At 40.1% G+C, this 115,343-nt stretch carries 101 protein-coding genes (1 of these 101 only partly in view); 44 read left to right on the top strand and 57 right to left on the bottom strand.

The genetic code is table 11. The features are described from left to right. The 6 genes from PSH54_RS11405 to PSH54_RS11380 form a co-directional block, all read right to left on the bottom strand. A protein-coding gene (locus PSH54_RS11405; protein WP_248443580.1) for a methyl-accepting chemotaxis protein crosses the window boundary here: on the bottom strand, positions 1 to 1,178 show its 5' portion. It extends 712 nt beyond the left edge of the window; the window shows 1,178 of its 1,890 coding nt (coding positions 1-1,178); its start codon is at positions 1,176 to 1,178; its stop codon lies off the left edge, out of view. Positions 1,179 to 1,422: 244 nt separating this feature from the next. Then, on the bottom strand, positions 1,423 to 2,676 hold the full coding sequence (locus tag PSH54_RS11400) for a sugar MFS transporter (RefSeq protein ID WP_055254170.1): 1,254 nt from the start codon (positions 2,674 to 2,676) through the stop codon (positions 1,423 to 1,425). Positions 2,677 to 2,760: 84 nt separating this feature from the next. After that, positions 2,761 to 3,648 (bottom strand): substrate-binding periplasmic protein, encoded by an 888-nt coding sequence (locus PSH54_RS11395; RefSeq protein WP_273606178.1) that lies wholly within the window; start codon positions 3,646 to 3,648, stop codon positions 2,761 to 2,763. 101 nt (positions 3,649 to 3,749) lie between these two features. Further along, on the bottom strand, positions 3,750 to 4,262 hold the full coding sequence (locus PSH54_RS11390; protein WP_004586351.1) for an RNA methyltransferase: 513 nt from the start codon (positions 4,260 to 4,262) through the stop codon (positions 3,750 to 3,752). Next, positions 4,262 to 4,774, bottom strand: coding sequence for a YcgN family cysteine cluster protein (locus PSH54_RS11385; RefSeq protein ID WP_024031710.1), 513 nt, complete (start codon positions 4,772 to 4,774; stop codon positions 4,262 to 4,264). Before PSH54_RS11385 ends, PSH54_RS11390 begins: the two co-directional genes overlap by 1 nt. Positions 4,775 to 4,870: 96 nt before the next feature. After that, complete coding sequence (locus PSH54_RS11380) at positions 4,871 to 6,712, bottom strand: DUF885 domain-containing protein (RefSeq protein WP_273606177.1); 1,842 nt, start codon at positions 6,710 to 6,712, stop codon at positions 4,871 to 4,873. Positions 6,713 to 6,864: 152 nt separating this feature from the next. Between PSH54_RS11380 and PSH54_RS11375 the strand changes: the two genes are divergently transcribed. The 3 genes from PSH54_RS11375 (at position 6,865) to PSH54_RS11365 (ending at position 11,470) form a co-directional block, all read left to right on the top strand. Then, positions 6,865 to 8,136: a Xaa-Pro dipeptidase gene (locus PSH54_RS11375; protein WP_273606176.1), complete on the top strand. Its 1,272-nt coding sequence runs from the start codon at positions 6,865 to 6,867 to the stop codon at positions 8,134 to 8,136. A 210-nt stretch (positions 8,137 to 8,346) separates the two neighbouring features. Further along, positions 8,347 to 10,764: a TonB-dependent receptor gene (locus PSH54_RS11370; protein WP_273606175.1), complete on the top strand. Its 2,418-nt coding sequence runs from the start codon at positions 8,347 to 8,349 to the stop codon at positions 10,762 to 10,764. Positions 10,765 to 10,918: 154 nt separating this feature from the next. After that, complete coding sequence (locus tag PSH54_RS11365; RefSeq protein WP_004586357.1) at positions 10,919 to 11,470, top strand: GbsR/MarR family transcriptional regulator; 552 nt, start codon at positions 10,919 to 10,921, stop codon at positions 11,468 to 11,470. 53 nt (positions 11,471 to 11,523) lie between these two features. On the opposite strand, the gene PSH54_RS11360 is transcribed toward PSH54_RS11365, so the two are convergent. Together PSH54_RS11360 and PSH54_RS11355 are read right to left on the bottom strand one after the other, a co-directional pair. After that, entirely contained in the window at positions 11,524 to 12,540 is a 1,017-nt protein-coding gene (locus PSH54_RS11360; protein WP_004586358.1) for a lytic murein transglycosylase, read from the bottom strand. Continuing rightward, positions 12,533 to 12,820: a YcgL domain-containing protein gene (locus tag PSH54_RS11355; RefSeq protein ID WP_004586359.1), complete on the bottom strand. Its 288-nt coding sequence runs from the start codon at positions 12,818 to 12,820 to the stop codon at positions 12,533 to 12,535. The genes PSH54_RS11360 and PSH54_RS11355 overlap by 8 nt, the downstream gene beginning before the upstream one ends. Before the next feature lie 155 nt (positions 12,821 to 12,975). Here PSH54_RS11355 and minC point away from each other — a divergent pair, with 155 nt between their 5' ends. Genes minC through minE form a run of 3 tightly spaced genes read left to right on the top strand, consistent with a single transcriptional unit; the run spans position 12,976 to position 14,763 of the window. Continuing rightward, the gene (minC, locus tag PSH54_RS11350) at positions 12,976 to 13,683 is read left to right on the top strand and encodes a septum site-determining protein MinC (protein WP_004586360.1); all 708 of its coding nucleotides are present in this window, start codon (positions 12,976 to 12,978) and stop codon (positions 13,681 to 13,683) included. Positions 13,684 to 13,688: 5 nt separating this feature from the next. Then, positions 13,689 to 14,498 carry a septum site-determining protein MinD gene (minD, locus tag PSH54_RS11345; RefSeq protein ID WP_024031716.1) on the top strand — a complete coding sequence of 270 codons (810 nt, stop codon included), beginning with the start codon at positions 13,689 to 13,691 and terminating at the stop codon, positions 14,496 to 14,498. Between the two features lies 1 nt (position 14,499). After that, positions 14,500 to 14,763: a cell division topological specificity factor MinE gene (gene minE, locus PSH54_RS11340; protein ID WP_004586362.1), complete on the top strand. Its 264-nt coding sequence runs from the start codon at positions 14,500 to 14,502 to the stop codon at positions 14,761 to 14,763. An 85-nt stretch (positions 14,764 to 14,848) separates the two neighbouring features. Here minE and PSH54_RS11335 read toward each other — a convergent pair whose 3' ends face one another. Both PSH54_RS11335 and PSH54_RS11330 read right to left on the bottom strand, forming a co-directional pair. Then, the gene (locus PSH54_RS11335; RefSeq protein WP_273606174.1) at positions 14,849 to 14,983 is read right to left on the bottom strand and encodes a hypothetical protein; all 135 of its coding nucleotides are present in this window, start codon (positions 14,981 to 14,983) and stop codon (positions 14,849 to 14,851) included. Positions 14,984 to 15,254: 271 nt separating this feature from the next. After that, positions 15,255 to 15,572, bottom strand: coding sequence for an outer membrane beta-barrel protein (locus tag PSH54_RS11330; RefSeq protein WP_273606173.1), 318 nt, complete (start codon positions 15,570 to 15,572; stop codon positions 15,255 to 15,257). Between the two features lie 134 nt (positions 15,573 to 15,706). Between PSH54_RS11330 and PSH54_RS11325 the strand changes: the two genes are divergently transcribed. The 4 genes from PSH54_RS11325 (at position 15,707) to PSH54_RS11310 (ending at position 18,358) form a co-directional block, all read left to right on the top strand. Next, complete coding sequence (locus PSH54_RS11325; protein WP_273606172.1) at positions 15,707 to 15,829, top strand: helix-turn-helix domain-containing protein; 123 nt, start codon at positions 15,707 to 15,709, stop codon at positions 15,827 to 15,829. Between the two features lie 44 nt (positions 15,830 to 15,873). Continuing rightward, entirely contained in the window at positions 15,874 to 16,014 is a 141-nt protein-coding gene (locus PSH54_RS11320; protein ID WP_273606171.1) for a hypothetical protein, read from the top strand. Positions 16,015 to 16,050: 36 nt separating this feature from the next. After that, on the top strand, positions 16,051 to 16,602 hold the full coding sequence (locus PSH54_RS11315) for a substrate binding domain-containing protein (protein WP_273606170.1): 552 nt from the start codon (positions 16,051 to 16,053) through the stop codon (positions 16,600 to 16,602). Between the two features lie 70 nt (positions 16,603 to 16,672). Further along, a complete protein-coding gene (locus PSH54_RS11310) occupies positions 16,673 to 18,358 on the top strand; it encodes a pseudouridine synthase (protein WP_273606169.1) in 1,686 nt (561 codons plus the stop codon). A gap of 189 nt (positions 18,359 to 18,547) precedes the next feature. On the opposite strand, the gene rnd is transcribed toward PSH54_RS11310, so the two are convergent. The 3 genes from rnd to PSH54_RS11295 all read right to left on the bottom strand — a co-directional run bounded on the left by rnd (position 18,548) and on the right by PSH54_RS11295 (position 22,349). Further along, on the bottom strand, positions 18,548 to 19,678 hold the full coding sequence (gene rnd, locus PSH54_RS11305; protein WP_273606168.1) for a ribonuclease D: 1,131 nt from the start codon (positions 19,676 to 19,678) through the stop codon (positions 18,548 to 18,550). 51 nt (positions 19,679 to 19,729) lie between these two features. Then, on the bottom strand, positions 19,730 to 21,382 hold the full coding sequence (gene fadD, locus PSH54_RS11300) for a long-chain-fatty-acid--CoA ligase FadD (RefSeq protein ID WP_024031721.1): 1,653 nt from the start codon (positions 21,380 to 21,382) through the stop codon (positions 19,730 to 19,732). A 115-nt stretch (positions 21,383 to 21,497) separates the two neighbouring features. Further along, the gene (locus tag PSH54_RS11295) at positions 21,498 to 22,349 is read right to left on the bottom strand and encodes an alpha/beta hydrolase (RefSeq protein ID WP_273606167.1); all 852 of its coding nucleotides are present in this window, start codon (positions 22,347 to 22,349) and stop codon (positions 21,498 to 21,500) included. Positions 22,350 to 22,928: 579 nt separating this feature from the next. On the opposite strand from PSH54_RS11295, the gene PSH54_RS11290 reads away from it, so the two are divergent. After that, a complete protein-coding gene (locus PSH54_RS11290) occupies positions 22,929 to 24,218 on the top strand; it encodes an alkaline phosphatase (RefSeq protein ID WP_024031722.1) in 1,290 nt (429 codons plus the stop codon). A gap of 64 nt (positions 24,219 to 24,282) precedes the next feature. On the opposite strand, the gene PSH54_RS11285 is transcribed toward PSH54_RS11290, so the two are convergent. From PSH54_RS11285 to PSH54_RS11265, 5 genes are all read right to left on the bottom strand, one after another. Next, the gene (locus PSH54_RS11285) at positions 24,283 to 24,612 is read right to left on the bottom strand and encodes a hypothetical protein (protein ID WP_273606166.1); all 330 of its coding nucleotides are present in this window, start codon (positions 24,610 to 24,612) and stop codon (positions 24,283 to 24,285) included. 68 nt (positions 24,613 to 24,680) lie between these two features. Beyond that, positions 24,681 to 25,385 (bottom strand): tRNA (adenosine(37)-N6)-threonylcarbamoyltransferase complex dimerization subunit type 1 TsaB, encoded by a 705-nt coding sequence (tsaB, locus tag PSH54_RS11280; RefSeq protein ID WP_273606165.1) that lies wholly within the window; start codon positions 25,383 to 25,385, stop codon positions 24,681 to 24,683. Between the two features lie 9 nt (positions 25,386 to 25,394). Next, complete coding sequence (locus PSH54_RS11275; protein ID WP_273606164.1) at positions 25,395 to 27,311, bottom strand: ATP-dependent DNA helicase; 1,917 nt, start codon at positions 27,309 to 27,311, stop codon at positions 25,395 to 25,397. 98 nt (positions 27,312 to 27,409) lie between these two features. Further along, the gene (locus PSH54_RS11270; protein WP_273606163.1) at positions 27,410 to 29,263 is read right to left on the bottom strand and encodes a M20/M25/M40 family metallo-hydrolase; all 1,854 of its coding nucleotides are present in this window, start codon (positions 29,261 to 29,263) and stop codon (positions 27,410 to 27,412) included. A gap of 73 nt (positions 29,264 to 29,336) precedes the next feature. Beyond that, on the bottom strand, positions 29,337 to 31,517 hold the full coding sequence (locus PSH54_RS11265) for a M4 family metallopeptidase (RefSeq protein ID WP_273606162.1): 2,181 nt from the start codon (positions 31,515 to 31,517) through the stop codon (positions 29,337 to 29,339). Between the two features lie 503 nt (positions 31,518 to 32,020). On the opposite strand from PSH54_RS11265, the gene PSH54_RS11260 reads away from it, so the two are divergent. Both PSH54_RS11260 and PSH54_RS11255 read left to right on the top strand, forming a co-directional pair. Then, positions 32,021 to 33,304, top strand: coding sequence for a cation:proton antiporter (locus tag PSH54_RS11260; RefSeq protein WP_064387250.1), 1,284 nt, complete (start codon positions 32,021 to 32,023; stop codon positions 33,302 to 33,304). 133 nt (positions 33,305 to 33,437) lie between these two features. Continuing rightward, on the top strand, positions 33,438 to 35,375 hold the full coding sequence (locus PSH54_RS11255; RefSeq protein ID WP_273606161.1) for a cytochrome c/FTR1 family iron permease: 1,938 nt from the start codon (positions 33,438 to 33,440) through the stop codon (positions 35,373 to 35,375). 58 nt (positions 35,376 to 35,433) lie between these two features. Here the strand turns inward: PSH54_RS11255 and PSH54_RS11250 are convergent, their stop codons facing one another. Further along, positions 35,434 to 35,682, bottom strand: a complete 249-nt coding sequence (locus PSH54_RS11250; RefSeq protein WP_004586377.1) for a hypothetical protein — start codon at positions 35,680 to 35,682, stop codon at positions 35,434 to 35,436. Positions 35,683 to 36,117: 435 nt separating this feature from the next. Between PSH54_RS11250 and hisG the strand changes: the two genes are divergently transcribed. The 11 genes from hisG (at position 36,118) to PSH54_RS11195 (ending at position 44,867) form a co-directional block, all read left to right on the top strand. Continuing rightward, the gene (gene hisG / locus PSH54_RS11245; protein ID WP_004586378.1) at positions 36,118 to 37,017 is read left to right on the top strand and encodes an ATP phosphoribosyltransferase; all 900 of its coding nucleotides are present in this window, start codon (positions 36,118 to 36,120) and stop codon (positions 37,015 to 37,017) included. A 5-nt stretch (positions 37,018 to 37,022) separates the two neighbouring features. Next, positions 37,023 to 38,324 carry a histidinol dehydrogenase gene (hisD, locus tag PSH54_RS11240; protein ID WP_273606160.1) on the top strand — a complete coding sequence of 434 codons (1,302 nt, stop codon included), beginning with the start codon at positions 37,023 to 37,025 and terminating at the stop codon, positions 38,322 to 38,324. Further along, positions 38,314 to 39,423: a histidinol-phosphate transaminase gene (hisC, locus tag PSH54_RS11235; protein WP_273606159.1), complete on the top strand. Its 1,110-nt coding sequence runs from the start codon at positions 38,314 to 38,316 to the stop codon at positions 39,421 to 39,423. Before hisD ends, hisC begins: the two co-directional genes overlap by 11 nt. Next, positions 39,420 to 40,481 (top strand): bifunctional histidinol-phosphatase/imidazoleglycerol-phosphate dehydratase HisB, encoded by a 1,062-nt coding sequence (gene hisB, locus PSH54_RS11230; RefSeq protein WP_024031732.1) that lies wholly within the window; start codon positions 39,420 to 39,422, stop codon positions 40,479 to 40,481. The genes hisC and hisB overlap by 4 nt, the downstream gene beginning before the upstream one ends. Beyond that, positions 40,478 to 41,068 (top strand): imidazole glycerol phosphate synthase subunit HisH, encoded by a 591-nt coding sequence (gene hisH / locus PSH54_RS11225; RefSeq protein ID WP_064387245.1) that lies wholly within the window; start codon positions 40,478 to 40,480, stop codon positions 41,066 to 41,068. Before hisB ends, hisH begins: the two co-directional genes overlap by 4 nt. Positions 41,069 to 41,101: 33 nt before the next feature. Further along, positions 41,102 to 41,836 carry a 1-(5-phosphoribosyl)-5-[(5-phosphoribosylamino)methylideneamino] imidazole-4-carboxamide isomerase gene (locus tag PSH54_RS11220; RefSeq protein WP_004586383.1) on the top strand — a complete coding sequence of 245 codons (735 nt, stop codon included), beginning with the start codon at positions 41,102 to 41,104 and terminating at the stop codon, positions 41,834 to 41,836. After that, entirely contained in the window at positions 41,818 to 42,597 is a 780-nt protein-coding gene (gene hisF / locus PSH54_RS11215; protein WP_273606158.1) for an imidazole glycerol phosphate synthase subunit HisF, read from the top strand. The genes PSH54_RS11220 and hisF overlap by 19 nt, the downstream gene beginning before the upstream one ends. Then, positions 42,588 to 43,202, top strand: coding sequence for a bifunctional phosphoribosyl-AMP cyclohydrolase/phosphoribosyl-ATP diphosphatase HisIE (gene hisIE / locus PSH54_RS11210; RefSeq protein WP_054981937.1), 615 nt, complete (start codon positions 42,588 to 42,590; stop codon positions 43,200 to 43,202). The genes hisF and hisIE overlap by 10 nt, the downstream gene beginning before the upstream one ends. Positions 43,203 to 43,325: 123 nt before the next feature. Next, positions 43,326 to 43,820, top strand: a complete 495-nt coding sequence (locus tag PSH54_RS11205) for a lipoprotein (protein ID WP_273606157.1) — start codon at positions 43,326 to 43,328, stop codon at positions 43,818 to 43,820. Further along, positions 43,821 to 44,006 carry a DUF1289 domain-containing protein gene (locus tag PSH54_RS11200; RefSeq protein ID WP_024031736.1) on the top strand — a complete coding sequence of 62 codons (186 nt, stop codon included), beginning with the start codon at positions 43,821 to 43,823 and terminating at the stop codon, positions 44,004 to 44,006. Positions 44,007 to 44,069: 63 nt separating this feature from the next. Further along, a complete protein-coding gene (locus tag PSH54_RS11195) occupies positions 44,070 to 44,867 on the top strand; it encodes a glycosyltransferase family 25 protein (protein ID WP_273606156.1) in 798 nt (265 codons plus the stop codon). Here the strand turns inward: PSH54_RS11195 and PSH54_RS11190 are convergent. The 5 genes from PSH54_RS11190 to PSH54_RS11170 form a co-directional block, all read right to left on the bottom strand. Next, the gene (locus PSH54_RS11190; RefSeq protein WP_273606155.1) at positions 44,862 to 46,478 is read right to left on the bottom strand and encodes a M56 family metallopeptidase; all 1,617 of its coding nucleotides are present in this window, start codon (positions 46,476 to 46,478) and stop codon (positions 44,862 to 44,864) included. The two genes, PSH54_RS11195 and PSH54_RS11190, sit on opposite strands and share 6 nt — an antisense overlap. 11 nt (positions 46,479 to 46,489) lie before the next feature. Further along, positions 46,490 to 46,858 carry a BlaI/MecI/CopY family transcriptional regulator gene (locus PSH54_RS11185; protein ID WP_029772957.1) on the bottom strand — a complete coding sequence of 123 codons (369 nt, stop codon included), beginning with the start codon at positions 46,856 to 46,858 and terminating at the stop codon, positions 46,490 to 46,492. Positions 46,859 to 47,115: 257 nt separating this feature from the next. Next, positions 47,116 to 48,387, bottom strand: a complete 1,272-nt coding sequence (locus tag PSH54_RS11180; RefSeq protein WP_024031738.1) for an O-acetylhomoserine aminocarboxypropyltransferase/cysteine synthase family protein — start codon at positions 48,385 to 48,387, stop codon at positions 47,116 to 47,118. Between the two features lie 314 nt (positions 48,388 to 48,701). Continuing rightward, complete coding sequence (locus PSH54_RS11175) at positions 48,702 to 50,774, bottom strand: sensor domain-containing protein (RefSeq protein ID WP_273606154.1); 2,073 nt, start codon at positions 50,772 to 50,774, stop codon at positions 48,702 to 48,704. A gap of 143 nt (positions 50,775 to 50,917) precedes the next feature. Continuing rightward, positions 50,918 to 52,708: a M61 family metallopeptidase gene (locus tag PSH54_RS11170; RefSeq protein WP_273606153.1), complete on the bottom strand. Its 1,791-nt coding sequence runs from the start codon at positions 52,706 to 52,708 to the stop codon at positions 50,918 to 50,920. Positions 52,709 to 52,911: 203 nt separating this feature from the next. Here PSH54_RS11170 and PSH54_RS11165 point away from each other — a divergent pair, with 203 nt between their 5' ends. The 6 genes from PSH54_RS11165 to PSH54_RS11140 all read left to right on the top strand — a co-directional run bounded on the left by PSH54_RS11165 (position 52,912) and on the right by PSH54_RS11140 (position 60,002). Continuing rightward, positions 52,912 to 54,447 (top strand): GGDEF domain-containing protein, encoded by a 1,536-nt coding sequence (locus PSH54_RS11165; RefSeq protein ID WP_273606152.1) that lies wholly within the window; start codon positions 52,912 to 52,914, stop codon positions 54,445 to 54,447. A 79-nt stretch (positions 54,448 to 54,526) separates the two neighbouring features. Further along, positions 54,527 to 55,870, top strand: coding sequence for a nucleotide 5'-monophosphate nucleosidase PpnN (gene ppnN / locus PSH54_RS11160; RefSeq protein ID WP_004586396.1), 1,344 nt, complete (start codon positions 54,527 to 54,529; stop codon positions 55,868 to 55,870). Between the two features lie 10 nt (positions 55,871 to 55,880). After that, the gene (gene xni, locus PSH54_RS11155; RefSeq protein WP_054981930.1) at positions 55,881 to 56,654 is read left to right on the top strand and encodes a flap endonuclease Xni; all 774 of its coding nucleotides are present in this window, start codon (positions 55,881 to 55,883) and stop codon (positions 56,652 to 56,654) included. Between the two features lie 69 nt (positions 56,655 to 56,723). Then, complete coding sequence (locus PSH54_RS11150) at positions 56,724 to 57,110, top strand: DUF3192 domain-containing protein (RefSeq protein WP_004586398.1); 387 nt, start codon at positions 56,724 to 56,726, stop codon at positions 57,108 to 57,110. 6 nt (positions 57,111 to 57,116) lie between these two features. Beyond that, entirely contained in the window at positions 57,117 to 58,805 is a 1,689-nt protein-coding gene (locus tag PSH54_RS11145) for a hypothetical protein (RefSeq protein WP_273606151.1), read from the top strand. Positions 58,806 to 58,994: 189 nt separating this feature from the next. Then, positions 58,995 to 60,002 (top strand): isocitrate dehydrogenase, encoded by a 1,008-nt coding sequence (locus PSH54_RS11140; protein ID WP_055019049.1) that lies wholly within the window; start codon positions 58,995 to 58,997, stop codon positions 60,000 to 60,002. A gap of 204 nt (positions 60,003 to 60,206) precedes the next feature. On the opposite strand, the gene PSH54_RS11135 is transcribed toward PSH54_RS11140, so the two are convergent. After that, positions 60,207 to 63,206 (bottom strand): immune inhibitor A domain-containing protein, encoded by a 3,000-nt coding sequence (locus PSH54_RS11135; RefSeq protein ID WP_273606150.1) that lies wholly within the window; start codon positions 63,204 to 63,206, stop codon positions 60,207 to 60,209. 444 nt (positions 63,207 to 63,650) lie between these two features. Here PSH54_RS11135 and PSH54_RS11130 point away from each other — a divergent pair, with 444 nt between their 5' ends. Both PSH54_RS11130 and ilvN read left to right on the top strand, forming a co-directional pair. Next, a complete protein-coding gene (locus PSH54_RS11130; RefSeq protein WP_054981927.1) occupies positions 63,651 to 65,375 on the top strand; it encodes an acetolactate synthase 3 large subunit in 1,725 nt (574 codons plus the stop codon). Then, positions 65,375 to 65,872: an acetolactate synthase small subunit gene (gene ilvN / locus PSH54_RS11125; protein ID WP_004586403.1), complete on the top strand. Its 498-nt coding sequence runs from the start codon at positions 65,375 to 65,377 to the stop codon at positions 65,870 to 65,872. The genes PSH54_RS11130 and ilvN overlap by 1 nt, the downstream gene beginning before the upstream one ends. 206 nt (positions 65,873 to 66,078) lie before the next feature. Here ilvN and PSH54_RS11120 read toward each other — a convergent pair whose 3' ends face one another. From PSH54_RS11120 to PSH54_RS11045, 16 genes are all read right to left on the bottom strand, one after another. Further along, positions 66,079 to 66,354 (bottom strand): HU family DNA-binding protein, encoded by a 276-nt coding sequence (locus tag PSH54_RS11120; RefSeq protein WP_004586404.1) that lies wholly within the window; start codon positions 66,352 to 66,354, stop codon positions 66,079 to 66,081. 206 nt (positions 66,355 to 66,560) lie between these two features. Next, complete coding sequence (locus tag PSH54_RS11115; RefSeq protein ID WP_273606149.1) at positions 66,561 to 67,100, bottom strand: DUF3833 domain-containing protein; 540 nt, start codon at positions 67,098 to 67,100, stop codon at positions 66,561 to 66,563. A 1-nt stretch (position 67,101) separates the two neighbouring features. Further along, positions 67,102 to 67,575: a chalcone isomerase family protein gene (locus PSH54_RS11110; RefSeq protein WP_248462128.1), complete on the bottom strand. Its 474-nt coding sequence runs from the start codon at positions 67,573 to 67,575 to the stop codon at positions 67,102 to 67,104. A gap of 50 nt (positions 67,576 to 67,625) precedes the next feature. Continuing rightward, a complete protein-coding gene (locus tag PSH54_RS11105; RefSeq protein ID WP_273606148.1) occupies positions 67,626 to 68,138 on the bottom strand; it encodes a DUF2878 domain-containing protein in 513 nt (170 codons plus the stop codon). After that, positions 68,113 to 69,375 carry an SAM-dependent methyltransferase gene (locus PSH54_RS11100; RefSeq protein WP_004586408.1) on the bottom strand — a complete coding sequence of 421 codons (1,263 nt, stop codon included), beginning with the start codon at positions 69,373 to 69,375 and terminating at the stop codon, positions 68,113 to 68,115. Before PSH54_RS11100 ends, PSH54_RS11105 begins: the two co-directional genes overlap by 26 nt. Before the next feature lie 53 nt (positions 69,376 to 69,428). Then, on the bottom strand, positions 69,429 to 70,166 hold the full coding sequence (locus PSH54_RS11095) for a DUF1365 domain-containing protein (protein ID WP_273606147.1): 738 nt from the start codon (positions 70,164 to 70,166) through the stop codon (positions 69,429 to 69,431). Continuing rightward, positions 70,159 to 71,415 carry an NAD(P)/FAD-dependent oxidoreductase gene (locus PSH54_RS11090; protein WP_273606146.1) on the bottom strand — a complete coding sequence of 419 codons (1,257 nt, stop codon included), beginning with the start codon at positions 71,413 to 71,415 and terminating at the stop codon, positions 70,159 to 70,161. The genes PSH54_RS11095 and PSH54_RS11090 overlap by 8 nt, the downstream gene beginning before the upstream one ends. After that, complete coding sequence (locus tag PSH54_RS11085; protein ID WP_273606145.1) at positions 71,412 to 72,122, bottom strand: SDR family NAD(P)-dependent oxidoreductase; 711 nt, start codon at positions 72,120 to 72,122, stop codon at positions 71,412 to 71,414. Before PSH54_RS11085 ends, PSH54_RS11090 begins: the two co-directional genes overlap by 4 nt. Positions 72,123 to 72,124: 2 nt before the next feature. Continuing rightward, positions 72,125 to 72,553: a nuclear transport factor 2 family protein gene (locus PSH54_RS11080; protein ID WP_024031753.1), complete on the bottom strand. Its 429-nt coding sequence runs from the start codon at positions 72,551 to 72,553 to the stop codon at positions 72,125 to 72,127. A gap of 1 nt (position 72,554) precedes the next feature. Further along, a complete protein-coding gene (gene phrB, locus PSH54_RS11075) occupies positions 72,555 to 73,946 on the bottom strand; it encodes a deoxyribodipyrimidine photo-lyase (protein ID WP_273606144.1) in 1,392 nt (463 codons plus the stop codon). After that, a complete protein-coding gene (locus tag PSH54_RS11070; protein ID WP_055254114.1) occupies positions 73,946 to 74,899 on the bottom strand; it encodes a YbgA family protein in 954 nt (317 codons plus the stop codon). Before PSH54_RS11070 ends, phrB begins: the two co-directional genes overlap by 1 nt. Positions 74,900 to 74,907: 8 nt before the next feature. After that, the gene (locus PSH54_RS11065; protein ID WP_055254112.1) at positions 74,908 to 75,588 is read right to left on the bottom strand and encodes a ChrR family anti-sigma-E factor; all 681 of its coding nucleotides are present in this window, start codon (positions 75,586 to 75,588) and stop codon (positions 74,908 to 74,910) included. After that, positions 75,581 to 76,204, bottom strand: a complete 624-nt coding sequence (locus tag PSH54_RS11060) for a sigma-70 family RNA polymerase sigma factor (RefSeq protein ID WP_273606143.1) — start codon at positions 76,202 to 76,204, stop codon at positions 75,581 to 75,583. The genes PSH54_RS11065 and PSH54_RS11060 overlap by 8 nt, the downstream gene beginning before the upstream one ends. 69 nt (positions 76,205 to 76,273) lie before the next feature. Next, the gene (locus tag PSH54_RS11055; protein WP_004586417.1) at positions 76,274 to 76,855 is read right to left on the bottom strand and encodes an LON peptidase substrate-binding domain-containing protein; all 582 of its coding nucleotides are present in this window, start codon (positions 76,853 to 76,855) and stop codon (positions 76,274 to 76,276) included. Positions 76,856 to 77,078: 223 nt separating this feature from the next. Beyond that, positions 77,079 to 77,357 carry a hypothetical protein gene (locus PSH54_RS11050; protein WP_055254108.1) on the bottom strand — a complete coding sequence of 93 codons (279 nt, stop codon included), beginning with the start codon at positions 77,355 to 77,357 and terminating at the stop codon, positions 77,079 to 77,081. 225 nt (positions 77,358 to 77,582) lie between these two features. Further along, complete coding sequence (locus tag PSH54_RS11045) at positions 77,583 to 77,942, bottom strand: hypothetical protein (protein WP_024031760.1); 360 nt, start codon at positions 77,940 to 77,942, stop codon at positions 77,583 to 77,585. Positions 77,943 to 78,109: 167 nt separating this feature from the next. Here PSH54_RS11045 and trhA point away from each other — a divergent pair, with 167 nt between their 5' ends. Together trhA and PSH54_RS11035 are read left to right on the top strand one after the other, a co-directional pair. Next, positions 78,110 to 78,739 carry a PAQR family membrane homeostasis protein TrhA gene (gene trhA / locus PSH54_RS11040; protein WP_055254106.1) on the top strand — a complete coding sequence of 210 codons (630 nt, stop codon included), beginning with the start codon at positions 78,110 to 78,112 and terminating at the stop codon, positions 78,737 to 78,739. 607 nt (positions 78,740 to 79,346) lie between these two features. Further along, entirely contained in the window at positions 79,347 to 80,246 is a 900-nt protein-coding gene (locus tag PSH54_RS11035; protein ID WP_273606142.1) for an SDR family oxidoreductase, read from the top strand. 271 nt (positions 80,247 to 80,517) lie between these two features. On the opposite strand, the gene PSH54_RS11030 is transcribed toward PSH54_RS11035, so the two are convergent. The 3 genes from PSH54_RS11030 to PSH54_RS11020 all read right to left on the bottom strand — a co-directional run bounded on the left by PSH54_RS11030 (position 80,518) and on the right by PSH54_RS11020 (position 82,816). Beyond that, positions 80,518 to 81,069, bottom strand: coding sequence for a diguanylate cyclase (locus PSH54_RS11030; RefSeq protein ID WP_273606141.1), 552 nt, complete (start codon positions 81,067 to 81,069; stop codon positions 80,518 to 80,520). Between the two features lie 549 nt (positions 81,070 to 81,618). Beyond that, the gene (locus PSH54_RS11025; RefSeq protein WP_248450236.1) at positions 81,619 to 81,930 is read right to left on the bottom strand and encodes an MGMT family protein; all 312 of its coding nucleotides are present in this window, start codon (positions 81,928 to 81,930) and stop codon (positions 81,619 to 81,621) included. Further along, positions 81,920 to 82,816 carry a LysR family transcriptional regulator gene (locus PSH54_RS11020; protein WP_054981916.1) on the bottom strand — a complete coding sequence of 299 codons (897 nt, stop codon included), beginning with the start codon at positions 82,814 to 82,816 and terminating at the stop codon, positions 81,920 to 81,922. The genes PSH54_RS11025 and PSH54_RS11020 overlap by 11 nt, the downstream gene beginning before the upstream one ends. A 123-nt stretch (positions 82,817 to 82,939) precedes the next feature. Between PSH54_RS11020 and PSH54_RS11015 the strand changes: the two genes are divergently transcribed. From PSH54_RS11015 to PSH54_RS11005, 3 genes are all read left to right on the top strand, one after another. Further along, positions 82,940 to 84,022, top strand: coding sequence for an efflux RND transporter periplasmic adaptor subunit (locus PSH54_RS11015; RefSeq protein WP_024031767.1), 1,083 nt, complete (start codon positions 82,940 to 82,942; stop codon positions 84,020 to 84,022). Between the two features lie 2 nt (positions 84,023 to 84,024). Beyond that, positions 84,025 to 87,105 carry an efflux RND transporter permease subunit gene (locus PSH54_RS11010; RefSeq protein WP_273606140.1) on the top strand — a complete coding sequence of 1,027 codons (3,081 nt, stop codon included), beginning with the start codon at positions 84,025 to 84,027 and terminating at the stop codon, positions 87,103 to 87,105. A gap of 333 nt (positions 87,106 to 87,438) precedes the next feature. Next, on the top strand, positions 87,439 to 88,023 hold the full coding sequence (locus tag PSH54_RS11005; protein WP_029774483.1) for a hypothetical protein: 585 nt from the start codon (positions 87,439 to 87,441) through the stop codon (positions 88,021 to 88,023). Positions 88,024 to 88,032: 9 nt separating this feature from the next. Here the strand turns inward: PSH54_RS11005 and rluF are convergent, their stop codons facing one another. The 10 genes from rluF to PSH54_RS10955 all read right to left on the bottom strand — a co-directional run bounded on the left by rluF (position 88,033) and on the right by PSH54_RS10955 (position 103,516). Continuing rightward, positions 88,033 to 89,019, bottom strand: a complete 987-nt coding sequence (gene rluF / locus PSH54_RS11000) for a 23S rRNA pseudouridine(2604) synthase RluF (RefSeq protein WP_273606139.1) — start codon at positions 89,017 to 89,019, stop codon at positions 88,033 to 88,035. 76 nt (positions 89,020 to 89,095) lie between these two features. Continuing rightward, positions 89,096 to 90,175 carry a DUF418 domain-containing protein gene (locus PSH54_RS10995; RefSeq protein WP_273606197.1) on the bottom strand — a complete coding sequence of 360 codons (1,080 nt, stop codon included), beginning with the start codon at positions 90,173 to 90,175 and terminating at the stop codon, positions 89,096 to 89,098. Between the two features lie 34 nt (positions 90,176 to 90,209). Beyond that, positions 90,210 to 91,424: an EAL and HDOD domain-containing protein gene (locus PSH54_RS10990; RefSeq protein ID WP_024031772.1), complete on the bottom strand. Its 1,215-nt coding sequence runs from the start codon at positions 91,422 to 91,424 to the stop codon at positions 90,210 to 90,212. Positions 91,425 to 91,515: 91 nt separating this feature from the next. After that, positions 91,516 to 93,051 (bottom strand): glycogen synthase, encoded by a 1,536-nt coding sequence (locus PSH54_RS10985; protein ID WP_273606138.1) that lies wholly within the window; start codon positions 93,049 to 93,051, stop codon positions 91,516 to 91,518. A 41-nt stretch (positions 93,052 to 93,092) separates the two neighbouring features. After that, positions 93,093 to 94,394 carry a glucose-1-phosphate adenylyltransferase gene (gene glgC / locus PSH54_RS10980; RefSeq protein WP_004586432.1) on the bottom strand — a complete coding sequence of 434 codons (1,302 nt, stop codon included), beginning with the start codon at positions 94,392 to 94,394 and terminating at the stop codon, positions 93,093 to 93,095. Positions 94,395 to 94,408: 14 nt separating this feature from the next. Next, a complete protein-coding gene (locus PSH54_RS10975) occupies positions 94,409 to 96,946 on the bottom strand; it encodes a glycogen/starch/alpha-glucan phosphorylase (RefSeq protein ID WP_273606137.1) in 2,538 nt (845 codons plus the stop codon). Further along, positions 96,939 to 99,002 carry a glycogen debranching protein GlgX gene (glgX, locus tag PSH54_RS10970; protein WP_273606136.1) on the bottom strand — a complete coding sequence of 688 codons (2,064 nt, stop codon included), beginning with the start codon at positions 99,000 to 99,002 and terminating at the stop codon, positions 96,939 to 96,941. Before glgX ends, PSH54_RS10975 begins: the two co-directional genes overlap by 8 nt. After that, positions 98,995 to 101,214: a 1,4-alpha-glucan branching protein GlgB gene (gene glgB, locus PSH54_RS10965; protein ID WP_273606135.1), complete on the bottom strand. Its 2,220-nt coding sequence runs from the start codon at positions 101,212 to 101,214 to the stop codon at positions 98,995 to 98,997. Before glgB ends, glgX begins: the two co-directional genes overlap by 8 nt. Further along, positions 101,207 to 103,204, bottom strand: coding sequence for a 4-alpha-glucanotransferase (gene malQ, locus PSH54_RS10960; RefSeq protein ID WP_273606134.1), 1,998 nt, complete (start codon positions 103,202 to 103,204; stop codon positions 101,207 to 101,209). Before malQ ends, glgB begins: the two co-directional genes overlap by 8 nt. 9 nt (positions 103,205 to 103,213) lie before the next feature. Then, positions 103,214 to 103,516 (bottom strand): isoamylase early set domain-containing protein, encoded by a 303-nt coding sequence (locus tag PSH54_RS10955; protein WP_004586437.1) that lies wholly within the window; start codon positions 103,514 to 103,516, stop codon positions 103,214 to 103,216. A 373-nt stretch (positions 103,517 to 103,889) separates the two neighbouring features. On the opposite strand from PSH54_RS10955, the gene PSH54_RS10950 reads away from it, so the two are divergent. Then, positions 103,890 to 104,822 (top strand): hypothetical protein, encoded by a 933-nt coding sequence (locus PSH54_RS10950; protein WP_029774473.1) that lies wholly within the window; start codon positions 103,890 to 103,892, stop codon positions 104,820 to 104,822. A gap of 53 nt (positions 104,823 to 104,875) precedes the next feature. On the opposite strand, the gene PSH54_RS10945 is transcribed toward PSH54_RS10950, so the two are convergent. After that, complete coding sequence (locus tag PSH54_RS10945; RefSeq protein ID WP_273606133.1) at positions 104,876 to 106,048, bottom strand: cellulose-binding family II protein; 1,173 nt, start codon at positions 106,046 to 106,048, stop codon at positions 104,876 to 104,878. 128 nt (positions 106,049 to 106,176) lie between these two features. Beyond that, positions 106,177 to 106,605: an Lrp/AsnC family transcriptional regulator gene (locus tag PSH54_RS10940; RefSeq protein ID WP_031289416.1), complete on the bottom strand. Its 429-nt coding sequence runs from the start codon at positions 106,603 to 106,605 to the stop codon at positions 106,177 to 106,179. Positions 106,606 to 106,787: 182 nt separating this feature from the next. Between PSH54_RS10940 and PSH54_RS10935 the strand changes: the two genes are divergently transcribed. The 6 genes from PSH54_RS10935 (at position 106,788) to PSH54_RS10910 (ending at position 113,806) form a co-directional block, all read left to right on the top strand. Beyond that, positions 106,788 to 107,993: an aspartate aminotransferase family protein gene (locus PSH54_RS10935; RefSeq protein ID WP_248450248.1), complete on the top strand. Its 1,206-nt coding sequence runs from the start codon at positions 106,788 to 106,790 to the stop codon at positions 107,991 to 107,993. Between the two features lie 45 nt (positions 107,994 to 108,038). Then, a complete protein-coding gene (astA, locus tag PSH54_RS10930) occupies positions 108,039 to 109,073 on the top strand; it encodes an arginine N-succinyltransferase (protein ID WP_273606132.1) in 1,035 nt (344 codons plus the stop codon). A 7-nt stretch (positions 109,074 to 109,080) separates the two neighbouring features. Beyond that, positions 109,081 to 110,547: a succinylglutamate-semialdehyde dehydrogenase gene (astD, locus tag PSH54_RS10925; RefSeq protein ID WP_273606131.1), complete on the top strand. Its 1,467-nt coding sequence runs from the start codon at positions 109,081 to 109,083 to the stop codon at positions 110,545 to 110,547. Between the two features lie 27 nt (positions 110,548 to 110,574). Next, complete coding sequence (locus PSH54_RS10920; RefSeq protein WP_248462003.1) at positions 110,575 to 111,378, top strand: DUF1338 domain-containing protein; 804 nt, start codon at positions 110,575 to 110,577, stop codon at positions 111,376 to 111,378. 56 nt (positions 111,379 to 111,434) lie between these two features. Beyond that, the gene (locus tag PSH54_RS10915; RefSeq protein WP_121638485.1) at positions 111,435 to 112,289 is read left to right on the top strand and encodes a transporter substrate-binding domain-containing protein; all 855 of its coding nucleotides are present in this window, start codon (positions 111,435 to 111,437) and stop codon (positions 112,287 to 112,289) included. Positions 112,290 to 112,582: 293 nt separating this feature from the next. Then, complete coding sequence (locus tag PSH54_RS10910; RefSeq protein WP_121638484.1) at positions 112,583 to 113,806, top strand: type III PLP-dependent enzyme; 1,224 nt, start codon at positions 112,583 to 112,585, stop codon at positions 113,804 to 113,806. A 159-nt stretch (positions 113,807 to 113,965) separates the two neighbouring features. On the opposite strand, the gene PSH54_RS10905 is transcribed toward PSH54_RS10910, so the two are convergent. Continuing rightward, on the bottom strand, positions 113,966 to 115,246 hold the full coding sequence (locus PSH54_RS10905; protein ID WP_256846284.1) for a flavohemoglobin expression-modulating QEGLA motif protein: 1,281 nt from the start codon (positions 115,244 to 115,246) through the stop codon (positions 113,966 to 113,968). Positions 115,247 to 115,343: the final 97 nt, after the last annotated feature.

Here is a 115,343-nt window from a genome sequence, read left to right as displayed (position 1 = left end):
ACCGCCATGGCCACACTATCAGTACGTTTTGTTTGGTCATGGTGCATGGCTAGTGAAGAATGTGTTTGCGACACCACGCTGGCTATTACGCTATCGAGTTGTTCGGTCGTTAATTTAACGTGTTCAATAGAGTGCTGAATTTTTTCAATAAAAATGTTAAACGAGTGACTAATTTGGCCAAATTCATCATTGTTTTCAACCTTTAAACGTTTGGTTAAATCGCCTTCGCCTTTTGCAATATCTTCTAGTGCATCATTTAGGCGCGCCATAGGTTGCATTAAGTAACGCAGTAAAAATTGCATAAACACAATAATGGCCACAATTCCCACTAACATATAAATAAGCGCGTTAATACCAAAACGAGACACCTCTGCATAGGCTTGGTTTTTATCAATAACGACACCTAAATACCAGTCAACATTGTCTATGCCACGTATTTTAGTAAACGATATCAACTGCGGCTCACCCGCTATATCATATTGTGTAAATTCGCTATTAAGCGCGGTAGGTTGGCCAAATAATTCGGCGGTGTTTTTTAAATTAAGTTCGCTATTAGGATGGCTCAGCACTTGGCCATTTTTATCTACTAAAAAAGCATACCCTAACCCTAAAAAATCAATATCGTTAATTATTTCAGTTACTGTGTGCATGTCTATATCTGCACCCGCTACACCACTAAAGCGGCCATTGCTTTGAATGGGCACAACGGCAGATATAGTCAGCTCGTTGGTGGTTACATCAATATACGGGGTGGTAAATGCGGTATAGCTTTTATTTTCAACTAACTTATACCAAGGGCGCGAGGTGGCATCAAAATCAGAAGGTAATACAATGCTTTGATCGTTAAGTATAAATAAACCACTTGGTTTACCTATATACGTATTTTTAAAGCCACCAGCGTATTTAGCAGTATTAAGCTGGGCAAGGGTTAACTGTTTTGGATCACTATTTTTGTGAGTTTGCGCAATCGATTTTACTATGGTGAGTTTAGCGTTAAGCCAGCTTGCAATGTTTTGTGAGGTAGATTCTGAATTTTGCTTAAGGACTAAATCGAGCTGCTGTTGCGTTTGGTTTCGCATGGCGATGTAATTATTTATAGCAAATAAACCCAGTACAATAACCAGTACCATAGATGCTGCAATAGTCACTTTTGAGGTGAATTTAAGTGAGTTAAGCATGACTGCCCTTTTTTATTTTTTGTTATTAATTATATTTTTAGCAAAAATTTAAAGGTATGTCGTCGTTAATGAGGTAGATAAGCAGTTTATGTACTTAAAATAAGAATAAAGAACCAGCTCTATTCACTATATAGTTGTAACAACTCTATTTTTTTAAAACAAACTAGCGCTTGGAACGTTCCTATAAAGTAGTAATAAAAAAGCGACTGAATACGTATTCAGTCGCTCTTTCATCGGGGAGTATTTACCACTTTTTAGCTAAACGAACTACGTTTAAGCCATACCAAGCAATAAATACATAACACACTAGCGGAACAAAAAAGCTTTGCTGAATATTAACAACATCAGCAATGTAACCTTGTAATAACGGCACCAAGGCACCCCCTACTATTGCCAAACACAACCAACCAGAGCCTTTACTGGTTAATGAGCCTAAGCGCTCTATCGCTACAGAAAATATAGTCGGGAACATAATTGAGTTAAATAAACCAATGGCCAGTACCGCGTACAGGGCTACATTGCCTTGCGTAAATATAGTCACAAGTAATAAGGCAATTACCATGCAGGCATTAAATGCCAATGCTTTAGATGGCGCTATTTTTTGTAGTGCAGCAGAGCCAATAAAGCGGCCAACCATTGCTCCGCCCCAATAGTAGCTGATAAGTGCAGCAGCAGCGTGCTCTTCAAGCCCAGCTATATGTGCTTCGCCAAAAAAGTTAACTAAAAAACTACCAATAGCCACTTCACCACCGACATAACAAAATATAGCAAATACGCCCATTGTTAAATGAGGTGCCTGTGTTAGTGAGCGAGTTTCATTAACCGGGTTATTTTCTTCTTTATGGCCTTCTATTTCAGGAAGTTTAATAAAGGCAAATACGATAGCAATGATAAGTAAGGCCGCTGCTAACATTAAATAAGGTACTTTTACAGACTCAGCAGTAGCAGCACTTGCTGCTAATGTACCTGCGGTACCAAAAAACAGGATACCTCCAACATACGGGCCTACGGTTGTCCCTAAGGCATTAAGTGCTTGCGCTAAATTTAGCCTAGATGAGGCGGTTTTTTCTGGCCCTAAAGCAGCTACATACGGGTTCGCAGAAACCTGCAAAACAGTTACACCAGCAGCCAGTACAAATAAAGCACCTAAAAACAACCAGTATTCATGCACCACCACCGCAGGGTAGAACAACATACAGCCAATTGAGGCAACCACTAGGCCGGTTAGTATGCCTTTTTTATAACCTAATTGTTTAACCAAAATTCCAGCTGGAATAGAGACAATAAAATAGGCGCCAAAAAAGCAAAACTGTACGAGCATTGCTTCAAAGTAAGTTAGGTCAAAAACGCCTTTCAGACGAGGGATTAGTACGTCGTTTAAAACGGTAATAAAACCCCATAAAAAAAACAGTGTGGTCATTGCAGTCAGCGGTAACAGGTAATTTTTATTTTGTTGCTCTTTGACCGCAAATGATTGATTGGTATTTATTTCACTCACGTCATTTTCACTCCATTAACAAGTTGAAAATGATTTTACACGTTTGCGACATAATATAAGTACAAAATAATTGGAACGTTACAATTAATCGCATTCATTTAATAAGGCCTGTTTCATCCTTTGGGTTTCGCCGCTATTTTTAAATTTGTATAAAGCAGTATTAATATCTTCTAATACAGTGAGCCAGTTTGGTGTTTTTTTACTTATCGCAAAATATAAAGGGTTATATTGAATTGCCTTGCTCTCTGGTTCAATAGCACTAAGTAGGGTCTGTTTTTCGCTATCGGGTAAAGCGGCATATTTTACCGAGTAAAGTAACACAGCGGGGTCGCCTATAATTAAATCTACACGCTTTGCCGCAAGTAACTTTACCAGCTGTAAATCATCAACGGCATTAATGATGATAAATTCGTTGTTATCCATCATGGCATCAAACTCAGGGGTATTTTGATACCCTCTTACAACACCAATACGCGAGCCTTTAAGCGACTTTAAATTGCCATTAAACCTGTCGGGCTCGCCTTTGCGTTTTAAAAATCCTATGTTACCGCCTTCAAACGAATTAGAAAGCCCTAACAGCTTACGGCGTGTTTTACCTTCTATGTAATCAGATGGCGCGGTGTCTTCAATATAGTACTCTGGCATTAACACATCGGCTTTACCGAGCTCTACAGCACGAACAGCTCTCGCCCAAGGAACAAACTCTATATAAGCACTATAACCAGTGCTATGTAGAATCGCCGTACTAAATTGATATACCCAGCCTTTGTTACACAGCTTATTCCCTATGTAAGGCGGCCAGTCTAGTGTAACCACATGAATTGTTTGAGTGCTGTTTGGCGCGTTAAAAAAATACCCTGACTTATAGCGCTCACCAATTACAGTGTGCAAAGAATCGTCTTGCATGTAAGTTACAGAGACTTGTGCAAAACTCGATGCAGAAAACAACAGTAAGGCTAAAAATAAACGCATAATTCAACTTTTTAATGTAGGGTTTCTACAGTGTAGAACTAACACACTAAAATAAAAGAATTAAACGCATTATTATGTAGTTAATAATCAGCAGTGGGTGCTTAAGCTTTTACCCACTTCATTTTATTATTGGTATCGCGAGAATTAATAATAGTTGAGTCGCTGCTCTCTACCCCACCAAGTTTGGCTAAACGGTCGTAAAGTACCACATTGCAGGTGGCCGCAAGGTTCATACAACCAATTGTAGGTACGTAAACCACTTCATCGCACCATTTTAAAACCTCTTTTGGTACTGAGCCGTCTTCTGGCCCAAATACATAAAATGCGTTTTCAGGGTGTTTAAAATCAGGTAACGCCGTGGCGCCTTCAATCAGCTCAATAACCACAACCTTTGCGCCTTCAGGTTTTACACTGAGTAGGTTATCAGTGCCCGTAAGCGCAATACGCTCAACAACATTTTTAGTGTCGGTATGAAACTTTTTAGCATTTAAGTAGCGACTACCGGTAAAAAATACTTGTTTAGCGTCATAGCAACCCGCGGCACGTAAAACGCCGCCAACATTTGTAGGGCTTTTAGGATTAATTAAACCTATTACAGCCTTAAGCTCGCTCATTAGTCGCAATCCTTTGTTGGCCACTCAGCAATGTATAAATCAAAGTCATCGAGCTTTACGTCACAGTCTTTTACGGTTTTATCTTTAACAGAAATACCAAGCGCATGCATTTGGGTTTTGTCACCCTGATTTAATAGCGGATGCCAAGAAGCTAAACCTCGCCCCTCGTGGAGACGGCGATAACTACAGCTTTGCGGCATAAAAAAGATATCTTTAAGGTTGGCTTTGGTCAGTTTAACGCAAGAAGGGACCAGCGTTTGGCGGTTTTCGTATTCGCTACAACCACAGGTATTGTTATCAAGGTATTGGCAAACAATGTTGGTGAAAATAAGCTCTTCACCTTCACGTAGTTGATCGGTGGCGGTAAATTCGTCTTCATCTTCACTGTCAATAAAGGTATTTAAACAGCATTTTCCGCAACCATCACAAATCGCTTCCCATTCGTTTTGGTTCATATCGGCTAAGCTTTTTTTAAGCCAAAACTGTGTATTTGCTAACTCTTGATCAAACATAATTTAACTCGCGCCCCTAAAGAGCGCGCATTCTAACGTATTGCTACAGCGTGCGCAAAGCCCGTGCCTTTATTTGTACGGGCTTTGCGCATTTTGCTATTTACTGGCAGCAACCCAACGTTTAATTTTTTCCTCTAAAATAGGCATCGGCAAGGCGCCATCAATCAATATTTGCGTATGAAACGCTTTAATATCAAACTTATCACCTAACTCTTTTTTAGAGTAGTCACGTAATTGTTGAATTTTAAATTGCCCCAATTTGTACGACAGTGCTTGGCCAGGCCATGCAATATAACGCTCAACTTCTGCTATCACATCGCTTTTAGCCATTGACGAATTTGCCAGCATGTAATCGATACCTTGCTGTCGAGTCCAGCCTTTTGCATGAAAGCCAGTATCAAGCACTAAGCGCATTGCTCTAAGTTGCTCATCGGCCAAACGCCCATACCACATATAAGGGTCGGTAAATAAACCCAGCTCTTTTCCTAGGCTTTCTGCGTACAACGCCCAGCCCTCTGCAAATACCGTGTAGCCACCAAATTTTCTAAAATCTGGAAGGCCATCTATTTCTTGCTGTAAAGCAATTTGAAAGTGATGGCCTGGCGCGGCTTCGTGTATAGAGAGTGTTTCTAATAAAAATTTTGGCTGCGCTTTAAGGTTATAAGTATTGATGTAAAAAATACCTGGTCGAGAGCCATCAGGTGCCGGCGCTGCATAAGATGCACCCGCTGCAGATTGAGCTCGATAAGGTTCAACCGCTTTTACAACATAAGGGGCTTTAGGCGCAACATCAAACAGTAAAGGGACGCGCGCATCTATTTTTTGTTTTATATCTTCATACGCTGCAATTAATGCCTCTGGCGTATCGTAATAAAATTGGTCCGAATCACGTAAGTGCTGAAAAAATTCATCCAAAGTGCCGTTAAAACCTACCTCGTGTTTTACTTTTTTCATCTGACTTAAAATACGCGAAACTTCACTTAAACCAATCTCATGTATTTCATCTGCAGAAAGGCTCAACGTGGTATTTTTTTTAATTTGATATTCATACCAAGCTTTACCATTAGGCAAGTCACTATAACCTACCGTTTCTCGGCTTTGAGGAATGTATTGATTGGCTAAAAAGTCGCTCATACTTTTATATGCAGGCACTAATTGCTGCATAATAAGTGCTTTATATTGCGCCGTTATTTGCTGCTTTTGCTGTGCAGTAAATGAGGCTGGTAAGTTTTTAATTGGCCCCCAAAATAACGAATCCTCTGCATTTTTAACCACATGCGCAGCAAATTGTGGCTGAAGCTTTTTAGCTAATGGTTTTGGTAAGGTAATGCCCGCTTTAATCCCTTTCGCCATCGCGCGCTCTACACTGCTGAGCCACGTAATAAAGCCTTCGCTTCGTTTTATAAAATGATTGTAATCTTCTACGGTATTAAATGGCTGCGCACTTTGCCCCGAGCCAAAACCGGCAAAGGTATTATGCGCTCCCGCCATTTGGTTAATAGGCAGCATATAGCTTGGAAATTGCATTCCCTCTAAATTAAGTGCCAGGTCTCTTTGTAATATTTCATAGCTGAGTAACGCTTGCCCTGTTGTCTGCGCCTTATCAATAAGTGTTAAACGTTGTTGATACTTTTTGTAAAACGCGGCTTTTTTTGCCCGATTTTTTTGAGTAATAGCGGGGGTAAACTTATCATTAAATTCACTGCGCCCACTATAAGTTGCATTAATAGGTTTAAAACTGAGTAACTCGTTGTAGTACTGTGCTACAAGTACATCTAATTGCTGCTCATAAGAGAGCTCTGAAACAATAGCTGCAGGTGCGTTTGACGTGTTTAGCTGTGCACTATTGCCAGTGTTATTACTGGTTTGTGTGTTCATACAGCCACTTAAAGCAAACATAACGCCACTGGCAACTAAGGCTAATTTAATTGATTTCATGGTAATCCTTTTTAGTATCGTCAGCCGATTATGCGCATTTAACCTGCGTTAATAAAGAAATTACGATAAGTGGCGATTAACCTATTATATTTACACTTTTATATTAGGTTGTTACATTTCAATTAATTAAACAGCCACCAGAAGAAAAAACAATGAAAAAAAAGCTACTCAGCGCCTCCGTTGCACTTATGTGTTTAGGAAGCTTTAACGCGCAAGCCCTTACTTATATTTCTGCTAAAGCCATGGTAGATGTACACACAGGCGAGGTTATTCAATCGCCGCTGATCACCATTGATAATGGGGTGATCACTAACGTCGCACAAAACAAAAAGCCGAGCATGAGCAAAAACGATCAGCATATTGATTTACCCGAGCTCACTTTAATGCCGGGCCTTATGGATATGCATGTACATTTAACCAGCGACCCTACGGTATCTCGAAGTGAGCGTTTAAGTCAGTCGGTACCGCGCATGGCCATTAAAGCCGCGCACTTTGCTAAAAAAACATTACTTGCTGGTTTTACAACCCTCAGAAATGTAGGGGCCGAGGGCTATAGCGTGATTGCAGTGCGTGATGGTATTAACGCCGGAGATATTGTAGGCCCGCGTATTTGGGCAGCTGGCCCTTCGCTTGGGATCACAGGCGGACATTGCGATAATAACCGTTTACCACCAGAGCTAAAATACACTTCAACAGGGGTAGCCGATGGCCCATGGGCTGCACGTGTAAAAGTACGAGAAAACATAAAGTATGGCGCTAATGCCATTAAGTTTTGCGCCACGGGGGGCGTTTTTTCTAAAGGTACAAAAGTGGGTGTACAGCAGTATTCATTTGAAGAAATGAAAGCCATTGTAGATGAAGCCCACATGCGTGATTTACCTGTAGCCGCTCACGCACATGGCACAAGTGGTATTAAAACAGCTATAAAAGCCGGCGTAGATAGTATTGAACATGCCAGCTTTTTAGATGATGAAGCCATCGCACTTGCTAAAAAACATGGCACGTGGTTATCAATGGACATTTATAATACAGAATACACACTGAGCTTTGGTGAGCAAAATGGGGTAGATGAAGAAAACCTCAATAAAGAGCGTCAAGTGTCTAAAAAGCAACGCGACAGCTTTAACCGCGCAGTAAAAGCCGGTGTAAATATGGTATTTGGTACCGATGCTGCTATTTACCCTCATGGCGATAACGCCAAACAATTTAGCCGTATGGTTAAATTTGGCATGAGCGAACTACAAGCAATACAGGCTGCCACCATTAACAGTGCAAAGCTATTAAAAATGGATAATAAACTGGGTCAGCTAAAAACAGGGTTTGCAGCCGACATTATTGCCGTAAAAGGTAATCCACTTAAAAATATCTCTGTGCTTGAGCGCATTCCTTTTGTTATGAAAGCAGGCGTTGTTTATAAAAAATAGTCATTAATTAATGTATTATTTTACAAAAGCATGAAAGCTTACACTTTCATGCTTTTTTATTTACCGCATTAATTTAACCTTAAATTTACTTTTCAGAACAATAACTCACCTACTACGCAATTAATTTCACTTTTTTAGAATTTTTTATTCACTTAACGAATAATAACTATTACCATTCGCACACTTTATGGAATGCGAATAATTATCAATATGAAAAAATTCAAATACTCTCTTGTTACACTTGCGTGTTTAAACGCATCATTAGCGGTTGCTGCAACAACGGCTGAAAAAGACATTGAGCGCATCAGCGTTTACGAAAAGCAAAACCAAGTTGTAATGAGCTCAGGCCTTGCAACTAAATCAGACATGTCGTTAATGGAAACACCGGCACCGGTTGTTATTATTGACCGTGAACTTATAGAGTCACAAGGTGTAGATAGCCTACAAGAACTTGTACGTAATGTAAGTGGTTTAACTCAAGCCGGTAATAACTACGGTATAGGCGACAATTTAGTCATTCGTGGTCTTGATGCTAATTACACTTACGATGGTATGTATGGCGGTGCAGGCTTAGGTAATACATTTAACCCAACTCGTTCACTCACTAATGTTGAGTCGGTTGAAGTACTTAAAGGCCCTGCTACCGGTTTATATGGTATAGGCAGTGCTGGTGGTGTTATAAATCTGATTGAAAAAAAGCCTGAGTTTGAAGAAAAACATAAAATATCTGCCGAGCTTGGCCAGTGGGATAGTTATTCACTTGCCTTTGATAGCACCAATGCGATTACCGATGACCTAGCGTATCGCGTAATGGCTAAAACGGCCTCAAGCGATGGCTTTCGTGATTTAAAAGAAGACCGCGACGAAATTTATACCTCGCTTAAATACATACTAAGTGACAAGCAAGATATCATGCTCTCTGCTGCCTATATTAAAGACTCAATTGCAGTAGATTCTATTGGCCACCCTATTCGAATTTATAATGCAGAAACCGCCAATGGTTTAACTGCAGGTGAAGTAACTGGCGCAGATTTAGTAAATGACCCATCTGGTAATGGTGTTCAATTAACTGCGGCTCAACAAACACAATTGGCACAGTCGCTTTCATCAACCGATGGCCTTACCCCGTACGATTTTGGTACTAACGGTATTATCTCTCCTATGGCGGATGATAATGAAGGTGAAGAGCTTCGCTTTAAGCTAACCCATAATTACTTTATTACAGATGATTTATTTTTAAATCAGCAGTTACAGTACCGTAACTACACATCAAGCTTTGCTCGTCAAACAGGTGCGTTTAATTATGTGTATTCAACACGCGATGGCATTATAAATAACGACCCGCGTGCCCCGTTAGTTGAAGACGGTGTGCTTTACCCGTTTGCAGCGCGACGCCAAGAATACCGCCAAGTAGAAGCTGATGAAAAGTCATGGCAGTATTTCTTAGATTTGCGCTATGACTTTATGTTAGGCGACGTGGATAACGAATTACTGGTTAATGCAAACTACGAAGACAGAGACATTCGCTTTAAACAGTATTCTATTTACGATGCAGACAAAGTTATTTACGACAGCGAAGGAAATGTACTTTACCAAGGCACGCTGCCATATATTTATGATATGCGCTCGCCAAATTGGCCAACAGGCAGTTTTGATGACTACGACCCGCTAAAAACAAGTGACTACAACAAAAAAGTACAAGCGTGGGGCTTAGGTATTCAACACGTAGGCTATATTACTGAGCAGCTTACAACTCGAGTTGGTGTTGCTTATAATCGCATTAAGCAAACATATGAGCACCATGGTGTAGATGAGCGTTATAGCTCAAGCCGCGCTGAGCCAACGCCTGAAGCAAACACATCAGACAGTGGCTTAACTTATAACTTAGGCGCAACGTATCAGCCTACTGAAAACTTTAGCGTGTTTATTAACCACGCTAAAGGCCGTACTGCCTTCAGTGTATTAGGCTCAGTAGCAGGTACAGAGGCCGACCGTGAAGACTCTGAGTCTATCAGTAACGATTTAGGCTTTAGATTTAAAGCATTTGATGATCAGCTTTTAGCATCACTGGTAGTATTTGAAAGCGCGCGTACAAACCTTGAATACTCAAACCCACTGTATGAAGCCGGTGTGTCTGGGCCTGATGTAGTAGAAAGCTACTACGATGGTGAAGAGCAAACCAAAGGCGTTGAACTCGATTTAAATGCGCACTTAAACGAGCAATGGAAAGTAAATGTAAACGGCGTATACCAAGATGCCCGCGATAAATCTAACCCAAATAGCAGCAGTTACGATACACGCCAAAAAGGCGTACCGTATGTAACGGCAAGTACGTGGGTTACCTACTACGCCGATATGTTTAACCTACCTGAGGCTGTTAATATAAGTGGCGGTATTACTTTTGTTGATAACAGAAGCACAAACTCTAGCTCGTTTAGTATTCCTGATGGCTATGTACCAAGCTACACGGTGTACGACGCAGCAGTTTCGTACACCACTGATAAGTGGCACATGCAGCTTAATTTAAACAATTTATTTAATAAAAAGTACTACTCTAAAGCCATGTTTTTAGGTGGTATGCCAGGCGAAGAGCGTAATGCTAAGCTCAGCTTTAGCTACACACTTTAACCCTGCCTAAGCAATTAATTTACTCCTACTAAAAGTAGGAGTAAATTAAACCTAATCTTGATTTAATACTCTACAAAAGATACCAGGCTAAACGTTGCTATAATTTATAAGCGTGCTAGCATTACTTTCTGAATTTACTGAAACTTAAAAAGCTATGAGTCTATCTGAAAAAAACTTAGCCTTTGTTATGCACTGTGGTGAAATGGGCAGCCGTTGGGGTTTCAATCGTACGATTGGCCAAATGTGCGGTTTACTGATCATCACCAAAGAGCCCATGACCGCAAATGAGATTGCCGATGCGCTAAGTATCTCGCGTGGCAATGTAAGCATGGGAATTAAAGAGCTCCAGTCATGGCAATTAATTAAAGTGCATCATATCCCTGGTGATCGTAAAGAATATTACGCCCCAGCGGGTGAAATTTGGGATATGGCTAATCGCGTATTTGAAGAACGTAAAAAGCGTGAAATAGACCCTACCCTAAGTTTGCTACGTGATAACCTTTTAGACGAAGCAAACAACGAAGAAGAGCGCTATGCACAAAAGCAAATGGGCGAAATACACAACTTACTCGAAACGGTTACTAAGTGGTCTTCCGAGTTACAACGCTTAAGCCCAGAGCAGCTTAATAAGCTAATGAAGCTTGGTTCAGGAATTGGCAAGGTTATCGATTTAAAAGACAAAATATTTAAAAAAGAACATGATTAAACAAATAAAAAAAGCCGCATAGCGGCTTTTTTTATTACACAACAGCGTATAAATTATATTTTTGGATAACCAATTCTATCTGATAGATAGCCCACGCTGGTGGCAAAGTAATATGAGCGGTTCCAGTGCATAAACACTTTGTAGTTATCGTACGCTAAGTACATACGCCCATTAATGTCATCGGGCATTACCAGTGCAGCGCGTACATCAACATTAGGTAAGTCAGAGCCGTCAGCTTTGCGTACACCCAGAGCTTGCCAGTCTGCAAGCGAGCGCTCTGAGTCGTTCCAATATTCTAACCATTGCTTACGTGTTTTAGTGCCGCGTTTTAGCACGTATTTACTGTCAAAATTTTCAGGTAATTTTACCTGGCGACCCCAAGTTAGTGAGTCATTCCAACCTTCTTGTTTTAAATAATTGGCAATCGATGCAAATGCATCCTCTTTTGTGGTCCAAATATCTTTACGGCCGTCGTTATTGTAATCAACAGCGTAGGCGTTAAAAGAGGTAGGCATAAACTGAGTTTGGCCCATTGCTCCAGCCCAAGAGCCTTTAAATTTATCAAGCGTAATATGGCCTGACTTTAAAATATCTAATGCTGCCCAAAGCTGGCGCTTATAAAGTGCTTCACGACGACCATCAAAGGCAAGCGTCACTAGCGATGAAATAACATTATGGCCACCTTGTATTGTGCCAAAGTTACTTTCAAGACCCCATAATGCCACTATAAAGCGTGCTTGTACGCCAAACTCTTTTGCAACTTGTTCAAGTACATCTTTATTTTCTGCGTAGAGTTTACGTGCACGATCAATTTTCCATTGCGGTACACGTTTTGGTAAGTAGGTTTCGAGGGTTTCTTTAACCTCTGGCTGGTTTTTATCAGCCGATACAACTTTTTCTTTGTATGAGGCAGTCGCAAATGCATCGTCTATTAACTTGCTATCGTACCCTTTTGCAATGGCCTCTTGTTTTAAGTCACTTAAATAAGTTTGAAATTCGGCCTGCGTTTTAGCAACTACAGAGCCACTTAAACACACTGAGCATAAAATTACGGCTAACTTTTTAATCACTATCAACTCCGTTTTCTTTTCGTAATTGGCTAAGTAAATTTTCTTCCGGCGGTGGAATTTGCAAATAGTAACCCTTGTCTGGGTCAGCTAAGGCTGCTTTTACTGTTTCAAGGTCGGCACCGCCTAAATGATCACGCTTTGCTAAATTGATAATCATTACATAAATAGGTTGACCAAACATAGCCAGTAAAGGTTCAGGCACTTTACTAAAATCATCTCTTTTTTCAACAAATAAGAAGGTATCCGCTTTTTTCTTACTTTTATATACCGCAGTGAGCATAATGGCCCTATTTAATCTTGCTTAACATTGCCGCACACTATAACATGAGAGTAATAATAAGTTAGAAAAATTAGATTAGAAATTTCATTAAAGGCCTTATTCAGCCTACGTTTATCTAAAATTAATTTCTAATCAGACAAATCAATTGAGCGTGTATGTCGGAACAAATTTTTGAGCTAAAAGGGAACCTTTTCACGTTGTCAGTATTGCATCTTTATAGCACTGATATCGCCCTTCTAGCAGAACAGTTGTATGTAAAAATAGCCCAAGCTCCTCGTTTTTTTGAAGGAGCGCCTATTGTTGTTAATTTAGAAGAAATTAAAAACAGCTCACTTGATTTTGTACATTTAAAATCTCTCATTGAGCGTATGAGCTTTAATGCTGTAGGTGTTTGTAATGGCTCAGATGAGCAACACACGCAAGCTAAAGCCGCTGGCCTTTCTGTACTAAATTACTCGCAAGATGCTAAAAGTGCACCCGTTAAACAAGAGGCGCCAAATACCTCTATTGTTGAAAAAAACGTGTACCTACCTGCGCAAGTAATTAATGGCACGGTACGCTCAGGGCAGCAAGTTTATGCAAAAGACAGAGACTTAATTGTACTTGGTGCAGTTAGCCATGGTGCAGAAGTAATAGCCGATGGTAATGTGCATATTTATGGCACCTTACGCGGGCGTGCTATTGCAGGTGCAAAAGGGATTAAAGACGCCTGCATTTATTGCCAAAAGCTCGAAGCCGAATTGGTTTCAATTGATGGCAATTACTGGATCAGCGACTCATTACAAGGTGAGCACTGGGGCAATGCAGTACAAATACAACAAAAAAACGAATCATTAGAAATTTCAGCTTTGGTTAAAGGATAAATCTCATGGCAAAAGTAATTGTCGTTACCTCTGGTAAAGGCGGTGTTGGTAAAACAACATCAAGTGCTGCAATAGGCACCGGTTTAGCTTTAAAAGGCTATAAAACAGTTATTATCGATTTTGATATTGGCTTACGTAATCTAGATTTAATTATGGGGTGTGAGCGCCGCGTAGTATACGATTTTGTAAACGTAATAAACGGCGAAGCCAACCTAAATCAAGCGCTTATTAAAGATAAACGCGTTGAAAAATTATTTTTACTACCCGCATCACAAACACGTGATAAAGACGCCCTTACCCGTGAAGGCGTAGAGCGCGTTTTAAACGAACTAAAAGAAGACTTTGACTACATTGTGTGTGATTCACCTGCAGGTATTGAAGCCGGCGCAATGATGGCGATGTACTTTGCTGATGAAGCAATTGTAACAACAAACCCTGAAGTATCTTCGGTTCGAGATTCAGACAGAATTTTAGGTATTTTACACAGCAAATCAAAACGTGCTGAAGAAGGCCTAGAAAATATTAAAGAACACCTATTATTAACACGCTACAACCCTGAGCGAGTTGAAAAAGGTGAAATGTTATCGGTAGAAGATGTTAAAGATATTCTGTCGATTCCTTTACTTGGTGTTATTCCTGAGTCGCAAGCGGTATTGAGTGCGTCTAATTCAGGCCAGCCAGTAATACTTGATGGTGATTCAGATGCAGGGCAAGCATACGCTGATGCAATCAATCGCTTACTCGGTGAAACAGTCGATTTTCGCTTCTTAGATGTTGAGAAAAAAGGCTTATTTAAACGGATTTTTGGAGGTTAATGTGTCTTTACTTGACTACTTCCGCTCAGAAAAGAAAAATAGCGCGTCATTAGCAAAAGAGCGATTGCAGATCATTGTCGCGCACGAGCGTTCGCAACGCGGAACACCGGATTACTTACCACAATTAAAACAAGATATTTTAGATGTGATCCGTAAGTACGTAAATGTAAACACTGATGCAGTGCAGGTACAGTTTGATCAAAACGAAGATGATTTAGCGGTACTTGAGCTCAACGTGACATTACCTGACGAAGAGAAAAAGTAGCACAACTAAAAGCGGCATTTTAAATGCCGCTTTTTGCTTTACACACTCACTACACGTATGTGGTGCATTGTGTTGTGTTTTAAATTTAAAAGTTTACACGTAAACCAAGTAAAAACTCATGGCTTGCTGCACTGTCAATTTTAAAGCCATCGGTAAATGCATCTTGCCCCGTTTGCACGTCACCAAATTCAATGTATTGATACTCAGTGTATAACAACATAGTTTTAGTTATTTGATAGTTAACCCCTGCACCAATATTCCATGTAAATTCAGTTGAATCGTCATCAGCATACGCATCGTAATAGCCATCAACATTTCCATCGAACGCGTCAAATGCTCTAATGCCTGCAACACCTAATTTTGCAGGATAGCTGTTATCGGCAAGCCCCTAACCCTGCTTTAATATAAGGCGTAAACGCGGTGCTGTTATCAAAATCGTAAAAGCCTTCAATTGTATAAGTGGTGGTCTTTAAATCCCCCTTTAATACATACTACTCACCTTCACGTGCACCCACGCCAACTTTTGTATCGCTATAGTCAGTATCATGATAGCTAATACGCGCCTCTACTCTAAATTGAGGATTGAACTGATAACCTAAACCAATACTGCCTACGCTGCCCTCACCGGCATCAAATTCAGATGGAAAATCACTATCTACGGCAATATTGTTACCAATGGCTTGAGAGTCATTTGCTTGCGAACTATAGCCTACATGTGCAGTTCCATAAAACCCATCTGCACTAGCTAAAGTAGGTGTGGTACACGCTAAAGCAATTTCGTCAACTATAGTTTTTTGTAATGTGTTCATTGTTATTCCTGATTTTTTTAACAACCAAATTATTGGGCTGTAAGGCTAATGTTGAATTCGCAGCTAATATAACTTTTCGATTCACAAGCGAATAGATACAATAACGGCGCAATACAATTCCGATTTTGAGAACAATGATTAACTATTTACGACACATGGCTATTTTTGCCAAAGTGGTTGCTGGCGGCTCATTTCGTATTGCAGCTAAGGAGCTTGGCATAGCACCTTCACGTGTTAGCCATGTGTTTCTGACTTAGAACAGTTTTTAGGCGTCACTTTATTACATAGAACAACCCGTAAATTGTCGCTTACCCCTGAAGGTGAAAAACTTTACGCCCACGTAGAAAACATAACAAAACACGCAGAGGCAGGTTTGAACGAAATTAACTCTGTGGGTGATGAGCCTATAGGGTCTTTAAAAATATCGCTGCCCGCCTTTTGAGCAAGCTCCGAAATTTCAGCCGCGATAGCAGAATTTGTGCAAACCTACCCAAAAGTGAACTTGTCTCTTAATTACACAGACCAAGTAATAAATATAATGGATGAAGGGCTCGATTTAAGTATTCGAGTTGGCTGGCTAGAAGACAGCTCACTCATGGCGCGTAAAATTGGAGAGAGTAGACGCTTTTTAGTTGCTTCAAGTAAGTACGCGAGTAAGCATCAACCCCCTACGCACCCAAACGATTTAAAACAGTGGGATTGGGTTCATTTTAGTATGCGCGGCAGCACTGTAGATTTTACCTCTCAAAATGGCGAAGTAGTGTGTATTTGTGAAAAGTCGCGCGTAAATGTAAATAGTGCGCTTGCAATAAGTCACTTTGTATCTGAAAACTTGGGTCTAGGCATATTGCCCGAAAACCTAGTAAAAAAACAATTAGCACGAGAAGAGTTCATTCACATTTTACCTAACTGGCAACTCAAGCCGCTTGGTTACTATGCGGTATGGCCAAATAATGCACGCAGAGAAAACCTAACACTATTATTAGTGCGCTTTTTAGCTAAGCGCGGTTTAATAACCGCAGAGGATTAAGCGAGTACCCCTTAAGTGAATATGTTATTATGAGCCCATTACTTTGCTTTATGCCTGCTATTACTTTGCTATGTTAAATCACGCTTCTTGTTTTACTTTATTTGATTGCTCTGTAGATTCTATACCGCTTCCAGATAAATTTACGTTTCCTTTTTACTACCAACCTCATCCGTTATCTGTTTTAGCCGCAACACAATTGCAGCAGCAACTTGAAACGCATTTACCGTATAACGAAAATGACAGCAGCAATACAGCAACGAATGATGGCAAAATGTTTGGTGTACTGGTTGTACAAAACCAGCAACAACAACTTGGCTTTTTAGCGGCGTATTCAGGCCAGCTTGAAAATTTAAATACCGATATAAAATGCGTGCCTAATGTATCTACAATGGCACTGGAAGATGTGGGTTATTTAAAAGAAAATAAAATAATTAACGACATAAATGCGCAAATACATGCCCTAGAAAATGCAAGTACATTGAATAAATTAACAGCGTCATTAAATGCCGATAAAGCCGCGTTTGATCAGCAGTTACACGCTCAACAAAGCGTAATGCAAGCCAATAGAAAAGCACGTAAAAAGGCGCGCAGTGCACTTGCAATTGAGCAAAGCCAAGCGATAACGCCTGAGCAACAAGCAAACTTGAATGAATTGGCCAAACAAAGCATAGAAGATAAAAAACACTATCAAAGCGTAAAAGATCACTGGCACGATAAAATAACTCAGCAAGAGCAGGCGCTTAATGCCCTACACGACGAAATAAAACAGTTAAAAAAACGACGTAAGGTTTTATCTAAAAACCTACAAAAGCAAGTGTTTGCACAGTACCAGTTTTTAAATGCAGAGCATGAAGTTAAAGATCTCAATGCCATATTTGCAGCATTGCCAGAGCATACTCCGCCATCAGGTGCTGGAGATTGCGCTGCGCCCAAGCTATTACAATACGCTTACCTTAATAATTTAAAGCCAGTGGCTATGGCTGAGTTTTGGTGGAGGGCCGCACCTAAATCGGCAATACGCCAACATAAAAACTACTACCCTTCTTGCTACAGTAAGTGCCAACCTATTTTATCGCACATGTTAAAAGGCCTCACCATAGAAGATAACCCGCTACTCGTTAACCCTGCTGAAGGTAAAACGCTGCCGATTGTCTATCAAGACGATGATATTGTTATTGTAAACAAGCCCAGCGAGTTTTTATCTGTACCAGGTGTCAATATTGAAGATTCTGTGTATTTACGTATTCAAACGCAATTTCCGCACGCTACAGGCCCGTTAATTGTGCACAGACTAGATATGTCTACATCAGGTTTATTAGTGGTGGCGCTCAATAAACGAGCCCACAAGGCACTACAAAAGCAATTTATTGCCCGCACCATTGATAAACGTTACATTGCGCTGGTTGATGGTATTGTGCCCAAGGACAGTGGCAAGATAGAGCTGCCCTTGAGACTTGATTTTGACGATAAGCCACGCCAGCTTGTTTGTTATAAAAACGGCAAACCCGCACTTACTACATGGCAGGTGCTTGAACGTAAAAACAATATTACACGCCTACAGCTCTACCCTAAAACGGGCCGCACTCACCAATTAAGGGTACACTGCGCTCATCACTTAGGGCTGAATATGCCTATTATTGGTGACACACATTACGGTAAAAAAGCCAACAGGTTACACTTACATGCCGAGTATTTGGCGCTAGATCACCCCATTACACATAAGCGTTTAACGTTCAGCGTAGCGCCCGATTTTTAATACCAATTCGCATAATTAAGTGATCTATTTTGAGGATGGAAAAAAGTGTTGATAGCAAGGCAAAAAAATCGCTATTTATTTGTTCTAAATGAGAATTTTTAACGCAGATAGCGACACGTTTAGCCCCTAAAAATGATTAAATATTATTGCGAATTGGTATAACATAGCCTGTTAGCTTAAAAAGTGGGTTTAATTATCCCACTCTTTAAGTGCGTCTTTAACAAAACTGTAGCGCCAAGAATTAAGTAAATCAGGTTTAATATGATTTACCTTTTGCTCATCGGTTAGTTTCCAATTCCAGCTAATAAGCTGATTAATTTGCTTTTTAGAGGCCATTACATCCTCTGGTATACCCTGCTCTTTTGCCACTTTAGTGATTCTTTGTTTAATATCTTTAGCTACTTTTTTATAAGCCGGAAAATCAATTAAACGTTTAAGCACAGGTGGATGCTCATCAACCGGGAGTGCTTTGGCCTTTTCAATACACTTTAGTATTTCAACTCCAGAGCGGTTTACTTCCATCGACTCAACACCCGGAATTTGTCTCAGCGTATTTAAGCTCGAGGGCCCACGTTTAGCAATTTCCGTCATGTTGTGCTCTTTAAGCACAAAGTTAAGCGCTAAATTTTTACGAATAGCTTTATTACGACGCCATACAGCTAATTCTTTTAATACCGCGAGCTCGTGTGGTTTTAGTTGCCATGCGTTTTTTATATCTTTGTAAAGCAGCTCATCTGGGGTTTGAAAGGCGCGTTTATTTGCAATTAACTCGCTCTCATTTATGACAATATCAAATAGCTCAGCTTTGTTTATACGCTCAATTATTAGTTCAAAACAAGGCAGTAAATGAAACGTATCAGCGGCTGCATAATCGAGCTGCTTTTTAGTTAATGGGCGCTGTAGCCAATTAGTTCGCGATTCACTTTTGTCTATTTCTATGCCTAATAGCTCTTTTACCATTAGCGCAAAGCCCATACAGTTACCTTCGCCTAAAAGCTGAAGAGCAAATTGTGTATCAAACAATGGAGCGGGTACAAAGCCTGCATATTTTTGAAATACTTCAATATCTTCTGAGGGTGAATGCAACACTTTAAGTACTGATGGATCTTGTAATATTTGCCAAAATTCAAATAACGAGAGTTCGGCAAGTGGATCTATAAGGGCAAGATGCTCACCATCATATACTTGAATGAGTGCAACTTCAGGGTACAAAGTACGGCGGCGCATAAACTCTGTGTCTATGGCTAAAATAGGCTTGTTTTTTATTTGCTCAACAAAGGTGTTGAGTTGATTTTGTGTTTCGATCAATTGGTATTGCACTTAATCTCCTACAATAAAAAAGCCGGCTAATGCCGGCTTTTTTATAGTTTACTAATCTTTTAGGGCTCTTCTGAGAATTTTACCTACATTTGTTTTAGGTAACTCATCCTTAAACTCAACGAGTTTAGGCACCTTATAATTAGTTAAATTATCACGACAGTGATTTATTATATCTTTTTCAGTTAAAGAAGGGTCTTTTTTAACAACAAAAACTTTAACTTGTTCGCCACTTACATCGTGCGGTATACCAATAGCCGCGACTTCTAGTACGCCGTCGTGCATGGCAACCACTTCTTCTATCTCATTTGGGAACACATTAAAGCCCGATACAATGATCATGTCTTTTTTGCGGTCAACAATATAGAAGAAACCTTCATCGTCGTATGTGGCAATATCGCCAGTAGCAAACCAGCCATCTTGCAAACATTCTGCAGTTGCATCTGGGCGGTTATAGTAACCTAGCATAACTTGTGGGCCTTTAACCCATAGCTCACCGGGTTCACCTTTTGCCGCTTCTTCTCCGTTTTCAAGCATTAGCTTAATTTCGGTATTAGGAGCAGGTAAACCAATAGAGCCATTATAAGCTTCTAAATCGTACGGGCTTACAGTTACAAGCGGTGCACACTCAGTTAAACCGTAACCTTCCATTAATTTAGAATTAGTCACTTTTTGCCATTTTTCAGCTACAGGACGTTGTACCGCCATACCGCCACCTAATGACATTTTTAAATGACTAAAATCAAGCTCTGCAAACCCTGGTGTATTAAGTAGCCCGTTAAACAGGGTATTTACACCGGTAATAGCAGTAAATTTATGCTGATTAAGCTCTTTAACAAATGCTGGCATATCACGTGGGTTTGTAATTAATACATTCAAACCACCGTATTTCATAAACGTTAAGCAGTTAGCCGTTAACGCAAATATATGGTAAAGCGGTAATGCAGTAACAACAACTTCAGTACCACGGTCTAATACTTTATCTAAACAGCCCGATACTTGCTCAAGGTTACCAACCATGTTGCCATGACTTAACATCGCCCCTTTAGATACGCCGGTTGTACCACCCGTGTATTGTAAAAAGGCCAGATCAGATAAGCTCATTTCTGGACGCGTATACTTTGCAGGGTCACCTGCTAACACATCTGAAAACTTAATTGTATTTGGCAGGTTGTAGCTGGGTACCATTTTTTTTATGTATTTAACCACAAAATTAACGATATGCTTTTTAATACCACCCACCATGTCGCCCACTTGGGTAACAACAATGTGTTTTACATCAGTTTTTGCAAGTGCTTTTTCAAGCGTGTCTGCAAAGTTAGCCAATATAAAAATAGCTGACGCGTCAGAGTCTTTTAATTGATGCTCAAGCTCTCGTACTGTGTAAAGTGGGTTTACGTTAACCACCACACAACCTGCACGTAAAATACCTAAAATAGCGATAGGCGTTTGTAACAAGTTAGGCATCATTACGGCAACTTTGTCGCCTTTTTTAAGACCTAAATCATTTTGAATATACGAGGCAACACGTTGTGTCGCTGTATCTATTTCATCATACGATAATGTTTTACCCATATTCGTAAATGCAGGTAAATCTTTGTAATCGGTAAAACTTTTTTCGAACACTTCGAGTAACGAGTTGTAATGCTCAGGATCGATTGTTTCAGGCATACCTTCTGGGTAGCGCTTAAGCCAGATTTTTTCCACTCTTAGCCCCTGTTTATAATTATATTTTTATTAACCTTAATCTAAGTAAGGCACTTTAACAATTGAGCAAATACTCTAATGCAGGAATAATCCCACATTTGGCGCTAATTTACAATTAACATGCACCATTTTGCAGCATAAAGGCTTGAATATGCTCAAAACATAACCCACTGCTTTGCATATGGCAATGATGCCCGCCATCTACATTAATTACCTTCAAGTTGTTGTAATAGCTAATATACTTGGCCAAATTTTGTTTTACAAACGAATAACCTTGGTTACCTAAAATTAATTGGCTTGGTGCAATTAATTGTATTATTGCACCAATACATTGCGCTTCATCAAACCTAAAACCTGAGTGATTTTTAAGCTTAGGGTCTGTTGTTAACTCATACCCTAGTTCACTTTGCTTAATATTACGACTCATCAATAAGGTGATCAGTTCGTTATTTAAATCTGTTGTATTTGCACGCGCTTCGATAATCGCTGATTGCGATTTATAAACGCGCTTTTTTTTGTTGAAGGCGCGCTCTCTGTTCAGTATCGCCCCTTTTAATTGCTCACATACTTCATCACTGGGGGTTGTAACACAGCCAATCCCTTCAATAAAGGTAACTGAATGCACATACTCACTAAAACAACTAGCAAATAAACCAGCCACCATTGCGCCCATTGAATGGCCGACTAAATGTACCTTTTTTGCCCCTAAGCTCTTTATAAGTTGGTACACATCGTCAATATAATCAACAAAATAATAATGAGCGTCCTGTGCACGCCAATCAGATAGCCCATGCCCAGCAAAGTCAACACAATACCAAGTATGCTGCGGATTAACTTTATCTAGCATAGGTGTAAAACTATTACTGTTATCTAGCCACCCATGCAAGGCTATAACCAGCTCATCGCCAGTGCCCTTTTGTAAGCCACGCAATGTTATATTTCTTGTTTTTATTTCAAATGGCTGCAACAGACACCTCTTTTTAACGTGCGACATTATTTATAACATACTAGTTGTCAGACCTCTAATACCAAAAGTTTTTATATTTTTTATATTTATAAAGACCACTTTATTTGTAAGGTTAACTTTTGAATTTTAATTATGTATTTAATTTCAATGACTTAAAATATTTTAAGTTTCAGTAATTCAATAAATAATTACAAACAGAGCTTAAATACTCTTCAGGTAGGTAATGTATACCACTATATTCATTACACTATAATTAACATAAGCTAAAAAAATGGCTGTATTGTTTTAGTGACAATTAGCCAAACCTGTTTATATACTTTGCTTTTTATTCTTACTTCATTTCATTATTATACGAGGGCGTATTGAACTTTGTGGATTGAAATTTGTTCAATCTACGGGCGGTTAAATCCTGGTACGAGGTTTGTAACCTTGTGGACGGAGTAAAAACCTAGCAAAAACTTAATCGCCTTAGAAAGAATTTTTGGGCAGCGCATGTTTGGTATTTATGCTGCAAATTCAACACGCCGTAACCATATACAATTGTGGTGCTATTTAAACAGCACATTCATAGGGATAAAAATGAAAAACCAACTTAGCTTATTAGCGCTTTTATGTGCATCTACCAGTGTTTATGCAAGCGATGCACCTAAAAATGTAATTTATATGATTGGTGACGGGATGGGTCCTGCCTATACAACCGCTTATCGTTATTTTAAAGATGATCCAACCACCAAGCAGATTGAAACAACCGTATTTGATACTATTTTAACAGGCATGGCGCGTACTTACCCTGACGATCACACTTATGTTACCGACAGTGCTGCAGGTGCAACCGCACTGAGTAGCGGCCACAAAAGTTATAATGGTGCTATTGCAGTCGATACAGACAAAAAGCCCGTTAAAACCATGCTAGAAATAGCAAAAGAACGTGGTATGACAACGGCATTAGTAGCTACCTCGCAAATTAACCATGCCACCCCAGCTAGTTTTGCTACACATAACGAATCACGTCGAAATTACGATGCCATTGCTAATGAATACATAGATAACAAAATTGCCGGTAAACTCCCTGTTGATTTAATGCTAGGCGGCGGTACGCAGTATTTTATTAGAGAAGACCGTAACCTCGTAGATGAATTTAAAGCAGCTGGTTATCAATATAGCGATGATATAAAAAACCTTGGTCAGATCACACAAGTACCGGCACTTGGCTTATACGCCCCAATGGGCCTGCCATTTGCGCTTGATGCTAATTCAAACCACTTAACGCAACTAACAGCTAAGGCATTTGATTTACTCGACGGCCAAAATGAAGACGGCTTTTTTGTCATGATTGAAGGCAGCCAAATTGATTGGTGTGGACATGCTAACGATGTAGCCTGTGCCATGGCCGAAATGGATGACTTTGCACAGTCGATTGAAAAAGCAAAAGCCTATATTGATAAAAACCCTGATACTTTATTAGTGGTTACTGCAGATCATTCAACTGGTGGGTTAACCCTCGGTGCGCACGGACAATATAAGTGGGATACAGAAGTTATTAAAGGCGTTAAAGCAACAGCCGTTGAGCTAACAAAGCAATTACTCGCTGCTGATGACCTAGAGCCTATTTGGCGAGCCAACACAGGTATTGAATATACACCGGCTAATAAAGTAAAACTTGAACAAGCGAAAAAAATGGGCGAAACAGCGCTTAATTTAGCCATTAAAAGTATTATTAGTGATGCCAGCTTTACTGGTTGGACAACAGGCGGACACACCGCTGTAGATGTACAAGTATTTGCCTACGGTAAAGGCAGTGAACACTTTAACGGTGCTCAAAATAATACAGATATTGCCGATAAACTAATTGGCTTTATTAAACAATAGCCATAAGCTTACGCAAAAAGCCCGAACCAGTGTTCGGGCTTTTTATTTTTTACTATTACGGGGGCTAAGCGTATATATCGACGCCTATTAAATCTTGTACTTCGGCGCGACGCTCTAAATTTGCAAATTCAGTATATGTTGAAATTGCTTTACTCACCGTTGGGCTTGGTTGGTCATAAATAGTTTGGCTATACTTTGCGTTACTGGTGCTTTGACTAAAGTATTGATTAGCAAGCTCTACACCCGCTTTACTACTTTTTACATAATCTGTGCTTGTTTTTTGACTGGCGCTATCATCCGCTAAACCTTGTGGTTTAGAGGGTATAATTTTTGTAGAGGTAACCCTTGCAGGAATATCTCCAGTAAAAAAACCAGCGCCAATTGGCAAAGTCATAGATAACTTCCAACAATAAACATATTAAAAATTATGATTTAAAAACACCCAATTTGCAACTCTTGTGCTTATTCGCGACCCGGTAGTTTTTTCCATGTTACTGTATCGCGCACATATTTAGGTTGCGCATCGCTTGCTTTAACAACCTCGCCCTTTAAAAAGGCCGTATCTACATGGCTAAGCATATAGCGAGCATCTGGCAAAGTAATGGCTGTATTTATGGTTATATTGCTAACGTTTTTAAGTGCATCAGGGTAACTTTTAAATCCCGTGCCAACGGCAATCGCGTGTAAATCTTCACTGCTTATGTGCTCTTTGCTTAATAAATCAGGTTTTATAACACACTCTTCATTTACCAACTCCATGCGTGCGTTATTTACTCGGTATTGGGCAAAATAAATTTCTCCCATGCGCGCATCTATAGCTGAATACACTACTGGTGCCTGCGTTTGTTCGTTCGCTTGCTGGGCCATAATTGCCAAGGTTGATACACCCACTAATGGTAAATTGGCTGAATAAGCTAACCCTTGTGCAATAGCAACACTAATGCGTACACCGGTAAAGCTACCTGGCCCTTGGCCAAAGCCAATAACGTCTAAGTCTTTTAATTTACACTGTGCTTTATTAAGAAGCTCATCAACTAAAGGGAGTATTTTTTGACTATGTTGCTGTGGGCATTCTTCAAAATGATGAAATGTTTGCCCCTCAAAGTGTAAAACTATAGATAACGCTTCGGTTGAGGCGTCTAGGGCAAGAATATTACTTTTAATCATTTTAGTACTCTAGTTAATGTGTTTTAAAAATGTGTTTGCATCTTGTAAGCTTCGCGTGCGGCGCATCGGCGGTAAGCTTTTTAAAAATACTTGGCCATATTGGCGCGTTACTAATCGGTTGTCGCAAATAACCAGCACGCCTTTATCTTTGTTATCTCGTATTAAACGTCCCACGCCCTGCTTGAGCGCTATAACAGCTTGCGGTAACTGTATATGAGCAAACGGGTCTTTGCCTTGCATTTGGCAATCTTGCATTTTGGCTTGCAGTAATGGGTCATCCGGTGCTGCAAAAGGTAACTTGTCAATAATAACACAGCTTAGCGTGCTACCACGTACATCAACCCCTTCCCAGAACGAGGCAGTACCTAACAATACCGCATTACCATGGCGCGTAAATTTTTCCAGTATTATACGCTTAGACATTTGCCCTTGCATATAAACTGGGTAGTCCATTTGTGTGGTTAACCCCTCAGCCACCAAATGCATCATTCGGTAACTTGTAAACAGTACAAAGCAACGCCCTTTAGCCGATTTAATCAGCTCTAGGGTTAATTTTATAATTGCATGAGGCATATTCTCTGCATGCGATTCAGGCAAATATCGTGGTAAGCATAAAAGCGCCTGATTAGGATAATCAAAGGGGCTATCAACCATCATACTTTGCGCAGGAGTAATACCTAAGCTTGCATTAAAGTGATCGAGCTTATTATCAACCGATAACGTGGCTGAGGTAAATACAAACCCTGCGCCGGTGTCTTTCATCATTTGAGCAAATTTAGCAGAGACATTAAGTGGCGTAATATTAACCGTTAAATAGCGCCGCGTGGTTTCGTACCAATAGCTAAAGCCCGTTTGTGCGGTATCAAAAACACGCTCTAACTGACCTTTAAACGCTAATGTACGCTCAAACGGATGCTCTATTTTATCACTTCGCTCTAGGCACAGTTTTAATACCTGATAAACAAAGTCTAAATCGCTAATTACCCGATGCAGCGCTGCGCAAATTAATTTATCACTGAGCTTTTCGCGCCAATCACCTCGGCTACCATCTACACCAAACTGTAAACGTAAATCAGCCACACTGGTTTCTAGCTTATTAAGGCTTTTCCCAAGCTGCAGCATATCGGGAATTTCTGCACGATAAATAGCGCGTAAATCGTTAATTAAATCCACCAGCTTTTTAGTGCTAATACTTTCACCAAAGTAGTCACTAGCAATTTCGCTAAGCTGGTGTGCTTCGTCAAAAATATAAGCGTCGGCAGTGGGCATAAGTTCGGCAAAACCGGAGTCTTTTACTGCCATATCAGCAAAAAATAAATGATGGTTTATAACCACTACATCCGCTTCGGCTGCATTCAAACGCGCTTTGCGTATATAACATGATTGAAAGTCTGGACACTCTTTGCCTAAACAATTATCGGCTGTCGAATTAACATAGGGCAGTACCTTGGCGTCTTCTTCAATACCAATACAGTCAGCTAAATCACCCGAGTGTGTTTCACTGGCAAATTTTGCAACCATAGCAAGTTGATGCATTACATCAGGATCGTCTGTTGGTACATGGGCTACATGTTGGTTTAGCCTATAAGTACACAGATAATTAGCGCGCCCTTTTAATAATGCGGTTTTTTTAGAGGCATTAAGTGCTTTTACTAGCTGAGGTAAATCGCGGTGGTATAACTGCTCTTGCAAGGCCTTAGAGCCTGTTGAGATAATTGTTTTACCCTTAGATTTAAGGGCAGGCGCTAAATAGGCAAACGTTTTACCTGTACCAGTGCCCGCTTCAACCACTAACTGCGTGCTATTTTTTAATGCATCGTTAACGGCAACGGCCATATCAATTTGAGGTTGGCGAGGCGTGTATCCATCTAAAGATAACGCTAACGGCCCGGTTGCACTAAACAGCTGTTTGATAATACCAGTCACTTTACAAAAAATAATAGCGAGATTTTACGTAAGCCTGGCTATAAGGGCAAGCCAATTGAAATTAGAATTTTGCAAAGGGGCTCACACCCCTTTACACGTTATTGTGCATTTATAGATAACGTGACATTGCTGGCATTGCTATACCCTTTTAAATCGATATACCAATTACCTGTTTGTGGCGCAGAAAACGAACAGGTTTCGCTATTGCCATTTTTATATGGCCTGCACAAGTACTCAGAATCACTAGAAGGAGTGCCAAAGTTTACATATAAATCAGCATCGCCACTGCCACCAAACATTGTTATATCTAATGATGCGTACTGCGTATTTAAACTTTGGCTAAAGCGCTGCCAGCTCCCAGCAGAAACATTTATGTTTGTAATGCTCCGATTGATAGGCTCAATACTCCCCCCTTCATTGTAACTTCCGGTTATGGATACATTTTCTATCGCATTCCATGCGTGTACCATCGCATAGTAAACTCCTTCACTAGAGGGATTAATATCGCAACGTTCATTACTACTTGAGGTAGTGCTTTTACAATCATAATCGTTCAGCGTAGGTGCTTGATTGTAGCGTACGTATAAGTCTGCATCCCCTGTGCCCCCAGTCGTAATAAATTTTAAATTGCTCGCACTTTGTGGCACAGCTAAAGTGTAAATAAACTGCTCTTTTGCAACCCCTGTGATCCCACTGAGTGTTTGCCCATTGGTTAATTGGTTATTAGTAGGAGGAACAGTATCGCCGGCATTTTTTGCCATTTCGGCAACATAACTTACTGCCAACTTGGCGAATTTACTGGCATGTTGAGCGTCAAACTGGTTATCGTTTTGGGTGTGAATAAGCGGGTTTATATCGCCCATTTTTGATTCAAAAGGCATAGAGGCTGCAAACCCTTGCTGATACCATGACGCATGATCAGAACAACCATAACCACACTGGTCAAATCCATAATTTAATTGCGGTAAGTAGGTATCTAAAAGCGCTGCTAAAAACTGATTTTGTGCATTGTTAGTGTAATCAGTCATCATGACTATATCTTCAAGGCTGCCATTATTGCCTGTCATATCAAACTGCACCATGCCCACTACATTTTTACCCTGCGATTGGTAGCTGTTTGCAATATCACTTGAACCTCTAAGGCCGACTTCTTCCGCTGCGAACGCCATAATTTGAACCGTACGCTGTGGTGTGTAATTAGTTTGTACAATCGCGCGCAGCGCCTCTGATAGCACAGCAATGCCTGAGGCGTTATCATCAGCACCGGGTGAACGTCCATTGCTGGGGTTTGACTGATTTATCGAATCAAGGTGGCCACCAATAATAACAATTTCATCTGCTTTTTCATTGCCTTCAATTGTCACTATAACCGACGATTGCGCCCAATTATGCGGGTAAGTTGCAATGCTAATATCACTGCGACTTTGCGCTATTTGTTGCCAATATGTGTTTAACCAATTTGCAGCATCTATCCCTGTTTGTGAGGTGTAATAACGATTATTAAAACTGGTTAAAGAGTTAACAGTGCTATCGAGGTTAACTGTGCTAATTGATGACATTAAATTTTGTACTGTTTGTTCGTTATCAATAGAATAACTAAATGCTAATGTATTTTGTATAGTATGCGCCGCGGCTAATTGTGTTGCGTAACTGCTCGCCTCTTGCCATGAATCATGTGCCACAAACCCACCGCACCGATTATAATTGTGGTGCATAAATTCGCTTAGATTATTTACCTGATCAGCAGGTATATTTACCAAGTCTATATTTTCAAGCGCACTTGTTGAGCGCTGTGCAAAGGGCAATCTTTGTACTAATCCATGCTGGGTATACTCATAATGTGCCGCTGCAGTTGAATCTATGCTTACCCACACTTTGTTTGTTTCACTTTGTGCTACAACGCCCATTGTAGTAAATAAGCTCAGCGCACTTAGTAGTTTAAAAGGTTTCATTGGTATTCCTTATAATTGGCAATACTGGTATCCATAAAATTAAAAAGGGGCACTAGGCCCCTGGTATCAATGTTTAATTAGCAGACACACTCAGTGTTACTGCGCTTGCATTACTGTACCCTCTTAAATCTAGGTACCAGGTACCTGATTGTGGGTTATCAAACGAACACGTTTCACTGTTGCCATTTTTATAAGGTCTACACAAATAAGTTGACGTACTCGACGCTGAACCATAATTTACATAAAGATCGGCATCGCCACTTCCACCAGAAATAGTAACGGTTAAATTACTATAGCCCGCTCCTAAGTCTTGAGTAAATCGAGCCCAGCTATTAGTTGAAACACTAATATTAGACTCGGTTCTGTTAATCGGTGTGACGCCTCCTGTTGAATTGTTAAAACTCCCAGTAAGCGATACATCAGCTATAGCATTCCATGCTTCTACCATTACATAGTAGGTGCCTGCTTGAACGTTCGAAATACTGCAGTTTTCGGTGCTTGAAGAGGTGGTACTTTTACAGTCATACGTATTCAGTGTGGGTTTACTTCCAAACATTACATATAAATCTGCATCGCCCGAGCCACCAGCGGTATTAAACTCAAGATCTGTTGCCCCCGCTGGTACATCGAGTGTAAAAAACATCTGCGCTTTTGCAGAGCCGCTGATCCCCGTACGTGCCACTTTATTTGTTAACGCTTCATCCGTAGGCACAGGCGTGCTCGAGCAATCGCTCCCTGCACTTAGGTTTGAAGTAACTCCCACTGCCGCCAATGCAGCTTGTACATCGCTTGGGTTGTAATTTAAGTCACACGCAGCGTCCATAACGCCGTTACCAGCTAAATCCCAATTTGTACTCGCACTCCAATAAAGCTGATTTGCACGTGCCATGACTACAAATGCTTTTTTAGTATCCCAGCCGGATGTAGTAGCAAGGTTATAAAATGCTTTGTTAAATACACCCGAGCTATAGTGCACATCCATGCCAGAGGTATAACTACCTTGATTATCTATAGAGCGTCCATCCTGTGATGGGTTATTCATATAGCGGAGCGCGCCATTGCCTTTAAAAATATCTTGTCCAACTAACCAATCGTTAGTGCCTTTCATGTAATACTCAGCCGCTTCACCAGCCATATCTGAAAAAGCTTCATTTAAGCCACCCGACTTACCGCTGTAAATTAAGCCAGAATTCTGTTCGGTAAAGCCATGGCTTACCTCATGCGCCGATACATCAAGGCTTACGAGTGGGTAAAAAGTGCTTTGCCCATCGCCAAAGGTCATTGCGCTGCCATCCCAAAATGCATTTTCATAATTACTTGAATAATGTACGCGCATTTTTAACTGAAAACTTAGCGGTGGCGATCCCACCCAGTCGTTATACATATTAAAAATAACGTTACCAAAATAATGAGCATCGTTAAGCGGCGAATAAGCCCCATTTATCTCTTTTACTGTATTCTCTGGGCAAGTAAATGAATGGGCTGCAGAGCCACTTGTGCCGCCATTGAGATTTATAGTTCTTACATTGGCATTATCCATAACACAGGTGTTACCAGATTGAGACACATCTAGGTTGCTAAAGTCAGTACCGTAAATGTATTTACCTGTTTTGAGATTCCCCCCTGGTCCCGTAGCATCAGCATGTTGTAAGTTATCGTAGCTGAGCAAAACCTCACCGGTATTAGCATCGATTATTTGATAAGGGCGTGATGGCGATTTGCCGTAGGTTACATACGATACTTCGTACACCAAATGCGCCTTACTTTGTTGATCAACCCAAATCGCTAACCTTGATTTCTCATTGTGTTTTTTTAAACCTTTAGTTTTTGCAGCTATGCCTACATTTTGGCTTTGAAGCATGGCTTGTTTTACAGATAATTTAGCGCTTACATCGTTTATATCGCCTTCAATATCGTACACCGCAGCGCCATTGGCTTTTTTAAGCATGCCATTTTTAAATGTAAGGCTTAAAGTGTCACCAATTACTGGTAAACCTTGATATGTTTGCTGATAACGGCGAGTTACTTCACCGTTATTACTTATAAACTCTTTTAATACAACTAACTCGTTCCTTACACTTAACCCAATCAAGTCTTTAGGGCTAGTAGATAAAATGGATGCCGAATTTGATTGCATCATGTTATTTAAAGCCGTTTGTTGATTTAGGTATTTCTTGTTCGCAGCTACTGCATCTGTTGCTTGAACCAAGGTTAAAGCAGCAAAAGTTGCTAATGTGATTTTTGATAAATTCACGTTTACGCTCCGTCAAAATATTTAGTTTGTAGTGGATTTGTATTAACCGGAACTACTTGTACCCGATTAAGGATCAAGCTTATGTTACAAATTTGAGTTATGAAAATTAAACATTTAATTTACAAGTAAAGTATTAGGAAACGTAAGAACAACAGAAACTACAGTAGGTTGAAAAACACACAAAATCAGTAAAACCTTAAACAGATACAAATTGTATACATATATTTACACTAAATTACACTATTACACCCACAAAATAGCCGCGTTTACTTTATTCAATTAACGGCATTAATTAGCCATTACGTTGCCTAGGCAACTTTGTATTAATCTCTTCATTACAAGCAATAACACCAGTAAATTTGCATTAACTATATGTCTCCTAAAGACATAAAAAAAGTGCTAAAAGCCCCATAAATACTGTGACACAGCCTAGTCACAGGAGTAATATACGGCTCGTTTAATTCGCTCTTTTTTGTTCTCTAAAATAAATTTAAGGTTAGCCAATGAATGCTTGGTATCTCATTTGTTTTCTCTCTGCTATCGCAATTTTTATTGCTTATGCAAACCAGTATGTTCTTAAAATGCAAACAACGATTGCTATAACAACGGGCTCGGTTGTTATATCGTTGTTATTAATTATTTCAGTTAAGTTATTAGGCGATACAACTGCATTGGAAATGACGCAAGTTGTAGCCAGTATTAATTTTAATGAATTGCTTTTAAAAGGCATGCTTGGATTTTTGTTATTTGCAGGTGCTTTAGAAATTAACCTGTTGGCACTGCGTAAACAACGATGGGAAATAACCGCTTTAGTTTTGTTCTCTACCGTAGTCTCTACTTTTTTAATTGGCTATTTAAGTTTTTATATTTTTGCCGCTCTTGGCTGGCCCGTCCCTTTTATTTATTGTTTACTTTTTGGCGCCTTAATAAGCCCAACCGATCCAATTGCTGTACTGGCAATTATTAAACAATTACGCGCCCCTGAAGGTATTTCGGTACAGGTAGAAGGCGAGTCTTTATTTAACGATGGTATTGGTTTGGTAATTTTTACTACGCTGTTTTCTGTTGCATTTTTTGGCACCGATGCCAACCCAGCCGACATTGCAGAGCTGTTTTTTGTTGATGCCATAGGTGGAATCGTGTTTGGTTTAGCAATGGCCCTTGTGGGTCACTTTTTAATTATTAACTGTAAAGATGTAAATATACGCCTATTAATAACCTTAACCATTCCAACTGCGGGCTTTGCCGCTGCCAATGTATGGGAAATATCTGGTGCGCTTGCCATGGTAACCAGTGGTATTATTTTAGGTAATATTACTCGCGCAAAAGCAACCGAGCGCACAGGGCCTGAAAACACGCGCTATATTAAAGACTTTTGGCACGCCACCGACAGCTTTTTAAACGCTTTGTTGTTTTTGATTATTGGTATGCTGATTGTCACTATGCCAGTAACAATGGGTGAAATTGGCTTAGGCCTTGTTATGATCCCTGCTATTTTATTAGCACGTTTTATTAGTGTTGGTGCACCATTTGTAATATTTAAGCGCTTTAAAAACTACGACAAACACAGCGTTAAAATTTTAACTTGGGGTGGTTTACGTGGCGGTTTAGCATTAGCTATGGCTGCAGCTATTCCTCGTGATCAAGTATTTATATCAGGCAGTGATCTGCATGATTTAATCGTTATTGTGACCTATGTTGTGGTTATATTTTCTATTATTGTGCAAGGTTTAACTATCTCTCCTCTCATTCAAAGTAGTATTAAATCTGCCGAGCAAAGTCACTAAGTTTTCTTTATTAAACCCGCAGTCTATTCACTGCGGGTTAGCTATTTATGGGGGATTATTTTTAGCACGGTTTTATTTATTTTAAGCGTAATAAAAATAGTTTTAATTTTAAATGTTTTTTATAGGGCTAATTATGTCCAGTAAGTATACAAGTGTTTTTTCGTTATTTTATGGCATTACACGTCGCCACGTTTTTCTCTTTCCTTTGTTCTTACTCACTTTTTTATGTTTTTCTGCTTTTGCCTCAACGCCTGCTGAGCAAGCTAAGATTAAACAAATATCGCAACTTGCAGAGTACGTAGGGGTTGATTACGCTGGCGCGGTGCAAAAAGGCGAGGTAGTCAGTAAAGACGAATTTCAAGAAATGTCTGAGTTTGCAAATTTAATAAGCACGCTAGCCACACAGTTAAGCAGTGCTAATAATCAATACAGTCATATAAAAATACAAGCTGGCGCCTTACATAACGCCATTATAAATAAACAAAGCGTACAAAGTGTTCGTGCTGCGAGCTCAAAGCTTAGGGAGTCTATGCTTGAATTTATGCCGCAGCTTTCTTTGCCTTCATCTTTATTACCCCTAAAACAAACAAAGGCACTTTTTTCAGAAAACTGCTCTATGTGCCATGGCATAAATGGACAAGGTGATGGCCCACTTGCTAAAGGTTTAATACCACAGCCCACCAACTTTACGGATAAAGAGCGAGCCACAAATCGCACAATGATGGGATTATATGAAGCTGTATCCAATGGCATAGACGATACGCCAATGGTTGCTTTTAGCCAATTTAATGAGCAACAACGTTGGTCACTCGCCTTTTATGTAGGCAGTTTAGCTTTTCAAGATATAACTAAGCCGCAACACAATAACCAGACAATCAGCACTTCAGACATCATTAATCTTAATCCTGCGCAGCTTTCACAAAATCAATCCCCTGCCCAAGTTCAATTTATTAAGTGGCTGCGCGGTAATCCAGAACACTTATTTAAAAACAAAGCTCAGCCACTTCGCGTTGCACGCTCGCAACTTATTGCAGCGCAAAATGCACATGCTAATGGTGAGTATGCCAAAGCCAGCGAACTGGCTATCAGTGCCTATTTAGATGGCTTTGAGCTGATAGAAAATAACTTAAATGCATACGATGAAAGCTTGCGTAAAAGCATTGAAGTACAATTGATGAACTTACGTAACACATTCAAAAATGAAAAAAACACCGAGCTTGTCGGTGCGCAAGTTAATGCTGTACTTGCACAATTAACAAAAGCAAACAACCTACTTAATGACACCACACTCAGCGATGGTGCCTTGCTATCAGCCAGTTTAGTTATTTTGCTACGCGAAGGCCTAGAGGCACTATTAGTAGTTATTGCGCTAATGACCGTACTTATAAAAACCAAACGCCAAGATGCGCTTAAATACGTTCATATTGGCTGGGTAATGGCCCTTATAGCAGGTGGCTTAACATGGGCAGCAGCGCAAACATTAATACAAATAAGTGGTGCCAGCCGCGAAGTAATGGAAGGTATAGGCGCCCTATTTGCAGCTATTATTTTGCTATATGTTGGGGTATGGATGCACAGTAAAACCAGTGCTCAGCAGTGGCAGGCATATATTCAGCAAAATATTAATACGCGATTAGAGTCTGGCACACTATGGGGGCTCGCGGGTCTCTCGTTTATAGCGGTATATCGTGAAGTGTTCGAGACGGTATTATTTTATCAGTCGTTATTAACGCAAAGCTCGCAAGCACAGTATTCATCGGTGGCTATTGGGTTTGCATTGGGTGTGGTTTTATTAGCGCTTATTGCATGGGTGTTAGTTAAATATTCGATTAAGTTACCTATTGCTAAGTTTTTTGCGTATACAACTTATTTATTATTTGCACTTGCCTTTGTATTAATGGGTAAAGCTGTCATTGCATTACAAGAGGCTGATTTAGTCGCGATTAGTGTAATGCCGATAAACTTTGATATTGCACTACTGGGTTTAAAATCTACGTGGCAAGGCTTTATAGCCCAACTTACTGTAGCTGTTATATTTAGCTTTTACATTATTAAAGCTAAAAAACGCTAGCAAACACATCCTTAATAGTAAGAAGTTGTGCGTGGCTTTTTACTTTTAAGGGTTTAGATCATGCCCATGTATCTAAATGTTTATTCCCTTCGTCATCTACGGTAATCGCTTTTTCATTAGCTGCACTTGCACTTTTTTTGCCCTGCGCCTGCGCTAATCTTTTTTTGTTGAGCGTCTGCTTTTTTTCATTTTCAAGCTTAATTTTTTGCGCTTGCGGCATATTTTGCACACCTGCAATATGAAATGTACTTTTTGGTTCAAGCTCTAACCGTGAAATTTTCCCTAAAAAAGGGATCATTATATCCATACTCCCCTCCTTAACTTGTTTATTAAAAATTAGATAAATTGACCAACAAAGCCCAATTTGCCTACAATTTAAACATTAAAACAACTAAAAATACTGTTTAGCTCTCAATATTATCGGCAGTTATAAGATATGCTTTAATTTGGTAAAAAAAAACTTGCCTTAGCTAGACGGTTTATGTTTTTATGAATGCGAAATTTATTGAAACAGATTAAAGCTTAACGCTCACTAAATAGCGGTAGGCAAAATAGGATACAAAAATGCGCTTAAACCTGACAACAGTACATCATCACCACCATTCACCGGAATAACCTGTCAGGTCTTTCGCTGAGAGGTTATTCCTAAAAGGAACCTCTGGCGATTCAAAACACATTGATTCATTTTCGCCCTGAGGTTCCCCTCGGGGTTTTTAGTTTTTAAATTAAAGGAAAATGAATAATGAGTAACACAAATCGTCTACGTATCGCCATCCAAAAAGGCGGTCGCCTGTCTAAAGATTGTCAAGATTTACTAAAGCAACTAGGTGTTAAATTAAACCTACGTGAGCAACGCTTAATTGCACACTCAACCAATATGCCAATTGACGTACTTCGTGTGCGCGATGACGATATTCCGGGCTTAGTAATGGACGGTGTTTGTGATTTAGGTATTGTTGGCGAAAACGTACTAGTAGAAGTACAAGCCGAACGTGAACGCCAAGGTGTACCAAGCGAAGTTAGCAAACTAGCAAAACTAGACTTTGGTTACTGCCGCCTTGCACTTGCATGGCCACAAGAGCTTGGTCCACGTGATAAAAGCTGGTTTGAAGGCAAACGTATTGCAACAACCTACCCAGAAATTTTAACGCAGTGGTTAAAACGCGAAGGCATTAATGCAAGCACTGTAATGCTTACAGGCTCAGTAGAAGTAGCACCCCGTGCCGGTCTTTCAGATGCAATTTGTGATTTAGTTTCTACCGGTGCAACGCTTGAAGCGAACGGCTTGATTCAAGGTGATACAATTTTAGAATCAAACGCGTGTTTAATTCAAAATAAAGACCTGCAAGATGAAGACAAACTAGCACTAATCAATAAGCTTATGCCGCGCCTTCGTGGTGTTAAACAGGCTAAAGAAAGCAAATACATTATGCTACACGCGCCAAAAACTAAACTTGATGAAATTTGCGAAATTTTACCAGGCTCTGGCCAACCTACTCTACTTGCACTTGCTGGTAACGAAGAGTACGTAGCGCTACACATGGTAAGCAGCGAAACATTATTTTGGGAAACAATGGAGCAGCTTAAAGCCCTAGGCGCTAACTCTATTTTAGTAATGCCAATTGAAAAAATGATGGAGTAAGTACCATGCTTCGTTGGAATGAGGAATCTTCACAAGTACAAGCAGCGGCGCTAATGCGCCCTGCGGTTTCTGCCAGCGCAAAGGTTGAAGCTATATGCCAAACAATTATGAGCGATGTGAAAGAGCAAGGTGATAAAGCCTTACTTGATATGGCTAAAAAGTTTGATAATAGAGCTAACCCTCGTTTACGTGTACCGCTTGATGAAATAAACGCATCAGAGCAAGCACTAAGCGCAGAGCTTAAATACGCAATTGACACCGCTTATGCAAACGTTAAACGTTTTCACGAAGCGCAATTGCCTAAAGATATTAAGTTATCAACCCAACCTGGCGTTGAATGTGAACTGAAATATCAGGCCATCGAAGCTGTAGGTATTTATGTACCTGGTGGCAGTGCTCCACTGCCATCATCGGTTATTATGCAAGGTGTACTTGCACAATTAAGTGGTGCTAAAACCGTCGTACTTGCCACCCCTGTGCAAGGTGATGAAAGCATTAACCCTGCGATATTATATGCAGCTAAGTTATGTGGCATTACAACTTTAATTGAAAGTGGTGGCGCAGGTGCAATTGCCGCAATGGCCTACGGCACTGAATCAGTGCCTAGAGTGAACAAAATTTTTGGCCCAGGTAATAGCTTTGTAACGATGGCAAAACAGCTTGTTGCGCAAACAATTCCTGGTATGGCAATCGATATGCCAGCAGGCCCCTCTGAAGTACTAGTTATTGCAGATGAGCGTGCAAACCCAGAATTTATAGCGGCAGATTTACTCTCGCAAGCTGAGCACGGCGCAGACTCGCAAGTTATTTTATTGTGTAACAGCGAAAGTATCATTGAGCAAACGCAGCAGGCACTTACACGCCAACTTGCTAAATTAAGCCGCAAAGAGACAGCCGAGCAAGCTCTGGCTAATTCATCACTTATTTTAGTCGACTCTGTTGAGCAAGCATTTGACGTATCAGCGCAATATGGCCCTGAGCACTTAATTTTGCAATTAGCAGATTCAACACCTTACTTAGATAAAGTAAAAAATGCAGGCTCGGTATTTGTTGGCGACTACACGCCAGAATCAGCGGGCGATTACGCATCGGGTACTAACCACGTGTTACCTACCTACGGTTACAGTGCAACCTATTCAAGCTTAAACTTGCTTGATTTTTTCCGCACTTACACAGTACAAACTATAAGTAAAAGTGGCCTAACACAGCTGTCAAAAGCTATTTTGCCACTAGCAGATGCAGAAGGCCTTGATGCACACGCAAATGCGGTTTCAATTCGTTTAGAGGCAATTAAAAATGAGCAATGAGAGCGCACAAGCGACTAGCTTATTACCACAAAATATTGCAGCTCTTGCTGCCTATAGCTCTGCTAAAAGTGAAAAGCTAACAGGGTCAACGTGGTTAAATGCCAATGAAAGCCCGTACGCTAAAAATATTGAGCTGAGTATTGAAGATTTAAATCGCTACCCAGATCCACAGCCGCAATTGGTTATTGACCGCTATGCTGCGTATGCAGAGCTTGAAAGCGAAAACGTATTAATGACGCGCGGCGCCGATGAAGGCATTGAGCTTTTAGTACGTACCTACTGCGAACCTGCAAAAGACAGCATTGCGTTATTTTTGCCAACCTACGGTATGTACAAAGTAACCGCTGATACGCACAACGTTGCAATCAATGGCTTAACCCAAGCGCTATTACTTGATGGCAGTGTTGATGAAATAGTTGAGGCTGTGGGCAGCTCAAAATTGGTGTTTATTTGTAATCCAAATAACCCAACCGGTAGCATAACCTCCCTTGAAAAAGTAAAAGCAATTGCAACAGCGCTTGCCGGTAAAGCTTTAGTTATTGTTGATGAAGCCTACATTGAGTTTTGCCCTGAGCAAAGTGCTACAGCGCTGATTAACGAATATAGTAATGTAGTGGTACTGCGCACTTTGTCTAAAGCGTTTGCGCTTGCAGGGCTAAGAACCGGTTTCACACTTGCACAAGAAAGTGTACTTGCACCTATTCGTAAAGTGATTGCGCCGTATCCGGTATCGGGTGTGGTAGCAAGTATTGCAGCACAAGCCATAGCGCCTGATGCCATTACATCAATGCGCCGACAAGTGACTATTTTAAATAGTTTAAAAGCTAAACTTGTACAGTGGTTAAACGCATCCCCTGCTGCATTAAAAATTCTCACTGGTGAAGGTAACTTTGTTACCTTAAAATTAGCCGACAAAAACTACTTTAAAGTAGCACTTGAACAAGGCTTAGTGATGCGCGCGTTTACCCTATACGGTGAAGACGATTGGCTACGTATCTCCATTGGTAATGAGCAAGAACTTGAGCAAGTAAAAATTTGGTTAGATGGCCTTGATAAGCCAGCAACCTCACCTCTTTTATCAGGACAAGAAGTATCATGAGTAACCCCTATTTATTTATTGACCGTGACGGCACCATAATTGAAGAGCCAATCACCGACAAACAGGTAGACAGCCTAGAAAAATTAGCGTTTTTACCTGGTGTTATCCCGGCATTATTACAGTTACAAGCCGCAGGGTACCGCTTAGTAATGGTATCTAACCAAGATGGCTTAGGCACAGACAGCTTCCCGACTGCTGACTTTGATATAGCACAAGATAAAATGATGGACATACTGCAAAGCCAAGGCATTAGCTTTGATGAAGTATTGATTTGTCCACACTTTGACGAGCAAAACTGTGATTGCCGTAAACCTAAAACAGGTTTATTAACTGAGCTTATGCGCTCTGGCAAAGTTGATTTAGCTCGCTCATACGTGATTGGCGATCGCCAGACCGATATTGGCCTTGCTCAAAACTTATGTTGTGAAGGCATTTTGTATGATGGTAGCTGGCCTGCCATTGTTACAAAGCTTACAACTGCCAATCGCGAAGGCCGTGTTACGCGTAACACCAAAGAAACCCAAATTGATGTAGCCATAAACCTAGATCAAACTAAAAACGGTAGCATTGAAACAGGCCTTGGCTTTTTTGATCATATGCTTGATCAAATTCGCACCCACGCCAACATTGGTCTAAATATTAAAGCGAAAGGCGATTTACACATAGACGAGCACCACCTTGTTGAAGACATTGGTATTGCTCTTGGTGTTGCGCTTAAACAAGCGCTGGGCACTAAGTCGCAAATAGCGCGCTATGGTTTTGCGCTACCTATGGATGAGTGTAAAGCAGAGGCACAAATTGATTTATCGGGCCGCGCTTCATTTGTATTAAACGCTAACTTTAGCCGTGAAAAAGCCGGCGATTTAGACGTACAAATGGTTGAGCACTTTTTCAAAAGCTTAAGCGATAATGCCGCTATTAGCCTTATTTTATCGGTGAGCGACGGTAACTGTCATCACCAAGTAGAAGGCTTATTTAAAGCGTTTTCACGTGCCCTTCGTATGGCAGTAGCACAAGACACGACCCAACAAACAGCCAGCTCTAAGGGATGTTTATGATTGCCATAATTAATACCGGGTGTGCCAATATAAATTCAGTTCGTTTTGCCTTTGAACGCTTAGGTCAAACGCCAACAGTCATTACCTCGCCAGAGCAATTAGCCGGCTTTGAGCGTGCTATATTACCAGGCGTTGGACATGCATCTGTTGCCATGAAACGCCTTGTAGATAACGGCTGGCAACAAGCTATAAACGAATACCAGCGCCCTCTTATGGGAATTTGCTTAGGTATGCAGTTACTGTGCGAAAGCACCGAAGAAGGTAACGTACAATGCTTAGGTAAAATACCAGGCCAAGTAAAAGCCCTTGATGTTGGCAGTTTAACGTCGCCGCATATGGGTTGGAATAACTTAAGCATTAATAAAGAGCATGCACTTACTAAAGGGTTAACACAAGACGAGCAAGTGTACTTTGTACATAGCTTTGCGCACACCGTAAACGATGCAACACTTGTAAGCGGCGAATACGGCCAAACCTTTTCAGCCATAGTTGCAAAAGACAACTACGCTGGCATGCAATTTCACCCAGAGCGCAGTGCAAAAGTAGGCACACGTTTATTACAAAATTTTGTTGATTGGCAGTTATAAACGGCCCATTAACCAACAATAAAGAGATTATTTGTGATTATTCCAGCATTAGACGTATTACAAAATCAAATTGTTCGTTTATACCAAGGTAAGTACGACACCGCTCAGTTTTACCCTTTTGAGCTTGGCGCACGTTTAAAAGAATACGCCGACAGCGGCGCAGGTAAATTGCACCTTGTAGATTTAGAAGGCGCACGCGATCCAAGTAAAAAACAGTGGCAACATATTCAAGCTGCAACTAAAGCGCTTAACGTACCGTATCAAGTGGGCGGCGGTATTCGCTCAGAGCAAGATGTAAGCGATTGGCTAAAAGCCGGTGCTAACCAAGTTGTTATTGGTTCTATGGCGGTAGAAAAACGCGAGCAAGTAAAAGCCTGGATTGAACAATTTGGCGCCGAGCACTTTGTTATTGCTCTTGATGTAAATAAAACAGCCACAGGCTGGGCACCTGCTACGCACGGTTGGTTGAGCGAGTCAGAATTTGGTTTACTTGAGCTTGTTGATTTTTACGTAAGCTTGGGCGTTATTGACTTTTTATGTACGGACATCAGTAAAGATGGCACCATGACTGGCCCATCGTTTGAGCTTTACGAAGATTTAACTCGCCATAACAGCAGCATTAAAGTGCAAGCTTCGGGTGGCGTAAGTTCACTTGATGACATTAAAAAGCTTAAAGAGCTTGGTGTAGGTGGCGTTATTTTAGGTAAGTCACTACTTGATGGCGCATTTAGTGTTGAGGAGGCGTTGGCATGTTATCAAAACGCATAATCCCGTGTTTAGATGTAAAAGACGGCCAAGTAGTAAAAGGCGTTAAATTTAAAGGCCACGAAATAGTGGGCGATATTTTAACAATGGCAAAAGCATACAGCGATGCCGGCGCCGATGAACTGGTTTTTTATGAAATCAGCGCAAGTGTTGAAAAACGCCTACTTGATGTAAATTGGGTAGAGAGCATTGCCCGCCACATCGATATTCCATTTTGTGTGGCTGGCGGTATTAAATCGGTAGCCGATGCAGCACGTGTACTAGAGAGTGGCGCTGACAAAATAAGTATTAACAGCCCCGCTATTGCCCGCCCTGAGCTTATAAAAGAGCTACATGATGAATTTGGTAAGCAATGTGTTGTTGTAGGTATTGATAGCTTTTACGATGAAGTGACCGGCGAATATTTAGTGTATCAATTAACCGGCGATCCTAATGCATCAAGCCGTACACGTTATAAAACCGAGGAATGGGTTAAACGCGTACAAGACTTAGGCGCAGGCGAAATTGTTTTAAACTGTATGAACCAAGATGGCGTACGAAACGGTTACGACAATGAGCAGCTAAGTAAAATGCGCGCATTATGTAATATTCCTTTAATCGCATCAGGCGGTGCAGGCTGTATGCAAGATTTTGTTGATGTATTTAAACAAAGCGAAGTAGATGGCGCATTGGCAGCAAGCGTTTTTCACAAAAATGTGATTAACATTGGCGAATTAAAACAATTTTTAACTGATAACCAAGTGGCAGCAAGACTATGCAAGTAACACAACAAAACCAAACTCAAGTAGATTTTGCTAAAAGCGAAATGATCCCCGCGATTGTTCAAGATGCTCGCTCTGGTGTTATTTTAATGCAAGGCTTCATGAACAGCGAAGCACTAAAGGTAACGCTTGAAAGTAACAAAGTAACCTTTTACTCGCGTTCAAAGTCACGTTTATGGACCAAAGGTGAGTCATCAGAAAACTACTTAAACGTAGTATCTGTGCATACCGATTGTGACTACGACTCAATTTTAGTACTGGCTAATCCAGAAGGCCCAACATGTCACTTAGGCACACAAAGCTGCTTTGGTGATGACGCAAAACCTAGCCTAAGCTTTTTAGCTCAATTAGAAGATGTGATTGTTGAGCGTAAAAACGACGACCCATCAAAAAGCTACACCGCTTCATTATTTGCTAAAGACTTAAGCCGTAGCTGTCAAAAAGTGGGCGAGGAAGGCGTAGAAGTCGCGCTTGCTGCAATGAAACACGATAACGATGAACTTACTAATGAATCGGCTGATTTAATATACCACCTTACTGTATTGCTACAACGCCAAGGCTTAGCTCTTGAAGACGTTGTAAAATGCCTACAAGGTCGCCATAAATAATACAGCTGCTTTGTTTTAGCGCATTTACAGGCCCATATTTTATGGGCCTTTTTACGTTATGGTATTTATTTTTTTACATAGGTTGCGTATGGTGCAGCTTATCTAATTCTTTTAGCGTTGCTTATGAATAAATCAATTATCACAGCCTTATCCTTATTGGTATTAACAGGTTGTGTAAGCCAAAAAGCCCCTGCGCCCAAAATAGTAAAAACGCAAAACACGTGTAGCCCACTAAACACATTACTTAATGCGCACGCTAATGGCTTTAATGCAGTAAAAGCAAATAAAGTGGGGAATGATTTTATAAACCAGTGGCATGCTAATACCCATTTTATAGGCAATACCTGCACCATTACTCAACATAATAAGCAGTTTAGTTATCAATGCACGAGTGAAAACAAACAAGCCCATGCCACAAATCTACATATACAAACAGTGGATAAAATACGTCAATGTGTAGCGTCACAAGGCTGGTACGAAAATACGAAAGAGTCAGCAACCTCGATGAGTAGTAACTTTGTTTTGGATGAAGCTCACCCAGTTATCACCTTATTTACCTCTCAAAGCAGAACGCGCTATATTACCCGTTTTGAAATTGCTCCACCGCTAGGAAATTAAATGCAAAAACCCACACACTCAAACACTAAGTTAAAAACAGACTGTTTAGGCATATGTGAGCGCCGCAGCGGTTATTGCACTGGCTGCGGGCGAACTAATGAAGAAATATTTGATTGGATAATCCTCAGCCAAGAAGAAAAAAACGCCATTTTAGCGCAGCCGCGAGCTGACTTAAAAAAGCCATAAATTTGCCACTTGCGTGTAACAGCCCCCCTTTAGTATTGCTAAAAACGGTAGGGGGTGAACATCATGGCAGCATTATTTGTAATAAACTTAGCGCGCTCCGCGCAGCGACTCGCAAATACTCAAACGCAACTGGCACGTGTTAACTTGCCATTTGAACGGATTGATGCCGTAGATGGCGCACAATTGAGTACACAACAAAAGTTCCTACATTACAGCCCGCAATTGAATAAACAGCAGTATCACTATCCGCTTAGCAATGGTCAAATCGGCTGCTATTTAAGCCACCGTAAAGCATGGCAAAAAATAGTTGATGAAAAACTAGATTACGCGATTGTGCTCGAAGATGACTTTTATATTGATGAGAGCATTCATAATGCGATAAAAAATATTGAGCAGCTACAGCAGCCCTGGCAGCTTATTAAACTCGCCGCTTATGAAAACCGCACTCGCCCTATTGCCTATCAGCAAAACCTAAATAACCACCAGCAATTAGTCATACATAAAAAGCTAATGACTGGCTGTTGTGCTACGGCAATAAGCTATGAAGGGGCTAAGCAATTACTTAAAGCCACAGCTCAATTTGGCCGCCCTGTAGATTGCGATTTACAACATATTTGGGAAACCCACGTAAATGGTTTTTCGCTTATGCCATACCCTGTTTCGCAAAATACAGACATACAGAGCGATATTGCAACTTGCGCTCCTAAAACCAAGGTTAAAAAAGCTTTTTTGCGGCGTAAAGCACAACAAATTAAAAGCTGTATTTTTAATAAGGTTTATACAAGCGCCTTTGTAAAAAATTTTAAACAGAATGAAAAAGGAGCCTCAAAGGCTCCAAGTTTAATTACTCAACGCTTATAACATCCTTAAAAGTTGAGAACCTGGTATGCCCGTTTGTGGTAATAATGCGGGGGTAACTGCAAATGCTTCTGGAATTTTACTTTTGATTTCGTTCATTTTTTTGCGGTTATTTTGTTTATCATAAACATAGTATTTAAGGATATTTCCGTATACATCATCTTTTGCATCAACCTGCTCTAGGGTTTTTAATGCCTTATCGTAATCAGCAAGGTAAATGTATGCCAGTGCTAAGTTATCAGCAGAGCCAACATGTAGTTTCCCTTCAAGCTGTTTTGATAAATCTTCAAGTTCTACAACTGCAAGCTCATAACGCCCTAGTTGTATATACGCGGTTGCTAGTGAATTTTTTAAAAAGTAAGGCGGGTTACTACCAGGCTCATACCATTTTTCGTAAGCACTCAGTATATCTTCATATTGCTCAAGTTTAGAGTAAACATGATCTAGCAGCCTAAAGCTTTGTAGTTTAATTTCAGCTTCTTCAAAGCCAGCAAGTTTATCTCTATTTAAGTGCCATTGTTGTATGCCTTGCGCAACTTGGTTTAACAGTTCAGGGTTGTCACTTTTTGCCCCTGCTGCACTTTTAAGAAGCTGTGCAAGTTGTTGATTATATTCTTCACTTTTAACAGGAGCCTGAGACGTATTATTACTTTTCTGCTTGTTATCTGAGCTACCATCTACAATTTGAGCTGCAGCTAAAGCACTAAAAGACATTGCCGCCGCAACCATAACCAAATATTTACTTTTCATTGTTTTTTCCTTGTTTAACATTTTGATCCTCTGAATATTAAAACTCTTAGACTGAGCAATATTCAAAAGTGGGGGGGTAAAAAAGTTAGGTGAGCTTTTAGCACTTTGCTCTTGTAGCAATAAACTGGCTAAATCTAATTGGTATTTACCTTTTAGCTTTTGCATACACAACTCATCACAGCTAAGTTCGAGTTGCTCTCTTGCTAAACCAGTTAACTTTAAGCAAATAGGATTCCACCAAAAAACGCTTTCTATAAAACAAATAAGCCACGTCCAATAAATATCACCTTGTTGTAAATGGGTTACCTCGTGCTGAATGACTGAATCTAATTCTTTACGATTTACCATCGTAGACTCTAACCAAATAACAGGCTTTATTAATCCTGTAGCAAAAGCGGGCTCTGTATGGGTTGTTAGTCTAATTGAATACTGATTGTTGATGTGTTTAAGTTCAGGACTTGGCTTTGAGTTAATGTATAAATTTTTTATAAGCTTTACATATAAGCCCATGCGTAATAAAAACAATCCAAAACCAGCTAAAACTAGAACCATAAAAACAATACTAAGTGATGGCAATAAGTCCCATATACTCATATCGCTTTGTAATTCATCCTTAATTACTACTTGTTCAGCGTTTGGTATTAATGCTTTAACATCGGGAATCAATTGCGCCACGTTGAATGTGTAACGATTTGCCCCTTCAAATAACGGTAGCTGGGAAAAGTACTGCCAAGGGACAAACCAACATGCCAAGGCAATCATTAACATGTAAAAGTTTAATCGTGCAGGGGCATTTTTTAATCCTTTTACTGTAAGTAAAATACATAAGCTAATAAGCGTGCAAGTTAGTAAATAATCCGTCATTACCCTCTCCTTTAATCTAACTTCTTATTTTTTAAAAGCGTTTGTAAGTATTCTATATCTTCATCATTTAGCTTTTCTTCTTTGATAAAGTGGGCAATTAAACTACGAGAATTACCTTTAAAAAATCGTTGCATAAAACTAGGCATAGCTTGCTCCGATAACGCGTCTTGAGTCACGATTGTTCTAAAAACAATGGCTCGCCCTTCATGTCCACAGCGCTCAATCGCTCCTTTATGTTCTAACCTATCTACAATAGTTTTGACTGTTGTATAGGCTACTTGTTTATCAGCTAAAAGCACTTTATGTAGTTGACTCGCAGTACAAGGTTCTTCCTGCCAGAGCAGCTGCATAATATCCATTTCAAAATCACTAAGTTTCATTGTCGATCCTATTACTACACTTGTAGTGGTACTGTTACAAATGTAGTAGTAAGAAATCTTAGTGTCAATACAAAGTTGTTATATGAATAAAAAATAAACGGTAGGAATATAAAAGTCTCAGGAAGGCTTTAAGATAAAGACTTATAAAACAAGAAGGTACAATTATTAATTGATTTTAGTAAAACATAAAAAACGAGAGTATATTTTCAACTAACGCTTTTTATGTTTTAAGCTTTTTATGAAAGGTAGTGAGGTAACTATGCTTTATCGAGCGCTTGGCTTACATCGGCAATTATGTCAGCAATGTTTTCAATACCGACTGATAGGCGAATTAAATCACGGCTCACACCTGCGTTTGCAAGCTCTTCATCATTTAATTGGCGGTGTGTAGTTGACGCTGGGTGACAAGCCAGCGATTTAGCATCGCCAATATTAACTAAACGCAAGATCATATTAAGCGCATCAATAAAGCGCGTGCCTGCTTCAAGGCCGCCCGCGATACCAAAGCTTAAAATGCCTGAGGCTTTACCACTGGTGATTTTTTGGCTCATTGCATTATATGGGCTTGATGTTAAACCAGCGTAGTTAACCCAAAGTACTTTAGGGTGATTTTCTAAGTATTCAGCCAGTTGCTGCGCGTTTTCGCAGTGACGATCCATTCGTAAACCTAAGGTTTCTAGGCCAATTAAAATGTCAGATGCGTTTTTGGGCGCAAGTGCTGCACCGGTATTTCTAAGTGGCACTACTCTACAACGACCAATAAAGGCTGCTTCTGCAAAGGCATCGGTATAGACCACATTGTGATACGACGGATCGGGCTCGTTCATCATTGCAAAGCGTGTGGCATTGGCTTTCCAATCAAATTTACCTGAATCAACAATCATACCGCCAATAGCTGTACCGTGTCCGTTTATATACTTTGTCAGTGAATGAACCACTATATCGGCACCTAACTCAAATGGGCGGCATAAATACGGGGTCGCAACGGTATTATCAACAATAAGTGGTACCCCTTTACTATGAGCAATGTTAGCTAAACGCTCAATATCGACAATATTACCTGCCGGGTTACCAATGGACTCACAAAATACTGCGCGGGTATTATCATCAATCGCGTCTTCAAAGGCGCTAAAATCATCAGCCTTAATCATGCGTGCTTCAATACCTTGGCGCGGTAACGTATGAGCAAATAAGTTATATGTACCGCCATATACTTGGCTGGTGCTCACAATATTAGTGCCTACTTCACACAAGCATTGAATAGCATAGGTAATAGCTGCCATGCCCGAGGCTACCGCTAGCGCGCCAATGCCCCCTTCCATTGCAGCAATACGCTGTTCAAGTACGGCATTGGTTGGGTTCATTATGCGGGTATAAATATTGCCTGGTACTTTTAAGTCGAATAAATCAGCGCCATGCTGCGTATTATCAAACGTGTAAGATGAGGTATTATAAATAGGCACTGCTGCTGATTTAGTGGTTTCTTCAGACTCGTAACCATGGTGCAGTGCTAATGACTCTAGTTTCATAATTATTTCCTTCAATATTGTGATGATTAAACCTAGCATCATTAGCTTATAAAATGCACATGAATTAAATTAATGAATTATGAGTGTCAGGGGTATTAAAGTTTGCGGGATGAGTTTTACTCAATCTAGTGGGTGTTTTATTTAACTACGTAGGTTTTGTTTTATCTAAATACCAAAGCAGTAGCAGTAAAGCCTATCATATTAATGCGTAGCGTTATTTGGCTTAAGGGTTTAAATACTAAATGCGGTGGGCGGCTCAATTTACGCTATTTAAAGCTCAATGGGTTTTAGGTTAACACTTATAATAAATGTACTTATAACGCTTTAAAATCAAGTAACTGTAGCGCAGGCAGCGGTTTACTAAAATAGTAACCTTGAATCAAATCGCAATTTAGCTCGGCTAATAATTTTTGTTGTGCTGATGTTTCTACGCCTTCAGCTACCACACTTAAGCCTAAGCTATGCGACATTGCAATTGTGGCTTTAACTAAGCTGTAGTCTTCTTGGTTTTCGGTAATACCACAAATAAAGCTGCGATCTATTTTTAATACCTCAAACGGATATTGCCTTAAATAGCTAAGCGATGAGTAGCCTGTGCCAAAGTCATCCATAGATAGTTTAATATCGAGCTTATTAAGTGCATGCAATGACTCTGTAATATTGGTTTGTACGCTCATTAACACGCCTTCGGTTATTTCAAGCTCGACATTTTTAGCACTTACTCCGGTTTTTTCTAACGTGCTTACTATAAAACTTAGCAGCTCTGAATCTCTAAATTGGCTTGGTGATAAATTAATTGCCATGCTGTAGTTTTGTTGAGAGCTTGCCTGCCACTGCGTTAAAAATGCTAATGCCTGCTCAATAACAAACTTTCCAATAGGAATAATTAAACCTGTTTGCTCTGCTAACGGAATAAACTCATCGGGCATAACCTTACCAAGCACACTATTGTTCCAGCGTAATAGCGCCTCAGCCCCAATTATTTTAAGTGTTTTAGCATCGCATTTAGGTTGGAAATACAATTCAAATTCGTTTTTTTCAAGAGCAACATGCATCTGCTCTTCTATTGCTAACCGCCTTTTTATGGCGGTATTCATTTCGCTGGTAAAGCAGGCGTAGGTGTTTCTGCCAAGCGCTTTTGCTTGGTACATTGCTGTGTCTGCATGGCGTAATAAATCAGAGGCTGTTACCCCATTATCAGGGTACAAAGCCACGCCAATACTTAACGTTAATAACAATTCGCGGCCATCTATTTCAAAGGGGGTTCTAAAGCTTTTAAGTAAGCGTGTAACAATCGCATCTAGCTGTTTTTTACTGTGTAGCTCTGGTTGTAAAATAATGAATTCATCGCCCCCCAACCTGCCTACGGTCGCGTTTTCATTAACTATTTGGCTCAATTTATTAGCGGCGCTGATAAGTAATGAATCGCCAATTTCATGCCCGAGTGTGTCGTTTACTTTTTTAAAGTCATCTAAGTCGATAAAAATAACAGCGGCTAAAGTGTTTTTTTCGCTCGCAGTGTTAATTAGCTGAGTAAGTCGTTTTAAAGAATTAAAACGATTAGGGAGTAGCGTTAAGCTATCGTAATAGGCTTGTTTACGTATAAGTTTGTTTGACTCATGCTGCTCTGTTATGTCGCGAATTATCACCATTACTTGGTCTGAATGATGTAAATAACTCACTCGCGCTTCGAAATACAACACGCCTTTAGGTACTAAAAGTTCGTATTCAAAACATACATTGCTTTTGTGAATTAACAGCTCTTGAATATTGTCTTTAAACATTTTGGCTACAGTATAGGGCAATACGCTAAACATCGATTTATTTAAAAATTGCTCAGGCTGTAAATGTAAGTTGCTCAAATCATTTGCATGGTAATCAACTATAGTGCCATCCGGTTTGAGTAAAAAGTACAAATCAGGAATGGCTTCAAATACTTTTTCGAGCATCTGCTGTTTATCCATAGCTTGCGCTTGTGCTTGTTTTACATCGCTCAAGTCTATGTCGATGCAGTACATCTGTTTTACCCCATGCTGATTTGTAAACATAACATGGCTTGAAAACACAGTAACATTGCTGCCATTTTGGTGCTGTAATGTAAGCTCAGCCGCGGGTATTTCGATATCGTTTATGAGCCACTCACGATGAGCATCTATAACCGCATCTTGCATTGGAGGTGGGATAATTAAATCTTCTAGTTTTTTTCCGGTTGCGTACTCTTTTGTATAGCCATAAAGCAGCTCACTGCCTTTATTCCAATAAATAACGCGGCGCTGCTCATCGTATCCTTGCACAGAAATACTGTGTATCGCATCAAATAACTGATGCAGCGGATCGTTAAGCACAAATTGATGTGAGAGGGCCTGAATGCTTTTTAATGACTTCATTTATACGCAACCTAGAGTTGTTATTAACACAATAATAGGACGTACTTTTAAAATTAGCACTTTTAGGTTGGTTTTTAGGTGATATACCTTTGCATAAGATATAAAAAAAGGAGCCAAAGCTCCTTTTATTAAACGCTATTATGTTAATCAGCTTGCACATTAATTGGGTGCTCTACCCCCATCCATGCTTTAAATAAAGCGCGTTGAGATAAAGTAGCATTTTTATCAGCAACCACCTTTTTAGGTTTATCATAATCTTGCGATAAAACGAGGGTTGTTGATTGAAGTGCATCGCGACGAATAAAATCGATAGTGACTTTTTCACCCGCTTTAAATACTTCTAAGCTCGATTTTAAATCTTTTCCAACATGCTGCTTGTTAACCGCCACAATTTTATCATCTGTTGTGAGGCCCGCTTGCCATGCTGCTCCACCTCTGCGAACGTGGGTAAGTGTTAATAACTCGCCGCTATTTTTTGCAGTGGCATCAATGCTTGCTAATGGCTTAGCGCTCTCAGGGCGAGTAAGCTTTAAGCCAACTTTACCTAATAAAGCATCAAAATCTATATTAGCTGGGGTGCTCACGTTATCGTGCCACCACGTTGTGTAGTCTTCACCTGTTAGCTCTTTTAATATTGCCAGTACATCTTGCTCAGTAAACCCTTGTGGTAACGTGTGCTTGTTGTATAAAGCGTTGTGTACTTGGCGGTAGTTAACTTTTGCCTGGGTTGTTTCTAGTAAATGTATATCTAACAACATAGAAAGCAATGAGCCTTCTAAATATATATTGGTGCTGTAATTACGCGCGTGGTCGCCGCCTTGGTTTATCCATTTATCAAAGCTTGTTTCGCTGGCACTTTGTACTTCTCGACCTGGTGTTTGTAAGTGGCGATTAATCGTTTTACTCATCACTTTAAAAAACTCATCGGTAGTTTCTATGCCTGAGCGCACTAATAGATGATCTTCAAAGTAGCTAGTAGAACCTTCCGAAATCCATAATAAATTTGAGTAGTTCATGTTGGTGTAATCATAAGGCGCCAGCCCTTTAGGGCGGTAAGCTTTTACATTCCAGGTATGAATAAATTCATGCGCGGCGGTACTTATAAAGCCTAAGTAGTCTTCGCGGCTACCAAAACGATTCCGTGGGCGCTGTATAATGGTTGAGTTTAAATGCTCAGTAGCCCCGCCAGCACCCGATGTAGCATGCACCATAAATACATAACGCTCATACGGGTAGCTATCCCAAATAACATTACCTGTGGTCACTAATTTTTTTAAATCAGTAAGCATTAGTTGCTCATCGTAGTTGCCTTCGCCCCATATAACTAACTCGTATTGGCGGCCATCTACTTCAAATTTATGAAGTTTGTTAATTCCTGTCTCTATTGGTGAGTCTACCAGTACATCGTAATCTGCGGCTTTAAAACTGTGTTTATTACTCGCATTTTCCATACCTGATACAGAGCGCCACGCTTTTGGCACCTTTAAATCTACGGTAACTGGTTCTTGACGAAACGATTCACTAAACATAAAAAAACCAGATGCATCAATAAAGGCATGGCTATCATCTATGTGGCGTGCACGTTTACCTAACTCGTTTGCATATACTTGGTAATCAATATTCACGTGTGTTGGCTCAGCTAAGTGCACTCGCCATGTGCTGTGGTTAATTTTTTCCCATTTTAATGCATTGCCATTGTCGTCTGTGGCCGCAAAGTAACGTACCCCATTGGCTAAATTTAATATTTCGTAGCGCCCAGTACGCCATGCAGGCAATTTAACATCGATATGCGATTGCGCCGACTTTGGAAACTCTACACTTACATTACCTAAATGATGTTGTGGCTGTGTAATACTTAAAGAATAATTTACATCGGCTAACGCAGGGGCTGCACAACAGGCCGCTAACATTGACAGGACAAAACACTTTTTCATAATGACTCAAGGTTACTTATTATTTGAAATAAGCCTAACAAGGCATAAATTAAAAGTGAATTAAAAACGACAAACAACCTAATAGCTCCGTTTACATGCAGGGTCTAAGTAAAAATGCTAAGTTTTTAATTAGATAACTACACTTAATATGATTTTGTTGTAAACTGAAGGTAATGTAATTAATACGATGGCGGTATGCTTAGGTGTCTGAAAACTCTAACGCTGTAGATAAAAAGTTAAAGCAAGCAATTGAAGCAAGGATAGCCATTGAAAATGCGCGTAAGCTCCAAGTTGATACTTTATCAAATCTAACTGCAAAACTGTCTTTAAGCTGTAAAGGGCTTGATATTGAGCTTGATAATAAACTCGCCAAATTTAGAAGTTCGCTAAATAAAGGTGTCGGGTTTGAAATATTATCCCCTTTAATAGATGACATTTTATTGTTACTGCAAAATCAAGAGGCGTTACAAACAGCCCATCAGCGAGAGCTGTTTTCGAGCGTACAAACAGCCGGTAAGCTTTTACAAAAAACCAAAGTCTTACCAGATGATACCCGTCGCACTTTAAGACATTTACTCGACCACGAAATTAATAATGTACAGTCAACGCATGACTACATCCCGATATTAAATCAGCTTATTAACTTTTATCACCATGCTTTGCATAGCAAGCTTTCAACCACGGATGAAACAAGTACCAATGCTTCTCCTCGTATGGCTAAAAAGCTGTTAGAGCTTGCAAATGAGCTGGTATTAGAGGATGAATCGACTGAACAAATTAAACAAATAAAAAATACAATTACCGAAAACGATAATTTAGAAGCACTGTTGCAAGCTGCTTTAAATATAATAAGCGTCGTGGTCAAAAATATCAGTAAAGAGCGCCAATCGGCACAAAGCTTTTTAGTCTCGCTTAACCAAACATTAGAAGAGTTGCACTCATCAATTGTTTCTACCAGCCAGCACTCTAAATCAATGGGTGAAGAGTTCGATACACTAAATAAACATATTGAAGGAAAAATAAAGCATTTAAACGAGCAAACCCAATCTGCTACGTCTATTTCCTCTTTAAAAGAATTAGTTGATAACGAGCTAAAATCCCTCAGCAAAGACTTTATAGCTAAAGAGCAGCTAGAAAGAAAAGACCGCGAAACGCTGATTGCCAGTTTTGATGAAATTAACGAGCGAATTGGCAGCTTAGAAGGCAAACTAACTAAATATAAAAAACGCCTAAACGAGCAACGCTTTAAAAGTTTACTCGACAGCCTTACAAAACTTCCTAATAGAGCGGCTTTTGATGAACGTTACAATCACGAGCTTCACTTATTTAATGTCCAAGCCTCGGATGTTACCCTAGTGGTTATTGATGTGGATCACTTTAAGTCAATTAATGATAGATTTGGTCATACTGCAGGCGATATAACTTTACAAGTTATTGCAAAAGCGCTGCAAAGATCAGTGAGGCAGTCTGATTTTATAGCCCGCTACGGCGGAGAAGAGTTTGTATTACTAATGCCTGGGCTTTCGTTGTTAAACGCAGCGCAGCCGCTTGAAAAACTTAGAAAAGTGATAAAAAATATTCCTTTTAAATTTAGAGAAAAAGAAATAGAAATCACCATTTCGTTAGGCGCTACACAATTTAAAAAAGGCGATACACCGCTCAAAGCATTCGACAGAGCAGATGACGCCCTCTATGAAGCAAAGAAAACGGGTCGGGATCGCCTTTGTATGAGTAAATAATGTCATAATTCTCAATTAGTTTGAGTGCTAAAGTAGATGACATGCAGTTTTTACATTTTAAGCAGCAAGGAGAATGCCGATGTTAATACAGTTAAACCCGACTGGGGTTTTAGATTTACTGTCACAATTGGAAGTTGATTTATTAGAGCAATCTTCAGCCAGTGAACGTTATCGACTTTTTAGAAACTGTGCCTTAGCCGTCCTTAACGTAGGCAGCCACACAGACGCAAGTAATGAAATTTACGACAAATACCAAGACTTTGATATTCGTTTAGTCAGTCGCGAGCGCGGCATTAAAATTGAATTAGAAAACCCTCCCGAAACCGCCTTTGTTGATGGCGAAATAATTACCGGTATTCACGAGCATATTTTTTCGGTGATCCGCGATATTTTATTTATTTGCCAAAAATACGAAAAAGATCTTAAAGAACAAAAAGCCATTACCCACATGGTATTTGATATGCTTAGAAACGCCGGGGCGCTGCGCGTTAACAGCGAACCAAATATGATTGTGTGTTGGGGTGGGCATTCAATTAACGAAATAGAATATAAATATACAAAACAAGTAGGTTACGAGCTTGGCTTACGTGGTTTAAATATATGCACTGGCTGCGGCCCGGGGGCAATGAAAGGCCCGATGAAAGGTGCCACTATTGGCCATGCTAAACAACGTATTAGTGAAAACCGTTATCTTGGTTTAACCGAGCCTAGTATAATTGCCGCAGAGCCACCAAACCCTATTGTAAATGAGCTGGTAATTTTACCCGACATTGAAAAGCGCCTTGAAGCATTTATTAGAACGGCGCATGCAATTATTATATTTCCAGGTGGTGCCGGTACTGCAGAAGAATTACTTTATTTATTAGGTATTTTGCTGCACCCAGATAACGAAAAACAATGTTTGCCTGTTATTTTAACCGGCCCTAAAGAAAGCGAAGCGTACTTTAGCGAGTTATGTAAGTTTGTAGAGCTGACATTAGGCAAAGAAGCTCTTGATAAGTTTGAAGTAATCATTGATGATCCAGCGCTAGTAGGGCAAAAATTAAAATCAGCTATGGCAAATGTACGTAATTATCGTAAAAGCCAAGGCGATGCCTACTACTTTAACTGGACACTTAAAATCGATAACGATTTTCAGCAACCTTTTGCACCTACGCACGAAAACATGGCAAGTTTAGATTTGCACCTAGAACAGCCCAAGCAGCAATTAGCGGCTAACCTACGTAGAGCGTTTTCGGGGATTGTTGCTGGCAATGTCAAAGATGAAGGCCTGCGCGCTATAAAAGCACATGGACCCTATGTGTTAAGTGGTGAGCCTGATTTAATGAAAGATATGGATAAACTATTACAAGCCTTTGTAGACCAAGGTCGTATGAAGTTACCCGGTAGTAAGTATATCCCTTGTTATGAAATAAAAGCATGAGTTTGACTATTTGAAACCCCATTTACTTTTAATTGATGCGCTTAATTTAATTAGGCGCATTTACGCAGTTGACGCTAACCAAACACACCATAGTGAAGAGCAGATGCTAAAGGCCAGTTGCGCGCGCGTAGCACATGCTTGCAAAAAGCTTTTACAGTCAACAAATGCCACTCACGCTATAGCTGTTTTTGATGGCGACAAAAGCTGGCGCTACCACTTTTATAAGCAATATAAACACTCTAGGGCCCCCATGCCCGACACGCTTAAAAATGCGCTGCACAACTTTAAAGAAGCTATAGAGCAAACGGGTATCGTTGTATTTGAACCGCTTAACGATGAAGCCGACGATATCATAGCCACCTTAGCCGACAAAGCTGCAAAAAATAAGATAAACAGTACCATTGTTTCTACCGATAAGGGTTTTTTACCTTTTTTGAACGACTATATTTGTGTGTACGATTATTTTAAAAAGAGCTACCTAGATTGCGACAGCATTGAGCAGCGCTTTGGTATTGAGCAAAGTAAACTTATTGATTTTTGGGCCTTAGCGGGCGATAAAACTAACGATGTACCCGGCGTTAAAGGCATAGGGACTAAATCGGCTCAGCTTATTGTAAATACCTACGAAAGCATAGATAGCGCCATAGAAGATGATGCCCTATCAAGCAGTATTCAAAAAAAGCTAGTTGAGCAAAAAGACATGTATGTTATTTCTAAACAATTAGTCACTTTGCGTACAGATATACAGCTAGGTTTTAGTTTAAAGCAGTTAAGGTTGCATTAGTCGCATGTTGATAGCACTGTTTAAGCGCACAACATATACTCACTGTATTGTTGCGAGTGTGAGTTAAAAATGATTAAAAAGTTTATAAGGTACTTAATATTAGGTTTAGGCTTGTATGCACTCATTGCGACTTTAGTGATCACCTTTTATAAAGATGACCCGCAAGCAATGATTTGGCAAGACCGTGAGGCCTTTAACGAGCGCTACATAAGAAAGCTGTCAATTGATGAGGCGGTTACCTTAAACAGTGTACTCGATTATTTAGGAAGCCCCGATTTAACCTATGCCAAACGTAATAAAGACCAAGTATGGCAGATTGTTTTTTACCGTACTCAGCACCAAACTTCAGATGGCATAACTACGATGGATGAATGCACCGGCTTATTATTTAAAAATGGTGAGTTATTTTTATGGGGCCCCAGCGCCTATACAACTTATCAGGAAAAGATCAGGTGATGGCCAATGGATGAGCCTATTTCAAAACAGTTAGTGCGGTTACTGCATAACACACATCAAATACTAACAATTTATAGTGACAAAACGCAGTGGCAACATCTTTATCCGCTTGCTGTACAAACAGCCCAGCACTATCGCGTTTTGTATCAGCAACACCCGCACGCTTTACAAGCGCGTTTAAGCTTGTACACCAGCCATTACGACTTTGCTACAAACCTCGTTATTAACCAATGTGTTATTAGCACAGCACTGTGCGCTAGCCAGCAATTTGATGACGAACTAACCGAGCTTTATATTGGTGTTGCATTGGTAGAGCATTGCTGCGTTGTAGCGCAGCATAATAAAATTGCGCAGCAGCAAATGCTTACACTCAGCGATAAAAAAATATGGCGTTTTCGCCATCAGCTAGCAGCAAAAGTGTTGCTCAGTGCACAGCACCCTACTCAAAATAGCGTGCGTATGTTGGCTAAACTAAATAAGTATAAGCAAGCGTTACTAAGCACTAGCGACATAATGCTATATGACAATGCCATAACCTTGTGTGCATTAAGTAATATTATCGCGATGAACATAACCTATACATCGAAAAAGAACCCATTAAATTTTTACAAAGCTTTGGGTGAATTGTATGTCAAAACAGCTAACCCATTTGCGCAAAGGTTAATCAAGGATTTAATAGCGCATATAGGCCCACACCTACCAGGCAGTAAAATTGTTTACAGCGACCAAGCAATGGTTTATTTAGCAAGTGATGAGGCTAATAAGCATATACTTATTAATGCCAATAATGAGAAAAAACTGGCGTGGTACAAGGTTAAAACCTCACTTAAAGATCAACCACTGCAATGGCTATGTACTGATAAACGGGTATTATTTTTAGCCTGGAACAATGAGCACCTGGTACGTAAGGCCCCGGCGCAGATAAGCTCAAAGGCCGAATTAATAGCGTTAGTGAGTCATATAAAAGTAGCGCATGAATATAGTTTTAAAGGCTTAGATAAGTTACTGGCCCCTTTTAGTGAAATAACACAGAAGCTCTGCCAAGCCGTCAGGCCCTATAACAATCAGCACCAAGCCGCCAAAGACTTACGCCATAGCTTGTCGATGGTCGGCTACGATAATGCACCGGCGATTATTCAGCGGGTTATATTTGAGCAATTAGTGGATACATCACATCATCCGCACAAACACATCGTACTGAATAAACTTAATAGCTTTATTAGTATTTTAGCTTTAATGGTAAGTAATAACCCAAAACAGCAATTTGAACATATAGCCTTGCCCATCTATGGTTACGTACATTATTTATTAACCCATTGCAGTGCACAGCTCTGTGCAAAAGTAACCATAAGTAGCGTGCCTAACCAAACTTATAGTGCCCCATTAGCAGCCTTTTTTGGGGTGGAAGCGATTAATAATGAACATTTAAATACAGAATTAACACAACTACTGAGTGATAATCCATGGACTAAGCCCCTACTCGATGCTGAACAACAACCTAAAAAAGAGCTAAACGAGCAGCACAAATTATGGATTAGTTTAAAGGTCGTGGCGCAAACTATTTTTAAACCCGCTCTGCCTTTAACGCCTTGGCAAAAACAAACTTTAAATGCACAGCTAAAAGCACAAGGCTTTAAATCTGAGGATGATTTTTTTGCGCAACTGCAAGGCTTATCGCTATATAACAGCATTTAAGTCACTTATGCTGACTATAAACACAGGTTATACCCTGTATTTATAGTATAAACTGGCAAAATGGGCGATAAGTTGGTATAAATGCGCCCTCAAAATATATCCACATACGTCACATAAATGACCTAACAAGCAGTTACTATTATTAGTAATAATTTATGTGCGTTTTTTATTCTTTTAAAGGAAAAGTCAATGGCCAAACAAACCATCACAGTGATCAAAGGCGACGGCATCGGTCCGAGCATTATCGACTCAGCACTTGAAATATTAAAAGCCGCAGGTTGCGATTTTGATTATGAATTTGTTGATGCAGGCCTTGCTGCACTAGAAAAAACTGGCGAGCTACTTCCTCAAGAAACAATTGATACAATCGCTAAAAACAAAATCACTCTTAAAGGCCCACTAACGACGCCGGTAGGTGAAGGTTTTACGTCTATTAACGTAACATTACGTAAGCAGTTTGGTTTATACGCAAACGTACGCCCTGTTAAATCTTTTGTTGGTACTAAAGCACGTTACGATGATATCGATATCATTACTATTCGTGAAAATACCCAAGGTATGTACTCAGGTGTAGGCCAAGTAGTAAGTGAAGACGGTAACGAAGCAGAAGCTAAATCTGTAATTACTCGCGAAGGCGCTGAGAAAATCATCACTTTTGCCTACGAGTTAGCAGTACGTGAAGGCCGTAAAAAAGTAACCGCAGTACACAAAGCAAATATCTTAAAATCTACCTCTGGCTTATTTTTAAAAGTTGCACGTGAAGTTGCTGAGCGTTACCCGCAAATTGAATCAACTGAAATGATTGTTGACGCAACATGTATGAAGCTAGTTATGACACCAGAAGAGTTTGACGTTGTAGTAACAACTAACTTATTTGGCGACATTTTATCTGATCTTTGTGCTGGTTTAGTTGGCGGTTTAGGTATGGCACCAGGTGCAAACATTGGTGAAGATGCTGCTATTTTTGAAGCCGTTCACGGTAGTGCACCAGATATTGCTGGCAAAAACCTAGCAAACCCTACTTCAGTAATTTTAGCGTCTATCCAAATGCTTGAGCACTTAGATATGGGCGACACGGCTGAGCGTATTCGTAGCGCAGTAGCTGATGTAATTAAATCAGGCGATCGCACAACACGTGACTTAGGCGGCAGCCACGGTACAACTGATTTCACTCAATCAGTAATCGACCGTTTATAATTTAACAAGGTTAATCTTGTTTTAAGCCTAAAAAGCCAGCATATTGCTGGCTTTTTTGTATTTTAACCTTTGCTGATAACATCACTTGGCATAACTACGCTATTTATTTTAAATAGAATTTTTAATGCAGCGAGCAGCACCTTTTATACCACTGGTGTTAAGTTATTAGATATTTAAGTCGATTGGTATTACTTCACAAAATCATTAAACTTTATTGCTGGTACGCCGATAAAACCCACTTATCACTAATAGCGCAATTAAATAACCTATTGCCCCACCACTTGATGACGATTCACTTTGCGCTTCTTGTACCGAGACTGTTAGCTCACTACTTATAACTTCATTGGTTTGGCTGTCTGTGAGCACAAGTTTTACCATATAACTACCTGCACCTTGGTAATTATGACTTGGGTTTTGCGTTGTACCTAGTGGGCTGCTATCGCCATAATCCCAGCTATATGTATAATTACCAGATCCACCTAATGGTGAGCTATTAAATTGTACCGCTAAGTTATTTGCCGTATGGCGTGTACTTAATTGCAGCGGTGCGTTAACACTCAAAGCATGCTGTTGGCTAACACTTACCCCTTGCGCATCAGTTACTATAAACGCGAGGGTGTAATCTCCAGAGTAGCTAAATTGGTAATCTAGGTTTTCAGTTTGCGATACGGGTTCACCATCTATAAGCCAACTCATGCTGTAAGGTGCTTCACCGCCAGTTACGATTGCTTGAGCAGATAAAGTCGCACCGTTTAACTGATACGTTAAATTTTCAATTTCTAGCGGCTTTGTGATACTAATTTGTTTAGTTTGTGTTTGCGTAGTCGTCTCACCCATTGCCGAAAAGGTAACGCTGTAGGTGCCGTAATCGGCATAGGTATGTGTAGGACTTAGCTCAGTACTCGATTGCCCATCACCAAAATCCCATAAAAATGTATCTGTGGGGGTTAACTTTAAACCGGCTACATTAAAGCTAACGGTTGCCTCGTTTACTGTTGTGGTTATTTGTTGTAGCGCATCATAGCTAAGCAAAAGCTCTGCTGTTTCACTTTCAGGGTGTTGACTGACTATTTCAAAGTTAAACCCTTGGGGAGTAAGCACCACACCTGATTCAGCCTGCTGCGTAAAGCTGTAATCAAAATGATCATTGAACTCACTAATAGCAGCTAAGTCTTGATCGCCTAAACCTGCACTTTGCTGATATAAACTAAATGCAGCATCGCGTACTTGTATAGGTGTATCTGCAAGTGTGGTGCTACTTGTACCGCGATAAATTGGCTTTTGATCCGCATCAACCACTAAATTAAAACCACCCCCTGGGTGATCAGTTGTGTTGTTGTTATCAAATGCACTATTGCTATACCATAATAAAACTCCCGGTGAATATTGCTCTGCTTGTAAGCCGGCATCCACACCTCTGTGCGCACGTAGCTGTATATAGTAGTGGGCTGGTTTAGCATAAATATAACTACTCACGCGGCTAAAACCATTTAACGCTAAGTTAATACTTGGCTGCTCTGCGTTATTTTGCCAAATCACAGTATTGTTGTTTGTTATTTTTAAATCATCGGCTACAAAACCATAATACTGTGTGTTTGTATCGGTAATATACTCAATACTTAATGTAATGGTTTGTCCTGCATATTGTGTTAAATCAAACTCATGCATTAAAAAACCATTAGGTTGCTGCGCATCTGCATGTAAAAACGAATCACCAGTTATATACGGGCCTATATCGCCATAATAAGGATTTGTCTCGATTGTATAATTACCAGCTAAAGGAGTTTGGTTTACCTTTACTTGTACAAGGTCATAATCGCGCTCAATACTGTAGTAAGCTAAAAAGCTAAGAGTCAGTGGTGTAGCCGCCTCAGGTAATGTCACGGTTTGTGAGAGCGTGTGTGTTAGGTTGTTACCTGTACCAGAGTAAAATTGAAAATCACCCTCAACCGGGGTTTTAAATTTTTCTAGCTGCTGCGCAAGTGTCACTTTAATTTGGCTTTGCTGCTGAGAAAGTGAGCTAGTATAAACAAGCGACTGCTGAGGCTGGCTGTTCACTTCCTCCATGGTTAAATTAAGCTGGTTCACCCAATTGCCTCGGTATCTGTTTTGTAAATACTCAAGCGCCTGTGCACTAAACATAACGGGCTGCGACCCCCTAGGATCACCAGCCCAGCTACCAGTAGACATTATTGACCAAGACGATATAGGCTCACCCACGGTATTTGACTGTAAATCGTACTCATCTGCTAAACCTAAGTCGTGACCAAATTCATGCGCAACGACACCTATGCTGGCATCTATTGGGTTTATCGTATAACCCGATAACTTAACGCTACTACCCGCAATACTAACCGGTTCACTGTTTTCATCAAATACGTAGTAGCGGTGAGACCAAATTGCATCAACGCCTAAATAGCCTCCACCGGATTCTTCACCAATACTGGAATGAAAAACCATAACATGGTCGATAATGCCGTTTGGCTCGTTGATAATGCCATCGCCGTCAATATCATCTAAATCTGTTAAATCATATTGCGTTAAATCAATATCAAATTGTGCAGTGGCTTTTTCGACTGCTTCTTTTATCAGTGCGGGGGCATTTATATCGCGTGTGTTGCCTACGCGCTCACCATAGGTTTTAGCATTACTATCTGCCCTAACCCACCCATATACTTGCCCGCTAAAAGTTAAGCTAGCACCTGATGCGTCGTAATAATAATCGTATACGCTGCTAAGTGTTTCATTATTAGGTCCAATAAACCCACCCTCATTAAAAAGCAATTGTTGGTAATGCTCTTTTGTATAATTTTCGTAATACATATCGGTATCATCATCAACTAGCTGATTGTCATCGTACTTTAAATCAGGAAAATCAATTAAAATAGCCAGTACTTTAACCTCATTTAGCGCGTTGCTAGGGCTAGCCGCACTTGCATATTGCAGCTGCTTATTGGCTTGCTTAGCGCTTAAGCGGGCTTTCATGGTAGAAACAGGTTTTAACTGCGAAGGGTTAAGCCGTTCAGTATTCGCTAAGTAGCTTTCAACCGTTGGCTTGTTAGTGGTTTGTTGGGTATCAGCGCGTTTATTTAACCAATACTCTATTCTTTGTTTGTTAATAATACCTGGGTCATGCGCACTGGTATTTGCTGCGTTAAGATTTAGGCTGCAAAGAAATAAGCCAAGCCATATTATTTTTTTCACTGTATCTTCCCCAGATAAATTATTGCTCTATCATACCTAATATATGCATTAAGCACAGCGCTCAAACCACCTATTTACCCATTATGGTTACTCGGTAAAATTAGCATAATTTCTTCATATTTTTTATATAACTACAAATAGCGTGCAACTTTTTAGTACTAAAACAAATTAATTTGAAATTTTAATCCAAAACAGCCCTTTCAAGGTTGACATAAGCACGTAAAACCCTTAAAAATAACCCCATATAGAATTTTTAATCTAAAGCAGCATTTTGCTTTTTATAAAGTGACAATTATGAAAAAACAACTTCACCTTTTAATCGTACTCGTAGTGGTCTTAGTGATAAGCCCAGCGGGGATGTATTAAAAAGTGAAATTGCTTTTTAAAAACCCTCGCACTACGCGGGGGTTTTTTTATGCATAAACAGCGCACAGAGGAATGAGGATGAGCAAACAAGAATATAATGGTTCTGAACTAGTTGTTCAGGCATTAAAAGAGTTGAAGGTTAAGTATATTTTTGGCTACCCAGGTGGATCGGTTTTAGATTTATACGATGCACTTTTTCAACAAGAAGATATTGAACATATTTTAGTGCGTCACGAACAAGCCGCAACCCATATGGCTGACGGTTATGCCCGTGCTACTGGCGAAGTTGGTGTTGTACTTGCTACCTCAGGCCCTGGCGCAACTAACTGTATTACAGGTATTGCCACCGCTTATATGGACTCAATCCCGATGGTTGTATTATCGGGGCAAGTACCTACTAGCTTGATTGGTGACGATGCATTCCAAGAAACTGACATTGTTGGCTGTTCTCGCCCGGTTGTAAAACATAGTTTTAACTGCAGAAGCGCTGAAGAAATTCCGGCTATTTTGGCAAAAGCGTTTTACATTGCAAGTACTGGCCGCCCAGGACCCGTTGTTGTTGAGCTACCAAAAGATATGCTTAACCCTGCTATTAAGTTTGAGTACAACTTCCCTAAAACAACAGAGCTTAGAACCTACAGCCCAAATACAAAGGGCCACTCTAAACAAATTCGCAAAGCGGTTACCGCAATTTTAGAAGCTAAAAAACTGGTTATATACTCAGGCGGCGGTATTATTTTATCTAACACCTCTGAGCAATTAACCCGCTTAGTTGAATCGCTAAATGCACCTATCACTAATACATTAATGGGCTTAGGCGGTATTTCGGGTATTCACCCAAATTACGTGGGTATGCTGGGTATGCACGGCACGCTTGAAGCCAATAAAGCCATGGCAAATGCCGATGTAATTTTAGCGCTGGGAGCGCGTTTTGATGATCGTGTAACCAATAATGTTAAAAAGTTTTGCCCTAATGCAACCATCGTTCACGTTGATGTAGACCCGACCTCTATTTCTAAAACGATTAAAGCACACATTCCGGTTGTGGGCTGTTTAGCCACTGTGATGGAGCAACTGCAAGCCGGCATAGATAAAAGCAGTATTCAAATTGATCGCAGTGCACAAGAGGATTGGTGGCGACAAATTATTAGCTGGCGCGAGCAAAAGTGCCTAAGCTACAACACCGATGGTGATAAAATAAAGCCTCAAGCTGTTATAGAAGCAGTGTATAAAGCCACTAATGGTGACGCATATGTAAGCTCTGATGTGGGTCAGCACCAAATGTTTGCAGCGCAATATTATCCATTTAAAAACCCTCGCCAATGGATCAATTCAGGGGGCTTAGGCACCATGGGCTTTGGCTTACCAGCAGCTATGGGTGTTAAGCTTGCCTTTCCTGATAAAGAGTCAGTGTGTGTAACCGGCGATGGCTCAATCCAAATGAATATTCAAGAGCTATCAACATGCTTACAGTACAACTTGGCTGTAAAAGTGGTTTCGCTAAATAACCGCTCATTAGGCATGGTACGCCAATGGCAAGATATGATTTACGGCGGTCGCCATTCATCTTCATATATGGACTCATTACCTGACTTTGTAAAACTTGTTGAAAGCTATGGCCATGTAGGCATAAAGGTAGATACTTTAGATGAGCTACAACCTGCTATAGATAAAGCCATGAGCATTAACGACCGTTTAGTATTTTTAGATATTAACGTTGATGAAAAAGAACATGTATACCCAATGCAAATTAAACTAGGTGGCATTGATGAGATGTGGTTACGTAAAGGAGTAAAAGCATAATGCGTCGTATATTATCTATTTTATTAGAAAACGAACCGGGAGCCTTATCTCGCATTGTTGGGCTTTTTTCACAGCGCGCCTACAACATAGATAGCTTAACAGTGGGCACTACTGATGATGAGTCACTGTCACGTATCACCATTACCACTATGGGTGATGATAGAATCGTTGAGCAAATTACTAAACAAGTTAATAAATTAGTTGATGTACTTAAAATTATTGATTTAACCGAAATGAGTCACATCGAACGTGAATTATTACTTGTTAAAGTATTTGCCCAAGACGAAACCACCCGTGCAGCGGTTACACGCGTGGTAGATGTGTTCCAAGGTGCTATTTTAGATATGGGACGCCAAAGCTACAGCTTACAACTGGTAAGCAGCACAGACAAAATAGAATCGTTTTTAGACACCCTACGCCATGAAACCGACATTATTGAAGTGGTGCGCTCTGGTGCTGTAGGGATCGGCCGTGGTGACAAAGCGTTAAAAGCGTAATTAATTAAAGCTTAAGCGTTTAATATTAAATCCCTGCTAAGCAATTAGCAGGGATTTTTTATGCTAAGCCTTGCCTTACAACGCTCTGCATTAATACCTAATTAGGCATGTGGAAATAAGCTTAACTTAGGTAAGCTCACTGCTTTAATACAGGCAAAAAAAAAGAGCTAAATAGCTCTTTTTTAAAAAATTCTGTAAAACGCCAATTAAGGGTTTACTTGGTCTTTAAGACCTTTACCTGCTTTAAAGCTTGGGATAGTTGCCGCTGCGATTTGGATCTCAGCACCCGTTTGTGGGTTACGGCCAGTACGTGCTGCACGTTCTTTAACTGAGAAAGTACCAAAACCTACTAATGCAACTGAATTACCTTCTTTTAAAGAAGAAGTTACAGCGCCAGTAAACGCGTCAAGTGCACGTGTAGCAGCAGCTTTAGAGATTTCTGCATCAGTAGCGATTTTTTCAACTAATTGAGCTTTATTCATTGTTAGATTCCTATTCGTTATTATTTTGCCTTCGCAAAACCTATCTTTATGCATTTTTAAGGAGTTAGCAACAGCAAATTGCATTTTTTGCTTAAATACTTCGAAAATGCGTAAAATTTTAATAATTCTCGGTAAAATACAGCGTGTTGGGTTAACTAAAACTTAATTTAAGTACACAAAAGGCACACTTTAAATAACACACTGCTCTATATTTTTTCGATAACTAAGGTCACTTCCCCAACCTCGACACCAAACTTAACAATAGACGTTCGGTTTATCAAGCGCGATTGTGTAACCAGGTACATCCAATCATCAAAATTTACCTCAAGCGTACTGCCGTCGTAGGGTAAGACTACATTGTAGTTCCAATGAAACACACTGCCTGCGCTTTTACCGGTTGCAATGCCAAGCACATCATCTGCACGTCCCACTAAGCTATTATCGTCATTAAGGGTGACATACCAAATACGCTTTTGTGTTTCACCATCGTCATACACAAAGTCTTCCTCTATAACGCCCTCGTTACCTTCCCAGCGCGCATTCATAGTGACAACAAGTTTACGTGTGAGTTCGCCTTTATAATCTTGCACAACGCCGTATGCTTTCAAATCGCCACTAAAAAACGCTTTAAAATCAAATTCTGGGTTGCTGCTATTGTAGTACTCTACTTTCGGCGCGGAGCAGCTTACTAAAAATAATGCGGCCATTAAAATACATAGCTGTTTAAATTTATTTATATTGCGCATGTTAAATCCCTAATAATTGTTTTCTAAGTGCTGGCTCTGAGGTGTTTGGGCTTAGCCAAATAGCTAAAAACTGATTGGCAAATTGCGAGTCACTAATTTCACCTAACTTTTTATCATTATGATAAAAAGTAGCCTGACCGCTTGGTGATGTTTGTAAGCTTAACGACTCGCCTTTTTTAATGTCTGGCCAAAGAGTGAGCAATTTATCAGCATACTTAGCAGATAAGTCACTTTTACCTAAATGCTGCCATTGCTCTTTAGTGGCTTTAACAATGTCTTTTGCTGCAAAGTCTCGCAAATAGGTGAGCGTAAATTTAACGGGGTGCGCCCCCTGTTTGTAACTCCCTGAGCGGGTATATAACGTTGCATCGTAAACATCCCAAAATAAATATTCCATGCGAGCCTCGCCCACTTTTTTAAAGTCAGTTTGCTCTTCGCTAAAGCTCAATGGGGTAAAAAAAGTAGCCATAATCATTGCGGCCGTTATTGCACATTTTTTTGCGGTGATATTCATACAAGCTCCTGTTATTGCTTGCTAAAATTTATAATCGCTTTAATTTTTTGGTTAATAATAAGAATTAATGTAAAGGCAGCAGCCCACAGTGCGCCGTACAGAAGCCAAAACATCCACACAGGTGAATAAATACTAAGCACGCCAAATTGAGCGCCTGAATAATAACTAATTGGCGCGAAGGCTAAGCACACTAAATAGGCTTGCCAAAGTTTTAGATTAGTAATAAACGCCATTGATGTGTTTAAGCAAAGCAATAATGCTGCCCATAGCAAGGCTAACCAAAGCGGAAAAGGGGATACTTTAAATTCCAAAAGGTTTAGCTGCACAGCAAGGTATTCACATAACAGCGCAATTGGTAAAGCTTTTACTAAAAGCAACGCGTAGAGCTTATGCTGCTTTGATAAAACAAACATAAGCACAACAATACCAGAGGTGTATAAAACAGATTGAGCTTCTAAAAACAGTGATAAAAACCACACTGTTTGAAAAAGCACAAAATTAATAATTAAGGGCAATTTCGTCATTTTGACTAGTAAAACGTGGTTTACGCGCCGTTAAATGAACGGTGCTGGTTGCTCGCGTTCTAAAAGCGCCTTCGCAGTAAGCAAAGTAAAATAACCATAATCTGTAAAAACGCTCATCAAACTTGTCACTGTCAAGGGTGTGCCAGTTATCAATAAAGCGTGTGCGCCAATCGGCTAGTGTTCTAGCATAATGCGCGCCTATGTCGCTTACAGTATGAATAACCATATCGGTATTGTTCTTTATTTGCTCGCTCATCTCATTAATTGAAGGCAAACAACCACCGGGGAAAATATACTGCTGAATAAAGTCAGAGTTTTTTAAATAATGTTGATAACGTTGATCGCCAATAGTGATCGCTTGGATAAGCATTGCACCGTCTTCTTTCAGCAAACTATTACATTGCTTAAAAAAGCTTGGTAGGTATTCATGTCCTACTGCTTCAATCATCTCTATTGATACAAGCTTGTCGTATTGACCTTCTAATAAACGGTAATCAAGCTTGAGCAAAGTTATATTATTTTCAAGTCCTAACTGTTTAACCTTGTTTTCCACATAGGCATATTGCTCATCAGAAATCGTTGTTGTGGTCACATGGCAGTTGTAATGTGTGGCCGCGTAAATCGCAAACGCCCCCCAGCCTGTGCCAATTTCAATAACTGAATCGCCTTCGTTTATCTCTACCTGCTCACAAATTTGTTTAAGCTTGTTTTGTTGAGCGTCCTCAAGAGAAGCGTCTTTTGATGGATAAACAGCGCAAGAGTAAAGCATTTCCTCGCTTAAAAATGACTCGTATAAATCGTTACCTAAATCGTAATGTGCAACGATATTCTTTTTCGACCCAGATTCTGAGTTGCTGTTTTTGAGATGGTTAAAACGGTGAGCTAGGCCACTAAAAAACGAGAATTTTTTTTCAAAAGCATCTAGTTGTTTTTGGTTTATGGCAAAAATTTCGATGAGTTTGGTCAAGTTATCACACGACCATTGCCCAAGAATGTAAGACTCACCAGCACCTACACTGCCAGATAGCGCAAATGCTTTGTACATGGCAGTGTCGTTAACGGTAATCGTGGTTTTTAAGTCTGAATGTTGTTGACCAAATACTGTGGAGCGACTGTTTTCAACTAACACTATTTGGCCTGTTTCAATACTTGCAAAGGCTTTGGTGACTAGCTTTTTATATAAGTTTGTAAACCAACCAGTTTGCTCTTGGCAATTTATACTCGAGACTTTTTCCATCTTAAACCCTTTATAATTGTATCGCTACCCGCAACTAAGCTTGTTTAACTATACTAAGGTTTTCCTGAATGACCTAAAAAAGGAACCCTTTTAATAAACAACTTAAGTGCTTGCACATAAATACCTTTGAAAATAGACAAAGTCATCGCAGGAAATTTTTTTAATAATTTATTAACTTCTTGCTTCGTTAACTGACTTCGCTTTAATCGTAAAGACGCGTCGAATAACAACTCATCCCCACGTTTATTTTCTATATGAATTAATGTGTTATCGGCTGTATGTTGTACTTGCCAATGGTAGTCCATATCTAAATTCATAAAGGGTGATACGGAGAAAGCCTTCTTAAAGTTCACTTTTTTTTGTAAGGGTACCAAATAATAATGGCGCTCATTCCACGGCGTATTGCTTACCTCAGCCACCATATATTTAAAGTTATCGGTGCTATTACCGTAAAAGTAAAAATTTACAGGGCTAAAATAAATGCCCATACACCTAAGTTGGCCAAGCATATAAATATGCGAAAACGTCTCTTTAACGCCTAGTTTTTCTATTTGACACTGTGCACGTTCAATAATACTTAATGGCTCTGAGTTTGGCAGTGTGTTTAAATAATCGGCTTGATTAAAACGCAGTGCTTTAAACCCAAAAGTACCTAGCATAGGGTGAATGTTATTAATCAATAACGGATTTTTTAAATCTACCCACATCATATAAAGCGGGTATTTAAACTGATGGTTTTTTACCGCAAAGCGCCGATGCCTTACATCGCCTAAGTATACAGCGCTATTCAAATTCAACACCTAATTGCTTAGCCACATCTACCCCACTGCGAACACCATCTTCATGAAAACCGTTATACCAATAAGCACCACAAAAATAGCTATTATTTTGGCCATCAACAGTGTGCTTGAGTTTTTGTGCGGCAATGGATGATTCGTTAAAAACAGGGTGATGATAAGTAAACTCACGTAATATATTTGCTTTGTTAATCCCTTCTAAGTGATTAAGGGTTACACAAAATTGTGTATCTGAGTCAATACCTTGCAGTATATTCATTTGGTATGTAACAACCGCTGCTTTGTCGGTGTTTTCGTTTAGTAAGTAATTCCAGCTAGCCCAGGCGGCTTTTCTATCTGGCAGTAAACTGGTATCTGTATGCAGTACTACCGAGTTTTCGGTATAAGGAATTGCACCTAATACAGCCTGTTCTTGCTCAGTCGCATCACCAAGTAATGCAAGGGCTTGATCTGAGTGACACGCAAATACCACTTTATCAAATTCAGCTTGTTCGCCATTTTCAAGAGTAATAATTACTTTATTATCTACACGCGTAACCCTCTCAATGTCGGTATTTAGTTTTATCCGCTCTGCAAAACCTTTAATAAGCGGCTTAATGTATTGCTTAGACCCACCAGGGATTACATACCACTGCGGCCTGTTTGTAACATCAAGTAAGCCATGGTTGTAAAAAAAGTTTACAAAAAACTCAACCCCTACATTTTGCATCTCTTTGATGCTGGTTGACCAAATTGCCGCCCCCATAGGTAAAATGTAATGGTATTTAAAAAAGTCATTAAAGCCGTGCGTATCTAATAACTGACCCAGCGTTTGATCTTTAGGGTAGTTTTGCTCGCTGTGCATTGCTTTACATAATTTATTAAACTTAACTATATCGCTCAACAAGCGCCAAAACTTAGGCCTAAATATATTTCTTTTTTGAGCAAATAAACTTGCAAAGGTGTGTCCGTTGTACTCAAAACCACTTGTTTGATTATGAACACTAAAGCTCATTTGTGTTTCTTGTCTGTCTACGCCAATGCGCGCGAGTAGTTTTTCAAAGTACGGGTAGGTGCGGTCATTAAATACGATAAAGCCCGTGTCTATTGCGCGTTTAACCCCAGCATCAGATATCTCTACTGTCGCGGTATGACCACCAATGTAATCGTTTTTTTCAAATACAGTAATATCGTAATGCTTATGCAGTAAATGAGCACAGGTTAAACCAGATACGCCAGAACCTATTATTGCTATTTTTTTCAACGGGCTAATCCTTTTGCTAAACGTAACCAAAGTGGTAACGGTAAAATACGTAATGCTTTTAAAACAAGCGTAAACCGATAAGGAAAATGAACTTCTTTACGGCGTTTATTGATCCCCTTAATCATATAATCGGCGGCCTCTGTTGCAGTGACGGCCATAGGCATTGGGAAATCGTTTTTATCAGTAAGGGGGGTTTTAACAAAACCAGGGTGCACCAACGTAACATCAACATCATTTAAGTCGATTGCTAAGCTTTTCGCTAAATAGCTTACCCCGGCTTTAGATGCGCCATAAGCCTCAGAGCGTGGCAGAGGTAAATACGTAACGCTTGAGCTAACAAGTACAAGTTGTCCGCCCGCACTAATTTTTGGTAATAGTGCCTCTAGGCAGTAGCCCATGGCCAGCAGGTTTACTGAAATAACTCGCTCAAACAAAGCGCTGTCAAAGTTACGGGCATCATCTACATACTCACAGTTACCAGCGTTAAGAATAACCTTATCAAAAGCACTAAACCCAAGGGTTGCTTGCTTTATGTCTTTGAGGTCTGTGGCATCAAACTGACACGTTTTAATATTGGTGTGTTTTTCAAGCTCAGCTAACTTTTCAAGGTTTCTACCGCAAGCAATAACCGTGTTGCCTTGCTGTGCGTACTTTATTGCAAGCTGCTCGCCAATACCTGAGGTTGCACCTGTAATTAAAATATTCATCGCTACCCTGCTCGTTTATCTATGTAATTTATAACGCCACCTAAAATAGGAATATGCTTGTATAGCATTTCACCGACATTAAAATAGTCGCGGTGGTTAATAATTTTACCTTCTTTAAAAACCAGCTTACTGTGACCTTCTACCGATATAGTTTTGCCAGAAGCCAGTTTTGGGTGGGCGTAATGCATAGTCCAATACAAAAATGCTTTATCATCACGCTCGTAGGTATCGCTAATATCAAACTGACAATGCTTAACATTACTATATAGATTAGAAAAATATCGGGTAAGCTCGCTTAGCCCGTGTATTTCGTGCATTGGGTCTTTAAATTTAATTTGCTCGCTGTAAATATCATTAAGCAAATGCAGGTTTGATTTATCGAGTTGTTGATATATTTCTACAAATTTTGCTACCGGTAATGCTGTTTCCATATCACCCCTTAAATGCAGCTATTGCACGTTCGCGAGCTGCTTTATGATCTACGATTGCCGGCCAGTAACATTGCTTATCAGCCCCTATTGACGCTAAATAAGCATGAGGAAAATGAATATGTTTATCTGGCACTTTTTCAAGCTCTGGTAAATATTTACGTATAAATTTACCATTAGGATCAAAGCGCTCACTTTGAGTGATAGGATTAAATACGCGAAAATAAGGCTGCGCGTCACAGCCAGTGCTTGCAGCCCACTGCCAACCACCATTATTAGAGGCTAAATCGCCATCAATAAGGTGCTGCATAAAAAACTGCTCGCCTTCACGCCAATCAATTAATAAATGTTTGGTCAAAAAGCTGGCGACCACCATTCTTAAACGGTTATGCATCCAGCCGGTTTGAACTAACTGTCTCATCGCTGCATCAACGAGTGGGTAACCTGTTTTTCCCTCGCACCAGGCTTTAAACTCAGCCTCGTTTTTACGCCATTTAACGCCATTGTACTTTTCGTTAAAGTTATCACCACGAGAAAGCTTAGGAAATTGCGCAATTAAATGACGATAAAATTCGCGCCAAATAAGCTCGTTTACCCAAGTAAAAGTTTTACTTTTAGATATTGTTAAAATATCTGGGTAGCGGTTTTGAATATTAACCAGTAACTGCTTAGGGCTTATAATACCTAGAGCTAAATAAGGGCTTAAACCCGATGTGCCTTTAATGCTGGGTATATCACGCTGTTCGTCGTAGCTACTTAATTTATCGCAAATAAAATTATCAACAATGGTTGCTAAGCTTTCATCATCAACCGGCCATTTTTCTGAGCTGCCATCACTTTTAATTGCCTGTGCGTTGTTATTTATCGGCTGTTTTTTTAAAGGCCACGGTAATAAGCTAAAGTGAGTATCTTGGTGTTGTTTAAGCCACTGTTTTTTAAATGGCGTAAACACTTTGTACATTTCGTTACTTTGGTTTTTAACACTGCCTACAGGCGCTATTACATCTCCTTCATAGAGGGTAAAAGTAATATTTTTATCATCACACTTTGCAAGTATTTGCGCATCACGATTTACTTCATTTAACTCATACTCTTTATTAGCAATTACATGTTTTACCTGATGTTTATCGCAAAATGATAAAAGCGCACTTTCACAATCGTCGAAGTAAGGGGCGTCAAAAATATGCAGCTCTATTGCGTACTGCGCTAGCTGCTCGCGTATATAATTGAGGCGTCTTTTTAGTAAATCTATTTGAATGGGAGCAGCGTTGTGTTGTTGCCATTGCTTTTCGCAGATAAAAAAAATGGCCTGTTTAGCGCCATTATTTAGCGCTTCAATAAGCGCTTCGTTAGAAAAAAGGCGCAAATCACGCCTAAACCAAAAAAGTGTATTCATTATATGCCGTAACGTAATTTTAGTTCATTAGGGTAAGGATTAAAAAACACCTGCTTTTCTAGGTATTCATTAGGGTGTACTTTCAGATGATGTTTTAACAAAGTAAGCGGTACGTACAAAGGCACTAAACCTTGACGGTATTCATCGATGGCATCGCGTAGCTCTTGCTTTTCAACCTTAGATAAGTCTTTTTTAAAGTAGCCCTGCAAGTGCATTAACGTGTTGCAATTATTCCTGCGTGATGCAGGCTTTTTAAGGCCGTTCATTAACCCAAGAATGTACTCATCTGCTAAAGCGTTAATATCATCACCATTATAAGTACCAAGTAAATTACCTAAGTCGCGGTAAGCTTGATAATTATGAGCCATTAATAAGTACTTATATTGCGAATGAAACTGGGTAAGCTTATGCACTGTTAGCGGCTCAGATGCTAGTAACTGCCACTGTTTATAGGCGTACACGCGCATTACAAAATTTTCGCGTAAGTGCATGTCGTTTAAGCGGCCGTTTTCTTCACATGGCAATAATGGATTGTGCTTCATTATTTGCTCAGCAAAAAAACCAACGCCTTCAGAGGTATTGCCGGTGCCCGCTTCGTTATAAATTTTAATTCTTTCCATACCGCAGCTTGGGCTTTTCGCACAAAAAACAAAACCACTTAGGTTTTTAGCTTGCTCTGTGGCTACTTTTTTACCGTATTCAGTTAACTTAGGCCCAACATCGCCAGTGCCATCTGGGCGACACACTTTTATTGTATCGCCCACACGTACTTGGCGTATGGTTGGCCGAGGAATAGGTAACCCTACGGCTACCTCTGGGCAAAAACGCGTGTACTCTACATGTTTTCCAAGCTCATCCATACAAAAGTTAGACTTTTTATGGCCTGTATCAAAACGTACTTTTTCGCCTGCTAAGCAGGCGCTAATACCTATTTTTATTGTGTCTGTTTGCATAAATTCTCTTAATAAATCAAGTTACCTATAGGATTAAGTAACTTACTGAGCCCTTTATTAAAATGTAGCGCACTACTGACTACTGTAAAGCATAAACAACCATCTTTTGTGAGTGGAGTGTGCTGATGAGAGCCATCTTGCCAAATAAAGTCTCCTGGCACGTAACTACCCTCTTCATCACTAAACTCACCATCAAGTAGCAATGTTACTTCAAAACCAGTATGAGTATGCTCGGGGATTTCGCCCCCTGCGCCAATATGTAAAAGGCTTGAGCGCAATGGGCCATCATCAATAGCAACGCGAGAGCGAGCAAGCTTACCCACTTGCGTAAAACGCCCATGCGAAATACGTGTTAAGGCGCGTGGTAATTCGTAGTTATGCTCATTAACTTGTACGGTTACCGGCTCAACTTCGTAAACTTCATCAATGCTAGCATCGGCGGTTATCAAATCTAGCAGGTCAGCGTCAAAATCTGGCGCTTGTAAATCATTACTTAAATTTAATGTATCAGGGGCGTATGACGCATCGCTAAATACATCCTTTGCATTAGCGGCTTCAAGTTTTGCCACTTTTGTTTGGCAAACTGGGCACATATCAACGTGTATAGATACCGCAACGCTTAACGATGCAGGTAACTGCGCTGAACAATATTGTGCTAGTAAAGATTCACTAGGGTGATGTTTAATCATGCTGATCTCCCATTTCATTACGTAATTTTTGCAAGGCTAAACGCAATCGTGATTTTACCGTGCCTACAGGAATATTTAATTGTTGAGCAAGTTGCTCTTGCGACATATCTTGGAAATAAACGCCTCGGACGACCTCTCGCTGTGCGGTTGGTAGTTTGTCTAGGTAACGTTTAATTTGTTTATCTTCCAAGTGGTCGCTAAATTCAAGTGTTGTATCTTGAGATTCGTTAATAAGTGGCCAAATATCTTCGCTTATATTTTCTTCTTTATTACTTTTCATTTTACGAAGCATATCAAATGAGGCATTACGCATTACGGTATATACCCAGGTCGTCGCAGCCCCTTTATCGCTGTGATACAAATGCGCTTTACGCCACACTGAGGTTAATGTTTCTTGTACAAGCTCCATTGCTTGTGCCTCAGAGCCAAATTGCTTAATTCCAAAGCGTTTGATTTTTGGCGAAAAGTATTCAAATAAGTAAGCAAACGCTCTTTTGTCTCGCGAAGTAGCTACATCAAGCAGAGCTTGCATAAGCTCTGCACTTGGCGTTTCTGGCATGGCAGTATATTTACCTGTATTAGGTTCACAACGTGGTGAGGGTTGTTGACTTACCATAATAATTAATCCCGTGTATGCTTTTGTACATATCTATACGCCAAGCAATTAAACGCAGATCACATTATTTTAGGCAAATTCATTGTTGATCACAGTATGGAGGAAGTTTAGTAAGTTAGCAAAGTTACTTTCGAACGCAAGTTGCTGTTTTTTATCGATAGATATAGGTAATAGTTCAAGCCAGCGGGCAGCTACCCAGGCTAAATTATCAAACTTGGTTTGCCTATATAAACTAGAAAGCTCTTTATTGTTTAAAAATATGTCCTGTAAAGAATCAGACAAGCGTTGATTATCAGCCGAAATTTCACTGTGTGAGTCATTGTACCAATACGGCGTATTGCAATCGCTTAATAAGCCATGGCGCAATTCACTTTCATCTTGGTATACGTCATTTATTTGCACGCTTTTAGCAGCGTACACATCAATGAGTAGCATATTGCTAGGGTCTTGATCAAAGTCGATAATATCGACCAAACAGCCCTGAGCGCTAATATTAAATGGCGTGTCGTGCTGATAGGTGCACAGTACAAAACCGACATTATTTTGTAGTGCGGTTTTTACCATGTTTAAATACCTAGGCTCAAATATACGCAAACGCGTATAGCCTTCTGGTAAGACAAATATTGGTAATGGGAAAATCGCACGTTTCATAAAGTCTACTTCTTTAAATTACACTGCCTTTATTTACGTGCGCTTTTACTAAGTCGATCAGCTTACTCAAATCGAATTATTTAGCTATTAATTAAAAGTTGATCCAACTTCCCATACTTTTTATTACTTGAACCATATAGTAAACACTAATCATGCTTACAACAGGCGCCAACATAAGTGCAAATAATCCTAATTCGTTACTCATCGTCTTATCCTTTTACACTTATTTAGCTTTAACTTGCGTAGTTACCGGCATTGAAGACTGCGTGGTAACGTCAGCTTGTTCTTGCGCTTGATTTACAAATTGCTCAAGTACTGCCTGGGCATCAAAACTAAGGCTCTGCGAAATTGATTGTTCAAGTTCTGCCGTTGCTTGATTAATATAGCTTGTTACGTTTTGCGTTATAATATCAGTTACATCTAGGTCCACTTCACTCGCATGTACTTGCGAAGAACCTAATACTAATAAACTTGCCATAGCGATTTTAATTGAATGTTTCATAATGGTATTCCTTGTTGTGTATATTGTTTAGACGCAATAACATAATCAAGGGTTGTGCCAACAGAAAAATAAAAATTAAATGATTGATATTTAAAGACTATATCAAAATCCATATAGCAACGCAGCATTCAGGCTTGGTTAATTTAACTAACCTTTTTAATTTTTTGACTAACTATTAGTAAATATTTTTAGTTCACTATTTGCAGTTTAAAACAACGACTACCATTACTTTTTATTTTGTGTATCGGGTTTAACTTTTTTACCTAACCGATAAGCATCAACCATACTTAGTAACCAAATGACCACCATTAAAGGAAGATATTTATATTCCCCAAGCTGAGCACATTCACCTGATGGATTACGGGCGGCTTGTAAAATGCCTGAAGCCGTCATCGGAATTTTACCTGCTAAAATTTCATTTGCGCTACATTGCGCTATAGCCAAAATATCACCTAATGTCATAAACAAAAGTAGCGTAAATACACCTGCAAAAATACAGCCTATTAAATGCTTTTTAAGCGAAAAATGCCCTGCCCCAGGATACACAATGGCAGTAAGTAAAACGGCTTTGAGCTCTTTTTTCATGATAAACGTGCCTTAATTAATTGAGACTATACGACCACACTATACCCGATTAATTCCCTTTAAAATCAATAAAAGTACGGTGACTAATTTACAGTAACAATGCTGACATTGAAACATTGAGCGTACACCTGTACACTCAAGTTTAATTAATAAGTGGTAGGACTAGTATGACTATAGGTGCACCCTATTCTCGCAAAGAAGAAAAACTCAATGTATTAAGCCATGCACTGGGAATATTTTTTGCTGTGTTTGTAATGTGGGATTTATTTAAACAAGCCACCAGCGTAAAAGCTTATATTAGCACCGCTGTATATGGGGCTAGTTTATTTGTATTGTTTTTATCATCCACACTTTATCACGCCAGTGTACAGCCCAAATTACGCGCTTTTTATAAAAAGTGCGATCACTGCGCTATTTACGTATTAATAGCGGGTACGTACACCCCATTTTTATTGCTATCTCTAAATGGATTGTGGTCTTGGGGGACACTGAGTTTTATTTGGGCAGTCGCGCTTGGTGGCGTTGCTTATAAAGTGCTGGTTAAAAATGGTAATAAAAAAGTTTCGCTGGCTACCTACTTACTTATGGGCTGGTTTGCCCTTGCGATTGTATACCCACTTTATTTAAATATTGATGTAAAAGCACTGTACTGGTTACTGGCCGGTGGCATTTTTTATAGCTTAGGAACATTATTTTATAGCGCTAAAAGCACTCAATTTAGCCACGCAATTTGGCACCTCTTTGTAATAGCTGGGTGTGTGTGCCACTACATTTCAATTACTAATTACGTGTATTAATACATGTAATTAGTAATTTACTGCCACGCACATAAACCGCAATAATTTGGCTACCCTTCTATATAAAAACGCGATAAAAGCGCGTTGTAGCTTAAGCGATATCACCGCCTTAATTTAAGACGCTGTTATTTACGGCTTTGACTATAAGCCTATCACTTTACCTTACTCGCCTAGTTAACTAGCTCGATAAACAGCGTGTAACATTTTCGGTACTCTTATCCATTTTTTACCCATTTTATTCACTTACTCTTTTCCTAGTTTAAAAATAAATGATTTAAAATAAGTGACATAGCTTCAGATTTTAAATGTAACGCTATGGCATATCTATTGCTCCTTCAATATAAATGGTCAGTAAAACCTTGGCCAAGCAAATACGTAAAAGGAGATACAAAGTGGGCGCATTACAAGCTGACTCTATAAGTGAGGCAAGTGCTAGATTAGTAAGTTGCTACTTATACTCAATATTTTACAACCACACTCACTTTTACGTCTATTCCCGCCAAGCAAAGAGGTAGGTAACACGCATTGCTGCGTTATATGCCATTAGGCTCTTTGTGATTACATGCAGTTAATCCAACTTAAACTTTACGTTAAAGGAGACGTTGATATGCCAACTAACCAATTTACTATGCAAGACCCTAGAAGCCAATACCAAATGGGACGGACCGAAAAAGACAGTGATCAACCAGACCCAGGCCTAGATGAAATTTTAAAACCTAAAGCAGATCACGGCGAAGATACCTATGTAGGTAGCGACAGATTAAAGGGCCGCAAGGCGTTGATCACCGGGGGCGACTCGGGCATTGGCAGAGCGGTTGCCATTGCATTTGCCAGAGAAGGTGCCGATGTGGTTATTAATTACTTAGCCAGCGAAGAAGCCGATGCGAAAGAAACACTCGATATATTAAAAGCCAGCGGTAACAAAGCATGGGGAATTGCAGGCGATATCTCTGATGAGAGTTTTTGTAACGACCTTGTGGCGCAAAGCGTTGAAAACTTAGGCTCAATCGACATATTAGTGAATAATGCGGGTAAGCAACAGTTTGTTGCAGAGTTAGACGATTTATCTACCGAGCAATTTTGCCAAACATATGCAACAAATGTATTTGCTATGTTTTGGATAACAAAAGCGGCGGTAAAACATATGCCACCGGGCGCTAGTATTATTAATACAACCTCTATCCAATGCTATCAACCCTCTGCTGGGCTTCTTGATTACGCATCGACTAAGGGCGCAATTACAAGCTTTACTAAAAGTTTAGCAAAAATGCTGATTGATAAAGGCATTCGGGTTAATGGGGTTGCTCCAGGGCCAATTTGGACACCGCTTCAACAAAGTGGCGGCCAACCGGCTAAAAAATTGCCTGAATTTGGTGATAACGTACCATTAGGTAGACCAGGCCAACCTGCTGAACTAGCACCCACCTATGTCTACTTAGCGTCGCAAGAGTCAAGTTACATTACCGCGGAAATAATGGGCGTGACAGGTGGGCAGCATCTACCTTAATCATACTGGCTCACTCATATTAGTTAATCTCAGCTTATTAATTTTATAAAATAATAGCGGCGTATATACGCCGCTATTATTACCTAGCCTTTTTTAATCATACCTAAATAAGCCCCATTAAGTATTGGTGAGGCTCTGGTTAACAATACCTTAGACAGCATCTTAGCTTGGTACTAAAACCTGTGCTCAAGCAGCACTATTTAGCTCAGTGTGAGCAAGAGTGCGCCGAGTTAGACACACATAAATTAACTGCATAAATAACTTAAGCAGATTAAGTGTTATCTTTTTTAGCACGTATACCGCGAACGAACTCTTCTAAATAAGGCGTAAATTCTAGCGCAAGTGCTATAAATAGCACCGTTGCCAAGTAAGTTATTGGCAAAGGAGAGGCTTTTAATTGCAGCGTAAAGTCAGGAGGAAAGCCGCCTGGAGTAAATAAAGCGGTAAATTGCTCCCAATGGCGCGCAATAATTAATACCAAAGCTAACAGGGGTATCATTTCTAAAAAACTGTGTATATGTTGCTCTACCGGCCCTACCCTTCGCTTACTTACTGCATAAGTTACATCCCACATTGCTGTAAGCTCATGCAGAAAAAACAACACAATACAAATGGCAATAATCAAACTATTAACTTCAAATATTAAAACGAGGATTAACGGAATGCCCACTTCGGCAAACATTAATAAATGAATAAATGACTCTTTAGCACCGCTGGTTGTAGAAATATTACTACGTCGATGACAAAACCAATCAGCAATGCCAGCAGCAAGCCACACAGGGATCACAAAGTACATTAAAATCAATAAAGTTGGGTCAGTCATAGTTTGTTAGTCCTTAATATTTGGTTTTAATAACCCTCATGCTTAAAACTAAATATTTACACTTCATCAGCTTCTTCATTTATCACTAGCGATGTGAAAAAACGTATTTTTCAAATAATTTATCAGTCACTTTTAAGATGGCTTGAGGATTACTTACGTTTTTACCTTAATGTAAATGAGATACCATTTTTAAACGCGCCCTTGAGCGAGCATCTGGTATGCTCAATATCTATTTACAACTAATAAGTAGTTCAAGTGTTATGCCAAATCTCGACGCTTAATTGATTTAATGCCATTTTAGCTATAGGTAGGTGTAGAGGTGTTTTTTACTTTGCCGTATATATTTTTATTGTGTAAAAAATAGAAAATATATCGCTTATCATTGTAAGTTTTTCATTCACAAAGCTAAATAAGTAGGTTGTGGTAAAGGTAAAACTAGAAGCTGAATAACCCTATTTGTTGTAGATTTACGATAGCTAAAAACAAAAAAGTAAGCCGCATACTTGTAATAAAGCAGCCTTTAAAAGCTCTTTTACGATAATACGTTCATTACTGCCATCTACACTCGCGCATATTTACTTTGTCGTTTTTAAAGCTAACCCCTTCTAATAATAGCTTTTGGCGCTGCTCTTGGTATTTATCACTGCCTGCAGGAAATGATATTTTACCTTGGCTATTTACTACTCTGTGCCACGGTATAACAGAATCATCTGGCATTTGCTTTAAAAGGCGCCCTACTAAGCGTGAATTTTGCGGATAACCAGCAAGCGTTGCTACTTGCCCGTAACTTGCTACAAAACCTACAGGTATATTTGCAATAATGGTGTAAATGAGGGTTTCTTTATCAATATCAGCGGTCATTAACGTACGCCTCACTGAGTACTTTAAATTGCTCCCAAATAGAGCGCGCAACAGGGCCATGGTGTATTGCATCACGCCTAAATGCACGTACTTCTATGCCAAACTCATCTTCTCTGTCGTTTATCTGTATTTGCTGCAACAGCCCAGCTTCTATTTCAGGGGCGCAATAGTCTATGTTCATCATTGCCCAGCCGGCACCAGCAAGCAAAAACGACTTTAAATTGGTTACATCGTCAATCTTCATTAAGGCAGAGCCTTTTGAGTAAGAAAGCTTGTCGCTGTCTATGCTTAAGTCACTTTCAAACATAGCCAAACACGGGTAATTTTGTAGCTCGTTAAAGGTCATGTACTTAGGAAACGCTTTAGTAGATGCAATAATTCCAATATTTAACTTACCAATAGGTAGGCTCTCTAAGTGCCCTGTTGCATGAAATAAGTCAAACCAGGGGCCTATGCCTAACTCCACTTGCCCACTATTTACTTGCTCTAAAGAGACAAAGCGTTTGCCACTGGTTAAATTAAACTCTGTACGCTTAAATAGTCTAAAAGTATTACTTATGATCTCGTTATAACTGTCTTTTTGACAAATTTGCTCGTAGCAAATTCGATATTGTGGCTCGTTACCCAGTGCAAGCTCTTTAGCAAGCTGCGCTAGCTCATCATTTGCATGCAATAATTGTTGTGCTTCGCGATGAAAAACACGCCCTTTTTCAGTTAACTGTAATCGGTACTTGCTTCTATCGAGTAGTTCAAAGCCAATTTTTGCCTCTAAGTTTTTAATTGCTAAGGTAAGCGCAGGTTGAGTTTTATGTAATTTAAGCGCCGCGCCACTTAAACTTGCACTTTGTACAATGGCATCTAAAATTTGTAATTGATTCAGCTTCATACTGCGCTCAACATGATCATAAATAAAACTTATTATGTTTCTAAAATTTAATGAATTTTATTTTATATGGTTGCGGCGTATCCTGCACTTAATTATTTTGCCCATCATTGCCACGGAGAAGACATGAAACTCTTTCGTCTATGTATACTTACTACGACTTTACTTACCTTAATGGCCTGTTCAGAGCCAGAAAAGCAAGTAAAAGAAGAGCCCATTAGGCCTGTAAAGTTATTCAATATAGGACATGATTCGCAAACAAATGTGCGCAGTTTTCCTGCTGAAGTGGTTGCTAACCAAGGCTCGTACTTAGCATTTAGAGTCAATGGTGAACTGGTAGAGTTTCCGGTATTAGCAGGTGAAGAAGTTGAAAAAGGACAACTTTTAGCAAAGCTTGACCCAGAAGACTTTCAATTACAATACGATGATAGAAAAGCCCGTTATGAGCTTGCTAAATCACAACTTAGCCGCATTGAACAATTACTTGAAAAAAGAATCGCGAGTCAATCAGAGTACGATGAAGCATTAGCCAATATGCAAGTGGCAGAGTCTGCCTTTAAAATTGCCGAAACCAACCTAGAATACAGCGAACTGCGCGCCCCATTTGCAGGGACTGTAGCCAAAGTATTTGTTAAAAACTTTGAAAACATTCAAGCCAAGCAAAACATTTTACGCCTAGAAACCCGCGATTTAATGGATGTAGAAATCCAAGTTCCTGAAAAAATAATAGCGCGCATTAAAAAAGGCAGCGACTACCACCCTACCGTTGTGTTTGACGGTTATGATAATAAAGAGTACACCCTTGACTTAAAAGAGTGGGATACGCAGGCCGATCCTACTACGCTTACCTACAAAGTTGTTTTTTCGCTACCAGTGCCTAAAGACTTTAACCTACTTGCAGGGATGACGGGCCGTGTATTTATCGATTTATCAAAAGTAACCAGCTCGCAAGTGGCTTACACTATTTTACCGGTAGAGTCGGTTTTTTCTGAAGCTAAAGAAAGCGTGTCAGATAACGCCTATGTGTGGATATATAACCCAGAAACCGGTGTTGTTAATAAACAAGCCGTTAAAGTAGGCCAAGTACACCGCGACGGCATTGAAGTGCTAAGCGGTATTAAAGAAGGCCAAATTGTCGTCTCCGCTGGCGTACACTCATTAGATGAAGGCATGAAAGTACGTCCATGGAATAAAGAGCGAGGCTTATAATTATGAGCTTTGCGCAACTCTCCATAGAGAAAAAAGTAATTAGCTGGATGTTTGCACTACTGCTGTTAATTGGCGGAAGTGTGTCGTACTTTGATTTAGGCCAACTAGAAGACCCAGAGTTTACGCTTAAAACCGCCATGGTTATTACTATGTATCCGGGCGCATCGCCACAACAAGTAGAGGAAGAAGTCACCTTTCCTATCGAAAATGCGATTCAGCAACTCCCCTACGTAGATTATGTGACCTCTATTTCATCAAATGGTAAGTCGCAAATATCGGTAGAAATGAAAAGCACCTACCGAAAAGAGCAGCTGCGCCAAATTTGGGATGAAATGCGCCGTAAAATTAACGATTTAGCGCCTTCACTCCCGAGTGGCGTTTACCCAAGCACCATTTTAGATGACTTTGGTGATGTATACGGCGTTATGTATGCGGTTACCGGCGATGGCTACTCTTATGATGAACTTAAAGATTACACCGATTACTTAAAGCGTGAACTCGTACTGGTTAAAGGTGTGAGTAAAGTGACCATTGCTGGTGAGCAACAGCCTCAAGTAATGGTTGAAGTGTCTACCCGTAAATTAGCGCAGCTCGGTATTGCCCCAAGCCATATTTTTGGTTTACTGCAATCGCAAAATACAGTCTCTAACGCAGGTAAAATTAGAGTGGGCGATGAGTCTATACGCTTTCACCCAACCGGCGAATTTAAAGATGTTAAAGAGCTCGAAACCCTACTTATATCTAAACCCGGTGCTAGCGAGCTTATTTACTTAGGTGATGTAGCCAAAGTATTTAGAGAATACGCAGAAGTACCCAGCAATGTTATTCGCTACAACTCAGAACAAGCGCTTTTAATTGGCGTTTCGTTTATGAATAGCGTGAACGTAGTAGATGTAGGTAAACGTATTGACGAGCACTTAGCAGAGCTTGAATACCAGCGCCCACATGGCATACATGTAGAATCGGTGTATAACCAACCTAAAGAAGTAGAAAAATCGGTAGATGGCTTTATTGTCAGCCTAGTAGAGGCGATTGCCATTGTAATCGTGGTACTGCTTATATTTATGGGGTTAAAAAGTGGTATTTTAATTGGCGGTATTTTATTACTCACCGTTTTAGGCACCTTTATATTTATGAAGTTGTTCGCCATAGACCTGCAACGTATTTCTCTGGGTGCGCTTATTATTGCCCTTGGTATGCTGGTAGATAACGCTATAGTAGTAACCGAAGGCATATTAATAAATTTAAAGCGTGGCCAAACTAAGTTAAAAGCTGCGGTTAATATTGTAGAACAAACTAAATGGCCGCTACTAGGCGCTACAGTTATTGGTATTACTGCGTTTGCCCCTATTGGCTTAAGCTCTGATGCGACCGGTGAATTTGCGGGTAGCTTATTTTGGGTGTTGTTTATATCGCTCTTACTAAGCTGGATCACCGCCATTACGCTTACGCCATTTTTTGCAAATTTAATGTTTAAACAAGATGAGTTTAAAAAAGCTAAAAATGCTGAGGGCGAAGAGGATGATGACGACCCATATCAAGGCTTTATTTTTACCGGCTATAAAGCACTTTTAGATGTGTCTATGCATTATCGTAAAACCACGCTTGTGCTTATGGTCGTGCTCCTTTGCTCGGCTGTGGTTGGTTTTGGTGCGGTTAAACAATCGTTTTTCCCAGCCTCTAACACGCCAATGTTTTATGTAGATTACTGGCAGCAACAAGGCTCCGACATAAGAGCAACGCTAGAGGGAATTAAAAAGCTTGAAAACTACCTTCAAAAAGAAGAGCTAGTTGAAGAAATAACCAGTACTACAGGCCAAGGTGCTCCACGCTTTATGCTTACTTATGCACCGCAAAAGTCGTACTCGTCATACGGGCAGCTCATTATTAGAGTAAAAAACCGCGAGGCGGTGGCTGTAGTAATGAAAAAAGTGCGTGAATACTCGCAAAATAGACCGCTTTCAGCTGAGCTTAAAATTAAGCCCATGGAAATTGGCCCCTCAACCGATGCTAAAATTGAAGCACGCTTTACAGGCCCCGATCCGGTAATACTTAGACGATTAGCCGCCCAAGCTGAAGAAGTTATCGCACAAGACGACGGCGCTTATAATATTCGTGATGATTGGCGGGCACGTACTAAAATGATTCGTCCACAATTTAACGAACAAAAAGCGCGCCGCTTAGGTATTAGTAAGTCAGACCTTGATGATGTTCTGCTTACTAGCCTTTCGGGCAAGCAAGTGGGTGTATATCGTGATGGTACGCAACTTCTGCCAATTATTGCTCGCTCACCGGCAAATGAGCGCCTAAATGTAGAAAGCGTTCACGATTTACAAATATACAGCCCTGTACTGGGTGTATTTGTGCCAGTAACACAGGTGGTTGACGAATTTGTGGTTGAATGGGAAGACAGCCTAATTATGCGCCGCGACCGAAAGCGCACAATAACGGTAATGGCCGATCACAACGTATTAGGCGATGAAACTGCCGCTAAGTTATTTGCACGCGTGCGCGGACCCGTAGAGGCAATAGAGTTACCGCGTGGCTATAAATTAGAATGGGGCGGCGAGTATGAGTCGTCATCGGATGCACAAGCCGCTATATTTGGTTCATTACCGCTGGGTTATTTAGCGATGTTTGCGGTAACCGTACTGCTGTTCAATTCACTTAAACAGCCTTTAGTTATTTGGGCTACAGTGCCACTTGCCATTATTGGTGTGAGTGCGGGCATGTTAATAATGAATGCGCCATTTAGCTTTATGGCACTACTTGGATTACTAAGTTTAAGCGGGATGCTAATTAAGAACGGCATTGTTTTGGTCGATCAAATAAATCTTGAGCTTCGCGATGGTAAATCGCCTTATCAAGCTGTGTTTGAATCTGGCGTTAGCCGTGTACGCCCTGTGGCCATGGCGGCTATTACCACCATTTTAGGTATGATCCCGCTGTTGTTTGACGTGTTCTTCCAGTCAATGGCGGTAACTATTATGTTTGGTTTAGGTTTTGCAACCATACTTACGCTTATTGTAGTGCCTGTGCTTTATACTGTTGTATTTAGAATAGACTACGAACCTAGAAAGTAATTTAAAAGCCTTACAGGACGTTTAAAACGCAGCTTACCTCACAGTAGCTGCGTTTTTTATTATTTAAACCGAGGTTAAAGATGAACTTAATAAACTAGGTTGTATATGTATTCTCTTTGGCTATTTTCGCTTTATAACCGACGAAAATGGCAATGTAGATTTAAACAACTACCGTTTCACGGGCGGTATTAGACTGGTAATAACAGGCATGTTTGACGGTACTTACGATTTAATTAAACGGCTACACTCTAAAAACAGCGTATCTACATTAGCCGTTTATTTAGAGCTTTTTTTACTTTATATTGGCGTTGTGTTTTATAAATAACCCCTCAAATGACAGCAAAACAACTTTTTAGAATAATAATTACCGCTAGTTTACTATTCCCACCCCTATTTTTTATTGCTTGGGATGAAAATCTCGATCCCCCCTTTATTGCCAATACCGCTTATGATTTTTTAACACATAAGCTGCTTCCTGTTTTGTCAGTAATAATTAGTATTGCAGGGGGGATGTACGGATACAAAAAGTACAACGCATGCATAACATTTAAATCAAATTTTAAAGACTACTTAGAGGATGATGGGAAGCTTAGGGGCTGGCTGGGTATTTTGTTTATACCGGTTTTAGTTTATTTATGGCTGTGGGCTAGTTTTTGCATTTCAGTAAAGTTATGGACATATTATTATAGCGACAATAGCTGGCAGCAAGAGTACCAGCTACTGGCTGTAGAGGCGTGTCCGAGTGATTACGAATACAGCTGCGCAAAACTGGTTGTGCTTGATTTACAAACTTACAGAAAGCGCTCTTTTAGGTGGTATTTAGATAAACCAGCATTAAAGCGGCTAAAAAATGAGAAAATAAACATTGTGGGCGTTAAAAGCCCACTCGGTAACGTTGTACATCAAATACAATGGTAAGTGCGCACGCTATTTTTTTAAACTTAATGTGCCAGATGAACGCGCTTTACCGTTTGCTGGCTTTTTGTTGTTTGCGCTTTTGCTATCGCCTTGCGTATTTTTGCTAGCGCCCCCTTTACCTAAATAGGTGGTTGAGCGCTTTTGAAAAGGGGTATTACTTCTTTGAGTGCGAGTGCCTCGCTCATTATTAAAGGCGCGTGGGTTTTCACCCTGAAAATCACGCTTTTTAGGCTCGCCTTTGTTATTGGCATTTTGCTTATTGGTATCAACCGAGTGCTCTTGCGTTTTACCCGAATCAGCAATGGAGTCAATAATTTGCGCCATTTCTACGTCGGTTAAATGTCGCCACTGGCCTACTTTTAAGCCCTTTAACGTTACATTCATAATGCGGGTACGTTTAAGGGTCACAACTTCATAGCCTAGGTATTCACACATACGACGAATTTGGCGGTTTAAACCCTGCGTAAGCACTATTTTGAATTCTTGCGGAGCTGTTTGTGTCACTTTACATTTTTTTGTAACGGTATCTAAAATAGGAATACCGTTGGCCATTTTGTTCACAAATTGGCGATTGAGTGGTTTATCAACTGTCACCACGTATTCTTTTTCGTGATTATTACCCGCTCGCAAAATTTTATTAACGATATCGCCTTCGTTAGTTAAAAAAATCAATCCTTCTGAAGGTCTATCTAAACGGCCGATAGGAAATATACGGGTGGGATAATTAACGGCTTTGACAATATTACTTTGAATTTTACTCTCGGTGGTACAGGTAATACCCACTGGCTTATTATACGCAATGTACACGCGTTTTGGTTTTTCGCGCAGCGGTTTTCCATCTACTAAAACAGTATCGGTATCAGCCACTTTTACGCCCATTTCAGGCGTATTACCATTAACTGTTACACGACCTTGCTCAATATATTTATCGGCTTCACGGCGTGAACAAAAACCTGTTTCACTAATAAATTTATTTAAACGTTTTAATTCGGTCATGGCACTTAATGGTCCTAATTTTAAAGGCGACTAGTGTAAACCACACGCCATTATTTTTCGCCCCTAATTTAAACCTTTACGCATTAATTTTTGCAATTTTTGCTTGAGTTAACCTGCGCCAAACATATTCCAGCGGCCCTTGCTCATAATAGCGACAATATAAAGCTGTAAACAATAGCTGCACGCTAACCAGGCCAGTCGCGACTATCCAATAGTCTATTCGGTTAAAACTTAATACCCACTGCGGATACAACACTTTATAAAGCAACAGCTGCATCAGTGTTTGGCATATATATAAGGTAAAAGCTAAGCGCCCCGCCTGCTGAATAAGCTGGCCCACATGAGCACGGTTATTACAAAATTTAACGATGAGATGAATATAAAATACAGCCATGAACAATGCGGCAAAGGTATTTATAAACTCTTGTATGGCGAACCCTGCTCCCCCTGTAAACTTTGACGCATAAAGCCTCATGCCTGAAAAAATAAAGGCGCCAGCTATACAAACAATAAGGTGCGGATTGGTTAAACCTTTACTAAAAACCTCATTTTTATATAAATATATGCCAATCAGCATTAGCCCTACGCACAGCCACATGATCATGATAGGAACAGCTACCAGCATTAATACATTCATACCTAGATTACTCAAAAAGTAATCGCTGTAATACGGGCTATATAAATCGATATACTGTGCTGAATCACGATAAACGACCTCATCTGGTGCACTAAAGAGCACCAACCCCGTGGCTACACAACCAATTAAAAGAAACTCCCCTGCCCTTTTTACAAGCAGTTGGTTATTACTTTGCAAATATTTTAGAACAAACCAGCCAGATACACCGTACAAAAATAAAATGTCGCCAGCCCAAAGTAAAAAACCATGTACCAAACCAAAAATGATAAGCCAATGCAATCGCGCTTTTAAAGGCGCTGTTGATTTAACTTTTTGCCATTGAATATAAAGCCCTGCCCCAAACAGTAAGCTAAACAGCGTTCTAAATCGGCCATCAACAAAAAAAGTACTCACAGCATGGATAAGGGTGTCGCTAAAAGGCGGGGTAGATAAAGGAATATAGCTATAATCCATTAAGCCAAACGCATAGCCATTCATATACACTAAGCAAAGCACAGCAATGCCGCGAATAAAGTCCATATTATAATTTCGCATCATGAGCGGTTACTGTCCTCTAACTATTATTTTTATAATTATCTGCCCAATCTACGGCTTGATTATATAACCCTGGCAGCACATCTCTTTTAACATTAAGTAATATAACGGCTTTTTCTAATGTCCACCAGCTACCTGTTTCGTACGCTTGTACTACATTTAAGATATAATATAGGGTGTTTTTTTCGTTTAATAATGCCGCTTTAATATCATCAGGAAAAGGTAATTTTTCGACTAATAAACTCATAGGTTGATCGAGTATGGCATCTAGTAACGAAAACAAGCCGGTTAAAAACGCCTCACCCGCCAACGATTTAGACACCTGCTTTGCTATTAGCTCACAAAAGCGTGCTCTAACTACACACACTTGCATTAGTTCTGCTGGCTTTTTACCCGCGGTGTGCGCGGTAACAATTAAACTAACAAACTTTTTTAAACGCTCATGCCCTAAATACACTAACGCCTGCTTAATAGATGATATTTTACTCTGAATAGGAAAAACACCGCTGTTAATTAGCCGCATAAGCTTATAAGCCAAGGCCGCATCGGCTTCAAATAACGCACTAATTTGCTTTATATCTGGGCTTGGTTTCATTACTTGCGCGTAAATAGCCACAACTAACGCATAGTTATAATCAATGTCTTGCTGTTCGTGCATTGTGGGCTTGGCAAAAAAGTAGCCTTGAAAGTAATCAAACCCCATTTTATGTGCTTGGTGATAATCGGCTTGGGTTTCTATTTTTTCTGCTAATATTTTTATTTTTTTATGCTGTTTTAGTTTTTCTACAATCTCGGCAATATCTGATAAAGGCGTTTGCGCAATATCAAACTTTACTAGCTTAATAAACTTTAAAAATCGCTCCCATTGCTCGTTATAAACAAAGTCATCTAATGCGAGTTTATAGTTTTTATGAAAAAGCTCTCTGCAAAGCTGATAGTTATCATCGGTGGGTTCAATGGTTTCTAACAGCTCAATGACCACATCTTTACAGGGTAAAAAGTCACATAAATTGTGCTTTAAAGAGTCAGGGCCTATATTTATCAGTGCCGTTTTACCTGAGGTGATGTGGCGTGTGCCTAAATTAAGCTGGTTTTCCATTATTAGGCGAGCAGTTGCTTGACCTTCTTCTATATCGGGAAAAAAGTTTTCAGCACTATTACGAAATAAAAGCTCGTAAGCAACTACATTTTGCTTACGATTGAATATTGCTTGCCTTGCAACAAATACAGACACATTACCTACTTCTTATTTATATACTCAAACTAAGTAACTAATAGCGTAAATAGGTATAAATGTCACTTCTACTGCGTTTAATTTTAATGATTTAGCAATACATGCTTGAAATATAATCAGCAGCGACCGTTTCCCACGAAAAACGTGCTCCTTTAGCATTAGCTGTAATGTTACTCCATTGCTTAGGATTTTGCTGTTTTAGCGTAAGGGTTTCAGTTAAGCATGTCATTAACCCATCAACTTGTTCATTCAACGAGCCGCCAGAAAATGCAAAGCCATTGTTGTTGTGGCTTACGGTGTCTTTTAAACCGCCAACACTGTGTACTAAACAAGGTTGCCCTGCGCGCATAGCAAGCATTTGACTAATTCCGCAAGGTTCAAACGAGCTTGGCATTAAAAATAAATCCCCAAGCTCATATAGGCTATCGCCAATACCTTGCCCATAACCTTTTAAAAACAATAAGTTTGCATTGCGTGCCATAGCCTTGGTAAAAATGCTTTCAAGGGTTTTGTCACCAGAGCCTAAAATAATAAGACGACCATTAAAACGGTTAATTATTTCACACACTTTATCAAGCGCTAATGCATTACCGTATTGTTGGCAAAGTAATAACACCTTTTGCTCGGTCAGCCTGCCAACACTTGTTACAAGGGGCCCATCTATTGGCGTGTTTTTAAACTGCAGCATGCGCTGATGCGCCACATAGTAGCTCGTTTCAAGCTGCTCATGTTTTGCCATCCAGTTAAATAAAGTATGTTCAATACGCTCATACAAGAGCGATAAAGTAACCTGCTCAGGGTTTTGCTCAGGGTATTCACAGCCATTTAATATTCCCACCACCTTGCCTTGAGCCGATTGATTTTGTAAATCAAGCTCTAAGCCTTCTCCACCAAAAAAACCTTGCTGATAATTACTCGGCTTTAGTACCTCGGTACTGTAAGTAGGTGAGACTAAATGAACTTTATCTGCCAAATTTATAGCACTGCGCATAGGGTTAAAACAGTGTGGGTAACGAGGATCGCACAAATGTTGCCCGTTATAACCTAACGACGGAAACCAAGCCTCTAAACTCGAGTCGTCGTGTTTAAAAGGCCTGATCCCTTGCAGTGCTAAATTATGAACTGTATAGGCAATATGTAAATTAGCGAGGGTATCGTAGCGTTTATCAAATTTTAATAATACGGCGACACACGCGCTATGCCAATCATGTAGATGCAGTGCTTGAGGGCGCATTATTAAACCCTGTAGCAGCGCTTCACATAGAGCGGCACTAAATAATGCATATTTTGTTGCATCAGTGGCAAAAGGTCGCCCGGGTTCGTCATTGCAATACACCGAACCCGATTGGCTAAACAATGGGTGCGAAATAACAAATTGATTAATGTGTGTGTTGTCATCACTTATTTTAAATAAAGATAATACCTGTGGCTGCGCTCTAAATATAACAGTGACATCACCTATATATTCACGTTGCAGTTGCTCAAACCCATAATCAGGAATAACAACATCTACGCTCACGCCTTGTGCTGCTAGTGCTTTTGGGGCATCTCTGACTACATCTGCTACCCCGCCCACTTTAGCGTTTGGTAAAGCATCGTTTTCTGCGGCAACCATTAATACATGCATTTATTTACTACTTCCTTAACCTTTGTTATTCGCATCCGATTTTAAGCGAACTTTTTATTTTCGTGTGCTTGACGTTCAAGCTTTTTAGCAAGTTCCGTGAGCATATCACGGGTGACTAATACGATGCCTTTTTTAGATACCCTAAAGCCATTTTCTTCATCGGCTTTTCTATCGTAGCCAATTTCAAGCCCTGCGGGTATTTCACAGCTTCGATCAATTATGGCTCGCTTAATTTTACAATGACGATTAATGAGAGCCCCGGGTAAAATTACTGATTGCTCTATTTCGCAAAATGAACGCACGTGCACGTTTGAAAACAGCAGTGATTTTCTAACTACTGAGCCCGATACAATACACCCTCCTGATACCGTTGAGTCTACCGCCATACCGCGTCTATCTTCATCATCAAAAATAAACTTAGCCGGTGGCAACTGCTCTTGATAGGTCCAAATCGGCCAGGTTGGATCGTATAAATCTAGCTGTGGCTCGGGCATTACCAATTCCATATTGGCTTCCCAAAACGAGTCTAACGTTCCTACATCGCGCCAATAAGGTTGCCCTTCTTGCATGGGATCTCTAAACGGAAACGCATACACACTGTGCTCTTCTATAATTGCCGGAATAATATCGTGCCCAAAGTCGCGGCCAGAACCTTCATTTTCAGCATCTTTTTTTAGCTGCTCAAATAAAAACTCAGTATTAAACACATAGTTGCCCATAGAGGCTAAGCAGGTACCTGGCTTACCAGGGACAGAGCTGGGGATCGAAGGTTTCTCATCAAAGCGACATACCCGATTTTTTTCATCAACAGTCATTACCCCAAAGGTATCTGCAGCCTCTTCAACAGGTACTTCAAGGCAACATACTGTCATGTCGGCGCCTTTTTGCACATGCTCGGCTAATAAAGCGCCGTAATCCATTCGATAAACGTGATCGCCTGACAAAATCATCACATATTTTGGCAGTTCGTGGCGAATAATATCCATGTTTTGAAAAACCGCATCGGCAGTCCCACAATACCACTCATCACCATTACGCTGAGATGCGGGTAAAATTTCAACCGACTCCCCCAGCTCCTTTTTAAAATGGCCCCAGGCGCGATTAACATGGCGAATCAAAGAGTGCGATTTATATTGTGTGGCTATGCCTACACGCCTCACACCCGAATTGATACAATTTGATAATGGAAAATCGATAATACGGTGCTTACCGCCAAAATAAACAGCGGGCTTTGCGCGCCAATCTGTCAATTCGTGTAAGCGTGAGCCGCGTCCACCAGCCAGTATTAACGCGTACGTATCTCGGGTTAAGCTACTTATGTAACGATTTGCATAACTAGGCATAATACTCTCTCCGTTTAGTCTGTGCTCTTAGTGGCATGGCTCGTAGTTGCGTGTAAGTCTGTTTCACTAATAGTTAGGGGGGTTAGGTGCCAAATATCTTCACTGTATTGGCTTATGGTTCTATCGCTTGAAAATATGCCGCTTGCGGCCGTATTTAAAATACTCATTTGCGTCCAATGCGTTTGGTCTTGATACGCAGCCTCTACCTGCTTTTGCGCTGCCACATAGCTTTCAAAGTCATGTGCAACCAACCACGGATCGTGAGGGCTTTTAATAGCATTAATAATGTCGTCAAATAAATTAGGCTCAAACAGGTTAAATTGCCCGCTTTCGAGTAACTGCATTACATGGCTTAGGTCGCTGTTTTGCTCTATTAAATGTGAAGGGTTATATCGCGATTTAATATCATCAATTTGATGAGCCTGCGCACCAAACAAAAAGAAGTTATCAGCGCCAACAGCGTCTCTAATTTCAATATTCGCCCCATCTAACGTACCAATAGTAAGCGCACCATTCATCATAAACTTCATGTTACCGGTGCCTGATGCTTCTTTACCTGCGGTCGATACTTGCTCTGATAAATCGGTTGCAGGGCAAATAGTTTCCATGGCGGTTACATTATAATTTGGCAAAAACGCAACTCGTAAATAAGGCGCTGCAAGTGGGTCTTTATTAATAACCTCAGCTACGTTATTAATTAGCTTAATTATTTTTTTAGCCATGTAATAACCAGGGGCGGCTTTACCCCCTAAAAGCACACAACGTGGTACTAAGTTTGTGGTATCGCCTCGGCGTATACGGTCATATAAATGAATAACATGAAGTACATTTAATAACTGGCGTTTGTATTCGTGAATACGTTTAACTTGTACGTCAAACATCATCTCTACATCAAAATCAACACCACAGCGCTCTTTCACTAAATCGACGAGACGTTGTTTGTTTTCGCGTTTAACATTTTGCCATTGCTGATGAAACGCGGTGTCGTCGAAGTAGCGGCGTAATTGGCTTATATCTGCAAAATCGCTAACCCATTTTGAGCCAATTTTTTCTGTAATTAAATGACTCAAGGCCGGGTTGCAGTGTGCTAACCAACGCCTTGGGGTAACCCCGTTGGTTTTATTATTAAACTTGTTAGGCCAAAGCTCATAAAAGGTTTTAAATAGCCCTTCTTTTAAAAGTTGGGTATGTAGTGCGGCCACACCATTTACCGAATAGCTGCCCACAATCGCTAAATAAGCCATGCGTATTTGCGGCACGTCGCCTTCTTCAATTAACGAAAGTGCACGCTGCTTACTTGCATCGCCTGGCCAATGCTGAGCCACTTGCGCTAAAAAGCGGGCGTTTATTTCATAAATAATTTCTAAAATTCGCGGCAATAGTTTTGCAAAAAGCGGCACTGACCATTTTTCTAATGCCTCAGGCAATAGCGTGTGGTTAGTGTAAGCCATTGTGCTGGTTGTAATTTCCCACGCGTTATCCCAATCAATCTCGTAGTCATCAACTAAAATGCGCATTAACTCTGCCACGGCAATACTTGGGTGCGTATCGTTTAATTGAAATACATGATGTGCAGCAAAGTCACTAAAGTCTTCGCCGTATTGTTCAACCCATTGCGATACGATATCTTGAATACTCGCTGATGATAAAAAGTACTGTTGGCGCAATCTAAGCTCTTTACCATTTTCACTGCTGTCATTTGGGTAAAGCACCATTGTGATTTGTTCTGCTAGGTTTTTTTGCGCTACCGCTTCTGAATAACTCCCCGCATTAAACTCGGTTAAGTTAAATTCGTCGGTCGCTTCTGATTTCCATAGCCTTAGCGTATTAACAATGTCGTTTTTATAACCAGGAATAGGCACATCATATGGCACAGCTAATACGTCGTGACAACCAACCCATTGACGGTGTTCGCGCCCATGTTTGTCGGTATAACTTTGTACGTGCCCAAAAAACTTCACTCGTTGTGATTGCTCAGGCGCGGCAAGCTCCCACGGGTGCCCCTCACGAAGCCAGTTATCGGGTTGCTCAACTTGGTGGCCATTTTTTAATGATTGGTTAAACATACCGTATTCGTAGCGAATACCGTAACCAACCACGGGAAGCGCAAGGCTTGCACAACTATCTAAAAAGCAGGCAGCTAAACGCCCAAGGCCACCATTACCTAGCCCTGCATCGTGTTCTGCCTGGGCTACGGTTTCAATTGTGGTGCAATACTCTTGCAGTGCATTGGAGACTTGCTCGTCTAAGTCGAGATTTAAAATTGCATTACCAAGTGCTCTACCCATTAAAAACTCTAGCGATAGGTAAGCTGTTTTACGGCGTTTTTCTTGCTTGATTTGTTGTTTGGTTTCTCTGCAACGGGCAACCAGCCGATCTCTGATTGTCAGCGCAAGCGCATGATATAAATACAGTTGCGACTCACCCACTTTGTCACGCCCTAAACTGTAATAAAAGTGCCGAGTTAAATCATCTTTTAAAGTGCTTTCATCAATTACAGGGCCTTCTTGCCACCCTTTTACCACACACACATTTTCGTCTTGCTTAGACATGACCATCGTCCTCTAAATTTGCACTAAAAACCCAGCTGCTTTGTGCTGAAATTTCGACTATTGCATCCTCTTTACTGCTTAGCGATGCGTTATGTACACTTGATAAAACCATGTCCCATTGCGCCGCGATAGGCGATGGGGGTAACTTACAAAAAACTGTTTTTTTACTCGCATTTAAAATGATTAATAAGGCGTATTTATTTTGCTTATCTAACAAGCTATACATTAAAAACTGGCGCTGTGGCTCGTGCCAATGCTCGTCGGTCATTTTTACGCCTTGCTCGGTAAACCATTTAACCGTAAAGCGCTCGTCAATATCTTCTGAGAACACACTGTGTTTAAACGCACTGTGACCACGTCTTATTTTTAGTGCATCGTCAATAAATCGGGTTAGTGAATGATTTAGCTGCGAGTCTTTCCATGCCAACCAACTGGTGCGGTTATTTTGACAATACGCATTATTATTGCCCCCTTGCGAGTGACCCATTTCACTGCCTGAGGCAATCATAGGCACCCCTTTTGAGAGTATTAGCGTAAGTAAAAAGTTCTTTTGTTGCTGCAGCCTTAGGGCAATAATTTTGGCATCATTAGTAAATCCTTCAACACCACAATTGGTGGAATGATTAGCGCTGTGGCCATCGCGATTTTGCTCGCCATTCGCTTCATTATGTTTATGCTCATAACTCACCAAATCGGCAAGCGTAAAACCATCATGGCTGGTAATAAAATTAATACTGTTTAGCGGCCCGCGCTGGCTGTGCTCAAAAATATCAAATGAGCCATGAATACGTTTTGCTACATTTGCAATAACGCCTTCTTCGCTTTGCCAAAATCGGCGTATTACATCTCTGTATTGGTCATTCCACTCTCGCCAAGGTGCAGCAAAAGCCCCCAGTTGATAACCTCCTGGCCCTATATCCCAGGGCTCACTAATAAGCTTTACACGACTTAATACAGGGTCTTGCTCAATGGCTTGAAAAAACGCATGGGCGCTATTAAAACCATGGGCATTTCGGCCTAAAATGGTGGCTAAATCAAACCTAAATCCGTCTACTCCCATTACTTGCACCCAATAACGTAAGCTATCAAGTACCAGCTTTAAGGTTTTAGGATGATCAATATTAATGGTGTTACCACAGCCTGTATCGTTTATATACACCTGAGGCTTATCAGCCACCGTCCGGTAATAAGCTAGGTTATCTAGCCCTCTGAGCGATAAAATCGGCCCATCGGCGCCCGCTTCTGCGGTGTGGTTATAAACCACATCTAAAATAACCTCTATATCCGCTTTATGAAGCTCGCTAACCATGCGCTTAAATTCGTTAATGTCATCATCAACTAAATAATCTTTATGCGGGGTAAAAAAGTTGAGTGTGTTGTAGCCCCAATAATTTTGCAGCCCTTTTGCTGTTAAAAACTGCTCACTTATAAAAGCATGTACAGGGAGCAGCTCTAGTGCGGTAACCCCTAAATTATGCAAATGCTCAATAAAGCTAGGGTGGCTTAAGCCTAAAAACTTACCTTGTAAATTTTTAGGGATATTAGGGTGTCGGCACGTGGCGCCTTTTACATGGCACTCATAAATAACGGTATTAGACCAGCTATGGTTTGGCTTTTTATGTTTATAAGGCTGGCTATTAATAACCCGTGATTTAGGTATATCAATGGCATTATTAACGGTGCTTTTCGTGCCAATAGGCATTTGCCCATAGTGGCGCTCACTCCATGTAAATTCGCCAAATAAGTCTTTTGCATAAGGGTCAATCAGCAATTTGTGCTCGTTAAACAGCAGGCCTTTTTCAGGACTGTACTCCCCTTCTACGCGATAACCATATAATGCGCATTCGGCTAAGGGTGCTACATGGGCTGTCCATATACCGCCTTCGTTGATATGCATGGTTACTTTTAATATTTCAGAGTGCCCACTTTTATCAAATAAGCACACATAAGCTTGTGTTGCCTTAGGTGCGTACAAGCTAAAGTTAACGCCGCCACTGCTAATAGTTGCGCCAAGTGGCTGTGGTTGCCCATGTGAAACCTCAAATCGATTACTCATCTTCAACCTTTTGTAAATAAATAGTCGTTAACCCGCCCACTGCAATTTTAATGCTATGCGAAAAACCATGAACGCTTGCCTTTACGCTACTAACCGTGGCGTTTTTGTTTGCTGTTACTTTAATACCTGAGCCAAAAAAAGCGTCATCATCGGTGTTTAAAATAACCTTATATTTACCCGCTGCGGGTACCCCAATTTCATACTCTTGATAAGAAACAGGCGTAAAGTTTGCCACTACTACAATAAAGTCGTGGGCATTTTTAGCATAACGTACAAAACTAAATATACTTTGCTCGTTATTGTTGTTATCTATCCATTCAAAACCCGCAGGGCTTGAGTCGAGTTCATACAGTGCAGGCGACTTTTTATAAACAGTATTAAGCGCTTGTACAGTGTTTTGTATACCGCGGTGGCTTTTATGCTCTAGCAAATGCCAATCAATAGAATGGTTGTGATCCCACTCTTTTCGCTGTGCTATTTCGCCGCCCATAAACAGCAGCTTTTTGCCTGGGTGCGCCCACATAAATGCGTAATACGCACGTAGATTGGCAAATTTTTGCCAATCATCACCGGGCATTTTTTCAATTAATGAGCCTTTACCATGTACAACTTCGTCATGACTTAGCGGTAAAATGTAATTTTCGCTAAATGCGTACACCATAGAAAACGTCATTTCGTGATGATGATGCTGCCTATAAAGCGGATCATGTTGCATGTAATGAAGGCTGTCGTTCATCCACCCCATATTCCATTTGTAGCCAAAACCTAAGCCATTGTGATCAACACTTTGAGTGACCCCCGGCCACGCGGTCGACTCTTCAGCCACCATCATAATGCCCGGATTATTTTTATAACTACGCAAATTTACCTGCTTTAAGCACTCAATAGCGCCTAGGTTTTCTCGCCCACCATAACAATTGGCAACCCATTCACCTTCTTTGCGGCTGTAATCTAAATAAAGCATTGAAGCCACCGCATCTACGCGCAGTCCATCAAGGCCAAATTGCTCTAGCCAATACATCGCATTAGAGATTAAAAAGCTTTTAACCTCCGGGCGGTCGTAATTATAAATATAGGTATTCCAATCAGGGTGAAAGCCCTGTCGAATATCGGCATGTTCAAATAAATGCGTGCCGTCAAAGTGGTGTAAACCATGCGGATCACTAGGAAAATGCCCAGGCACCCAATCAAGTAGCACGCCTAAGTTTGCTTTGTGGCACTGCTGAACAAAGTATTTAAAACTGCTGTAATCACCAAAGCGACTAGTTGGTGCAAACAATCCCACTGGCTGGTAGCCCCAAGAGCCATCAAACGGATATTCACTTATTGGCATTAATTGAATATGCGTAAAGCCCATTTCAAGCGTGTAATTAACAAGTTTGTCGGCAAGTTCGCTATAGCTTAAATAGCGGTTTTCTTCAGCCCTTTGCCATGACCCTAAGTGCACTTCGTAAATACTTATGGGCGCGTCTATATGGTTACGCTTTTGACGGTTTTTAAGCTCGCTATCACTGAGCGAAATAGGCGTTGCTTGCTGTTGTAACACACTGGCCGTACCCGGAGCTTGCTGCATTTTAAAGGCAAACGGATCTGCTTTTTCAAGCACATCGCCTTGCTGTGTCACAATAGAAAATTTATAACAGGTATCGGGCTGAAGCCCTGCGATAAAAAGCTCCCATACACCACACGCAGGATGAAAACGCATATAATGACGATTAGCTTGCCAAAGGTTAAATTCGCCAATAACAGATACACTGGCTGCATTAGGCGCCCACACACAAAAACGCACTCCATCAACCCCTTGTTGGTTAATAAAGTGTGCGCCTAAATGTTTATATGCATGCTCTAAACTGCCTTCGTTAAATAAATACATTGCATCTGTATCTAGGCTGCTTGCAAAGCTATATTCATCGTAAAAACATAATGCTGAGTTTGCATATTCAACGTTACACTTATAAGGTTGCGTGGGCATTTCGTTGCTTGTTGCAATGAATAAATCACTACTGTTATAACGCTTAGCAATAACTTTTTTATCATTAATAATAATATTTACATTTTTAGCCTCGGGTAAATACACGCGTATTTCGTAGCCATTTTTATAAGCATGTGCCCCTAAAAAACTAAAAGGGTCTTTAAATCTGCCGCCTTGTAGTGCAGTTACCTGTGCGTCGTAATGGGTCTGTAATGAATCCTTTGGTGCGGTACTACTCATATCCTTTCCTTATTGAATTAACTGCAGCCAAGGTACTGGCATTATTTTTAAAAATAGCGTTGCTTGAATGAGTTAAAACACGGCGCCAATTTGGGTATTCGGTATTAGTACCGGGTATATTCACCGGATACGTTTGTTTATCTAAATCATCAAGCTGAAGTGCAAATAAACGGGTCTCACTGTGTGCAAGTGCTTTGGCAAGTTCACCGTAAACACACATAGCATCGCTAGTTTCGCTAAGTTGCTCTGCGCTATGTAACTGTATAAAACGCAGTAATCGTTGTTTTTCTTGTTGTCTTTCGTGCAATTGCTGTTGGTACTGCTGATCATCAATAAGCTGATACTGACGTTTAATATCTAAATCATCTGTTTGCCACCAGCCGCAAAATGGCGGTACGTCATGATTCGCTATCATAATTAAACAATGCTTAGGTAATTCTTGTAACGGTAAAAACTCGCCATCATGTTGTTTTTCAAAATAAAATAAGCTATTTGAATAAATACCACTTACAGCAAGTGCGTGTTTTACCTCGGGCGGGACTATGCCTAAGTCTTCTCCTATTACTATGCACTGATTAAGGTGAGACTCTATTTTTAAAATAGCCAATAAGTGCTCGAAAGGGTAATAAACATAACAGCCATCTTGTGAGTGATTATTTTCAAAGCACCACCATAAGCGCCTTAGCGCCATAACGTGATCAATGCGCAAACCACCAACGCCTTGCATGTTTGCGCTAATAAGTGAGCGATAAAAGGCAAAGTGATCATTTTTTAATTGTTGCGGGTTAAGCGCAGGCAGCCCCCAATTTTGCCCTGCTTGCGCCCAAGGGTCTGGCGGTGCGCCAACATTGGCATTATCACTAAAAAGTGATTGCTGAGATTGATACTCAACGCCATCACCTGCACAACCAACAGCAAGGTCATTAATTAAACCTATTGTCATGCCTTTATTTAAACAGTGCTGCTGACAATGGCTTAATTGTAATTTAGCCTGCCATTGTAAGTAGTAATCAAAGGTAGGATTGGCTGAATTTAGCGTAGTTAGGGTCTGGGCGTTTTGTTTGCAAAACTGGGCAAACTCATCGCGTCGTGAAACGCTGGCATGTGCTTCAAAATGACTAAATAGCGCTTTAAATAATGCATATTTAACGGCGCTTACTTTTTCATAATTTATAAACTGTTCATTGCTGTTAAAAAGCGCTTTTACCTCATCACTGTGTAACAAAGCATCTAATTGTGGATTGTTTTTAGCATCAGCTGATAGATCAACACAAATGTACAAAGGATTTAATAACGCACGGCTATTAGGGCTATAGGGACTGGCTCGCTCACTTTGCTGTGCAAACAGCAAATGTAATGGGTTGAGTAATATGTAGTCCATGTGCTGCTGCGCACATAAATCACATAGCTCTAGTAAATCATTAAAATCCCCTATACCTAGGCCTGCTTTGTTTTTAACTGTGTACAACTGCAGCGAGAGTCCAGTGCGCTTAGTATCATCTACTTGAAAAACTTTTTCTGGGGTGGCCCACAATTGAATTTCTTTGCTTTGCTCCCCTACACTAACCAGCGCCTGATGATAACCTACCGGAATAGCCCCTAAAGGCACTGCTACTTCAATATAACGCACGCCATGTACATAGTAATCGCCAGTGATGGCCAAATTATGTAAGTTAGCACGCTCATAGGTAACGTTTAACTGTGGCAACGTTATCGCAACAGGTAAATCACGTTGACGCTCATCTATGCGAATATAAAAAAGGTTATCAGTTAAATTCACTAAGCTGGTATCGGGTGCTAACTCTAACCAAGGCGCAACATCTAATTGATAATTAAGCTGTGCTATTTGGTGTTCATCTTCGGTATTTACACCACAACATTGTAAGGCACGTTTGCGCGTGTCTTCGCTAAATATAACCTGCTCGCCCGTGTATTTAGTAAACTCATAACCAATACCGTGCAGATAAAACAACTGCGAAAGTGCGTCCATTTATTCGCCTTAATTTATGCGTTGAGTGTTCACTATGCTATTTTCTGTGCCAAATGTATTAGGTAGGTAGTCATCTGCTTGGTGGTCGTTATCCCAAATATCACCATTAATTAAATAACGAAAATGAAACTGCTGATCAACTGGCAAGCGTTGCTTACATTTAAATACCCCTTCTTTTTTATTAAGCTTCATAGGCACCGGCTGCCAATCGGTAAATTCGCCAAGTAAACTTACTTGCTCTGCATCAGGGTGGGTAAACTCAAAGGTAACTTCAGCTTCATTTTTTGTTTTGAAAAAACGTTTATTCAACATAGTAGGCTCCAACTAAACCAAAATGGGTACTTAATCTTTGCCACAGGGCCGATACAACACTTTAAAGGGCGATGTGGGGTGCATTTAAACATCATTAAACGCGGGTAATTTAAACAAATTTTTATTTACGCATTATTACAGTGCAAAAAAGTTTTTAGCTGCACATATAAGGTGCGATTACGATAAAAATTTTCGCTTATTAATGACAAACTAATGTACAGCAAGTATTAAACCAACTTAATCATTTTTCATTATTAATATATTGAGCAAAAAATCGTATAAAGGTTCACACTAACCTATAAAATTCTTTCGTTATCAGTGTGCTTAAGTAATAATACACAGCATCTTACGTCTCTGAAATACCAAAAATTTCATGTTGAAAAAAAGCATTTTATTTACTACGGTAATTGTATTTATTGCACTTGCCTCCTTTGTAAGCCTTTCTGTATATACCCTTTATAGTAAAAAGCAATTATCAGTAGACCCTAAATTAAAAGAAATTTCAGGCATTGAGTTTGATAAAAAAAAGCGTTTGTGGGCGATTAACGATGGCGGTGACGACCCAAAACTTTATCGCCTGGGCGAAGATGGCGCTATTGAAAAAGAAATCCTTGTTACGAATGCTAAAAATATAGACTGGGAAGACATGACGCAAAATAAATTTGGTCATTTTTTCTTAGGTGATTTTGGCAATAATAAAAACGATCGAAAGTGGTTAACTATCTATAAAATAGAAAACCCAATAGATATAAAAACAGAGACCACCGAAGCCGAAATTATTAAATTCACCTATCCTGAAATGGACGGCACTCCCATTACGCCTAATAAACGCAACTTTGATTTAGAAGCCTTTGTAGAATACAAACGCCATTTATATTTATTTACCAAAAATAGAACAGAACCTTTCGATGGCATAACCAATGTTTATAAAGTGGGCGATCATGCAGCCAATTTTGATGCTCAGTTAATTGATTCATTTAAAACATGCACAACTCTAGAAAAACTCTGTTGGATCACATCCGCTGCTCTTAGCCCTGACAGGACTAAACTTGTGTTACTTGATTCTACAAGCATTTGGCTGTTCGAAAACTTTAAAGGCGACAAGTTTTTTTCTGGTGATGTGTCTCGAATCGATTTAGGTATTGTCACGCAAAAAGAAGCGATCACCTTTTATGATGATAATACACTTATTTTTACCGATGAAGAATTTAAAGGGCTGGTAGGAGGAAATGCTTACGTTATTAAATTAAATGAAGCACAAAAAACCGTTATCAGACAAGCGCCAAAGACTGCCGTAAATAAATAGCTACACAAAATTTTGCTATACACGCGGGCTTTAATAAGACGCTGCACACGCTATTAATTTAATGCGTTGTTATTAAATGAGTGCAGCGCTTTTTCTACATCAACTCCCAAAATAATAACGCCAATATGATCGCCCTTGGCATTTTTTATCGGTAGACTTAATTGCACCTGAAAATGATGTGTTGAAGCATCATATTCAACACTGTCAAAGCGATACGCTAAAGACTGCTGGTATACGAGGCTAAATTTATTCTCATCCCCTTGCCAATAATCGCTGGTGATTTTGCTTATAGCCACATTTTTACCTTGCTTATCTGTCACTATAATTTCGGTAATTATGCCTTTGAACTGCCTTTGCCATTGTTTTAAATATAATGAAGCATCAGTAAATAGCATATTTTTAGCTAAATCATGTTGATGTGTTTTAACTTCTTTTATCCAAAGCTCGTCAGCGAGTTTAAGCGCTTTGTTTTTCAGCTTTATATGGTTACTTTGCGCCGCGGCATCGGTAATTATTGGCTGTGAAATTAACGCCTTTATTGGCTCTAACAACGTATTTAGTATTTGTACTTGTTCACCCTGTGATAAATAAAACGGTGCAGGGGCACATTGAGGAATCGTTTCGTTGAATTTTTCTAAAAAAGAAGGGTGCGAATTAATAAGCTTATTAGCAGCAAAAACACCTAAAGGCACATAACGATAAAATGAGCGCGGGTAGGCAGATGCGTCAATACCTAAGTGATCGGCAGCATTATTAAAGTCATCTAAATCAAGTAATACTTTGTCTACTCTATGATGGTGAAGTACGTTTACTATTTCTTCTAGCGAGTTTACTTCAAGCAGCGAGGTAATATTTTGCGTTTTAAACCAATTAGCCTGATAACTGCCATGGACCACGCCATAACGTAATTTTTTGGGGTCTTTATTAACGCTATCGGGGTGAGTAAACCAGTACCAATTTTCTAGGTAAATAGGTGATGACAACTTACCATACTGGCTCATCTCAGAGGTTAAATGCGTTGTAAAATACCCATCCAACCTATCTTGTTTTACCTCGCGACGAGCCCTCAGCCAAGGTAACGATTGCAACTCAAATGGCATGTCCATATTGTGTAAAATACATTGCACTTGGTTAACCGCATTATCTGGTGTTGTAAGCGATACATTGGTACCTAATTTTAAGGGTTCAGTTAAAGTTAAAAGTGCAAAAAATAACGTTGTGGGCATAATCCATTGCTAAATAATCGTGTTAATTACAATAAGTATAGTAAGGCTTTGCCAAAATACCTAACTTCGATAAAATTAAATATTAAGTTAAATCAATAGGTAACCTTTCGCTTTAGTAACACTTAACTTTAACGCTTAAATTTTGTTTCTAAAATCACTGACGACGTTGTGCGCTCTACCCCATCTAAATTACCTATATCATCAAGTAAATGGCTTAGCTTTTCTAAGTTTTGCGCTTGCACTACAGCAATTAAATCAAACTCCCCACTAATGGCATAAAGCTGAGAAATAGCATCAATCTGTTTAAGTTCTAAATTGGTTTTAGTGGTGAGTTTTTGCATCACCTTTATAGATACATGAGCCGAGACCATACTGGTCAAATAGTCTTCACCGTAGTCTACGCTATAGCCTTTTATAACTCCTGTTTCTTCAAGTTTTAACATACGGCTTTGCACGGTAGAGCGCGATAAATTAAGCATGCGTGCCAAGTCAGAAATACTGGCTCTTGCATTGGTTTTTAAAATTGAAAGTAGCTTTTCGTCTTGTGAAGTTATCATATTGCTTATTGATTTCGTTATTTTGACTTTTATTGTAATCATTTTTCACAAAATAGCACTGCAAATTTAACCTACAACCTTCGATAATAGTGCTTAATAACAAAAATTACCTAGCTGAGAAAACGCTAACGTTTTTATTTTGCTAATCTTTATTCAATATTCACAATTTTTAGGTGTACATAATGCAAGTAACAAGAGACTTATTTAACGATGTAATGGTGCCAAACTACAATCCGTCGGCAGTTATTCCTGTGCGCGGCGAAGGCTCACGTGTGTGGGATCAAAATAACAATGAGTTTATTGATTTTGCAGGCGGTATTGCTGTTAATTGTTTAGGCCACTGTCACCCAGCGCTTGTATCGGCTTTAAAAGACCAAGGCGAGAAAATTTGGCACTTATCAAATGTGATGACTAATGAGCCTGCCCTGCGTTTAGCACAAAAAATGGTTGAAGCGACATTTGCTGATAAAGTGTATTTTGCAAACTCAGGCGCAGAAGCCAACGAAGCTGCTCTTAAGCTTGCGCGTCGTTTTGCACTTGACGAACACGGCGAAGAAAAATCACAAATTATTGCCTTTAATAAAGGTTTTCACGGCCGCACATTTTTTACTGTAACGGTGGGCGGACAAGCTGCTTACTCTGATGGCTTTGGCCCTAAACCTGGCGACATTATGCATTGTGATTACAACGACATTGCAGCATTTGAAGCACTTATCAGTGATAAAACATGTGCCGTAATGATGGAGCCACTACAAGGTGAAGGCGGCATTATTTCACCTACCGACGAATTTGCTAAAAAAGTACGCGAGTTATGTACTAAGCACAATGCACTGCTAATTTTTGATGAAGTACAAACAGGCGTTGGCCGCACTGGCGATTTATACGCTTACGAAGGTTTAGGTGTAGTGCCCGATATTTTAACGACAGCTAAAGCGTTAGGCGGTGGTTTTCCTATTGGCGCTATGATCACTCGTACTCATATCGCAGAGCACTTAAAAGTAGGTACGCATGGCTCTACGTACGGTGGTAACCCACTAGCTTGTGCAGTAGCAGAAGCTGCATTTGACACCGTAAACACACCGGATGTACTCAACGGCGTTAAAGAGCGTGAACAACTATTTCGCGATGGCTTAAGTGCAATTAACGAAAAATACAACGTATTTAGCGAAGTACGTGGTAAAGGTTTACTTATTGGTGCGGTATTAAACGATAAATTTGAAGGCCGCGCACGTGACTTTTTAGTTGCCAGTGCTAACAATGGTTTAATGAACCTTGTTGCAGGCATGAATGTTATTCGTTTTACCCCTTCTTTAGTTATTCCATTTGAAGATATTAAAGAAGGCCTAGCACGCTTTGAAAAAGCAGTAAGCGACGTAGTAAACGGCTAATTTAATTAAGCGCGCCTTAGGGCGCGCTGTTGGAGCAAGTAATAAATGCAAGTATTACGTCCTATTACCACTGAAGACTTTGCTGCACTTAAGCAAATTGCGATTGAATCGGGCCATGGGTTTACCTCACTTCCGGTGGACGATCAGCAATTAAAAGACAAAATAGACCGCGCCGAAAAAAGCTTTGCTAAAAATATCAATCAGCCACTCGATGAAAGCTACTTATTTGTTTTAGAAGATAGCGAAACAGGTGAGGTTATTGGCACAACCGCCATAGAAGCCGCTGTTGGCTTATCGGTGCCGCTTTATCATTACCATTTAGGTAAAACAGTACACCACTCGCCTACACTTAATGTTTATAACACCGTTGATATTTTAAGCATGTGTAACGATTACACCGGATGCTCTGAAATATGTACTTTGTTTTTGCGCGAAAACAGCCGTAAAGGCTTAACTGGGCGCTTTTTATCACGCTCACGCTTTTTATTTATGGCGCAGCACAGCGAGCGTTTTGCCGATACCGTGATTGCTGAAATGCGCGGCGTAAGTGACGAAGATGGTCATTCACCGTTTTGGCAGTGGCTGCAAGAGCACTTTTTTAGTATTGAGTTTCCCAAGGCCGATCATTTAGTAGGGCTTGGCGATAAAGTGTTTATTAGTGAGTTAATGCCTAAATACCCTATTTACGTAAACTTACTCAGTAAAAAAGCCCAAGCAGTGATTGGCAACGTGCATGAAAAAACTAAACCCGCACTTAAACTGCTCGAAAAAGAAGGTTTTGAGCACCGTGGCTACGTTGATTTGTTTGATGCAGGCCCAACGGTAGAAGCCAAGCTTGGTAATATTCGCAGTATTCGTGAATCTCAAGTATGCCCTATTACAATTGGCGAGCTGGAACATATTAGCCAGCACAGCTCAGATACTTTAGCCGTTTGCAATCAAGGTGTAGGTGGGTTTAGAGCAACCTTTACCCAACACGCCCATTATAACCACGCTAAACACACATTAGTAATAAGCCAAGAAGTGGCTGATGCCCTTAATTTATCCCAAGGAGATGCAGCGCGTTTTTTCCGCCTGTAAAACAAATATGAACACACACCTTATAAATAACCAATGGCATACAGGCCAAGGCCCCGCTTTTAGCTCTGTTAATCCGAGTAACGGCGAAGTTGTATGGCAAGGTAATGGCGCAACAGCTGAGCAAGTAGATGCTGCAATCAATGCAGCTAGAGCCGCACAAGTACAATGGGCAGATACGCCAATTGAGTCGCGTATAACCATACTTGAAAACTTTGTAGCACAATTAAAAGAGCACAGCGAAGAATTTGCAGCCATTATAGCGCGCGAAACCGGCAAGCCTCTTTGGGAAACACGCACAGAAGTAGGCGCTATGACAGGTAAAGTGGCCATTTCGATTAAAGCGTACCACGAGCGTACCGGCACCACTGAAAACCCAATGCCGGGTGCTAAAGCCTTTATACGCCATAAACCACACGGCGTTGTGGCTATATTTGGCCCGTATAATTTTCCTGGGCATTTACCTAATGGCCATATTGTACCGGCTATTTTAGCGGGTAACACCGTGGTATTTAAACCGTCAGAGCTAACCCCTCACGTTGCTGAATTTACTTTATCACTTTGGTTAAAAGCAGGCTTACCAGCAGGTGTTATTAACCTAGTGCAAGGTGAAGTAGAAACAGGTAAAGCACTTGCTTCACATCAAAACATAGACGGCTTATTTTTTACCGGCAGCTCAAACACCGGCCATTTATTACATAAACAGTTTGCAGGCCACCCAGGTAAAATATTAGCGCTTGAAATGGGCGGTAATAACCCATTAATCGTTAAAAATGTAGCCGATGTAAGCGCTGCAGTGCACGATATTATTCAATCGGGCTTTATTACCTCTGGCCAGCGCTGTACTTGTGCACGCCGCGTGTTTATTGAAAAATCGCTCAATGGCGATGCTATTTTAGAAAAACTTATTAGCGCAACTAAAAACATTGTTGTTGATGACAGCTTTGCTGGCGATCAACCATTTATGGGCGCCATGATCAGCGAAAAAGCCGCCTTAGGCATGGTTGCAGCGCAAAATGAATTAGTTGCAAGTGGTGGCGAAATACTTGTTGAGCTTAAGCAGCTAAAAGCAGGCACTGGGTTTGTAAGCCCAGGTATTATTGATGTAACTAACATTACCAACATGGCCGATGAAGAACACTTTGGCCCGCTCATTAAAGTGTATCGCTACAACGACTTTGACAGCGCCATAGCAGAGGCTAATAACACCAGCTTTGGTCTATCAGCAGGCTTACTTGGCGATAACGAAGATGATTACAGCCACTTTTTAAAGCGCATTCGTGCCGGCATCGTCAATTGGAACCGCCCTATTACAGGTGCCTCTAGTGCAGCACCGTTTGGTGGCATAGGCGCAAGTGGAAACCACAGAGCAAGTGCGTATTATGCAGCTGATTATTGTGCCTACCCTGTAGCATCAGTTGAGGCCGATAAGGTTAACCTGCCACAAACTTTAGCGCCAGGCTTAGTAATTGAATAAGTGAATAACTCAATTTAAGGATTTAACATGCACACTAACGTAAATACATTATTTGAAAACCTATGGGATAACTATTTAGCCGTTACCCCCTCGGCAGATAAAATTCATGATTTATTAGGCTCAACGCAAAAAGATGACATTATTAACGACCATATTGCGCTGCGGACCTTTAATATTGAAAAAGTAGGCCTAGAAAAACTAGCCGCGCACTTTTTAGCACTTGGTTATACAGAGTGTGGTGAATACCACTTTGAAGCTAAAAAGCTCTATGCTAAACACTACGAGCATAGCGACCCTAAGCAACCTAAAGTATTTATTTCAGAGCTATTAGTTGAAAAGTGTTCACCAGAGTTACAAGCCATTGTGACAGATATGGTAGAGCAAATAGATGAAAACGCAGTAACTGCCGATAACTTTTTATACTCAGGCACACATTGGCAAGTAAGTAGCGATACTTACAAGCAGTTACTCGCTGAAAGTGAGTACGCAGCGTGGATGTCGGCATGGGGCTATCGTGCAAACCACTTTACTGTAAATATTAATATGCTTGCTAAGTTTGATAATATTCAGGATGTTAACCAAGCACTTAAAGACGCAGGCTTCGCCCTAAATACATCAGGCGGCGAAGTAAAAGGCTCACCAGAGGTATTATTAGAGCAATCATCAACCCTTGCAGATGAGTATGCTGTCACCTTTAGCGACGGCGAACTGCGCATCCCTAGCTGTTTTTATGAGTTTGCCATTAGATACCCTAAAGCCGATGGCGAGCTTTACACGGGGTTTGTTGCAGCCTCTGCTGATAAAATCTTTGAAAGCACTAACGCGCGTTAAAAATAAAACATGCTTTAATGTTTTAACTTAAAAAAAGCCCGTTTGGGCTTTTTTTTATGACAAAAATATTTAGAACATTTACACTAAGTTTTATGCCTGTATTTACTAAATTTTTGATTATCTTGCATGTACTGCTTATATCATCATTGAGTCATGCAAATGAACCACTTACATTACTCTCTAGAGCGAATGCGTCTACTGATGGCTTTTTAAACTCAGATAAAACGTTCGAAAGCCTGCTCAATCATACAATTAATACTAAATTGCAGTGGACCAACCAAGCTCGTTTAATCAAGCGGCTTATGGGTAATGAAGCAGTATGCAGCTACGATATAATAAAAACGCCCGAGCGTGAAAAACATATTTTGTTCTCAAATATACCAACTACTATTTACGAGCAACGAAAAATATACGCATTTAAACGCACCTTACAAAACTTTCCTGAACGAGTCTCTGTTGCTCAACTACTAGAAAAAGACTTTACCCTTGCCGTAGACTCAGGAACGAGTTACCAAAAACTTGAGCCTGTTTTAACAAAGTATAATGAGCAAATTGCAGCGATAAGCTCAGAAGATACCAGCTCTCAACTGCCTCAACTTCTCATCCATAATAGAATAGACATGATTGTTGATTACGAGGTTAACGTACTTGGTGCACTCACCAATGAGCAACTAAAACAAATAGATAGCCGTGAAATAGCTGAATTTCCAGAATTTGTTAATGGCTACTTTGCATGTAGTAAGTCAGAGCTTGGCGAAAAAGTAATAAAAACCATCAATATTTTAATGAACACCCCCGAAATTTACGACCGCTTACAAAAAAGTTTACAACAAGCCTACAGTGCAGATACATCTAGCGCTATGATGCTTGCTTACTCTCAAGAGCACGTATACTTAACCTCTGATGAGTAAAATCAATCGTCAAGATAAACTCCACAAATCAACATAAACCAATGATTTTAATAGCAAATAAATTATTTTAAATTTATTTAAAATTTTTATTGCGCTGGATAAAAACCTACATTATTATCTCGCCGCTTCTTGATGATAGCCAATCCGAGTACATTACAAACCCCGTTTGTAGCAAGGCGATAGAGCAACTATCCAAGAGTGAATTTGACTGTGCGTTTGCACTATTGATCTCACTCAACTGACTCGTGGATACACCATACCCGAGCAGTTGCTTAATTGACTCGGAAAATAAAATGGCTTTATCAACACAACGACAAGACACCGTAACTAAAGTACCTGCAGCAGCGGTTGCTGCAAATCAATCAATTGATTACGCGCAACCGAGTATTGCCCACATTGAACAACTTGCTTCACAATTTGGCGCACCTCTAATGGTGCTTGACTGCGACGCTATACGTCGTCAATACCGTGCACTTAAACATGCACTGCCTGGCGTTGTGTTACATTTTGCTTTAAAGCCTTTACCGCATGCTGCTGTTGTGCGCACTTTATTAGATGAAGGCGCAAGCTTTGATTTAGCAACCAGTGGCGAAGTTGACTTAGTAGCAAGCCAAGGCGTACCAAGCGAGCGTACGATTCACACGCACCCAATAAAGCGCGACAGTGACATTCGAGACGCACTTGCCTACGGCTGTAAAGTGTTTGTGGTGGATAACATTAACGAGCTTGAAAAATTTATTGCCTATAAAGATCAAGCCGAAATTTTAGTGCGTTTAAGCTTTCGTAATAAAGATGCATTTGCTGATTTATCTAAAAAGTTTGGCTGCAGCCCAGAGGCGGCAATCGACATTATTAGCCTTGCCCAGCAACTTGGTATTCGTATTAAAGGGTTATCGTTTCATGTTGGCTCGCAATCACCTAACCCAACTAAATACGTTGAAGCGATAAATGCATCTGCAAAAGTGGTTAAACAGGTGGCTGAGTTAGGCTTACCAGCACTTAGTACGCTCGATATTGGTGGTGGGTTTCCTGTGCCGTACAGCGCAGATGTGCTACCAATTGATGTATTTTGTGCGCCTATTAATATCGCGCTGGCACAATTACCAGAAACAATGCAAATTATTGCTGAACCTGGCCGTTTTATTGTAGCAAGTAGTGTAACCAGTGTTGCCTCTGTAATGGGACAAGCCACGCGCGAAGGTAAAACATGGTACTACTTAGATGATGGCGTTTATGGCTCTTTTAGCGGTTTAATGTTTGATGAAGCAGCCTACCCTATCGATAGTGCAAAACAAGATGGCGAGCGTTTTGAGTCGGTACTTGCAGGCCCAACATGCGATAGTATAGATGTAATAAGTGATTCAATTATGCTGCCAAAACTAAACAATGGCGATTTAATTATTAGCCGTATGATGGGTGCCTACACACTTGCTACAGCAACCGACTTTAACTTTTTTAAACGTGCTGAGGTCGTTGTATTAAACGAGCAAATGCACAGCCAAGTATTAACAGGTTAAGAAAATAAGTTCCTCGCTATAGGTACGCTGGCTTGTACCTATACATTTCAACGCAGTTGCTCATTCCAACTGCGTTTTTTTATTGCGTTAAATAACTGGGGCTTGTTTACCTTTTTGATCAGCAAAGCAGGCTCTAATAAAAGCAACCTGCGCTACTAATTACAAAAATAGTGGTTTATAGTCGTTTTCTAACTGTTCAAACGATAAGTCACCTATAAATCTGCCAAAGCTTAGCCACGTTGCTAAACCTCGTAAATCTTTAAAATGTGGTGGTACAAATTTTGGGCTTTCTATTACACCTAAACTATGTAATTGCGATATAAGTCTAAAATCATCAATCGATATTTTTCCGACCAACAATAATGGCAGCTGATCAATGCGCCCAAGCTGTATAGCAACACGAATTAAGTTATATACCAGCACAAATCCTTTAATGTAAGCAATATCCTTAGTAAAAGGTAAGCCTGTTGCCGTGCTGCCCCTAAAAACACGTTGTGCTAACGTATAGCTTTCATCTTTTGAAAGCCCTTGCGCTAAGTAGTCACGGTATATATCAACAAACTCTGCGCCATCAATCACTTTAGTAACTGCTTGAATACGATTTACTAACTTTGATAAACGCCTAGGCGTTGATTTAAGGGTAATTATTTCTGTTAAAACAGCTAAGCCTTCTTGAGTCACTGTTGAGCTTGGCGTCCCTTTACTTAAACAGGTTAAATAAGGCTGAGCTAGCCCGTTTTGCGTTGTACCTACGTGTATCCACCCTTCGTGCACTTCTAAAATATCAAGCTCACGCTGGGAGAATTTAACATCTTGATTTAGCTTAATGTTATTTGCACCTGCAGCAGCATCACTGACAATCCCATCGCTGAGCATAACCTCTACATTAATACCCGCCATACTGCTATTTACTTGCTCAGACAGAATACGCACGGCATCACTTGCATTAATATTTTTAGGATCATCAGGCAAAATATCGGCTATTAATAAGTTTTGCAGTGGTTTTTCTAACATATTGGCAAGTTCGAACAGTGAAGGTTCACCTGCATGAAATAAATCTTTTGGGTGACCAAAAAGCTCTACCGACAAATCATGAAACTCAGGCGTTCCTCTATACTCAAGCATACTGAGCACCGTTTTATACTCGCTACACATTTTACCCATGTATTGAGAAATAGGATTTAGCTGACCTAACTGGTTAATAATATTGCGGTGCAAGTTAGAAAACGCTTGGCGTAATTCGCTGGGGACAAATCCTAAATCTCGTTGCTGGTAATAGGCGCTATCGATTAGCGGATTTTTTTGGCACTTTTGCCTAAAAAACGCCTCTTTGATTTGTTTATCCCAGTTAATGGCATCGAGTATTCTAATGGGTGTTTGTAAAGCAATTAATTGCTCTGACAGTTCACGAGTTTTAAGCAGTAAAGCCTTGTCTATCATGGTGTAAGCTCAACAAAAAATGAGGCTTGAGCATAAGGTAAAACCAGTTAATAGCAAGATTATTTTAGCGCTTATTAGGCATTGTTTTTACGGTGAT

The sequence above is a fragment of the Pseudoalteromonas sp. Angola-30 genome, assembly GCF_028599215.1.
Taxonomy (GTDB): Bacteria; Pseudomonadota; Gammaproteobacteria; order Enterobacterales; family Alteromonadaceae; genus Pseudoalteromonas; species Pseudoalteromonas atlantica.
This window is presented reverse-complemented; position numbering and strand designations above follow the sequence as displayed.

Excerpts from the sequence above, each read along its gene's own strand:
- PSH54_RS10920 (WP_248462003.1), top strand. The coding sequence starts at position 110,575 with ATGCACACTAACGTAAATACATTATTTGAAAACCTATGGGATAACTAT.
- malQ (WP_273606134.1), bottom strand. The coding sequence starts at position 103,204 with ATGGACGCACTTTCGCAGTTGTTTTATCTGCACGGTATTGGTTATGAG.
- PSH54_RS11025 (WP_248450236.1), bottom strand. The coding sequence starts at position 81,930 with ATGACCGCTGATATTGATAAAGAAACCCTCATTTACACCATTATTGCA.
- astA (WP_273606132.1), top strand. The coding sequence starts at position 108,039 with ATGCAAGTATTACGTCCTATTACCACTGAAGACTTTGCTGCACTTAAG.
- PSH54_RS11290 (WP_024031722.1), top strand. The coding sequence starts at position 22,929 with ATGAAAAACCAACTTAGCTTATTAGCGCTTTTATGTGCATCTACCAGT.
- PSH54_RS11310 (WP_273606169.1), top strand. The coding sequence starts at position 16,673 with ATGTTAAATCACGCTTCTTGTTTTACTTTATTTGATTGCTCTGTAGAT.
- PSH54_RS11205 (WP_273606157.1), top strand. The coding sequence starts at position 43,326 with ATGAATAAATCAATTATCACAGCCTTATCCTTATTGGTATTAACAGGT.
- PSH54_RS10945 (WP_273606133.1), bottom strand. The coding sequence starts at position 106,048 with ATGCCCACAACGTTATTTTTTGCACTTTTAACTTTAACTGAACCCTTA.
- ilvN (WP_004586403.1), top strand. The coding sequence starts at position 65,375 with ATGCGTCGTATATTATCTATTTTATTAGAAAACGAACCGGGAGCCTTA.
- PSH54_RS11390 (WP_004586351.1), bottom strand. The coding sequence starts at position 4,262 with ATGAGCGAGCTTAAGGCTGTAATAGGTTTAATTAATCCTAAAAGCCCT.
- trhA (WP_055254106.1), top strand. The coding sequence starts at position 78,110 with ATGACTATAGGTGCACCCTATTCTCGCAAAGAAGAAAAACTCAATGTA.
- PSH54_RS11130 (WP_054981927.1), top strand. The coding sequence starts at position 63,651 with ATGAGCAAACAAGAATATAATGGTTCTGAACTAGTTGTTCAGGCATTA.
- PSH54_RS11115 (WP_273606149.1), bottom strand. The coding sequence starts at position 67,100 with ATGCGCAATATAAATAAATTTAAACAGCTATGTATTTTAATGGCCGCA.
- PSH54_RS11100 (WP_004586408.1), bottom strand. The coding sequence starts at position 69,375 with ATGGAAAAAGTCTCGAGTATAAATTGCCAAGAGCAAACTGGTTGGTTT.
- rluF (WP_273606139.1), bottom strand. The coding sequence starts at position 89,019 with ATGACCGAATTAAAACGTTTAAATAAATTTATTAGTGAAACAGGTTTT.
- PSH54_RS11050 (WP_055254108.1), bottom strand. The coding sequence starts at position 77,357 with ATGAAACATTCAATTAAAATCGCTATGGCAAGTTTATTAGTATTAGGT.
- PSH54_RS11395 (WP_273606178.1), bottom strand. The coding sequence starts at position 3,648 with ATGCGTTTATTTTTAGCCTTACTGTTGTTTTCTGCATCGAGTTTTGCA.
- astD (WP_273606131.1), top strand. The coding sequence starts at position 109,081 with ATGAACACACACCTTATAAATAACCAATGGCATACAGGCCAAGGCCCC.
- tsaB (WP_273606165.1), bottom strand. The coding sequence starts at position 25,385 with ATGATTAAAAGTAATATTCTTGCCCTAGACGCCTCAACCGAAGCGTTA.
- PSH54_RS11085 (WP_273606145.1), bottom strand. The coding sequence starts at position 72,122 with ATGAATATTTTAATTACAGGTGCAACCTCAGGTATTGGCGAGCAGCTT.
- PSH54_RS11065 (WP_055254112.1), bottom strand. The coding sequence starts at position 75,588 with ATGATTAAACATCACCCTAGTGAATCTTTACTAGCACAATATTGTTCA.
- PSH54_RS10905 (WP_256846284.1), bottom strand. The coding sequence starts at position 115,246 with ATGATAGACAAGGCTTTACTGCTTAAAACTCGTGAACTGTCAGAGCAA.
- minC (WP_004586360.1), top strand. The coding sequence starts at position 12,976 with ATGTCGGAACAAATTTTTGAGCTAAAAGGGAACCTTTTCACGTTGTCA.
- PSH54_RS11110 (WP_248462128.1), bottom strand. The coding sequence starts at position 67,575 with ATGATTATGGCTACTTTTTTTACCCCATTGAGCTTTAGCGAAGAGCAA.
- PSH54_RS11370 (WP_273606175.1), top strand. The coding sequence starts at position 8,347 with ATGAAAAAATTCAAATACTCTCTTGTTACACTTGCGTGTTTAAACGCA.
- ppnN (WP_004586396.1), top strand. The coding sequence starts at position 54,527 with ATGTTAATACAGTTAAACCCGACTGGGGTTTTAGATTTACTGTCACAA.
- PSH54_RS11005 (WP_029774483.1), top strand. The coding sequence starts at position 87,439 with ATGACAGCAAAACAACTTTTTAGAATAATAATTACCGCTAGTTTACTA.
- minD (WP_024031716.1), top strand. The coding sequence starts at position 13,689 with ATGGCAAAAGTAATTGTCGTTACCTCTGGTAAAGGCGGTGTTGGTAAA.
- PSH54_RS11035 (WP_273606142.1), top strand. The coding sequence starts at position 79,347 with ATGCCAACTAACCAATTTACTATGCAAGACCCTAGAAGCCAATACCAA.
- PSH54_RS11285 (WP_273606166.1), bottom strand. The coding sequence starts at position 24,612 with ATGACTTTGCCAATTGGCGCTGGTTTTTTTACTGGAGATATTCCTGCA.
- PSH54_RS11190 (WP_273606155.1), bottom strand. The coding sequence starts at position 46,478 with ATGACGGATTATTTACTAACTTGCACGCTTATTAGCTTATGTATTTTA.
- PSH54_RS11045 (WP_024031760.1), bottom strand. The coding sequence starts at position 77,942 with ATGAAAAAAGAGCTCAAAGCCGTTTTACTTACTGCCATTGTGTATCCT.
- PSH54_RS11180 (WP_024031738.1), bottom strand. The coding sequence starts at position 48,387 with ATGAAACTAGAGTCATTAGCACTGCACCATGGTTACGAGTCTGAAGAA.
- PSH54_RS11185 (WP_029772957.1), bottom strand. The coding sequence starts at position 46,858 with ATGAAACTTAGTGATTTTGAAATGGATATTATGCAGCTGCTCTGGCAG.
- PSH54_RS10995 (WP_273606197.1), bottom strand. The coding sequence starts at position 90,175 with ATGGACTTTATTCGCGGCATTGCTGTGCTTTGCTTAGTGTATATGAAT.
- PSH54_RS11170 (WP_273606153.1), bottom strand. The coding sequence starts at position 52,708 with ATGAAAAAGTGTTTTGTCCTGTCAATGTTAGCGGCCTGTTGTGCAGCC.
- PSH54_RS10950 (WP_029774473.1), top strand. The coding sequence starts at position 103,890 with ATGTTGAAAAAAAGCATTTTATTTACTACGGTAATTGTATTTATTGCA.
- PSH54_RS11195 (WP_273606156.1), top strand. The coding sequence starts at position 44,070 with ATGGCAGCATTATTTGTAATAAACTTAGCGCGCTCCGCGCAGCGACTC.
- PSH54_RS11200 (WP_024031736.1), top strand. The coding sequence starts at position 43,821 with ATGCAAAAACCCACACACTCAAACACTAAGTTAAAAACAGACTGTTTA.
- hisB (WP_024031732.1), top strand. The coding sequence starts at position 39,420 with ATGAGTAACCCCTATTTATTTATTGACCGTGACGGCACCATAATTGAA.
- PSH54_RS11030 (WP_273606141.1), bottom strand. The coding sequence starts at position 81,069 with ATGACTGACCCAACTTTATTGATTTTAATGTACTTTGTGATCCCTGTG.
- PSH54_RS10955 (WP_004586437.1), bottom strand. The coding sequence starts at position 103,516 with ATGTTGAATAAACGTTTTTTCAAAACAAAAAATGAAGCTGAAGTTACC.
- PSH54_RS11010 (WP_273606140.1), top strand. The coding sequence starts at position 84,025 with ATGAGCTTTGCGCAACTCTCCATAGAGAAAAAAGTAATTAGCTGGATG.
- PSH54_RS10910 (WP_121638484.1), top strand. The coding sequence starts at position 112,583 with ATGGCTTTATCAACACAACGACAAGACACCGTAACTAAAGTACCTGCA.
- PSH54_RS11055 (WP_004586417.1), bottom strand. The coding sequence starts at position 76,855 with ATGAAACGTGCGATTTTCCCATTACCAATATTTGTCTTACCAGAAGGC.
- hisF (WP_273606158.1), top strand. The coding sequence starts at position 41,818 with ATGTTATCAAAACGCATAATCCCGTGTTTAGATGTAAAAGACGGCCAA.
- PSH54_RS11120 (WP_004586404.1), bottom strand. The coding sequence starts at position 66,354 with ATGAATAAAGCTCAATTAGTTGAAAAAATCGCTACTGATGCAGAAATC.
- hisC (WP_273606159.1), top strand. The coding sequence starts at position 38,314 with ATGAGCAATGAGAGCGCACAAGCGACTAGCTTATTACCACAAAATATT.
- hisD (WP_273606160.1), top strand. The coding sequence starts at position 37,023 with ATGCTTCGTTGGAATGAGGAATCTTCACAAGTACAAGCAGCGGCGCTA.
- PSH54_RS11255 (WP_273606161.1), top strand. The coding sequence starts at position 33,438 with ATGTCCAGTAAGTATACAAGTGTTTTTTCGTTATTTTATGGCATTACA.
- PSH54_RS11105 (WP_273606148.1), bottom strand. The coding sequence starts at position 68,138 with ATGACGAAATTGCCCTTAATTATTAATTTTGTGCTTTTTCAAACAGTG.
- PSH54_RS11175 (WP_273606154.1), bottom strand. The coding sequence starts at position 50,774 with ATGAAGTCATTAAAAAGCATTCAGGCCCTCTCACATCAATTTGTGCTT.
- PSH54_RS10975 (WP_273606137.1), bottom strand. The coding sequence starts at position 96,946 with ATGTCTAAGCAAGACGAAAATGTGTGTGTGGTAAAAGGGTGGCAAGAA.
- PSH54_RS11330 (WP_273606173.1), bottom strand. The coding sequence starts at position 15,572 with ATGAACACATTACAAAAAACTATAGTTGACGAAATTGCTTTAGCGTGT.
- PSH54_RS11365 (WP_004586357.1), top strand. The coding sequence starts at position 10,919 with ATGAGTCTATCTGAAAAAAACTTAGCCTTTGTTATGCACTGTGGTGAA.
- PSH54_RS11060 (WP_273606143.1), bottom strand. The coding sequence starts at position 76,204 with ATGGTAAGTCAACAACCCTCACCACGTTGTGAACCTAATACAGGTAAA.
- PSH54_RS11070 (WP_055254114.1), bottom strand. The coding sequence starts at position 74,899 with ATGCAAACAGACACAATAAAAATAGGTATTAGCGCCTGCTTAGCAGGC.
- PSH54_RS11375 (WP_273606176.1), top strand. The coding sequence starts at position 6,865 with ATGAAAAAAAAGCTACTCAGCGCCTCCGTTGCACTTATGTGTTTAGGA.
- glgB (WP_273606135.1), bottom strand. The coding sequence starts at position 101,214 with ATGAGTAGTACCGCACCAAAGGATTCATTACAGACCCATTACGACGCA.
- phrB (WP_273606144.1), bottom strand. The coding sequence starts at position 73,946 with ATGAATACACTTTTTTGGTTTAGGCGTGATTTGCGCCTTTTTTCTAAC.
- glgX (WP_273606136.1), bottom strand. The coding sequence starts at position 99,002 with ATGAGTAATCGATTTGAGGTTTCACATGGGCAACCACAGCCACTTGGC.
- PSH54_RS11335 (WP_273606174.1), bottom strand. The coding sequence starts at position 14,983 with ATGTTGTTATACACTGAGTATCAATACATTGAATTTGGTGACGTGCAA.
- PSH54_RS10985 (WP_273606138.1), bottom strand. The coding sequence starts at position 93,051 with ATGCATGTATTAATGGTTGCCGCAGAAAACGATGCTTTACCAAACGCT.
- PSH54_RS11250 (WP_004586377.1), bottom strand. The coding sequence starts at position 35,682 with ATGGATATAATGATCCCTTTTTTAGGGAAAATTTCACGGTTAGAGCTT.
- PSH54_RS11355 (WP_004586359.1), bottom strand. The coding sequence starts at position 12,820 with ATGCTCACTGCGGTATATAAAAGTAAGAAAAAAGCGGATACCTTCTTA.
- hisG (WP_004586378.1), top strand. The coding sequence starts at position 36,118 with ATGAGTAACACAAATCGTCTACGTATCGCCATCCAAAAAGGCGGTCGC.
- glgC (WP_004586432.1), bottom strand. The coding sequence starts at position 94,394 with ATGCCTAGTTATGCAAATCGTTACATAAGTAGCTTAACCCGAGATACG.
- PSH54_RS11325 (WP_273606172.1), top strand. The coding sequence starts at position 15,707 with ATGATTAACTATTTACGACACATGGCTATTTTTGCCAAAGTGGTTGCT.
- PSH54_RS10915 (WP_121638485.1), top strand. The coding sequence starts at position 111,435 with ATGACAAAAATATTTAGAACATTTACACTAAGTTTTATGCCTGTATTT.
- PSH54_RS11020 (WP_054981916.1), bottom strand. The coding sequence starts at position 82,816 with ATGAAGCTGAATCAATTACAAATTTTAGATGCCATTGTACAAAGTGCA.
- PSH54_RS11080 (WP_024031753.1), bottom strand. The coding sequence starts at position 72,553 with ATGGAAACAGCATTACCGGTAGCAAAATTTGTAGAAATATATCAACAA.
- PSH54_RS11150 (WP_004586398.1), top strand. The coding sequence starts at position 56,724 with ATGATTAAAAAGTTTATAAGGTACTTAATATTAGGTTTAGGCTTGTAT.
- PSH54_RS11145 (WP_273606151.1), top strand. The coding sequence starts at position 57,117 with ATGGATGAGCCTATTTCAAAACAGTTAGTGCGGTTACTGCATAACACA.
- PSH54_RS11385 (WP_024031710.1), bottom strand. The coding sequence starts at position 4,774 with ATGTTTGATCAAGAGTTAGCAAATACACAGTTTTGGCTTAAAAAAAGC.
- hisIE (WP_054981937.1), top strand. The coding sequence starts at position 42,588 with ATGCAAGTAACACAACAAAACCAAACTCAAGTAGATTTTGCTAAAAGC.
- PSH54_RS11380 (WP_273606177.1), bottom strand. The coding sequence starts at position 6,712 with ATGAAATCAATTAAATTAGCCTTAGTTGCCAGTGGCGTTATGTTTGCT.
- hisH (WP_064387245.1), top strand. The coding sequence starts at position 40,478 with ATGATTGCCATAATTAATACCGGGTGTGCCAATATAAATTCAGTTCGT.
- PSH54_RS11015 (WP_024031767.1), top strand. The coding sequence starts at position 82,940 with ATGAAACTCTTTCGTCTATGTATACTTACTACGACTTTACTTACCTTA.
- PSH54_RS11270 (WP_273606163.1), bottom strand. The coding sequence starts at position 29,263 with ATGAAACCTTTTAAACTACTAAGTGCGCTGAGCTTATTTACTACAATG.
- PSH54_RS11260 (WP_064387250.1), top strand. The coding sequence starts at position 32,021 with ATGAATGCTTGGTATCTCATTTGTTTTCTCTCTGCTATCGCAATTTTT.
- PSH54_RS11140 (WP_055019049.1), top strand. The coding sequence starts at position 58,995 with ATGGCCAAACAAACCATCACAGTGATCAAAGGCGACGGCATCGGTCCG.
- PSH54_RS10935 (WP_248450248.1), top strand. The coding sequence starts at position 106,788 with ATGCAAGTAACAAGAGACTTATTTAACGATGTAATGGTGCCAAACTAC.
- PSH54_RS10940 (WP_031289416.1), bottom strand. The coding sequence starts at position 106,605 with ATGATAACTTCACAAGACGAAAAGCTACTTTCAATTTTAAAAACCAAT.